The sequence below is a fragment of the Kitasatospora sp. SC0581 genome (genome assembly GCF_048159585.1).
In the GTDB taxonomy this organism is placed as follows: domain Bacteria; phylum Actinomycetota; class Actinomycetes; order Streptomycetales; family Streptomycetaceae; genus Kitasatospora.
The window spans coordinates 1-115,343 of sequence record NZ_JBLRWA010000019.1; the positions used below are offsets into that span (position 1 = coordinate 1).

Annotated in this window: 86 protein-coding genes (1 of these 86 running past the window's edge); 66 read left to right on the forward strand and 20 right to left on the reverse strand. The window is 73.8% G+C overall.

What is annotated here, in order from left to right:
- Positions 1 to 132: 132 nt before the first annotated feature.
- Positions 133 to 978 (forward strand): phosphatase PAP2 family protein, encoded by an 846-nt coding sequence (locus ACLWS4_RS25065; protein ID WP_416875270.1) that lies wholly within the window; start codon positions 133 to 135, stop codon positions 976 to 978.
- Positions 979 to 986: 8 nt separating this feature from the next.
- Here the strand turns inward: ACLWS4_RS25065 and ACLWS4_RS25070 are convergent, their stop codons facing one another.
- Positions 987 to 1,550 (reverse strand): GPR1/FUN34/YaaH family transporter, encoded by a 564-nt coding sequence (locus ACLWS4_RS25070; RefSeq protein WP_416875271.1) that lies wholly within the window; start codon positions 1,548 to 1,550, stop codon positions 987 to 989.
- A 314-nt stretch (positions 1,551 to 1,864) separates the two neighbouring features.
- Positions 1,865 to 4,426, reverse strand: coding sequence for a SpoIIE family protein phosphatase (locus ACLWS4_RS25075; RefSeq protein WP_049658769.1), 2,562 nt, complete (start codon positions 4,424 to 4,426; stop codon positions 1,865 to 1,867).
- 573 nt (positions 4,427 to 4,999) lie between these two features.
- Between ACLWS4_RS25075 and ACLWS4_RS25080 the strand changes: the two genes are divergently transcribed.
- From ACLWS4_RS25080 to ACLWS4_RS25120, 9 genes are all read left to right on the forward strand, one after another.
- Positions 5,000 to 9,508, forward strand: a complete 4,509-nt coding sequence (locus ACLWS4_RS25080) for a hybrid sensor histidine kinase/response regulator (RefSeq protein ID WP_074005718.1) — start codon at positions 5,000 to 5,002, stop codon at positions 9,506 to 9,508.
- 293 nt (positions 9,509 to 9,801) lie between these two features.
- On the forward strand, positions 9,802 to 10,440 hold the full coding sequence (locus ACLWS4_RS25085) for a response regulator (RefSeq protein WP_049659044.1): 639 nt from the start codon (positions 9,802 to 9,804) through the stop codon (positions 10,438 to 10,440).
- 148 nt (positions 10,441 to 10,588) lie between these two features.
- Entirely contained in the window at positions 10,589 to 13,264 is a 2,676-nt protein-coding gene (locus ACLWS4_RS25090) for an FtsK/SpoIIIE family DNA translocase (protein WP_117489687.1), read from the forward strand.
- A gap of 282 nt (positions 13,265 to 13,546) precedes the next feature.
- A complete protein-coding gene (locus ACLWS4_RS25095) occupies positions 13,547 to 14,410 on the forward strand; it encodes a helix-turn-helix domain-containing protein (RefSeq protein ID WP_375877275.1) in 864 nt (287 codons plus the stop codon).
- Between the two features lie 96 nt (positions 14,411 to 14,506).
- Complete coding sequence (rimO, locus tag ACLWS4_RS25100; RefSeq protein WP_049660304.1) at positions 14,507 to 16,012, forward strand: 30S ribosomal protein S12 methylthiotransferase RimO; 1,506 nt, start codon at positions 14,507 to 14,509, stop codon at positions 16,010 to 16,012.
- Positions 16,009 to 16,647, forward strand: a complete 639-nt coding sequence (gene pgsA / locus ACLWS4_RS25105) for a CDP-diacylglycerol--glycerol-3-phosphate 3-phosphatidyltransferase (RefSeq protein WP_049660306.1) — start codon at positions 16,009 to 16,011, stop codon at positions 16,645 to 16,647. The genes rimO and pgsA overlap by 4 nt, the downstream gene beginning before the upstream one ends.
- Before the next feature lie 79 nt (positions 16,648 to 16,726).
- The gene (locus ACLWS4_RS25110) at positions 16,727 to 17,206 is read left to right on the forward strand and encodes a CinA family protein (RefSeq protein WP_387973948.1); all 480 of its coding nucleotides are present in this window, start codon (positions 16,727 to 16,729) and stop codon (positions 17,204 to 17,206) included.
- 349 nt (positions 17,207 to 17,555) lie between these two features.
- Complete coding sequence (locus tag ACLWS4_RS25115; protein WP_049660741.1) at positions 17,556 to 17,924, forward strand: helix-turn-helix domain-containing protein; 369 nt, start codon at positions 17,556 to 17,558, stop codon at positions 17,922 to 17,924.
- Between the two features lie 55 nt (positions 17,925 to 17,979).
- Positions 17,980 to 18,279, forward strand: a complete 300-nt coding sequence (locus ACLWS4_RS25120; protein ID WP_380743874.1) for a hypothetical protein — start codon at positions 17,980 to 17,982, stop codon at positions 18,277 to 18,279.
- Positions 18,280 to 18,356: 77 nt separating this feature from the next.
- Here the strand turns inward: ACLWS4_RS25120 and ACLWS4_RS25125 are convergent, their stop codons facing one another.
- A complete protein-coding gene (locus ACLWS4_RS25125; RefSeq protein WP_416875272.1) occupies positions 18,357 to 23,069 on the reverse strand; it encodes an ATP-dependent helicase in 4,713 nt (1,570 codons plus the stop codon).
- Positions 23,070 to 23,228: 159 nt separating this feature from the next.
- Here ACLWS4_RS25125 and ACLWS4_RS25130 point away from each other — a divergent pair, with 159 nt between their 5' ends.
- From ACLWS4_RS25130 to rny, 7 genes are all read left to right on the forward strand, one after another.
- Positions 23,229 to 24,740, forward strand: a complete 1,512-nt coding sequence (locus ACLWS4_RS25130) for a S8 family serine peptidase (RefSeq protein ID WP_416875273.1) — start codon at positions 23,229 to 23,231, stop codon at positions 24,738 to 24,740.
- Between the two features lie 92 nt (positions 24,741 to 24,832).
- Positions 24,833 to 25,423 (forward strand): GNAT family N-acetyltransferase, encoded by a 591-nt coding sequence (locus tag ACLWS4_RS25135; protein ID WP_074005700.1) that lies wholly within the window; start codon positions 24,833 to 24,835, stop codon positions 25,421 to 25,423.
- On the forward strand, positions 25,420 to 25,614 hold the full coding sequence (locus ACLWS4_RS25140) for a DUF3046 domain-containing protein (protein ID WP_049659179.1): 195 nt from the start codon (positions 25,420 to 25,422) through the stop codon (positions 25,612 to 25,614). Before ACLWS4_RS25135 ends, ACLWS4_RS25140 begins: the two co-directional genes overlap by 4 nt.
- A 118-nt stretch (positions 25,615 to 25,732) precedes the next feature.
- Positions 25,733 to 26,878: an AI-2E family transporter gene (locus ACLWS4_RS25145; protein ID WP_416875274.1), complete on the forward strand. Its 1,146-nt coding sequence runs from the start codon at positions 25,733 to 25,735 to the stop codon at positions 26,876 to 26,878.
- Positions 26,879 to 27,073: 195 nt separating this feature from the next.
- Complete coding sequence (recA, locus tag ACLWS4_RS25150; protein ID WP_049659177.1) at positions 27,074 to 28,186, forward strand: recombinase RecA; 1,113 nt, start codon at positions 27,074 to 27,076, stop codon at positions 28,184 to 28,186.
- 4 nt (positions 28,187 to 28,190) lie between these two features.
- Entirely contained in the window at positions 28,191 to 29,243 is a 1,053-nt protein-coding gene (gene recX / locus ACLWS4_RS25155) for a recombination regulator RecX (RefSeq protein ID WP_416875275.1), read from the forward strand.
- Positions 29,244 to 29,376: 133 nt separating this feature from the next.
- Positions 29,377 to 30,846 carry a ribonuclease Y gene (gene rny, locus ACLWS4_RS25160; RefSeq protein WP_416875276.1) on the forward strand — a complete coding sequence of 490 codons (1,470 nt, stop codon included), beginning with the start codon at positions 29,377 to 29,379 and terminating at the stop codon, positions 30,844 to 30,846.
- A 28-nt stretch (positions 30,847 to 30,874) separates the two neighbouring features.
- On the opposite strand, the gene ACLWS4_RS25165 is transcribed toward rny, so the two are convergent.
- The 5 genes from ACLWS4_RS25165 to ACLWS4_RS25185 all read right to left on the reverse strand — a co-directional run bounded on the left by ACLWS4_RS25165 (position 30,875) and on the right by ACLWS4_RS25185 (position 36,066).
- Positions 30,875 to 32,590, reverse strand: a complete 1,716-nt coding sequence (locus tag ACLWS4_RS25165) for an FAD-dependent monooxygenase (RefSeq protein ID WP_380740142.1) — start codon at positions 32,588 to 32,590, stop codon at positions 30,875 to 30,877.
- Between the two features lie 122 nt (positions 32,591 to 32,712).
- On the reverse strand, positions 32,713 to 33,561 hold the full coding sequence (locus ACLWS4_RS25170) for an amino acid ABC transporter permease (RefSeq protein ID WP_416875277.1): 849 nt from the start codon (positions 33,559 to 33,561) through the stop codon (positions 32,713 to 32,715).
- Positions 33,558 to 34,208: an amino acid ABC transporter permease gene (locus ACLWS4_RS25175; protein ID WP_049655583.1), complete on the reverse strand. Its 651-nt coding sequence runs from the start codon at positions 34,206 to 34,208 to the stop codon at positions 33,558 to 33,560. Before ACLWS4_RS25175 ends, ACLWS4_RS25170 begins: the two co-directional genes overlap by 4 nt.
- A 53-nt stretch (positions 34,209 to 34,261) precedes the next feature.
- Positions 34,262 to 35,170: a glutamate ABC transporter substrate-binding protein gene (locus tag ACLWS4_RS25180; RefSeq protein ID WP_049655582.1), complete on the reverse strand. Its 909-nt coding sequence runs from the start codon at positions 35,168 to 35,170 to the stop codon at positions 34,262 to 34,264.
- 122 nt (positions 35,171 to 35,292) lie between these two features.
- Positions 35,293 to 36,066, reverse strand: coding sequence for an amino acid ABC transporter ATP-binding protein (locus tag ACLWS4_RS25185; protein ID WP_049655580.1), 774 nt, complete (start codon positions 36,064 to 36,066; stop codon positions 35,293 to 35,295).
- A 391-nt stretch (positions 36,067 to 36,457) separates the two neighbouring features.
- Here ACLWS4_RS25185 and ACLWS4_RS25190 point away from each other — a divergent pair, with 391 nt between their 5' ends.
- Both ACLWS4_RS25190 and ACLWS4_RS25195 read left to right on the forward strand, forming a co-directional pair.
- Complete coding sequence (locus ACLWS4_RS25190) at positions 36,458 to 37,231, forward strand: response regulator transcription factor (RefSeq protein WP_416875278.1); 774 nt, start codon at positions 36,458 to 36,460, stop codon at positions 37,229 to 37,231.
- Positions 37,232 to 37,237: 6 nt separating this feature from the next.
- Entirely contained in the window at positions 37,238 to 38,671 is a 1,434-nt protein-coding gene (locus ACLWS4_RS25195; protein WP_416875279.1) for a sensor histidine kinase, read from the forward strand.
- A 15-nt stretch (positions 38,672 to 38,686) separates the two neighbouring features.
- Here the strand turns inward: ACLWS4_RS25195 and ACLWS4_RS25200 are convergent, their stop codons facing one another.
- A complete protein-coding gene (locus ACLWS4_RS25200) occupies positions 38,687 to 39,706 on the reverse strand; it encodes a TAXI family TRAP transporter solute-binding subunit (RefSeq protein ID WP_117489705.1) in 1,020 nt (339 codons plus the stop codon).
- 95 nt (positions 39,707 to 39,801) lie between these two features.
- Here ACLWS4_RS25200 and miaB point away from each other — a divergent pair, with 95 nt between their 5' ends.
- Positions 39,802 to 41,304: a tRNA (N6-isopentenyl adenosine(37)-C2)-methylthiotransferase MiaB gene (gene miaB / locus ACLWS4_RS25205; protein WP_416875280.1), complete on the forward strand. Its 1,503-nt coding sequence runs from the start codon at positions 39,802 to 39,804 to the stop codon at positions 41,302 to 41,304.
- A gap of 78 nt (positions 41,305 to 41,382) precedes the next feature.
- Positions 41,383 to 42,081, forward strand: coding sequence for a class III extradiol dioxygenase subunit B-like domain-containing protein (locus ACLWS4_RS25210; protein ID WP_416875281.1), 699 nt, complete (start codon positions 41,383 to 41,385; stop codon positions 42,079 to 42,081).
- A 25-nt stretch (positions 42,082 to 42,106) separates the two neighbouring features.
- Here ACLWS4_RS25210 and ACLWS4_RS25215 read toward each other — a convergent pair whose 3' ends face one another.
- Positions 42,107 to 42,376, reverse strand: coding sequence for an antitoxin (locus ACLWS4_RS25215; protein ID WP_241853171.1), 270 nt, complete (start codon positions 42,374 to 42,376; stop codon positions 42,107 to 42,109).
- Positions 42,377 to 42,539: 163 nt separating this feature from the next.
- On the opposite strand from ACLWS4_RS25215, the gene miaA reads away from it, so the two are divergent.
- From miaA to hflX, 5 genes are all read left to right on the forward strand, one after another.
- Positions 42,540 to 43,484 carry a tRNA (adenosine(37)-N6)-dimethylallyltransferase MiaA gene (gene miaA / locus ACLWS4_RS25220; protein ID WP_416875282.1) on the forward strand — a complete coding sequence of 315 codons (945 nt, stop codon included), beginning with the start codon at positions 42,540 to 42,542 and terminating at the stop codon, positions 43,482 to 43,484.
- A 228-nt stretch (positions 43,485 to 43,712) separates the two neighbouring features.
- A complete protein-coding gene (locus ACLWS4_RS25225) occupies positions 43,713 to 44,225 on the forward strand; it encodes a hypothetical protein (protein ID WP_049658893.1) in 513 nt (170 codons plus the stop codon).
- A gap of 32 nt (positions 44,226 to 44,257) precedes the next feature.
- Complete coding sequence (dapF, locus tag ACLWS4_RS25230; RefSeq protein WP_416875283.1) at positions 44,258 to 45,163, forward strand: diaminopimelate epimerase; 906 nt, start codon at positions 44,258 to 44,260, stop codon at positions 45,161 to 45,163.
- Between the two features lie 259 nt (positions 45,164 to 45,422).
- The gene (locus ACLWS4_RS25235; protein WP_380776733.1) at positions 45,423 to 47,600 is read left to right on the forward strand and encodes a RelA/SpoT family protein; all 2,178 of its coding nucleotides are present in this window, start codon (positions 45,423 to 45,425) and stop codon (positions 47,598 to 47,600) included.
- 237 nt (positions 47,601 to 47,837) lie between these two features.
- The gene (gene hflX, locus ACLWS4_RS25240) at positions 47,838 to 49,340 is read left to right on the forward strand and encodes a GTPase HflX (RefSeq protein WP_049658942.1); all 1,503 of its coding nucleotides are present in this window, start codon (positions 47,838 to 47,840) and stop codon (positions 49,338 to 49,340) included.
- 68 nt (positions 49,341 to 49,408) lie between these two features.
- Here the strand turns inward: hflX and ACLWS4_RS25245 are convergent, their stop codons facing one another.
- Entirely contained in the window at positions 49,409 to 50,527 is a 1,119-nt protein-coding gene (locus ACLWS4_RS25245) for a trypsin-like serine peptidase (RefSeq protein WP_416875284.1), read from the reverse strand.
- Positions 50,528 to 50,585: 58 nt separating this feature from the next.
- Positions 50,586 to 51,779 (reverse strand): trypsin-like serine peptidase, encoded by a 1,194-nt coding sequence (locus ACLWS4_RS25250; RefSeq protein ID WP_049658939.1) that lies wholly within the window; start codon positions 51,777 to 51,779, stop codon positions 50,586 to 50,588.
- A gap of 412 nt (positions 51,780 to 52,191) precedes the next feature.
- Here ACLWS4_RS25250 and ACLWS4_RS25255 point away from each other — a divergent pair, with 412 nt between their 5' ends.
- The 5 genes from ACLWS4_RS25255 to ACLWS4_RS25275 are packed head-to-tail and all read left to right on the forward strand — an operon-like array spanning position 52,192 to position 60,039.
- Positions 52,192 to 54,006: an IucA/IucC family protein gene (locus ACLWS4_RS25255; RefSeq protein WP_416875285.1), complete on the forward strand. Its 1,815-nt coding sequence runs from the start codon at positions 52,192 to 52,194 to the stop codon at positions 54,004 to 54,006.
- Positions 53,898 to 54,611, forward strand: coding sequence for a GNAT family N-acetyltransferase (locus ACLWS4_RS25260; RefSeq protein WP_416875313.1), 714 nt, complete (start codon positions 53,898 to 53,900; stop codon positions 54,609 to 54,611). Before ACLWS4_RS25255 ends, ACLWS4_RS25260 begins: the two co-directional genes overlap by 109 nt.
- A 9-nt stretch (positions 54,612 to 54,620) precedes the next feature.
- Positions 54,621 to 56,096, forward strand: a complete 1,476-nt coding sequence (locus tag ACLWS4_RS25265; RefSeq protein WP_416875286.1) for a SidA/IucD/PvdA family monooxygenase — start codon at positions 54,621 to 54,623, stop codon at positions 56,094 to 56,096.
- Positions 56,074 to 57,897 carry an IucA/IucC family protein gene (locus tag ACLWS4_RS25270; protein ID WP_375876200.1) on the forward strand — a complete coding sequence of 608 codons (1,824 nt, stop codon included), beginning with the start codon at positions 56,074 to 56,076 and terminating at the stop codon, positions 57,895 to 57,897. The genes ACLWS4_RS25265 and ACLWS4_RS25270 overlap by 23 nt, the downstream gene beginning before the upstream one ends.
- 12 nt (positions 57,898 to 57,909) lie before the next feature.
- Positions 57,910 to 60,039, forward strand: a complete 2,130-nt coding sequence (locus ACLWS4_RS25275; RefSeq protein ID WP_079272798.1) for an ATP-dependent DNA helicase — start codon at positions 57,910 to 57,912, stop codon at positions 60,037 to 60,039.
- A gap of 129 nt (positions 60,040 to 60,168) precedes the next feature.
- Here the strand turns inward: ACLWS4_RS25275 and lexA are convergent, their stop codons facing one another.
- The gene (gene lexA / locus ACLWS4_RS25280; protein ID WP_310593172.1) at positions 60,169 to 61,050 is read right to left on the reverse strand and encodes a transcriptional repressor LexA; all 882 of its coding nucleotides are present in this window, start codon (positions 61,048 to 61,050) and stop codon (positions 60,169 to 60,171) included.
- Between the two features lie 354 nt (positions 61,051 to 61,404).
- On the opposite strand from lexA, the gene nrdR reads away from it, so the two are divergent.
- The 14 genes from nrdR to ACLWS4_RS25350 all read left to right on the forward strand — a co-directional run bounded on the left by nrdR (position 61,405) and on the right by ACLWS4_RS25350 (position 79,418).
- Entirely contained in the window at positions 61,405 to 61,905 is a 501-nt protein-coding gene (nrdR, locus tag ACLWS4_RS25285) for a transcriptional regulator NrdR (RefSeq protein ID WP_380660827.1), read from the forward strand.
- A gap of 205 nt (positions 61,906 to 62,110) precedes the next feature.
- Positions 62,111 to 65,017, forward strand: coding sequence for a vitamin B12-dependent ribonucleotide reductase (locus ACLWS4_RS25290; protein ID WP_416875287.1), 2,907 nt, complete (start codon positions 62,111 to 62,113; stop codon positions 65,015 to 65,017).
- Between the two features lie 108 nt (positions 65,018 to 65,125).
- The gene (locus tag ACLWS4_RS25295; RefSeq protein WP_416875288.1) at positions 65,126 to 66,013 is read left to right on the forward strand and encodes a hypothetical protein; all 888 of its coding nucleotides are present in this window, start codon (positions 65,126 to 65,128) and stop codon (positions 66,011 to 66,013) included.
- A 38-nt stretch (positions 66,014 to 66,051) separates the two neighbouring features.
- Complete coding sequence (locus ACLWS4_RS25300; RefSeq protein WP_416875314.1) at positions 66,052 to 66,816, forward strand: SDR family oxidoreductase; 765 nt, start codon at positions 66,052 to 66,054, stop codon at positions 66,814 to 66,816.
- A gap of 303 nt (positions 66,817 to 67,119) precedes the next feature.
- Positions 67,120 to 68,976, forward strand: coding sequence for an ATP-binding protein (locus ACLWS4_RS25305; protein ID WP_416875289.1), 1,857 nt, complete (start codon positions 67,120 to 67,122; stop codon positions 68,974 to 68,976).
- Entirely contained in the window at positions 68,976 to 69,410 is a 435-nt protein-coding gene (locus ACLWS4_RS25310) for a roadblock/LC7 domain-containing protein (protein WP_049653112.1), read from the forward strand. Before ACLWS4_RS25305 ends, ACLWS4_RS25310 begins: the two co-directional genes overlap by 1 nt.
- 82 nt (positions 69,411 to 69,492) lie before the next feature.
- Entirely contained in the window at positions 69,493 to 69,861 is a 369-nt protein-coding gene (locus tag ACLWS4_RS25315; RefSeq protein ID WP_049653110.1) for a DUF742 domain-containing protein, read from the forward strand.
- Complete coding sequence (locus tag ACLWS4_RS25320; protein WP_416875290.1) at positions 69,842 to 70,642, forward strand: GTP-binding protein; 801 nt, start codon at positions 69,842 to 69,844, stop codon at positions 70,640 to 70,642. Before ACLWS4_RS25315 ends, ACLWS4_RS25320 begins: the two co-directional genes overlap by 20 nt.
- Positions 70,639 to 71,883 (forward strand): cytochrome P450, encoded by a 1,245-nt coding sequence (locus ACLWS4_RS25325; RefSeq protein WP_380741622.1) that lies wholly within the window; start codon positions 70,639 to 70,641, stop codon positions 71,881 to 71,883. Before ACLWS4_RS25320 ends, ACLWS4_RS25325 begins: the two co-directional genes overlap by 4 nt.
- A 147-nt stretch (positions 71,884 to 72,030) precedes the next feature.
- Positions 72,031 to 73,245 (forward strand): cytochrome P450 family protein, encoded by a 1,215-nt coding sequence (locus ACLWS4_RS25330; RefSeq protein WP_388050133.1) that lies wholly within the window; start codon positions 72,031 to 72,033, stop codon positions 73,243 to 73,245.
- A gap of 347 nt (positions 73,246 to 73,592) precedes the next feature.
- The gene (locus tag ACLWS4_RS25335) at positions 73,593 to 74,981 is read left to right on the forward strand and encodes an ABC transporter substrate-binding protein (RefSeq protein WP_388050136.1); all 1,389 of its coding nucleotides are present in this window, start codon (positions 73,593 to 73,595) and stop codon (positions 74,979 to 74,981) included.
- A 261-nt stretch (positions 74,982 to 75,242) separates the two neighbouring features.
- Positions 75,243 to 76,295: a carbohydrate ABC transporter permease gene (locus tag ACLWS4_RS25340; RefSeq protein WP_079272796.1), complete on the forward strand. Its 1,053-nt coding sequence runs from the start codon at positions 75,243 to 75,245 to the stop codon at positions 76,293 to 76,295.
- Positions 76,292 to 77,284, forward strand: a complete 993-nt coding sequence (locus ACLWS4_RS25345) for a carbohydrate ABC transporter permease (protein WP_416875291.1) — start codon at positions 76,292 to 76,294, stop codon at positions 77,282 to 77,284. The genes ACLWS4_RS25340 and ACLWS4_RS25345 overlap by 4 nt, the downstream gene beginning before the upstream one ends.
- 610 nt (positions 77,285 to 77,894) lie before the next feature.
- Positions 77,895 to 79,418 (forward strand): DUF4153 domain-containing protein, encoded by a 1,524-nt coding sequence (locus ACLWS4_RS25350; protein WP_416875292.1) that lies wholly within the window; start codon positions 77,895 to 77,897, stop codon positions 79,416 to 79,418.
- A 154-nt stretch (positions 79,419 to 79,572) separates the two neighbouring features.
- On the opposite strand, the gene ACLWS4_RS25355 is transcribed toward ACLWS4_RS25350, so the two are convergent.
- Positions 79,573 to 81,120 carry an MFS transporter gene (locus tag ACLWS4_RS25355; protein ID WP_049653101.1) on the reverse strand — a complete coding sequence of 516 codons (1,548 nt, stop codon included), beginning with the start codon at positions 81,118 to 81,120 and terminating at the stop codon, positions 79,573 to 79,575.
- 344 nt (positions 81,121 to 81,464) lie between these two features.
- Between ACLWS4_RS25355 and ACLWS4_RS25360 the strand changes: the two genes are divergently transcribed.
- The 3 genes from ACLWS4_RS25360 (at position 81,465) to ACLWS4_RS25370 (ending at position 83,719) form a co-directional block, all read left to right on the forward strand.
- Positions 81,465 to 82,136 carry a TetR/AcrR family transcriptional regulator gene (locus tag ACLWS4_RS25360; RefSeq protein WP_416875293.1) on the forward strand — a complete coding sequence of 224 codons (672 nt, stop codon included), beginning with the start codon at positions 81,465 to 81,467 and terminating at the stop codon, positions 82,134 to 82,136.
- A 129-nt stretch (positions 82,137 to 82,265) separates the two neighbouring features.
- The gene (locus ACLWS4_RS25365) at positions 82,266 to 82,964 is read left to right on the forward strand and encodes a ribonuclease HII (protein WP_049653099.1); all 699 of its coding nucleotides are present in this window, start codon (positions 82,266 to 82,268) and stop codon (positions 82,962 to 82,964) included.
- 101 nt (positions 82,965 to 83,065) lie between these two features.
- Positions 83,066 to 83,719: a hypothetical protein gene (locus ACLWS4_RS25370; RefSeq protein ID WP_416875294.1), complete on the forward strand. Its 654-nt coding sequence runs from the start codon at positions 83,066 to 83,068 to the stop codon at positions 83,717 to 83,719.
- Positions 83,720 to 83,865: 146 nt separating this feature from the next.
- On the opposite strand, the gene ACLWS4_RS25375 is transcribed toward ACLWS4_RS25370, so the two are convergent.
- Both ACLWS4_RS25375 and ACLWS4_RS25380 read right to left on the reverse strand, forming a co-directional pair.
- Complete coding sequence (locus ACLWS4_RS25375; RefSeq protein ID WP_416875315.1) at positions 83,866 to 84,585, reverse strand: hypothetical protein; 720 nt, start codon at positions 84,583 to 84,585, stop codon at positions 83,866 to 83,868.
- 363 nt (positions 84,586 to 84,948) lie between these two features.
- A complete protein-coding gene (locus ACLWS4_RS25380) occupies positions 84,949 to 87,144 on the reverse strand; it encodes a RecQ family ATP-dependent DNA helicase (RefSeq protein ID WP_416875295.1) in 2,196 nt (731 codons plus the stop codon).
- Between the two features lie 229 nt (positions 87,145 to 87,373).
- On the opposite strand from ACLWS4_RS25380, the gene ACLWS4_RS25385 reads away from it, so the two are divergent.
- Positions 87,374 to 88,942, forward strand: a complete 1,569-nt coding sequence (locus tag ACLWS4_RS25385) for a DUF4192 domain-containing protein (RefSeq protein WP_416875296.1) — start codon at positions 87,374 to 87,376, stop codon at positions 88,940 to 88,942.
- A gap of 34 nt (positions 88,943 to 88,976) precedes the next feature.
- Here ACLWS4_RS25385 and ACLWS4_RS25390 read toward each other — a convergent pair whose 3' ends face one another.
- On the reverse strand, positions 88,977 to 90,290 hold the full coding sequence (locus ACLWS4_RS25390) for an alpha/beta fold hydrolase (protein ID WP_416875297.1): 1,314 nt from the start codon (positions 90,288 to 90,290) through the stop codon (positions 88,977 to 88,979).
- A gap of 762 nt (positions 90,291 to 91,052) precedes the next feature.
- Here ACLWS4_RS25390 and ACLWS4_RS25395 point away from each other — a divergent pair.
- From ACLWS4_RS25395 to ACLWS4_RS25430, 8 genes are all read left to right on the forward strand, one after another.
- A complete protein-coding gene (locus ACLWS4_RS25395; protein WP_375876204.1) occupies positions 91,053 to 93,179 on the forward strand; it encodes a glycogen debranching N-terminal domain-containing protein in 2,127 nt (708 codons plus the stop codon).
- Positions 93,180 to 93,325: 146 nt separating this feature from the next.
- Entirely contained in the window at positions 93,326 to 94,084 is a 759-nt protein-coding gene (locus ACLWS4_RS25400) for an NUDIX hydrolase (RefSeq protein WP_049659772.1), read from the forward strand.
- Between the two features lie 206 nt (positions 94,085 to 94,290).
- Positions 94,291 to 94,569, forward strand: coding sequence for a hypothetical protein (locus ACLWS4_RS25405; RefSeq protein ID WP_416875298.1), 279 nt, complete (start codon positions 94,291 to 94,293; stop codon positions 94,567 to 94,569).
- 328 nt (positions 94,570 to 94,897) lie between these two features.
- The gene (locus tag ACLWS4_RS25410) at positions 94,898 to 96,544 is read left to right on the forward strand and encodes an ATP-binding cassette domain-containing protein (RefSeq protein ID WP_416875299.1); all 1,647 of its coding nucleotides are present in this window, start codon (positions 94,898 to 94,900) and stop codon (positions 96,542 to 96,544) included.
- A gap of 3 nt (positions 96,545 to 96,547) precedes the next feature.
- The gene (locus ACLWS4_RS25415) at positions 96,548 to 97,453 is read left to right on the forward strand and encodes a hypothetical protein (protein ID WP_416875300.1); all 906 of its coding nucleotides are present in this window, start codon (positions 96,548 to 96,550) and stop codon (positions 97,451 to 97,453) included.
- A gap of 189 nt (positions 97,454 to 97,642) precedes the next feature.
- Complete coding sequence (locus tag ACLWS4_RS25420; protein ID WP_049650790.1) at positions 97,643 to 98,575, forward strand: FadR/GntR family transcriptional regulator; 933 nt, start codon at positions 97,643 to 97,645, stop codon at positions 98,573 to 98,575.
- A 616-nt stretch (positions 98,576 to 99,191) separates the two neighbouring features.
- Positions 99,192 to 100,844, forward strand: coding sequence for an RNA polymerase sigma factor (locus ACLWS4_RS25425; RefSeq protein WP_074005670.1), 1,653 nt, complete (start codon positions 99,192 to 99,194; stop codon positions 100,842 to 100,844).
- A gap of 278 nt (positions 100,845 to 101,122) precedes the next feature.
- The gene (locus ACLWS4_RS25430; protein WP_416875316.1) at positions 101,123 to 101,947 is read left to right on the forward strand and encodes a S1 family peptidase; all 825 of its coding nucleotides are present in this window, start codon (positions 101,123 to 101,125) and stop codon (positions 101,945 to 101,947) included.
- A gap of 292 nt (positions 101,948 to 102,239) precedes the next feature.
- On the opposite strand, the gene ACLWS4_RS25435 is transcribed toward ACLWS4_RS25430, so the two are convergent.
- Positions 102,240 to 102,473, reverse strand: a complete 234-nt coding sequence (locus ACLWS4_RS25435; protein WP_049650788.1) for a DUF7455 domain-containing protein — start codon at positions 102,471 to 102,473, stop codon at positions 102,240 to 102,242.
- Positions 102,474 to 103,011: 538 nt separating this feature from the next.
- Between ACLWS4_RS25435 and ACLWS4_RS25440 the strand changes: the two genes are divergently transcribed.
- The 6 genes from ACLWS4_RS25440 to ACLWS4_RS25465 all read left to right on the forward strand — a co-directional run bounded on the left by ACLWS4_RS25440 (position 103,012) and on the right by ACLWS4_RS25465 (position 110,207).
- Positions 103,012 to 105,123: a DNA gyrase/topoisomerase IV subunit B gene (locus ACLWS4_RS25440; protein WP_049650787.1), complete on the forward strand. Its 2,112-nt coding sequence runs from the start codon at positions 103,012 to 103,014 to the stop codon at positions 105,121 to 105,123.
- 155 nt (positions 105,124 to 105,278) lie between these two features.
- Positions 105,279 to 105,764 carry a CcdC protein domain-containing protein gene (locus ACLWS4_RS25445; RefSeq protein ID WP_049650786.1) on the forward strand — a complete coding sequence of 162 codons (486 nt, stop codon included), beginning with the start codon at positions 105,279 to 105,281 and terminating at the stop codon, positions 105,762 to 105,764.
- Between the two features lie 30 nt (positions 105,765 to 105,794).
- Entirely contained in the window at positions 105,795 to 106,970 is a 1,176-nt protein-coding gene (locus tag ACLWS4_RS25450) for a sensor histidine kinase (RefSeq protein WP_416875301.1), read from the forward strand.
- Positions 106,967 to 107,659: a response regulator gene (locus ACLWS4_RS25455; protein WP_049650785.1), complete on the forward strand. Its 693-nt coding sequence runs from the start codon at positions 106,967 to 106,969 to the stop codon at positions 107,657 to 107,659. The genes ACLWS4_RS25450 and ACLWS4_RS25455 overlap by 4 nt, the downstream gene beginning before the upstream one ends.
- A gap of 320 nt (positions 107,660 to 107,979) precedes the next feature.
- The gene (locus tag ACLWS4_RS25460; protein WP_181970691.1) at positions 107,980 to 108,429 is read left to right on the forward strand and encodes a DUF485 domain-containing protein; all 450 of its coding nucleotides are present in this window, start codon (positions 107,980 to 107,982) and stop codon (positions 108,427 to 108,429) included.
- Entirely contained in the window at positions 108,426 to 110,207 is a 1,782-nt protein-coding gene (locus ACLWS4_RS25465) for a cation acetate symporter (RefSeq protein ID WP_234348313.1), read from the forward strand. The genes ACLWS4_RS25460 and ACLWS4_RS25465 overlap by 4 nt, the downstream gene beginning before the upstream one ends.
- Positions 110,208 to 110,302: 95 nt before the next feature.
- Here the strand turns inward: ACLWS4_RS25465 and ACLWS4_RS25470 are convergent, their stop codons facing one another.
- A complete protein-coding gene (locus ACLWS4_RS25470; protein WP_416875302.1) occupies positions 110,303 to 110,989 on the reverse strand; it encodes a response regulator in 687 nt (228 codons plus the stop codon).
- A complete protein-coding gene (locus tag ACLWS4_RS25475; protein WP_117489753.1) occupies positions 110,989 to 112,584 on the reverse strand; it encodes a sensor histidine kinase in 1,596 nt (531 codons plus the stop codon). Before ACLWS4_RS25475 ends, ACLWS4_RS25470 begins: the two co-directional genes overlap by 1 nt.
- A 269-nt stretch (positions 112,585 to 112,853) precedes the next feature.
- Between ACLWS4_RS25475 and ACLWS4_RS25480 the strand changes: the two genes are divergently transcribed.
- The 3 genes in view from ACLWS4_RS25480 to ACLWS4_RS25490 are tightly spaced (at most 35 nt apart) and all read left to right on the forward strand, a layout consistent with a single transcriptional unit that may run on beyond the window.
- Positions 112,854 to 113,663 (forward strand): ABC transporter ATP-binding protein, encoded by an 810-nt coding sequence (locus ACLWS4_RS25480; RefSeq protein ID WP_049650781.1) that lies wholly within the window; start codon positions 112,854 to 112,856, stop codon positions 113,661 to 113,663.
- Complete coding sequence (locus ACLWS4_RS25485; RefSeq protein WP_396276614.1) at positions 113,653 to 114,558, forward strand: ABC transporter permease; 906 nt, start codon at positions 113,653 to 113,655, stop codon at positions 114,556 to 114,558. Before ACLWS4_RS25480 ends, ACLWS4_RS25485 begins: the two co-directional genes overlap by 11 nt.
- Before the next feature lie 35 nt (positions 114,559 to 114,593).
- Positions 114,594 to 115,343 carry the 5' portion of an ABC transporter substrate-binding protein gene (locus ACLWS4_RS25490; RefSeq protein ID WP_416875303.1) on the forward strand. Its footprint extends 312 nt past the window's final position, so only the first 750 of its 1,062 coding nucleotides appear in the window; the start codon lies at positions 114,594 to 114,596; its stop codon lies off the right edge, out of view.

The window sequence follows — 115,343 nt, forward strand, 5'->3', positions numbered from 1 at the left end:
CCCGGAAGCTAAGCCTTACAGCGCCGATGGTACTGCAGGGGGGACCCTGTGGGAGAGTAGGACGCCGCCGAACAATTATTCCGAAAAGCCCCTTCCCATCCGGGAAGGGGCTTTTTGCGTTACCCTCTGCCAATGCAGAACCTGACCCTGACCTGGCAGTCCGCCGGGGCCGTCTCCGTCGGCCTCTACGCGGGCGCGTACGCCGCGGCGAAGGGCCGGAAGCCGGCGCTGTCCGCGCTGTTGCGGGAGGCCGGCACGCTGCTGGCGCTGTTCGCCCTCTGGCAGCTGGTCGGGCACCTCTCGGTGATGAGTACGGACCACGCGCTGGACCGCGCGAGCTGGATCCACCACACCGAGCAGGTGATCGGACTGCCGGACGAGGCCTCCTGGCAGAAGGCGGTCACGCCGTACCCGGTGCTGGTGAGGCTGGCGAACTACTACTACGCGGCCATGCACTTCGCCGTGATGCTAGGCGTCCTGCTCTGGGTGTTCGTGCGGCACCGCGAGCGCTACGCGTGGGTGCGCAACACGGTGGTGATCGCGACCGCGGTCTGTCTGCTGGTGCAGTTCATCCCGGTGGCGCCGCCGCGGATGCTCCCGGAGAGCGGCTTCGTCGACGTGGCCGCCCAGTACGGGCAGTCGGTGTACGGCGGCGCGGTCGGCGGTGTGCTGGTGGCCGACCAGCTGTCGGCGATGCCCTCGGTGCACGTCGCCTGGTGCGTGCTGGCGGCAGTCGCGGTGATCCGGGTGTCGCGCAGTTCGCTGCGATGGGTGATGGTGCTGCACCCGGTGCTGACGGTGGCCGTGGTCGTGGTGACGGCCAACCACTTCTGGCTGGACGGCATCGTGGCGGTGGCGATCCTGCTTCTGGCCTACGCCGTGCTGACGGTGGCGGCACGGCGCCGGGGCCGGGCCTCCGCCGGGACGGAGGTCCGGCCCCTCAGCGCCGCCGAGGAGCGGCTGGAGCAGGTGGGCTGAACCGACGGTCACTTGACCGGCAGGGCGAGCTTTCCCCAGGAGCCGTTGCTCAGTGCGGAGGTGGCCCGGTACCAGGCGGCGAGCCCGGAGGCGGCCGCGATCCAGCCGCCGGTCTTGGCCAGGCCGCCGTAGCTGCCGAAGCTGGCGACGGCGGAGAGCACCAGGGAGACCGTCAGCAGGCCGTAGACGGCGCGGCCGAGCAGGCCGGCGCCCCAGCTCGCGGCGGTCAGGGTGAGGCCGAGCAGGGCCCACAGCAGCAGGAAGAGGCCGGCGGCGTTCTTGCCGGCTCCGCCGGCCGCGGACCAGGCCGCCCAGAAGGCGCCGAGGCTGGTGAAGGCGGTTCCGGTGAAGCCCTCGCCGCCGCGGAGCTGCCAGAGGCCCGCGATGAAGAGGGTGACGCCGCCGAGGAGGAGGGCGAGGTCGGCCGCGTTCCCGACTCCGGCGCCGTGCAGGACGCCGGTGGAGAGCAGGCCGTAGGCGAGCAGTGTGAGACCGAGCGCGAGGTAGCCGAGGTTACCCGCGTCGGCTCCGGTGGAGCGGGCGTTCGTTGCCCCGGTAGCTTCGTTGCTCACCGGAGGCTCCTTTCACTCTGGGCGCGCGCAGGGCGCAGTGACGCTGTGGTGTCGTCCGGATGAGTGCGGAGAGGAGTGCAGAGGTGGAGAGAAGGAGTGGGGATGAGGGCCGCGCGCGACCGCGCCGAGGGCGCACGGCTGTGAGCGTGCGCGGCTGCGGTCGAAGGTGATGGGCCGGCGGACGTGGTGGGCCGGCGGAGAGCCGCCGGTCACGTCCCGGCCGGGGGATTCCCCGGTGGGATCGGTCTACCCGGCCGAACGCGCTTGTACCATTGTGAATATAACAATTTGTGACTGCGTCAGCGGATGACCGCTCACACCTGACGCCGGGTGGGAACCCGCAGGGTCAGGATCGCCATGTCGTCGGACGGCGGCTCCGGGGCGAAGCGCTCGACCGCGCGCTGCACCCGAGCCGCGACCGCTCCGGCCGTCAGCCCGGTACAGCCGGTGAGCACCTCGGCGAGGCCGTCGTCGCCCAGCATCCGCCGGCCCTCGCGGCGTTCGGTGACCCCGTCGGTGACGCAGAGCAGGACCTCGCCGGGCGCGAGCACCAGGCGCTCGGCGGTGAGGTCGAGGTCGTCCATGACGCCGAGCAGCGGCTGCGGGGTGGCGGCGCGGTCGACCTGGCCGTCGGTGCGCAGTCGCAGCGGCAGCGGATGGCCGGCGCAGACCAGGGAGAGCTCGGTGCTGCCGTCCGGAAGGGGCGTCAGCTCGCCGTAGAGCAGGGTGAGGAAGCGGCTGCGCGAACCCTCGTCCAGGATGGCCGCGTTGAGCCGGCGCAGCACCTGCGGGGCGTCCAGGCCCTCGCGGGCGAGCAGCCGCAGTGAGTGCCGGGCCAGGCCGGTGACCGAGGCGGCCTCGGGGCCGGTGCCGCAGACGTCGCCGATGGCGAAGCCGTAGGTGCCCTCGCGGATGGTGAACAGGTCGTAGAAGTCGCCGCCGACCTCGTTGCCCTCGCCGGCCGCCTGGTAGTAGACGTCCACCTCGACGCCGGGGATCTCCGGCAGGTCCGGCGGGAGCAGGCTTCGCTGGAGGGCCTGGCTGGTGGCGGTGCGCTCGGAGTAGAGGCGGGAGTTGTCCAGGGCGAGGGCGGCCCGGCGGGAGAGGTCCTCGGCGAGTTCGAGGATCTCCTGGCGGAACCGGACGCCGGCCGGGACGCCGAGCACCAGCAGGCCGATGACGCGGTTGCGGGCGGTCAGCGCGAGGACGACGGTCTCGCCGAGCAGGCCGGCCAGGTCCGGGCCGTCGGTGAGGCCGCCGGCCTCGGCGGTCTCGGCGGGGGCCGTCCAGAACCGGACGCCGTGCGAGGGGCCGGCCTCCGGGACGGGGGTCTTGTCGAGCAGGGCGCGCAGCGGGTCGATGCGGTCCTCGTCCTCGTGCAGGACGAAGGCGAGCCGGGCCGGGGAGGAGTGGTCGGCGGTGGTGTAGACGGCGCACCAGGAGGCGAGGGTGGGGACGGCCATCTGGGCCATCAGCGCGAGGGTCTGCTCGTGTTCGAGGGTGCCGGCCAGCAGGTCGGAGGCCTCGACCAGGAAGGAGAGCGAGCCGCGGCGCAGCTGTTCGAGCTCGGTCAGCCGGGTGCTCTCGACGGCGAGGGCGACCCGGTCGGCGGCGAACTGGAGGCGCAGCGCGTCCTCGTTGTCGTAGCGGCCGGGCACGGCGGCGGCGATGCCGAGCGAGCCGATCAGCCGGCCCTCGACCTTGAGCGGGACGGTGATCAGGGAGCGCATGCCGCTGTCGGACAGCAGCGGCAGGCCGGTGGGCCGGGTGGCGAGGTCCTCGTGGACGGAGGGCAGCCGGGCGGAGTCGTAGCGGTTGCCGGTGCCGACCGGGAAGCGGGCGTGCCGGCGGTGCCCGGAGGTGAGGCCGGTGGCGGCGCGGACCTCGAACTCGGCCTCGTCGTCGGTGGTGAGCAGCAGGTACGCGGCGTCGCCGTCGAGCAGGTCGCGGGCGCGTTCGACGGTGCGCTGCAGCAGGGTGTCGAGGTCGTCGGTGGCGACCGGGCCGGCCAGCAGGTCGAGCCGGGGGCCGGCCGGGTCGGGGCGCTCGCCGGGCAGGGCGCGGGCGGGGGAGCGCAGCACCGCGCGGTCGGGTTCGAGGACGAGCAGGCAGAGGGTGGAGGGGACGCCCTCGGTGTCGCGCAGCCGGACCTGGACGCCGTACACCTCGACCTCGCGGCCGTCCTGGCGGCGGACGCCGTAGCCGCCCTCCCAGCGGGCCATCCGCAGGGTGTCGGTCAGGCCGAGGCCGCGGGCGGGGGCCTGCGGCCAGACCGCGAGGTCGGCCCAGGGACGGCCGAGGACGGCGGCGGCGGGGTGCTGGAAGAGCGCCTCGGCGTCCGGGTTCCAGGCCAGCACCCGGCCGTCCTCGTCGAGCTGGACGACGGCGACGTGCACCGGGCCCGGACCGCTGGGCAGGTCGCTGCCGGGCGTCGCGGGAACGGCGTAGCGGGTGCCGGACACGTGTACGGGCAGGGCGAGGCGGAACCAGACGGTCTTGCGGCCGGCCGCGTACTCGACGCCCCACCGTTCGGCGAGGGCGGAGCACATCAGCAGGCCGCGGCCGCCCTCGCCGTCCGGGTCGGCGTAGCGGTCGGAGTCGACGACCGGACCGTCGCCGAGCGAGGGCAGGCCGCGCTCGGGGTGGTGGTCGGTGACCTCGATCCGGACGCTCTCCTCCTCGCGCAGGCAGCAGACCTCGGCGGCGGTGCCGGCGTGCACGACGGCGTTGGTGACGAGCTCGCTGACCAGCACGACCGCGTCGTCGACGACCTCGGGCAGCCCCCAGCCGAGCAGCGCGTCCCGGACGAAGCCCCGTGCGGCGGCCGCGGACCGGCCGTCGGGGTCGAAGGTGGCGGCTGCGCGCGCGGTGACCACGTTGCCACTTCTCCTCTGCTGCTCTTGCCCTGGCTGTCCGGGGGCGCGGCGCCGACTCCCCGTGCGCGCCGTCGGGGTGAGCGGCGGCGCTGGGTCGGGCCGTGGCCCGGTGCAGCGCTCCACCCTACTTTCCGCTTGGTTCCCCGTGGGGGCGGGGAGTCGAAACTGGCACCAGAGGGTGATTCTGCCCACCTGTTTCGGACGGTGCGGTACGAACCGAGCGCAACCGGCCCTTCACCCGGTGCCGGTGCTGCCAGACTGGGGGGTCCGCGACGGCCGGTGGGAGCAGTACGGTCGTCGGGGTGCCGGCGCGCCGCGGGCCGCCGGTACGCAGCCCGACCGGGCCGGTGCCCGGGTGCGTGCCGCACCGGCACGGGTCGGTCACCGGACAGTTCACGATGTGGGAGGGGCCCGTTGAGTTCGGCCACCAAGGACGCAACCGGAACGACGCCGCCCGCCCCGCGCGGTGGGCGCCCCGGGGCCGCGCCGCGGAACGCGGCCGGTCGGCGGGTGAGTCACAACCGTGGCGCGGAGCCCGCCGAGCTGCGCAAGCTGCTGTCGGCGCTGACCGCGATGCGGGACGGCAACTTCCGCCGCCGGCTGACCGTCCCCGGGGACGGGCCGCTGGCCGAGATCGCCGCGGTCTTCAACGAGGTCGCCGAGCGCAACCAGCACCTGACCGGTGAGCTGGCGCGGGTCCGTCGGGCGGTGGGCCGCGAGGGCCGGCTGAACGAGCGGCTGGAGACCGGCGCGGGCGAGGGCGCCTGGATGGCGGCGGTCGACAACTGCAACGCGCTGATCGACGACCTGGCCCGCCCGATGGCCGACGTGGGCCGGGTGCTCACCTCGATCGCCGAGGGCGACCTGGACCAGAAGATGGAGCTGCGCTCGCTGCACAGCAACGGGGTGAGCCACCCGCTGCGCGGCGAGTACCTGAAGATCGGGCGGACCGTCAACGGGCTGGTGGACCAGCTCTCCGAGTTCACCGACGAGGTGACCCGGGTGGCCCGCGAGGTCGGTACCGAGGGCAAGCTCGGCGGCCAGGCCAAGGTCCGCAGCGTGTCCGGGAGCTGGAAGGACCTGGCGGACTCGGTCAACACCATGGCGGGCCGGCTGACCGCCCAGGTCCGCAACATCGCCCAGGTGACCACGGCGGTCGCCAAGGGCGACCTGTCCCGCAAGGTCACCGTCGAGGTGGCCGGCGAGATGCTGGAGCTGAAGAACACCGTCAACACGATGGTGGACCAGCTGAACGGGTTCGCCGCGCAGGTCACCGGGGTGGCCAGGGACGTGGGGACGGAGGGCCGGCTCGGCGGTCAGGCCCAGGTGCCGGGCGTGGCCGGGGTCTGGCGGGACCTGACCGACTCGGTGAACTTCATGGCCGACAACCTGACCGGCCAGGTCCGCAACATCGCCCAGGTGACCACGGCGGTGGCGCGCGGGGACCTCTCGCAGAAGATCGAGGTGGACGCGCGCGGCGAGATGCTGGAGCTGAAGAACACCATCAACACGATGGTCGACCAGCTCTCCGGCTTCGCCGAGCAGGTGACCAGGGTGGCCCGCCAGGTGGGCACCGAGGGGCGGCTCGGCGGTCAGGCCCAGGTGCCCGGGGCGGCCGGGGTCTGGCGGGACCTGACCGACAACGTCAACTTCATGGCGAACAACCTCACCGATCAGGTGCGCAACATCGCCCAGGTGACGACCGCGGTCGCCAAGGGCGACCTGTCGCAGAAGATCCAGGTGGACGCGCGCGGGGAGATCCTGGAGCTGAAGAACACCATCAACACGATGGTGGACCAGCTGGGCGCCTTCGCGGACGAGGTCACCCGGGTCGCCCGGGACGTCGGCACCGAGGGCATCCTCGGCGGCCAGGCCAGCGTGCCCGGCGTGGCCGGCATCTGGAAGGACCTGACCAACTCCGTCAACCTGATGGCCAACAACCTGACCAGCCAGGTCCGGAACATCGCCGAGGTGACCACGGCGGTGGCGCGCGGCGACGTCTCCAAGAAGATCACCGTCGACGCCCGGGGCGAGATCCTGGAGCTGGTGACGACCGTCAACACCATGGTCGACCAGCTGTCGGCGTTCGCCGACGAGGTGACCCGGGTGGCCCGCGAGGTGGGCACCGAGGGCATCCTGGGCGGCCAGGCCCGGGTGCGCGGGGTGTCGGGCATCTGGAAGGACCTGACCGACAACGTCAACTTCATGGCGTCGAACCTGACCGGACAGGTGCGCAACATCGCCGAGGTCGCCGGTGCGGTGGCCCGCGGCGACCTCTCCAAGAAGATCGCGATCGACGCGCAGGGCGAGGTGGCGGCGCTCGCCGCGACCCTCAACACCATGGTCGACCAGCTGTCCTCCTTCGCGGTGGAGGTCACCCGGGTGGCCCGCGAGGTCGGCACCGACGGCACCCTGGGCGGCCAGGCGAGCGTGCCGGGCGTGGCCGGCATCTGGAAGGACCTGACCGACAACGTCAACCTGATGGCCAACAACCTCACCGGCCAGGTGCGGAACATCGCGCTGGTGATCACCGCGGTGGCCCGCGGCGACCTCTCGCAGAAGATCGACGTCGACGCGCGCGGCGAGATCCTCCAGCTCAAGACCAGCATCAACACCATGGTCGACCAGCTCTCCGCGTTCGCCGACGAGGTCACCCGGGTCGCCCGCGAGGTGGGCACCGACGGACGGCTCGGCGGCCAGGCCCGGGTACCCGGCGTGGACGGCACCTGGCAGGACCTCACCGAGTCGGTGAACGAACTGGCCAACAACCTGACCCGGCAGGTGCGCGCGATCGCCCAGGTCGCCACCGCGGTCACCAGGGGCGACCTGAGCCTGCGGATCGACGTGGACGCCGCAGGCGAGCTCGACGAGCTCAAGGACAACATCAACCAGATGATCGCCAACCTGCGCGAGACCACCCGCACCAACCAGGAGCAGGACTGGCTCAAGACCAACCTGGCCCGGATCTCCGGCCTGCTCCAGGGCCGCCGGGACCTGGAGGCCGTCGCCTCGCTGATCATGACCGAGCTGACCCCGGTGGTCTCGGCCCAGCACGGCGCCTTCTTCCTCGCCCAGCCGGCCGGCCGCACCGCCGAGCTGATCACCGAGGACGACGACGAGAACGACACCGTGCTGCGCCTGATCGGCAGCTACGGCTACCAGCGGCGGGCGATGCCGACCACCTTCCGGCCCGGCGAGTCGCTGATCGGCCAGGCCGCGGTGGAGAAGCGGGCGATCATCCTCAAGGAGGCGCCGCCCGGGTACCTGAAGATCGCCTCCGGCCTCGGCGAGGCCTCCCCGGCCCACATCGTGGTGCTGCCGGTGCTGTTCGAGGGCCGGCTGCTGGGCGTGATCGAGCTGGCCACCTTCAGCTCCTTCACCACCGTCGCACTGGACTTCCTGAACCAGATCGCCGACCTGATCGGCGTCACCGTCAACACCATCAGCGTCAACACCAAGACCGAGGGCCTGCTGCTGGAGTCCCAGCGGCTGACCGCCGAACTCTCGATGCGGTCCGCCGAGTTGGAGGCCCGCCAGGAGGAACTGGAGCGCACCAACGAGGAGTTGCAGGAGAAGGCCGAGCAACTCGCCCAGCAGAACCGCGACATCGAGATCAAGAACGGCGAGATCGAGGAGGCCCGGCAGGTCCTGGAGGAGCGCGCCGAGCAGCTCGCCCTGGCCTCCCGGTACAAGAGCGAGTTCCTCGCCAACATGTCGCACGAGCTGCGCACCCCGCTCAACTCGCTGCTGATCCTGGCCAAGCTGCTCTCCGACAACAACGAGGGCAACCTCTCGCCCAAGCAGGTCGAGTTCGCCGACACCATCCACGGCGCGGGCTCCGACCTGCTCCAGCTGATCAACGACATCCTCGACCTGTCCAAGGTCGAGGCCGGGAAGATGGACGTCCGCCCGGCCCGGATCGCCCTGGTCCAGCTGGTCGACTACGTCGAGGCCACCTTCCAGCCGGTCGCGCTGGACAAGAACCTGGACTTCGCCGTCCGGGTCTCGCCCGCCCTGCCGGTCACCCTGCACACCGACGAGCAGCGGCTCCAGCAGGTGCTGCGCAACCTGATCTCCAACGCGGTGAAGTTCACCGACGCCGGAGCCGTCGACTTCTCGATCCGCCAGGCCGGCCGGGAGGTCCCGCAGCACGTGCGCGAGCGGCTGCTGGAGTCCGGCTCGATCCAGGGCCCGGACGACGAGCTGATCGCCTTCTCGGTCTCCGACACCGGCATCGGCATCCCCGACAACAAGCTGCGGGAGATCTTCGAGGCGTTCAAGCAGGCCGACGGCACCACCAGCCGCAAGTACGGCGGAACCGGCCTCGGCCTGTCCATCAGCCGGGAGATCGCCCGGCTGCTCGGCGGCGAGATCCACGCCGAGAGCGAGCTGGGCAAGGGCTCGACCTTCACGCTCTACCTGCCGCTGCGCACCGAGGCCCCGGAGCCCGTCGGCGACCCGCGCCAGGGCGCTCCGGGCAGCCTGGCGCCGCGGGCCTCGGTCGGGGTGACCCCGGTGGGCCTGCCGGTGCCGGTCGGCGAGAACCCGGCCGACCACTGGGCCCAGGAGGTCCGCGAACTGGCCGAGGAGCGCCGCCGCGGCGCGGTGGAGCGCCGGCGCAGCGCCGCCCTGGAGAGCGCCGCCGGCCCGCGGACGGTGGAGCCCGTACCGCCCCGCCCGGCCGGCGGCGGCCGCCGCTTCGACGGCCAGCAGGTGCTGATCGTGGACGACGACGTCCGCAACGTGTTCGCCCTCACCAGCGTGCTGGAGCAGCACGGCCTGACCGTCCTGTACGCGGAGAACGGCCGCGAGGGCATCGAGATGCTGGAGCAGCACGAGAGCGTGGCGCTGGTCCTGATGGACATCATGATGCCGGAGATGGACGGCTACGCGACCACCGAGGCGATCCGCCGGATGCCCCAGTTCGCCGGCCTGCCGATCATCGCGCTGACCGCCAAGGCGATGAAGGGCGACCGGGAGAAGTCGCTGCAGGCGGGCGCCACCGACCACATCACCAAGCCGGTGGAGACCGACCACCTGCTGTCGGTCATGCACGAGTGGTTGAGCGGCGACCGGGCGTGACCCGGGGGGAGGCGTGAACCCCGGCCCGGGCCCCGGGGTTCACGCCGGTCGGTCGGCCGGTTTGCTGGCGGTCGGGCCCGGGAACCCGGTAGGGTCACCGATCGTTGCGAACAGTGACCGGACGGCAACACGCTGGTGAGCGTGCGCCGGAGCACTGACTGCGCGCCGCCCCGGATCGGGTCACGACGGGGCGATGTGCCGGGCGAGGGGGTGCGGCTAGCATGACCGGGGTAGCGGTGGGCAGTACGCGGGTGCCTGCACCGGGCGGCAGGCAGGCGACAGGAGGGCGAGCCCTGATGCAGAAGGCCAAGATCCTCCTGGTCGACGACCGACCGGAGAACCTGCTGGCGCTGGAGGCGATCCTCTCGGCGCTGGACCAGACGCTGGTGCGCGCGGCCTCCGGTGAGGAGGCGCTCAAGGCGCTGCTCACCGACGACTTCGCGGTGATCCTGCTGGACGTGCAGATGCCGGGGATGGACGGCTTCGAGACGGCCGCCCACATCAAGCGCCGGGAGCGCACCCGGGACATCCCGATCATCTTCCTGACCGCGATCAACCACGGTCCGCACCACACCTTCCGCGGCTACGCGGCCGGCGCGGTGGACTACATCTCCAAGCCCTTCGACCCGTGGGTGCTGCGCGCCAAGGTCTCCGTCTTCGTCGACCTGTACGCGAAGAACTGCCAGCTGAAGGAGCAGGCGGCGCTGCTGCGCCTGCAGCTGGAGGAGGGCGGCGGCGAGCAGGCCCTCGGCGGGGCGCTGCTGGGCGAGCTGTCCGCGCGGCTGGCGGCGGTCGAGGAGCAGGCGGAGGCGCTCGGCAAGCAGCTGGACGGGGGCGAGGACGCCGGGGTGGCCGCCACCGCCGCGCACCTGGAGCGCAAGCTCGCGGGGCTGCGCCGGGCCCTGGACGCGATGCGTCCGGGCAGTTCCTGACCCGCGGTCGGCGTTCACCCGTCCGGGTGGTCCGGTGTGCTGCGACCGGGTGAATCCCGGTCAGGGTGACGGTGTGTCTGCGACACGTCCGGGCGCCCGGGCTCGGGCACATGTGCACTGGTCGCCCGCCCCGGTAGGCTGCTGACCCATGGCCACTCGCACGCCCGGGAACGCAGCACGTAAGACGAGTCCGGGAGCGTCCAGGAAGGCCGCGGCGAAGGCCCCGGGCAAGCCGCCCGCGAAGAAGGCGGCGGCGAAGAAGGCGGCCCCCGCGAAGAAGGCCGCGGCCAAGCAGGCCCCGCCCCCGCCGAAGCCGTCCAGGTCGGTGCTGATGGGCACGCTCAACGCCCTGGGCAGCCCGATCGGCGCGATCTTCCGGGGCTTCGGCGACGGGGCCAAGAACCTGCATCCGGCCCACCGCAAGGACGGCGTGGGCCTGCTGCTGTTCGGGCTCGCGCTGGTGACCGCGGCCGGCACCTGGTTCAGCCCGCAGGGCTGGCTGGGCGAGGGCGCCACCGCCGTGGTCTCCGGGCTGTTCGGCCGGCTCGACGTGCTGGTGCCGTTCCTGCTGGCCGCGATGGCGATCCGGCTCTGGCGCCACCCGGAGCTGCCGGAGGCCAACGGCCGGATCATGATCGGGCTGAGCGCGCTGCTGGTCGGCGTCCTCGGCCTGGTCCACATCGGCTGCGGCGCGCCCATGATGGGCAGCGGCGCCTCCCGGATACGGGCGGCCGGCGGGATCATCGGCTGGGCCGTCTCCACCCCGATGATGGCCGCCGCCGGACCGGCGCTCGCTGTGCCGCTGCTCCTGCTGCTGGCCTTCTTCGGCCTGCTGGTGGTCACCGCCACCCCGATCAACCGGATCGGCGACCGGGTGCGCGGGGTCGGCATACGGCTCGGCGTGGTCGAGCCCGGGCCCGAGGACGAGCAGCTCTGGGGGCGCACGCCGGAGCGCGAGCTGTCCACCGACCCGCCGGAGGACGCCGACCCCGACGCGCTGCCGTTCACCGTGGACACCGGCAGTGACGACCCCTCGGACGAGGTGGCCGCCCGCCGGCGCCGCCGCCGGCGCAAGCAGACCGACGAGCCGGAGGACGCCGAGCGGATCTCCCTCGACAAGGAGCCGCTGGACCCGTACGCCACCCGCGACCTCGCCGCCGGCGCGGCCGCCGACCTGGACGGCGCGCTGGTCTACGGCGTGCCCGCCTCCTCCGCGGTGGCGGACATGATGCACCAGGTGCAGGACCGCACCGCCCCGCCGGAGGAGGCCGCCGTCCCGGCCGCCCGCAGCGGCGGGCCGGGCGCGCCCGAGGAGCACGGCGCGGCGCCGGTGCGGATGGAGCAGCTCCAGCTCGGCGAGGGCGTCACCTACGCGCTGCCCTCGCTCGACCTGCTGGAGCGCGGCGGCCCGGCCAAGGCCCGCAGCGCCCTCAACGACGAGGTGGTCGCCCAGCTCACCGGCACCTTCGCCGAGTTCAAGGTGGACGCCAAGGTCACCGGCTTCACCCGGGGCCCGACGGTCACCCGCTACGAGGTCGAGCTCGGCCCGGCCGTCAAGGTGGAGCGGATCACCGCGCTCGCCAAGAACATCGCGTACGCGGTGGCCAGCCCGGACGTGCGGATCATCAGCCCGATCCCGGGCAAGTCCGCGGTCGGCATCGAGATCCCCAACCGGGACCGCGAGATGGTCAACCTCGGCGACCTGCTGCGCTCGCGCACGGCCGCCGAGGACACGCACCCGATGGTCGTCGGCATGGGCAAGGACGTCGAGGGCCACACCGTGATGGCCAACCTCGCCAAGATGCCGCACATCCTGGTGGCCGGTGCGACCGGCGCCGGCAAGTCCTCCTGCATCAACTGCCTGATCACCTCGATCCTCGCCCGGGCCACCCCGGACGAGGTGCGGATGGTGCTGGTCGACCCCAAGCGGGTCGAGCTGACCGCGTACGAGGGCATCCCGCACCTGATCACGCCGATCATCACCAACCCCAAGAAGGCCGCCGAGGCCCTCCAGTGGGTGGTGCGCGAGATGGACATGCGCTACGACGACCTCGCGGCGTTCGGCTTCCGGCACGTGGACGACTTCAACGCCGCCGTGAAGGCCGGCAAGGTCACCCCGCCGCTCGGCAGCGAGCGCGAGCTGAGGCCGTACCCGTACCTGCTGGTGATCGTCGACGAGCTGGCCGACCTGATGATGGTCGCGCCGCGCGACGTCGAGGACTCGGTGGTCCGGATCACCCAGCTGGCCCGCGCGGCCGGCATCCACCTGGTGCTCGCCACCCAGCGGCCCTCGGTGGACGTGGTCACGGGCCTGATCAAGGCCAACGTGCCGTCCCGGCTGGCCTTCGCAACCTCCGCGATGGCCGACTCCCGGGTCATCCTGGACCAGCCCGGCGCGGAGAAGCTGATCGGCAAGGGCGACGCGCTCTTCCTGCCGATGGGCGCGAGCAAGCCGATCCGGATGCAGGGCGCGTTCGTCACCGAGGCGGAGATCGCCAGGGTGGTGGAGCACTGCAAGGACCAGCTGAGCGCCGTCTACCGGGACGACGTGATGGTCGGGGCCGGGCCGAAGAAGGAGATCGACGAGGAGATCGGCGACGACCTGGACCTGCTGGTCCAGGCGGCCGAGCTGGTGGTCTCCACCCAGTTCGGCTCCACCTCGATGCTCCAGCGCAAGCTCCGGGTCGGCTTCGCCAAGGCGGGCCGGCTGATGGACCTGATGGAGTCGCGCGGGATCGTCGGCCCGAGCGAGGGCTCCAAGGCCCGCGACGTGCTGGTGAAGCCGGAGGAGCTGGACGGGGTGCTGATCACCCTTCGGGGTTGACGGTCGACCCCCGGGGCCGGCGGCCCGTGTCCTGACCGAGGTGTCACTCGTTCGGAGGAGGGTAGGCGCCGTGTGGGGAACCGAACGTCCGTACGCCGCGTCACACGGCGGAAAGCGACCGCCGGGCTCCCCCCGCACGGCTCCGCTGACGGTTCGTCAGCGCCGTGCCGGACCCCGGTCGGACCGGGCGCGCGCATTCGGCCCGTTCCGCTTGAGAAACGATCCGCCCGCGCCCCTAGACTGTTCCCCAGCAGGTGGCCATCCGCTCGAAAGGCGTGCCCCGTGACCATCGGCAAGTCCTCCGACCGCGAGAACGCCATGCCGTCCGTCGAGCCGACCGACGACGTGGTGCAGGCGGCCGATGCCCCGAGCATCGGCCGGGTGCTGTCCACCGCCCGGATCGACGCGGGGCTCACGGTGGACCAGGTGAGTACCGCCACCCGGGTGCGGGTGCCGATCGTCCATGCCATCGAGGAGGACGACTTCGCCCGCTGCGGCGGCGACTTCTACGCCCGAGGGAACATCCGGCTGATCGCCCGCGCGGTCGGCCTGGACGGCGAGGCGCTGGTCGCCCGGTACGACGCCGCGCACGGCGGCCCGCCCGCCGCCAGGCGCCCGGCGACCCAGCTGATCGACAGCGGCCCGATCAAGGTGCCCCGGCGCGGCCGGCCGAACTGGGCGGCCGCCATGGTCGCCGCGATCGTCGCCGTGGTCGCGTTGATCGGCTTCAACCTGGTCAGCGGCAAGGGCGGGCACGGCACCACCGGCTCGGCCAGCGCGCCGCTGCCCAGCGGCTCCGGGACCGGCTCGGTGGCCCCCGCCGCCACGCCCGCCGTCCAGCCGCCGGCGCCCGTGCCGAGCGCCGCCGCGATCGCCGCCGTCCCGGCCGACAAGGTCACCGTGAAGCTGGTCGCCGAGGGCACCAGCTGGGTCTCGGCGATGGACGGCAACGGCAAGTCGCTGTTCCAGAACAACATCGGCAACGGCCAGGACCAGACCTTCACCGACCCCAAGCAGATCAAGCTGGTGCTCGGCAACGGCGGGGCCGTGCACGCGTACGTCAACGGGAAGGACCTCGGCCTCCTGGGTAAGGACGGCCAGGTGGTGCACGTCACGTACACCCCCGGAGACCCGCAGGCGGGCTGACCACAGGGGCCGTCCGGCCCACTGATGATCAGCTGATCCGAGGCGCGCGGCCTCCGGGGCGAACGGCACCGGAGCCCGCGCGTTAATCTTGGGCCTATGCCTGAACGCCGTACTGTCGCCCTTGTCACGCTCGGATGCGCCCGCAACGAGGTGGACTCCGAGGAACTCGCCGGGCGACTGGAGGCCGACGGCTGGTCGCTGGTCGACGACGCCTCCGAAGCGGACGTCGCCGTGGTCAACACCTGCGGCTTCGTCGAGGCCGCCAAGAAGGACTCGGTGGACGCCCTGCTGGAGGCCAACGACCTCAAGGGGCACGGCCGCACCCAGGCCGTCGTCGCGGTCGGCTGCATGGCCGAGCGGTACGGCAAGGAGCTCGCCGACGCCCTCCCCGAGGCGGACGGCGTCCTCGGCTTCGACGACTACGCGGACATCTCCGACCGCCTCCAGACCATCCTCTCCGGCGGCCACCACGCCCCGCACCTCCCGCGCGACCGCCGCAAGCTGCTGCCGATCAGCCCCGCCGAGCGGCAGAGCGCCGCCGAGACCGTCGCCCTGCCCGGCCACGGCACCGAGGCCGCCGCCGAGCCCATCGCCGACCTGCCCGACGGCCTCGCCCCGGCCTCCGGCCCGCGCACCCTGCGCAAGCGGCTGGACGACAGCCCGGTCGCCTCCGTCAAGCTCGCCTCCGGCTGCGACCGGCGCTGCTCCTTCTGCGCCATCCCGGCCTTCCGCGGCTCCTTCATCTCCCGCCGCCCTTCCGACGTGCTCAACGAGGCCCAGTGGCTGGCCGGGCAGGGCGTGCGCGAGATCGTCCTGGTGAGCGAGAACAACACCTCGTACGGCAAGGACCTCGGCGACATCCGGCTGCTGGAGACGCTGCTCGGCGAGATCTCCGCGATCGAGGGCGTCGAGCGGGTCCGGGTCTCCTACCTCCAGCCGGCCGAGATGCGCCCGGGCCTGGTCGACTCGATGACCGGGACCGCCGACGTGGTGCCCTACTTCGACCTGTCCTTCCAGCACTCGGCGCCCGCCGTGCTGCGCCGGATGCGCCGCTTCGGCTCCACCGACCAGTTCCTGGAGCTGCTGGGCACCATCCGCGGCAAGGCCCCGCAGGCCGGCGCCCGGTCCAACTTCATCGTCGGCTTCCCCGGCGAGACCGAGGAGGACTTCGCCGAGCTGGAGCGCTTCGTCACCCACGCCGGGCTGGACGCGATCGGCGTCTTCGGCTACTCGGACGAGGACGGCACCGAGGCCGCGACCTACGACGGCAAGCTCGCCGACGACGTGATCGCCGACCGGGTGGACCGGCTGAGTCGGCTGGCCGAGGAGATGACCGCCCAGCGGGCCGAGCAGCGGATCGGCACCGAGGTCGAGGTGCTGATCGAGTCGATCGAGGACGGTGTGGTCGAGGGCCGCTCCGCCCACCAGGCGCCGGAGACCGACGGCCTGACCACCCTGGAGGGCGTCGAGGCCCCCGCGGTCGGCCAGTTCTGGCGGGCCAAGGTGGTCGCCAGCGAGGGCGTCGACCTGATCGCCGAGGCGCTGGAGCAGGTGCGACTGCCCCGGACGTCGGGGGCCGAGGCCTCGGGAGCCGGGGAATGACCAAGGGGCCCGGCGCCCCGGCCGCGGCCCACCCGGGCAGACCGGTGGCCGCGGCGCCGTCGACCCCGGGGATCTGGAACATCGCCAACGTGCTCACGATGGTCCGGGTGCTGCTGGTGCCGGTCTTCGTGGCGCTGCTGTTCGCCGGCGGCGGGCACGACCCCAAGTGGCGCTCGGTCGCCTGGGCCTCGTTCGCGATCGCGATGATCACCGACCTGTTCGACGGTGAACTGGCCCGGCGCAAGGGCCTGGTCACCGACTTCGGGAAGATCGCCGACCCGATCGCCGACAAGGCGATCATGGGCTCGGCGCTGATCGGCCTCTCGCTGCTCGGCGACCTGCCCTGGTGGGTCACCGCGGTGATCCTGGCCCGCGAGCTCGGCATCACCCTGATGCGGTTCTGGGTGATCCGCTACGGGGTCATCCCGGCCAGCCGCGGCGGCAAGCTCAAGACGCTGACCCAGGGCACCGCGGTCGGCATGTACGTACTGGACCTGACCGGCTGGCTGGCCACCGGGCGGGCGGTCCTGATGGGGCTGGCGGTGCTGCTGACCGTCGGCACCGCGCTGGACTACATCGGGCAGGCGCTGCGCCTGCGCCGCGAGGGACGGACCGCGGCGCGGGCCGGCCGCTGAGCGACGGGGGAACCGGGTGTCGGAGCGGGACGTGGCGGAGCACGGCGCGGCGGCGCGGGGCGTGCCGGTGCGGGACGCGGTGGCGCGGGACTTCGCACTGGCCGAGCGGGCGCACGCGGCGCTGCGGGCCGAGGGCGGCACGCTCGCCGTCGCCGAGTCGTTGACCGGGGGGCTGCTGGCCGCCGCGCTGGTGGACGTCCCCGGGGCGTCCGCGACCTTCCGGGGCTCGGTCACCGCGTACGCGACCGAGCTGAAGGCCTCGGTGCTCGGGGTGGACGAGGGCCTGCTGGACGTGTACGGGCCGGTCCACCCGGTGGTGGCCCGACAGATGGCCGAGGGCGTGCGCGCACTGCTGGGGGCCACGTACGGGCTCGCGACGACCGGGGTGGCCGGGCCGGACCCGCAGGACGGGCAGCCGGTGGGCACCGTACACCTGGCCGTCGCCGGCCCGGGGGGAACTCTGGTCAGTTCTCCCCTGCTGTCGGGCGGTCGTGCCACAATCCGTCACGAAGCGGTGACCGCCGCGCTGGAGCTGCTGGTCGGTCGGTTCGCACGGTAGGCCGGTTCGTACGGCCGGCCGGTTTCGCGCGACCGGGGCCCGTGGGGAGGGCCTCCACCGACCGGGATCGCCGGGCGGGCGCGCGGGTATGGGACAGCGGGAGGATCGTGTTACATCCAACACCCTGGTTGGGCAGAAACCAGGTGGCGAACGAGTTGCGTGACGGTGGCCGGGTGGGTCGCTACGGGTACCACGAGGGGCCCGCGAACCCGGGTGCGACACCGGAACAAGGAGGGGGACGGCCTTGCAGCCCAGAGTGAACACGACCAGGGTCCCCGCACGCGAAGCGGGCAAGGCGGTACGGTGGGGTCGTGACATCTCGATCCGCAGTCCGAGGAGGGAGGCACCGATGATCCTGCTTCGTCGCCTACTGGGCGATGTACTGCGTCGGCAGCGCCAGCGCCAGGGCCGCACACTCCGCGAGGTGTCGGCGGCAGCCAGGGTTTCGCTCGGATACCTCTCCGAGGTCGAGCGGGGACAGAAGGAGGCCTCCTCGGAGCTGCTCTCCGCCATCTGCGACGCACTCGACGTCCGGATGTCCGAGGTCATGCGCGAGGTCAGCGACGAACTGTCGCTCGCTGAACTTGCGGCGATGGCCACCCTCTCCGAAGGTGATCTGCTGAGGCCGGTACTCGAACCGGTTCCGCTGCCCGCCCCCGGCACCGACCGGGCGAACATGTCGCCCAAGGCCGCCGCGATGGACGTGGTCGCCGCCTGATCCCGGCCTCGACTCCCGGGCGCCCCTGCCCGGGGCGAGCGAAGGGAGGGCGGTCGTGCGAACAGACGCGCAGACGCGCCCGATGGCCCGAATACGGGCCCGGGCGCGGCTGTTCCTCCGGGTACGGCATCCGGTGCGGTGGGTGCTGGCGGCCTCGGCGGCCGGGCTCGCCTGGTGGCTCCTGGTGGTCCGGGGACAGCTGACCGACGGTGCGGCGCTGGGGCTGCTCGTGGCCGGCGGCTGGGGACTCGGTCTCATTCCGGTCCACGCCGACTGGAACGCGACCGGACCGGCCCGGCGCCCGCGTGCGGAGCCGGTAGGGCCGGTGGAGGTACAGCCACCGCCGATCGGGTGATGGACGTGGCCGGAGGCCGCGGGGTCGACGACCCCGCGGCCTCCGGTGTCTTCCGGCCCTGGTTCCATGGCCGTGGATCAGGGGCGCAGGCGCAGGCCGCGCGGGGTGGCGTGGAAGCCCGCCTCCTCCAGGGCGCGGCCCAGGGCCGAGCCCAGGGCGGGCTCGCCGTTGGCCCGTTCGACCGTGACGCTGCCGAGCGCGCCCTCCCGGACGGCGGCCGCGAGCGCCCCGGCCGCCAGCGCCCGGGTGGCCTCGTCCTCCGGCCAGGCCAGCAGGGACTTGCCGCCGCGCTCGACGTACAGCGCCGGCTCGCCGTCCACCAGGACCACCAGGGCGCCCGCCTTGCGGCCCGGGCGGTGGGCGGTGGGCTCCTTGCCGTCGGGGGCCGCGGGCGGGTCGGGCCAGGGCAGGGCCGCGCCGTAGGCGTTGGCCGGATCGGCGGCGGCCAGCACCAGCGTCTGCGGCGGCTCGCCCGCCGGGGCGGCTGGCCACTCGGCCGCCCGGGCCCGCTCCAACCGGCCGTTCACCGAGCGCAGCCGGTCGGCCGCGCCCTCCATGGCGAACTGGGCGCCGCCCAGGCCCTCGACGAAGTAGCCGCGGCGGGCCCGGCCGCGCTCCTCCATCGCGGCGAGCACCCGGTAGACCCCGGCGAAGCCGCCGGGCACCCGTTCGGCCGCCACCGCGCCCCGGGTGAGCAGGCCGTGGCGGTCCAGCAGGTTCTGTGCCTGGGCGGTGGCCCGGACCGTCGGGTCGGCGGCGAAGGCGGGCAGCAGCGACCAGCGGCCGGCCACCGTCGGCGGGCCGCTGCGCAGGGCGCCGCCGACCCGGCCGAGGGCGCGGCCGGCCCCGCCGTAGCGGCCGCGCGGGGTGGACCGGGGCGCGCGGTGGGCGGTGGCGCCCGCCGTCCGGCCGGAGCCGAGCAGGGCGCGCAGCGGGGCGAGGGTGTCGTTGGTGACGAAACCGGCCCAGACCAGGTCCCAGAGCGCCTCGACGACCTCCGGCTCGGCGGTCTCCTCCGGGAGCTGCTGGACGAGTTGGCGGAAGAACAGGCCGTAGCCGCCGGCCAGCGCGGACAGCAGCGCGCTGTGCACCGGGGTGAGCGCGGGCGGGACGGGCTCGGGGCGCAGCAGGTGGGCGTTCTCGGCGAGGTGCAGGCTGAGCCAGCCGTCCTTGCCGGGCAGGGCGCCGGCCCCGCACCAGCCGATCTCGCCGGCCGCCATCAGCTCGTCCAGCAGGCCGGGGGAGTAGTCGGTGAGCCGGGCCGGGAGGATCAGCTTCTCCAGCGCGGAGGCGGGCAGGGCGGTGCCCTGGAGCTGCTCGACCACCCGCAGCAGGCCGTCCGGGCCGCGCAGCCGGTGGCCGGCCAGGTGCTGCCACTGCGGCAGGAAGGCGGCCAGGGCGCGCGGCGGGACCGGCTCGACCTCGTGGCGCAGGGCGGCGAGCGAGCGGCGGCGCAGCCGGCGCAGCACCTCGGCGTCGCACCACTCGGGGGCGGTGTGCCACTCGGGGTCGGTCTGGCTCCCGGCGGGCCTGAAGTGGCCCTGGACCAGGCGGCCGGCGGCGGTCAGGCGGTGCAGGGTGCCGGTGACCACGGCGGTGCCGAGGCCGTAGCGGGCGGCGGCCTCGGCGGCGGTGAACGGGCCGTGGGTGCGGGCGTGGCGGGCGATCAGATCGCCCAGCGGGTCCTTGACCGGCTCGGTGAAGGCCTCCGGGACGCCGACCGGCAGCGGGGTGCCCAGCGCGTCGCGCAGCCGTCCGGCGTCCTCGATCGCGGCCCAGCGGCGCTCGCCGGCGATCCGGACCTGGATCACCCGGCGGGCGGCCTCCAGCTCCAGGGCCCAGAGCGGCTCGGCGCCGCGGACGGTCAACTCGGCCTCGGAGAGCGGGCCGAGCAGGCGCAGGGCGTCGGCGACGCCCTCGGCGTCCTTGATCCGGCGCTCGGGGACGAGGCGTTGGAGCTCGGCCTCCAGTTCGGCGAGCACCCGCGGGTCGAGCAGCTCGCTCAGCTCGGCCTGGCCGAGGAGTTCGGACAGCAGCCGGGAGTCGAGCGAGAGGGCGGCGGCGCGGCGCTCGGCGAGCGGGGAGTCGCCCTCGTAGAGGAACTGGGCGACGTAGCCGAACAGCAGCGAGCGGGCGAAGGGCGAGGGCTCGGGGGTGGTGACCTCGACCAGGCGGACGGCGCGGGACTCCAGATCGCCCATCAGCTCGACCAGGCCGGGGACGTCGAAGACGTCCTGCAGGCACTCCCGGACGGCCTCCAGGACGATCGGGAACGAGCCGTACTCGGAGGCGACTTCGAGCAGTTGGGCGGCGCGCTGGCGCTGCTGCCAGAGCGGGGTGCGGCGGCCGGGGCTGCGGCGGGGGAGCAGCAGGGCGCGGCCGGCGCACTCCCGGAAGCGGGAGGCGAACAGGGCGGAGCCGCCGACCTGGTCGGTGACCAGCTGCTCGATCTCGCCGGGGTCGAACAGGGTGGCGTCGGCGCCGACCGGGGCCTCGTCCTGGTCCGACTGCGCCGAGGGGCTGCCGAAGTCGAAGTCGAGGCTCAGCAGGTCGGCGTCGGGCAGGCGCAGCACGATGCCGTCGTCGGCGTGCATGACCTGCGGGTCCAGGCCGTGCTGCTCGCGCAGGCGGGCGCCGAGGGCGAGCGCCCAGGGGGCGTGGACCTGGGCGCCGAAGGGGGAGTGGACGACGATCCGCCAGTCGCCGAGCTCGTCCCGGAAGCGTTCGACCACGATGGTGCGGTCGTCGGGGAGGTGGCCGCAGGCGGCGCGCTGCTCGGCCAGGTAGTCCAGCAGGTTGGCGGCCGCCCAGTCGTCCAGGCCGGCCCGCTTGAGGCGCTCGGTGGCGGCCTCGGGTGGCAGGGCGCCCAGTTCGCGGGTGAAGGCGCCGAGGGCGCGGCCGAGTTCGAGCGGGCGGCCGAGCGTGTCGCCCTTCCAGAACGGGAGCCGGCCGGGGACGCCGGGGGCGGGGGTGACCAGCACCTTGTCGTGGGTGATCTCCTCGATCCGCCAGGAGGTGGTGCCGAGGGTGAACACGTCGCCGACGCGGGACTCGTAGACCATCTCCTCGTCGAGCTCGCCCACCCGTCGCCCACCACCACCCTTCTTCTCGGGGTCCGAGCCCGCGATGAAGACACCGAACAGGCCGCGGTCGGGGATGGTGCCGCCGGAGGTGACGGCCAGCCGCTGGGCGCCGGGGCGGCCGGTCACGGTGCCGGCCACCCGGTCCCACACCAGGCGGGGGCGCAGCTCGGCGAAGGCGTCCGAGGGGTAGCGGCCGGCCAGCATGTCGAGCACGGCGTCGAAGGCGGACTGCGGGAGGGTCGCGAAGGGCGCGGCGCGGCGGACCACGGCGAGCAGGTCGTCCACCGGCCAGGTGTCCAGGGCCGTCATCGCGACCAGCTGCTGGGCGAGCACGTCCAGCGGGTTCCGCGGGATGCGCAGCGCCTCGATCCGGCCGGCCCGCATCCGCTCGGTGACCACGGCGGACTGGACGAGGTCCCCCCGGTACTTGGGGAAGAAGACGCCGGTGGAGACGGCGCCGACCTGGTGGCCGGCCCGGCCGACCCGCTGCAGGCCGGAGGCGACCGAGGGCGGGGACTCGACCTGGACGACCAGTTCGACGGCGCCCATGTCGATGCCCAGCTCCAGGCTGGAGGTGGCGACCACGGCGGGCAGTCGGCCGGCCTTCAACTCCTCCTCGACGAGCGACCGTTGCTCCTTGGAGACGGAGCCGTGGTGGGCCCGGGCGATGACCGGGGGCGCGCCCTTGGCCGCGCCCGAGCCGCCCATCAGCTCGGCCGGGGCGTGCGCCTCGGGGACGGCGGTGCCGGTGGCGCGCTCGTAGGCGATCTCGTTCAGCCGGTTGCACAGCCGCTCGGCCAGCCGGCGGGAGTTGGCGAAGACGATGGTCGAGCGGTGCGCCTCGACCAGGTCGACGATCCGCTCCTCGACGTGCGGCCAGATCGAGGCCTGCCGCTGCGGGTCGGTGCCGGCGGCGCCGCCGGTGGCCGGGGCGGCGGGCAGGTCGTCCAGGTCGGGGACGGGGACGACCACCGAGAGGTCGAACTCCTTGGCGGCGGCGGGCTGGACCACGGCGGCGCCGCGCCGCGGGCTCAGGAAGCGGGCCACCTCCTCGACCGGGCGGACCGTCGCGGACAGGCCGATCCGGCGGGCCGGGCGGTCCAGCAGTTCGTCCAGCCGTTCCAGGCTGAGCGCGAGGTGCGCGCCGCGCTTGGTGCCGGCGACCGCGTGCACCTCGTCCAGGATCACCGTGTCCACGCCGCGCAGGGCCTCCCGGGAGGCGGAGGTGAGCAGCAGGAACAGCGACTCGGGGGTGGTGATCAGGATGTCCGGCGGGTGGGTCGCGAAGCGGCGGCGGTCGGCGGCCGGGGTGTCGCCGGAGCGGATGGCGACCTGGACCTCGGGCTCGGGCAGGCCGAGTCGGACGGCGGCCTGGCGCAGGCCGGCCAGGGGGGCGCGCAGGTTCCGTTCGACGTCCACCGCGAGGGCCTTGAGCGGTGAGACGTAGAGGACCCGGCAGCGGTGCCTCGGCTCGGCGGGGGGAGGGGTGCTGCTGAGCCGGTCGAGGGCGGAGAGGAAGGCGGCCAGCGTCTTGCCGGAGCCGGTGGGGGCGACCACCAGGACGTCCGTCTCCCGCTGGATGGCCTGCCAGGCCTCGGCCTGCGCGGCGGTGGGGGCGGAGAAGGCACCGGTGAACCAGGCCCGGGTGGCCGGGGCGAAGCCGGCCAGGGGGTCGTCGGCGGGCGGGGTCGGGTGCTGGGGCGCCATGCCCCCATGGTGCCGGGTGGGACCGACAAGCGGGGGTGGGCGGGAGGTTCGGAGGAGGGGTGCAAGCCGGGGAGCAGAAACCACAATCCGCTCATATGGTGAGGAATCGGATGCTTGATCCACCCGTGACCCACCGGACCGACGAGCGGAGACCGTGCGATGGCGCAGGCGCACCCGTCGGGCGGGCCCGCCCGACGCCGTCGGGTCCGCGGGCCCGCCCGGGCGCTGCTTGCGATGCTGCTGATGGCGCTCGTGGTGGGCGGCGCCGTCCCGTCCGTGTCCGGGGCGGGGCGGGCGTACCTCAGCTACCTGGTGCTGGCCGAGGGCGAGGACGCCGCCGGCGCCGCCCGGGCCGGGGCGGAGAGCCGGGCGGCGGGCGGGCAGGTGGTCCAGGAGTACCCGCAGATCGGGGCCGTGCTGGTGTACGCGACCGGCCCGTTCGCCGACCGGGTGCGGGCCCGGCCCGGGATCGCCGCCGTCGGGGCTACCAGGACCGCGCCGGTGGTCGCGCCGCCGCGGGCGGTGACGGGGGCGGGGGACTTCACGGCGGGGGCCGGGACCGGTGGCCGGGCGGGCGGCGACCGGATGGACGGGGAGACCGTCACGGTGCCCGACCCGGGGGAGGCGGGCGCCTGGAACCTCGCCATGCTCGGCGGCGCCGCCCGCGGGGCGGCGGATGCCTCGGCGGTCTCCGGCGGTGCCGCACCGAGCGCCGACGCGCTGCGCGGGGTGCTGGTCGCGGTGCTGGACTCCGGGGTCGACGACACCCACCCGGACCTGCGGGCCGCCGTCGACCCGAAGGCCTCCGCCTCCTGCGCGGACGGCCGGCCCGACGCCCGCACCGGCGCCTGGAGGCCCGACCCCGGGGTGGTCGAGAGCGGCCACGGCACGCACGTCGCCGGGATCGTCGGCGCCACCCGGGACGGCCACGGCGTCACCGGGGTGGCGCCCGGGGTGCGGATCGCCGCCGTCCGGCTGCTCGGGCCGCTCGGGCAGTACTACGCGGAGAACATCGTCTGCGGCATGCTCTGGGCCGCCGACCACGGGGCGAAGGCGGTCAACAACAGCTACTTCGCCGACCCGTGGAAGTACAACTGCCCCGGGGACGCGGACCAGGCCGCGCTGATCGCGGCCGTCGGGCGGGCCGCCGGGTACGCCCGCCGGGCGGGGGCGGTGGTGGTCGCCTCGGCGGGCAACGACGGGCAGGACCTCGGCGCCTCGCGGACCGACGAGCGGAGCCCCAACGACCGGGTCTCGGGGCCGGCGCCCCTGCGTCACCTGGGCACGGAGTGCGTACGGCTGCCCGGTGAGCTGCCCGGGGTGGTCACCGTCACGGCGGTGAACCGGGACGGGCACCCGGCGGCCTACTCCAACTACGGGCGCGGACGGGTATCGCTGGCCGCGCCCGGCGGCGACCCGGACGGCGGGCCGCAGGGGGCGGTCGTCTCCGACTGGCCGGACGGGCGGTACGCGGCGCTGGCGGGGACCTCGATGGCGGCCGCGCACGTGACCGGGGCGGTGGCGGTGGCGGCGGCCCTGCACCCGGAGCTGGGGGCGGACGGGTTGGCCGCGCTGCTGGCCGGGGCGGCGGCGCCGGGGTGTCCCCCGGGGCTCCTGGGCTGCGGGGAACGGCAGTACTTCGGGGCGGGGCTGCTGGTGCTGCCCCGGTGACGGGGGCGCGGGCCGCGCCCCGCGCGCCCGTCGGGTGGTGGGGCGGGGAAAAGCAGGTGACGGGGCGGTGGGACGGGGGTGAGGATCGGGGCATGGGTGATTCGGGTGCGGCCGTGTTCCTGACGACCGAGCGGCTGGTGCTGCGGCGCTTCACGACGGCGGACGCGGACCGGCTCGTGGAGCTGGACGGGGACCCTGCGGTGATGCGCTTCCTCACCGGGGGGAAGCCGAGTCCGCGGGAGTGGGTCGAGGGGGAGCTGCTGCCGCGCTACCTGGAGCACTACCGGCGCTACGGCGACCTCGGCTGGTGGGCGGCCGAGGAGCGGGCGGGCGGGGCGTTCCTGGGGTGGTTCGAGTTCCGGCCGACGCGGGAGGGGGAGCGCGGGGAGGTCGAGCTCGGGTACCGCTTGCGGCAGGCCGCGTGGGGGCGCGGCTACGCGACGGAGGGGGCACGGGCGCTGGTCCGGCTCGGGTTCGCGGAGCTGGGGGTGGAGCGGGTGGTGGCGTACACCATGGCGGTGAACGCGGGCTCGCGGCGGGTGATGGAGAAGAGCGGGCTGTCGTACGTCCGCACGTTCCACGAGGACTACCCAGAGATGATCCCGGGCAGCGAGCACGGCGAGGTCGAGTACGCGCTGACGGCCGGGGAGTGGCGGGCCCGGTCCGGGATACTTGGGGCATGAGGCTGACGGAGTTCTGGCGACGGATGTACGCGCACTTCGGGGAGGGGTACGCGGAGTCGTTCGCGACCGACCACGTGATGAGCGAGCTGGGCGGGCGGACGGTGCGGCAGGCGCTGGAGGCGGGCTGGGAGGCCAAGGAGGTCTGGCGGGTGGTCTGCGACACCCAGGGCGTCTCCGGGGTGCTGCGCTGACTGCCGGCCCCCCGGGGGCATGGGACAGACTGTTCGGGTGACAAATAGCGCGGAACAGAAGAATTCGGACCGGGACGCCGAGGGCGCTCCGGCGGGTGGGGGTCTGTGGGGCGGCGGGATGCCGCGTTGGCTGCCGCGGGCGATGGTGCTGTTCCTGGTGCTGGTGGGGGCCTTCCAGTTCGCGGACTGGGCGTTCCGGCAGCTGATCGACCTGTTCGTGATGCTGCTGGTGTCGTTCTTCCTGTCGCTGGCGCTGGAGCCGGCCGTGGACCGGATGGCCGCGCGGGGGGTGCGCCGGGGGGTCGGGACCTTCCTGGTGTTCGTGGCGGTCGGGATCGCGGTGGTGGGCTTCCTCGCCGCGCTCGGCACCCTGCTGGTCGACCAGGTGGCGAAGCTCGCGGGGGACCTGCCGCACCTGGTCGACAACCTGATCGACTGGATCAACCGGACCTTCCACCAGGACCTCTCGCTGGGCGAGTTGCAGAATCGATTGCTCAAGGATTCCGGCACCATCGAGACCTACGTCCAGCAGGCCGCCGACAACGCCTGGGGCGTCTCGTCCACCGTGATCGGCGGGCTCTTCAAGGCCTTCACGGTCGGGCTGTTCACCTTCTACTTCACCGCCGAGGGCCCGCGGGTGCGCCGGACGGTCTGTTCGATGCTGCCGCCCGCCAAGCAGGCCGAGGTGCTGCGGGCCTGGGAGATCGCGCTCGCCAAGACCGGCGGCTACCTGTACTCCCGGGCGCTGCTCGCGGTGGTGTCGGCCGCCGGGCACTGGGTGATGTTCGAACTGCTCGGCCTGCCGTACGCGGCGGCGCTGGCGGTCTGGGTCGGCGTCATGTCGCAGTTCGTGCCGACGCTCGGGACCTACCTGGCCGGGACGCTGCCGGTGCTGGTGGCGCTGACGGTGAAGCCCGTGGACGCGCTCTGGGTGCTGGTCTTCGTCGTGGTGTACCAGCAGATCGAGAACTACCTGCTGCAGCCGAGGATCACCGCGCGGACGGTGGACGTGCACCCGGCGGTGGCCTTCGGCTCGGTGATCGCGGGCGCGGCGCTGCTCGGCGCGGTCGGCGCGGTGATCGCGATCCCGGCGGCGGCGACGCTCCAGGGCTTCGTGGGGACGTACGTACGGCGGTACGAGGTGGCCACCGACCCGCGGATCGACCGGGGCGAGCAGCGGCGGGCCCGGCGGGAGCTGCGCCGGGAGGCGGCCCGGCGGCTGCGCCGGATGGTCGGCGGGGACGGGGCGAGGCGCGGGGAGTGACCCGGGGCGCCGCCCCCGGGGTGTCCCCGGGGGCGGCGGGGCCCGGACGTGCGACGCTTGAATCGAACAGATGTTCTTTGTACTCTCCGGCGTGGAGTTTTCCACAGGCGGAGCCCGGCCGGGCCCGTTTGTCAGTGGGACGCGCTAGCGTCGAGGACGATGAAGCGCACAGCACAGAACCCGAGGGAAAAAGCCATGGCAGGTACGGATCGCGAGAAGGCCCTTGAGACCGCGCTCGCCCAGATCGAGCGGCAGTTCGGCAAGGGCTCGGTGATGCGCCTCGGCGAGAAGGCCAACGAGCCGGTCGAGGTGATCTCCACCGGGTCCACCGCCCTGGACGTCGCCCTCGGGGTCGGCGGCATCCCGCGTGGCCGCGTGGTCGAGATCTACGGCCCCGAGTCCTCCGGCAAGACCACCCTGACCCTGCACCTGGCCGCCAACGCCCAGAAGGCCGGCGGCACGGTCGCGTTCGTCGACGCGGAGCACGCGCTCGACCCGGAGTACGCCAAGAAGCTCGGCGTGGACACCGACGCCCTGCTGGTCAGCCAGCCGGACACCGGTGAGCAGGCGCTGGAGATCACCGACATGCTGATCCGCTCCGGCGCGATCGACCTGGTGATCATCGACTCGGTCGCGGCGCTCGTGCCGCGCGCCGAGATCGAGGGCGAGATGGGCGACTCGCACGTCGGTCTGCAGGCCCGGCTGATGAGCCAGGCGCTGCGCAAGATCGCCGGTGCGCTGAACCAGTCGAACACCACCGCGATCTTCATCAACCAGCTGCGCGAGAAGATCGGCGTGATGTTCGGTTCGCCGGAGACCACGACCGGTGGCCGGGCGCTGAAGTTCTACGCCTCGGTCCGCCTCGACATCCGCCGGATCGAGACCCTGAAGGACGGCACCGAGGCGGTCGGCAACCGCACCCGCGTCAAGGTGGTCAAGAACAAGGTCGCCGCGCCGTTCAAGCAGGCCGAGTTCGACATCCTCTACGGCGTGGGCATCAGCCGCGAGGGCGGCCTGATCGACATGGGCGTGGAGCACGGCTTCATCCGCAAGTCGGGCGCCTGGTACACCTACGAGGGCGACCAGCTCGGCCAGGGCAAGGAGAACGCCCGCAACTTCCTGCGGGACAACCCGCAGCTCGCCGACGAGATCGAGCGGAAGATCAAGGGCAAGCTCGGCATCGGCCCGAAGGTGGAGGAGCCGGCCGAGGAGAGTGCCGAGGCCGCCGCCGACGGCGCGGCCAAGCCGATCACCGCGACCGCCACCAAGACGGCCGCGGCGAAGAAGACGGCGGCGGCCAAGGCCTGAGCCGTTGACGCAGTACGACACGGTGGGCGGCGGCCCGGCGGGCCCGGAGGACGACGACTACGGGCCGCCGGACTGGTTCGCCGCGGTCGCGGAGGAGGACGAGCACGGGCCGCCGGACTGGTTCGCAGCCGTCGCGGAGGAGCCCGAGCCGGTGGCCGCGAAGCCCCGGGCCTCGCGCTCCCGGCGCGGCCGTCCGTCCACCGCGCAGTGGGCATCCGGCGCCGAGCCGGAGTTCGACCTGGCTCCGACCCGGGCGGTGCGCGGCGCGGCGCCCGGGCCGGAGCCGGCGGAAACCCCGGTCGAGGCGCTCGGCCTGGTCTCCGCCTCCGAGCTGCCCACCGGCCGCCGGCGGCGGCGCTCGGCCCTGGAGGCCGAGCAAACCGAAGCGGCCGGGCCCGCTTCGACACCGACGGCCGTGGAGAGCGGCCGCGGCGGCGGCGAGGCGGCCGGTCACGGGGGTGTGGCCGCCTCGGCCTCCCGTCGCGGCGGGCGCCGGGGCCGTTCCGCCACCGGGCTGCCCGGGGAGGAGGGCTCCGGCCGTACCTCCCGGAAGCAGGCCGAGGAGTCGGTCGACCCGGAGACCCGCGCCCGGGACATCTGCCTGCGGCTGCTGACCGGCGCCGCCAAGACCCGCAAGCAGCTCGCCGACGCCCTGCGCAAGCGGGAGATCCCGGAGGAGGCCGCCGACGCGGTGCTCACCCGGCTCGAAGAGGTCGGGCTGATCGACGACGCGGCCTTCGCCGCGGCCTGGGTGGAGTCCCGGCACGCCGTCCGGGGCCTGTCCCGGCGGGCGCTGGCCCAGGAGCTGCGCACCAAGGGCGTCGCCGCCGACCTGGTCGAGCAGGCCGTCGCCCAGCTCGACCACGACGACGAGACGGACGCGGCCAGGGCGCTGGTCGAGCGCAAGCTGCGGTCCACCCGGGGGCTGGACACCCAGGTGCGCACCCGGCGGCTGGTCGGGATGCTGGCCCGGCGCGGCTACTCCGAAGGGCTGGCGTTCCGGGTGGTGCGCAGCGCGCTGGAAGAGGAGTGGAGTGAACCGTCGGGTCGGGAGTAGTGGCAGTTCTGTAGGTGTCTTGGAGTGGACCAGGTCAACTCTTGACCCTCCCGTGACCCCCACCTAGCCTCGCCTTCAGTGCCCGGGGCGCCTCCGGACGGCGGCGCGCGCGGCGACGGGGGAGTGGGCGGGAATGGGGATCTCGGCGGGCACCGGCCCGGGCGGCTCACTGGTGCCGGTCGCCGGATCGGCCGCACTCCTGCTGCTGGTGGTCGTGGCCGCCGCCGGGCTGGCGATCAGGCGGCTCCGGGCGGCCCGGCGCGGCGCGCTGGCCGAGGCCGAGCAGGCCCGCCGGTGGGCCGAGGAGCAGGCCGCCCGCCAGCGGACCGAACTGGCCCGCCGCGAGGAGGACATGGCCGAGGAGCTGCGCAGGCTGCGCCGCCGGGAGGACGAACTGGCCGAGCGCTCCGCCGAGGTGGAGCAGTCCCGGGGCGAGGCCGAAGCGCTGGTCGCCCGGCGGGCGGCGGCGTTGGAGCGGGCCGCCGGGCTCTCCGCCGAGCAGGCCCGCGCCGAACTCCTGCGGGAGGCCGAGGACTCGGCCCGGCGGGAGGCCGCGGTCACCGTCCGGGAGATCGAGCGCGAGGCCCGGGAGGAGGGCGAGCGCCGGGCCCGGGACATCGTCGCCGGGGCGGTCCAGCGGCTGGCGACGGAGCAGACCGCGGAGAGCGCCGTCACCGTCCTGCGGCTGCCGAACGAGGACATGAAGGGCCGGATCATCGGCCGCGAGGGCCGCAACATCCGCGCCTTCGAGGCGGTCACCGGCGTGAACCTGATCGTCGACGACACCCCCGAGTCGGTGCAGCTGTCCTGCTTCGACCCGGTCCGCCGGGAGACCGCCCGGCTCACCCTGGAGCAGCTGGTCGAGGACGGCCGGATCCACCCGACCCGGATCGAGAGCCTGTACGAGCGCAGCCGCGAGGAGGTCGGGCAGAGCTGCGTCCGGGCCGGCGAGGACGCCCTGTTGGAGGCCCGGGTCGACGGGGTGCACCCCGAACTCGTCCGCACCCTGGGCTCGTTGCGCTACCGGGCGTCGTACGGGCAGAACGTGCTCGGGCACCTGCTGGAGTCCGCGCACCTGGCCGGGATGATGGCCGCCGAGCTCGGGGTGGACCCGGAGCCGGTGCGGCGCGCGGCGCTGCTGCACGACATCGGCAAGGCGCTCACCCACGAGTCGGAGGGCAGCCACGCCGCGGTCGGCGCGGAGCTCGCCCGGCGGTACGGGGAGTCCGCCGAGGTGGTGCACGCGATCGCCGCCCACCACAACGAGGTCGATCCGCGCACCGTGACGGCCGTGCTGACCCAGGCCGCGGACGGCTGCTCGGGCGGCCGGCCGGGTGCGCGCAAGGAGTCGCTGGAGCTGTACGTCCGGCGGCTGGCGCGGCTGGAGGAGATCGCGCGTTCGCACGAGGGCGTGGCCGAGGTGTTCGCGATGCAGGCGGGCCGCGAGGTGCGGGTGATGGTCCGTCCGGACGCGGTGGACGACCTCGGTGCGGAGCTGATCGCCCGTGAGGTCGCCCGCCAGGTCTCCACCGAGCTGACGTACCCGGGCCAGATCCGGGTGACGGTGGTCCGCGAGAGCCGGGCCACGGCGGTGGCCGGCTGAGACCGTGGCCCGCCGCGGCCCGGAGGCCTCAGCTCGGGGAGTCCACCTGCTGGGGCGAGGGCTGCTCGGCCGGGTCGGGGGCCGGGCCGAGCGTGGCCGGGCCGCCGCGGGCGCGGTCGGCGAGGGCGAGCAGGTCCTCGGCGACGGCCCCCTGGGTGGTGCCGACCAGGTGGCCGTCCGGGCGGATCAGCAGGACGGTGTGCGGCCCGGCGCCCGGGTAGTCCTCGGTGACCAGCACCTCGGCGGGGACGGGCAGCGCGGCGGCGACCTCGGCGAGGCGGGGCATCAGGCCGGCGCCGAGCCAGTGCTCGGAGGACCAGACGGCGGTGCCGGGGGCGACCAGCAGCAGCAGGAAGGTGGTGCCGAGCCGGGCGTGCAGGTGGTCGGGGGTGCCGTCGTCGGCGAGCACCGGCAGGTCCGGGACGAGCACGCCGGGGGCGGTGGCGGGCAGCAGCTCGCTGAGCGAGGTGGTGCCGCGCGCGCCGCGCTGCACCGGGACCCGGGCCGGGACGCCGGAGGGCGCCGCCGGGTAGGCGGGCGCGCCGCCGAACCGGCCGGTGCCGAGCTGGCCGTCGGCGAGCAGCGGGGCGTGCTTGCGGAAGCCGCCGACCAGCAGCGAGCGCCGGGTCTGCTGCCAGCCGCGCAGCGGGCGCAGCAGCGGCATGGACTGGTCGACCGCGCGCAGCCGGGCGCCGACCGCCCCGCGCCGCTCGGCCTCGTAGCCGTCCAGCAGGGAGCCGCCGGGCTGCGGGCCGCCGGAGTGGAGGTGCCAGGCGAGGGCGAGCCGCCAGGCGAGGTTGTCGGCGTCGCGCAGCCCGTCCGCGAGGTTCTGCATGCCGAGCGCGCCGTGCAGGTGGGCGGCGTCGCCGGCCAGGAAGCAGCGGCCGCTGCGGAAGCGGGCGGCGAGCCGCTGCTGGGCGGTGTGGTCGGCGGCGGCCAGCAGTTCGAAGCGGGGCAGTTCGCCGCACCAGCCGGTGAGGGTGGAGGTGACCCGGGTGAGCAGGGTGTCGCCGGTGACGATGCCGGGCCAGGTGGCGTGCGGGTCGACGGTCTCGGTGGCGGCGGGGCGGCCGGGGGGCAGCCGCCAGTCGAGCCGCCAGACGCCGTCCGGCAGCGGACGGGCGGAGGCCTCGCGGTCGCCCCGCCACGGGGGCTCGCGGTGCAGCCGGGCGCCGTCGAAGGGCAGGTCGACCCGGACGGTGGCGATGGCGTTGCGGTCGACCGCCGGGCGGCCGGGGAAGCGGATCTTCAGGAGCTTGCGGACGGTGGATCTGGCGCCGTCGCAGCCGACCAGGTGGCTGCCGCGCCACCAGGTGGTGGAGCCGTCCTGGGTGCCGGTGGTGCGGAGGCTGACGCCGTCCCGGTCCTGTTCGAGCTCGACGACCCGGTTGAGCGGGACCAGCCTGATCAGCGGGGTGCCGGTCAGGGCGTCGCGCAGCCCGCGCTGGAGGCGGTGCTGGGGCAGGTGGTAGGTGGGCGAGTCGGTGAGGTCGATCCGCAGCACCTCCTGGCGGCGGCGCCAGACGGCGAAGGAGTCCCACAGCGCGGAGTCCGAGACGGCCCGCGGGTAGCCGATCCGGGTCAGGAAGGCGGCGGTGTCGGCGCCGAGGACGAGGCTGCGCGGGCCTTCCGGGCAGAGGCCGGAGCCCTCGTCCAGGACGATGGTGGGGACCTCGTGCCGGGCCAGGGCGAGGGCCAGGGCCAGACCGACCGGTCCGGCCCCGACCACGATCACCGGGTCCATGAGGGAACCTCCGGGCACGAACCGGCCGATCGGCCGGCGTCAGTTACCGCTGCCGCATATGCCGCGTGGATGCTCCCGGGAGGTGTCACGAAGAGCAATGCAACAGTTCGCCTGCGTGTCCGTCAAGCAGAAGCTGAAGTGCGCCGGTTCGCGCCGCGACGGCCGCGTGCTTCGATCCAGCGTGCGAGCGCGGTCAACAGGAGGCACATCGCGATGTAGATCGGTCCGATCACCAGCACCACGGGGATGTAGGGGAAGCCCGCGGCGTTCATCGGCTGGCTGGCGATCTTCTTGCCGATGAACAGCAGCTCCTGGTAGGTGATGATCAGACCGAGCGAGGTGTCCTTGAGGGTGACGACCAGCTGGCCGATCATCGAGGGCAGCATCGAACGGACGGCCTGCGGCACCAGGATCGACGTCATCACCTGGGTCTTGCGCATGCCGAGCCCGTACGCCGCCTCGCCCTGGCCGCGCGGGACGGCGTTGACGCCGCTGCGGATGATCTCGGCCTGGACCGCCCCGTTGTAGAGGGTGAGGCCGAGCACCAGCGCCCACATCGACTCCTTGGCGAAGAAGGCGTAGTAGAGCCCGACGATCAGGATCAGCAGCGGCATCGCCCGGAAGAACTGGGTGAAGGCCGTGCAGAACCAGCGGACCGGCTTGTGGTCGGAGAGCTGACCGGCCGCGAGCAGGGCGCCCAGGGCGAGCGAGAAGACCGCCGCCAGCCCGAAGGCCTTCAGGGTGGCCAGCAGGCCGTCCAGGATCATCTGCTGGACGAAGTTGTACTGGAACGGGTCCCACAGGTCGGGGTCGAACTGGCCGTTGTCGTTCAGCGCGGTGAAGACGTACCAGAGGAGACCGGCGATGCCGAGCACCGAGAGGACGCCGAACACGCGGTACCGGGCGCGGGCCTTCGGGCCGGGGGCGTCGTAGAGGACGCTGGCCGAAGCCTGGCGGTTCAGAACACTCATCGGGCCACCGCCAGTCGGGATTCCAGGAAGCGGAAGAACGTGGCGATCGTCGCGCTGATCAGCAGGTAGGCGCAGGCCACCCAGAAGAAGATGGCGAAGATCGAGAAGCCGCGCTCGGAGAAGGTCTGCTGGGCGCTGTACAGCTCGGAGACGCTGAACGCGCCGGCGATCGCCGAGTTCCTGGGCAGGGCGATGAACACGCTGCTCATCGGGCCCAGGACGGTCCGGGCGGCCTGCGGCAGGACGACCAGGGTGAGGGTCTGGCCGAAGGACATGCCCAGGCTGCGGGCGGCCTCCGCCTGGCCGAGCGGCACGGTGTTGATGCCGGAGCGGATCACCTCGCAGACGAACGAGGCGGTGTACCCGCCGAGCGCCAGCACCGCGAACACCAGGTGGCTGAAGTGCACGCCCAGCGGCGGCAGGCCGAAGGTGACGGCGAAGAACAGCAGGGTCAGCGGGGTGTTGCGGAAGAGCGTGACCCAGGCGGTGCCGAAGGCGCGCAGGACCGGCACCGGGGAGACCCGGAAGGCCGCCAGCAGGGTGCCCAGCAGCAGGGCGAGCAGAGCGCTGAGCGCGCTCACCTCGATCGTCTGTAGGAAGCCGTCGCGGAACAACGCGAAGTTGTCGTCCTCGAACAGGAACCCCATCCGGCGGCCCTCCTCTCAGTTCATGGTCGGGAAGTCGACGTACGGCGGGTGGATCAGTAGCGCTCGAGGGCCGGGACGTCCGGCGCGGCGGAGCCGGAGGCGCCCAGGGTCGCGTCGTAGGCCTTCTTCCAGTCGCCGTTGTCCTCGTGGGCCTTGAGGGCGTCGCTGATGGCGTCGCGCAGCGCCTTGTCGTCCTTGTTGAGGCCGACGCCGTAGTTCTCCTTGGTGAACGGCTTGCCGACCACCTTGAGCTTGGGGGCGTACTTGGAGGCGTAGCCCTTGAGGATCGCGTCGTCGGTGGTGACCGCGTCGACCTCGCCGGACATCAGCTTCTCGACGCAGGCCGAGTAGGTGTCGAACTGCGTGACCTTCGGGTTGTACTGCTGGATGTTCTTGATCGAGGTCGAGCCGGTGGCGGTGCAGACGTTCTTGCCGCCGGTGCTCTCCGCGCCGGTGATCGAGGTGTTGTCGGCCTTCACCAGCAGGTCCTGGCCGGCGATGTAGTACGGGCCGGCGAAGGAGACGCTCTTCTTGCGCTCGTCGTTGATGCTGTAGGTGCCGACGTAGAAGTCGATCTGGCCCTTGGCGATGGCCGGCTCGCGCTGCGAGGAGACCAGGGTCTGCCACTTGATCTGCTGCGGGGTGAAGCCGAGGTCGGCGGCGATCATCTTGGCGATCTCGATGTCGAAGCCGCTGCGGTCGCCGCTGGCGACGTCCTCCCAGCCGAGGTTCGGCTGGTCGGCCTTGGCGCCGATGATCAGCTGGCCGCGCTTCCTGGCCTCGGCGAGGACCGCGGAGTCGACCTTGACGTCGGTCTTGACCGTGTAGGTCGGCAGCGCCGGGGCGGCGCTGCCGCCGCTGCTCGCGGCGGTGGTGCCGGGGGTGCCGTCCTTGCCGCAGGCGGCGGTGGCGGTGAGCGCGACGGCACAGAGCGCGACGGCGAGGGTGCGGGACGTCCTCATGAGGGTTCTCCTGGGGGTGGGCCGCGGTGTCAACCGGGCTCTGGCGTCTGGAAGGCGTTGCACGGCGGGACCGGCCGGCACCGGTGACGATGCCGGGGGGCGGCCCCGCTGGTCTCGAAGCGTCAGTGGTGGAGGATCTTCGAGAGGAAGTCCTTGGCGCGGTCGGAGCGCGGTGCGGTGAAGAAGGCGTCCGGGGTGTTCTGCTCGACGATCTTCCCGTCGGCCATGAACAGCACCCGGTTGGCGGCGGAGCGCGCGAAGCCCATCTCGTGGGTGACCACGACCATCGTCATGCCGTCCGCGGCCAGTTGGCGCATGACCTCCAGCACCTCGTTGACCATCTCCGGGTCCAGCGCCGAGGTGGGCTCGTCGAAGAGCATCACCTTGGGCTTCATCGCCAGCGCCCGGGCGATCGCCACGCGCTGCTGCTGGCCGCCGGAGAGCTGGGCCGGGAACTTGTCCGCCTGCGCGCCGACGCCGACCCGCTCCAGCAGCTCCCGGGCGGTCTTCTCGGCCTGCGGGCGGGGCACCTTGCGCACCTTCACCTGGCCGATGACCACGTTCTCCAGCACGGTCTTGTGCGCGAACAGGTTGAAGCTCTGGAACACCATGCCGACCTCGGCGCGCAGCCGGGCCAGCTCCTTGCCCTCGTCGGGCAGCGGCCGGCCGTCGATGGTGATCGTGCCGGAGTCGATCGTCTCCAGCCGGTTGATCGTCCGGCAGAGCGTCGACTTGCCCGAACCGGACGGGCCGATCAGTACGACCACCTCGCCCTGGGCGATCCTGAGGTCGATGTCCTGCAGCACGTGCAGCGCGCCGTAGTGCTTGTTGACCTTGCTCAGCACGACCAGGGGGGCGGCTGCGGTGGTTGAGTCCTCGACCGGGCTCTCGGTCATCGCGCCTGCTCCCTCTGTCGTCGAATAACGCCTGCCCGAGAAGTCTCAACTCCCTTGGGAGGCAGTGGTGGTGCGAATCCGGGGGCCGCGGCCGGCGGAGCCGCAGCCCCCGGTGGGCCGACCTTAGGAGCCGTGACCGTTCGCCGTCAGCCGATCTGAGCGGAACTTGAGGATCACGAAACGGCCACGCGTCGCCCACGCGCTGTTCGCGCGGGCGCCGACGGGGCATGTCACAGCGGGAATCCGCTCCGGTGCTCCCCGTCCCCCACGGGCCCGGTGCGCGGTCGAACCTGGCGTCGGGCCGTTCACTGGCTCATACTGCGCAGGACCGGGACCTGACCGATCGGCCCGGTGATCACTGGTGATCAGGTGGGGGAAGGAGGAGAACAGGATGCGACTTCTGCTCGTCGAGGACGACGAACGCGTGGCCGCCGCGCTGGTCGCGGTGCTGGGCCGGCACGGCTTCCAGGTCCGGCACGCCCGCAGCGGGCACGAGGCGCTGGACGCCCTGGTGCCGGACGGCAACGAGCCGTACCGCGTGGTGCTGCTCGACCTCGGGCTGCCCGACCGCGACGGCTTCGAGGTGTGCAGCCGGATCAGGGCCGGCAGCGGCGTCCCGGTGATCATGGTCACCGCCCGCGCCGACGTCCGCTCCCGGATCCACGGCCTCAACCTGGGCGCCGACGACTACGTCACCAAGCCGTACGACATGGGCGAGCTGCTCGCCCGCATCCACGCCGTGGCCCGCCGCGGCGCCGCCCCCGCCGCGGTGCCGGTGCCCGCGCCCGACACCGTGCCGCAGCAGCGCGGCCCGCTGGAGTCCCGCGGCATCCGGATCGACCGGGAGCGCCGCCGGGTCAGCGTGGACGGCCGCGACGTGCCGCTCACCCGCAAGGAGTTCGACCTGCTCGCGCTGCTCGCCCAGAGCCCGGGCGTGGTCTACCGGCGCGAGCAGATCTTCAGCGAGGTCTGGCGCAGCGGCTGGGAGGGCAACGGGCGCACCCTGGAGGTGCACATCGGCTCGCTGCGCAACAAGCTGGCGCTGCCCGGCCTGGTCGAGGCCGTGCGCGGGGTCGGCTACCGGCTGATCCCCGACTGTCCGGCGCCGGCCGCGGCCGACCCGTCCGCCCCCGCGCCGTCCGCCCCCGCTCCCGCGGAGCACTGACCGCACGTGCGCACCCGCCTGCTCGGCATCCTGATCGCCCTCATGCTCTGCGTCCTGGCCGCCCTGGGGCTGCCGCTCGCGGCGGCGGTCGCGGCGGCCGAGCAGACCAAGGTGGTCGTCGACCGGCTCGACGACGCCGCCCGCCTCGCCCAGGACCTGCCCACCTCCGGCGCCGCCGACTCCGCCCGCAAGGGCGAACCGGAACCCGCCCCGGGCGACCTCAGCCGGCAGCGCGCGATCCTCTCCGAGGTCCGCCGCTACCACGACCTGTACGGCGTCCGGCTGGGCATCTTCCAGCGCGACGGGGTGGCGATCGCCGCCGCCCCGGAGGACTGGCGGGTGCCCGGCGAGGGCTGGGGCGCCCAGGCCTTCCAGGAGGCGCTGGACGGGCGGCGCAGCCACAACCCGCCGCAGGTCTGGCCGTGGACGCCGGACCGGACGATCATCGTCGCCGCCCCGGTGGTGCGCGACGGCGACGTGGTCGCGGTGGTGCTGAGCGAGTCCCCGACCGAGGCGCTGCGCACCCGGGTGCTGCACAAGTGGCTGGTGATCGTCGCGGGTGAGGCCGCCGCGATGATCGTCGCCGTGCTGCTCGCCGTCCGGCTCACCGAGTGGGTGCTGCGCCCGGTGCGCACCCTGGACCGGGCCACCCACGACATCGCCACCGGCCGGATGGCCGCCCGGGTCGCCCCCGGCGGCGGACCGCCCGAACTCCAGCGGCTGGCCCGCTCGTTCAACGAGATGGCGGACCACGTGGTGCTCGCCATGGACCAGCAGAAGGCCTTCGTCGCGGACGCCTCGCACCAGCTGCGCAACCCGCTGTCGGCCCTGCTGCTGCGGGTCGAACTGCTCGGCCTGGAACTGCCCGAGGGCCACGAGGAGGAGCTCAGCGGCGTACGGGAGGAGGGCGTCCGGCTCGCCCGGGTGCTGGACGACCTGCTCGGGCTGGCCACCGCCGAGCACGCCCGCCCCGAACCGGAGCGCACCGACCTCGCCGAGCTCACCCTGGCCCGGGTCGACGCCTGGCGGCCGGCGGCCGAGCAGCGCGGGATCACGCTGCGCTGGGACGGCCCGGCGCTGGCGATCGGGATGGCCGACCCGATCGGCTTCGGCTCGGCCCTGGACGCCGTGGTCGACAACGCGCTCAAGTTCGGCCCGCCCGGCAGCGAGGTGCGGCTGCGGGTCGCGGTGCGCCGGGACGAGGTCGCGGTGACCGTCACCGACGCCGGGCCCGGCCTCACCGAGGACGAGCTGTCCCGGGCCGGGGACCGGTTCTGGCGCAGCCCGCGGCACCAGAACGTGGACGGTTCGGGGCTCGGGCTGTCCATCGCCCGCACCCTGCTGGCGGCCGGCGGCGGCACGCTCGGCTTCGCGCCGGTCAAGCCGACCGGGCTCGCGGTGACGCTGGCGGTGCCGCGGCCGGAGAAGCCGGAGAAGTAGCCGCCGGGGCGGGGCCTACGGCTTCACCGAGCGGTAGTAGCGCGCCGCGCCGGTGTGCAGCGGGAGCGGGTCGGTGTAGACGGCGGTGCGCAGGTCGACCAGCTGGGCCGCGTGCACCTGGGCGCCGATCTGGTCCCGGCTGTCGATCACCGCGCGGGTCATGCCCTCGACCAGGCCCGGGTCCACGTCGTCCCGGGTGATCAGCAGGTTGGGCACGGCCACCGTGGCGACCGCGTCCTTCGGTTCGGCGTTCGGGTAGGTGCCCTTGGGCATGGTGGCCGCCCGGTAGGCGTCGGTGCCGCCGCCCTCGGCCTTGTGCAGGGCCTCGGCGAGGTCGCTCAGCGGCACGATCCGGATCCGGACGTGCTCGGAGAGGTCGGTGAGCGCGCTGGTGGGCAGGCCGCCGGACCAGAAGAAGGCGTCCAGGGTGCCCGCGCGCAGGTCGTCGGCGGCCTCGCCGACGCCCTTCGGCACCGGGACGATGTCGTGGTCCGGGTCCAGCCCGGCGGCGGTCAGCAGCCGCCTGGTCACCAGGTTCACCCCGGACTGCGGCAGCCCGACGCCGACCTTCAGGCCCTTGAGGTCGGCGGTGCGCCGCACCGGGGAGGAGGCCGGGACGACCAGCTGCAGGTAGTCGTCGTACAGCCGGGCGATCGCCCGCAGCTTCTCCTTGCCGGGCTCGTGGTAGTCGGCGACCGCGTCGGCGGTGGCGATCGCGAAGGTGTCCCGGCCGTTGATCACCCGGCCGATGTTGTCGACCGAGCCCTCGGAGTTGTCCAGGGCCAGCCGCACCCCCGGCATCGCCCGCGAGACGTGGCCCTGGAGCAGCTGCCCGTACCGGTCGTAGACGCCGCGCTGCACCCCGGTGGCGAAGCGGACCTCGCCGCGCGGGTACCCGGGCGAGCGGCCCGCCGACAGCCACCAGCCGCCGAACCCGGCCACCAGCAGCACCAGCACCAGCACCGTCCGCCACAACGGGCTGCGGGCCGCGGCACGGACGGCGGCGCCGGGACGGTACGGAGTGGTGGGGGTCATGCAGGGATACTGCCAGGCGCTCCGGCCGAACGGGAGGGGAACGGGTGGTGGAAGCTCCGGGAAAAGCCCTTCGCCGCTGCCCGTACCCTGGTCTGGTGAGCGGTGAGAGCGGATTGAAGAGCTACAAGGTCGTCACGCACGGCTGTCAGATGAACGTCCACGACTCCGAGCGGCTGTCCGGCCTGCTGGAGGACGCGGGGTACGTCAAGGCCGGGCCCGAGGGCGACCCGGACCTGGTGGTGTTCAACACCTGCGCGGTGCGCGAGAACGCCGACAACAAGCTGTACGGCAACCTCGGCCAGCTCGCGCCGGTCAAGACCCGCCACAAGGGCATGCAGATCGCCGTCGGCGGCTGCCTGGCCCAGAAGGACCGCGAGACCATCGTCAAGCGCGCCCCCTGGGTCGACGTGGTCTTCGGCACCCACAACATCGGCCACCTGCCGGCGCTGCTGGAGCGGGCCGCGGTCGAGCGCAAGGCCCAGGTCGAGATCCTGGAGTCGCTGGAGACCTTCCCCTCCACCCTGCCGACCCGCCGCGAATCCGCGTACGCCGCCTGGGTCGCCATCTCGGTCGGCTGCAACAACACCTGCACCTTCTGCATCGTCCCCGCGCTGCGCGGCAAGGAGGAGGACCGCCGTCCCGGCGACGTCCTCGCCGAGATCGAGGCGCTGGTGGGCGAGGGCGTCATCGAGGTGACCCTGCTCGGCCAGAACGTCAACGCCTACGGCTCCGACCTGGGCGACCGCGAGGCCTTCTCCAAGCTGCTGCGCGCCGCCGGCCAGATCGAGGGCCTGGAGCGGATCCGCTTCACCTCGCCGCACCCGCGCGACTTCACCGACGACGTGATCGCCGCGATGGCCGAGACCCCGAACGTGATGCACCAGCTGCACATGCCGCTGCAGTCCGGCTCGGACCGCGTCCTCAAGGCGATGCGCCGCTCCTACCGGCAGGAGCGTTTCCTCGGGATCATCCGGAAGGTCCGCGAGGCGATGCCCGACGCGGCGATCTCCACCGACATCATCGTGGGCTTCCCCGGCGAGACCGAGGAGGACTTCGAGGAGACGATGCACGTCGTCCGCGAGGCCCGCTTCACCAACGCCTTCACCTTCCAGTACTCCAAGCGCCCCGGCACCCCCGCCGCGGAGATGGCGGACCAGGTGTCGAAGGAGGTCGTGCAGGCCCGCTACGACCGGCTGATCGCCCTCCAGGAGGAGATCTCCTGGGAGGAGAACAAGAAGCAGGTCGGGCGGACCCTGGAGATCCTGGTCGCCGAGGGCGAGGGCAAGAAGGACGACCAGACCCGGCGGCTCTCCGGCCGCGCCCCCGACAACCGACTGGTGCACTTCACCAAGCCGGAGGAGCCGGTGCGCCCCGGCGACACGGTGACCGTCGAGATCACCTACGCCGCCCCGCACCACCTGCTCGCCGAGGGCCCCGCGCTCGCGGTGCGCCGCACCCGGGCCGGCGACGCCTGGGAGAAGCGCCAGGCCGCGCCCGCCGCCAAGCCGGCCGGCGTGCTGCTCGGCCTGCCGAAGATCGGCGCCCCGGCGGAGCTGCCACTGGCCGCGCCGGCGGGCGGGGCCTGCTGCGGCGACTGACACCGTGCCCGGTACGGCGGCCTGACGGGAGGATCCACTCCCGCCGGGCCGCCGTCGTCGTTGGCTAGAGTGATCCGCATGCTGGTAGCCGCCGCCGTGTGCCCCTGTCCGCCGCTGCTCGTCCCCGAGGTCGCCGCCGGGGCCGCGCCCGAGCTGGACGGCCTGCGCGCGGCCTGCGACGAGGCGCTCGCGGCGCTGGTCGCGGCCGGACCGCAGCTGGTCGTGGTGGTCGGCACCGGGCCGGCGGCCGAGGTGTGGACCGAGGGCGGGGCCGGCTCCTTCCACCGCTACGGGGTGCCGCTGGTCGCCAAGCTGCCCGGCGACCGGGTCGAGGGGCCGGAGCTGGCCCCCTCGCTGACCGTCGGCGCCTGGCTGCTGGAGCGCGCCGGGGTGGTCCTGCCCACGCACGCCTGCGCGGTGCCCGCCGACGCCCCCGCCGACCGGATGCTCGGCCTCGGCCAGGGCCTGGCCGGGCTCGCCGACCGGGTCGCCCTGCTGGTGCTCGGCGACGGCAGCGCCTGCCGCTCGGTGAAGGCGCCCGGCTACCTGGACGAGCGGGCCGAGGGCTTCGACACCGCCCTGGCCGCCGCCCTGGGCACGGCCGACCTGCCCGCCCTGGCCGCACTGGACCCGGGCCTGGCCGCCGAGCTCAAGGCCGACGGCCGGGCACCCTGGCAGGTGCTGGCCGGCGCCGCGCAGGGCGCCGGCCTCACCGGGCGGCTGGGCTACCAGGACGCGCCGTACGGGGTCGGGTACTTCGTGGCGTCCTGGTCCTAGCAAGTCGGCGGGGCAGGCCTGCGGTTCAGGACCGCGGGGCCTGCGGGGGCTGCTCCTCGTCGCCGGGCTTCGGCTTGTGGGCGAAGTCGCCGACCGCGCCCTTGGCCTTGCCGGCGCCGTGCTCGATCTTGTCGCTGTACTTGCCCTTGGTCGCCTTGTCGATCGCGCCGCCGGCCTTGTCCACGGCCTTCTCGATCTGGTCGCTGTGCTTGCCGGCGAACTCGCTGGCCTTGTCCTTGAGCTCCTCGGCCTTGCCCTTGAGGTTGTCCATCAGACCCATGGCGATCTCCTTCATCCGCTGTTCCCCGCACAACGACCGGGCTCGGCAAAGCGTTCGCAAACCGGCCCAACCGGGGAAACGGCCGGAAAGTGTCCGGGAAACAGTCATATCCTCGCGCAGTCGCGGGCGGGTGGCAGCCCGGTCCGCGGGCGCCCGGCCGTTTTGCGAGACTGGAGCGGTGAGCAGCTCCCGTACCCCGCGCGTCATCTCGATCGTCGGCGCGACCGCCGCCGGCAAGTCCGACCTGGCCGTCGCCATCGCCCGCAGTCTCGACGGCGAGGTGATCAACACCGACTCGATGCAGCTGTACCGGGGCATGGACATCGGCACCGCCAAGCTCACGATGGAGGAGCGCGGGGGAGTGCCGCACCACCTGATGGACGTCTGGGACGTCACCGAGGCCGCCAGCGTCGCCGAGTACCAGCGGCTGGCCCGGGCCGAGATCGACCGGCTGCTCGCCGCCGGCCGCACGCCCGTCCTGGTCGGCGGCTCCGGGCTGTACGTCCGGGCGGCGATCGACGAGATGGAGTTCCCGGGCACCGACGCGGCGGTGCGGGCCCGGCTGGAGGCCGAGCTGGAGCAGGCCGGCCCGTACGCGCTGCACCGGCGGCTGGCCGAGCTGGACCCGGCGGCCGCCGAGGCGATCCTCACCGGCAACGGGCGGCGGATCGTCCGCGCCCTGGAGGTCATCGAGATCACCGGGCAGCCGTTCACCGCCAACCTGCCGAGCAACACCGCCGTCTACGAGGCGGTGCAGATCGGCGTCGCCGTGCCGCGCCCCGAGCTGGACGAGCGGATCGCGCTGCGGGTCGACCGGATGTGGGAGGCCGGACTGCTGGACGAGGTGCGGGAGCTGGAGAAGGTCGGACTGCGGGAGGGCAGGACCGCCTCCCGGGCGCTCGGCTACCAGCAGGTGCTCGACCACTTCGCCGGCGGGTGCACCGAGGACGAGGCCCGGGCCGAGACCGTCCGGGCCACCAAGCGCTTCGCCCGCCGCCAGGAGTCCTGGTTCCGCCGCGACGACCGGATCCACTGGCTCTCCCGGCCGGCCGGCACCGACCCCGTCGAGCTGCTGGAACACTCCCTGGAACTGATCGACCGTCAGGGAGTTCCGGCCGCGTAGGAAGGGTTTCCGGCCAATCCGGCGGTGCACCTGCGCGCGCAGGCGACCGTGCAGGACGAACCGGCGGTCACGGGCCGATCACGTGATGGCCACGGATCACCCGTCGACCCCGGTCAGGCCCGGAACGCCCCTCTGGACATGCCATCATCGATGCCGTAGGGGTCGACCGAACGGGCCGGCCGTGCCCGGCCGCGAGTCCGCTCGTGTCGAACTGTCAGGGGAGGCCGTGTGTCGACGGGTACCGGCCCCGAATCCGGCCAGGGCGGGAGCGTCACCGTACCGGCCGAGGAGTTCGACGAGTCGACGATGGGCGACCTGCCCGTGCTGACCGGCCTGGAGGCGCCGACCTCCTACGCGGCCGCGGTGCCCGCCCTGGACACCCGCACCCCGCCCGGCGGCGCGGTGCACGAACGGGAGATCCGTCCGCTGCGCCGGCTGCGCTGGTGGCAGACGCTGCCGATCGCCCTGCTGGGCACCCTCGGCTCGCTGATGTTCGCCTTCCCGCTCGCCTTCGGCTCGGCCGGGGCGCGCGCCACCATGGTCGGGATGCTCGGGCTGCTGTTCACCGCCGCCTCGATGGGCTGGGGCGCGATGGCCGCCCGGCACGCCGGCTACACGTGGCCGGGGCTGCCGCGCCGGGGCTCCGGGCAGCGGGCCGGCTGGAAGGCGATCGCGGTCTACACCCTGATCGCGCTGGCCGCCTGCGCGCTCGCGGTCTGGCGGGTCGCCTACCTGCGCTGAGCGCCTCCCGGCGGCTCAGTACCATCGGAGGGGTGAGCGCATCCTCCCCCCAGCAGGTCGGCATCCCCTTCTTCAAGGGCCACGGCACCCAGAACGACTTCGTCATCGTCCCGGACCCGGACGGCGCGCTGGAGATCGGTCCCGAGACCGTCGCCGCGCTGTGCGACCGGCGGGCCGGCATCGGCGGGGACGGGCTGCTGCGCGTGGTGCGCGCCGCCGCCGACCCGGCCGCCGCGGCGATGGCCGACCGGGCCGAGTGGTTCATGGACTACCGCAACTCGGACGGCAGCGTCGCCGAGATGTGCGGCAACGGCCTGCGGGTCTTCGCCCGCTTCCTGGTCGAGGCCGGACTGGCCGAGCCGGGCGCACTGGCCGTCGCCACCCGCTCCGGGGTGCTCACCGCGAAGGTCGCCGGGGCCGCCGCGGACGGCACGCCCGGCGACGTCACCATCGACATGGGCCGGGCCCGGCTGCCCGGGCCGGACGGCATCGAGGTCGCGGTCGGCGAGCGGCGCTGGCCGGCCCTGAACGTCAACATGGGCAACCCGCACGCGGTGGCCTTCGTGGAGAGCCTGGAGCACGCCGGGGACCTGTACACCGCGCCGCTCACCAGCCCGGCGGACGCCTACCCGGAGGGCGTCAACGTCGAGTTCGTGGTGGACCGCGGGCCGCGGCACGTCGCGATGCGGGTGCACGAGCGCGGCTCGGGCGAGACCCGCTCCTGCGGCACCGGCGCGTGCGCGGTGGCGGTGGCGGCCATCCGCCGGGACGGCGCCGACCCGGTGGTCACCGGCGAGGCGGTCTCGTACACCGTGGACGTGCTGGGCGGCCGGCTGGTCATCACCGAGCACCCGGACGGCCGGGTGGAGATGGCCGGGCCGGCGGTGATCGTGGCCGAGGGCCGGCTGGACGGGAGCTGGTGGGAGTCGGTCCGTTAGGGCCCGTCTCCGGTGGGGCTCGTCCTCGAACCCGCGTCCGCGGGGCGGCAGGCCCGGGGGCCGGCAGCCCGGTTTGCCCAATTCGTTCGGTGATGAATCCCCCCGATCGGGTGATACCGGTCGCGGACGGGAATCAGGGCGTCGCGGAACGTGCTCTGCTCGGTAGCATGGACCACCGGGTCGATCACCCCATGGGGAGGGGTGTCGAGATCACCCCCTCGGACGGGGCGGCGCCCGGCGACCGTTGCCGGAGGTGCCGATGACCATCGAAGCCGGGCAGCCCCTGGGGCAGCCGACGACCGTACGGCAGGGAGGGGCCAGGCGGCCCCTCGGGGAGCTCGGCCTGGCCGCCCTCGGCCGGGCCGGGCGGGCCGCCCTGCTCGCCACCGGCCGGCCGCCCGTGCCGGACGCCCTGGAACCGCTCGTCCGGGTCCACCGCCGGCACCATCCGCAGGCCGACCTCGGCCTGCTCGCCCGGGCCTACCGGCTCGCCGAGGCCAGCCACCGCGGCCAGAAGCGCAAGAGCGGCGAGCCGTACATCACCCACCCGCTGGCCGTCACCATGATCCTGGCCCAACTCGGCGCCGGGACGACGACCCTGGTCGCCTCGCTGCTCCACGACACCGTCGAGGACACCGAGTTGACGCTGGACCAGGTGGGCGCCGGGTTCGGGCCCGAAGTCGCCTACCTGGTCGACGGGGTGACGAAGCTGGAGAAGGTCGACTTCGGGGCCGCCGCCGAGGCCGAGACCTTCCGCAAGATGCTGGTCGCCACCGGGGACGACGTCCGGGTGATGGTGATCAAGCTCGCCGACCGGCTGCACAACATGCGCACCATCCGGCACATGAAGCCGGCCAGCCAGGTGCGGATCGCCAAGGTCACCCGGGACGTGCTGATCCCGCTGGCCGAGCGGCTCGGCATCCAGGTGCTCAAGGCGGAGCTGGAGGACATCGTCTTCGCCACCCTGCACCCCGAGGAGCACGCCCGCACCCGCGCCCTGATGACCGGTCACGAGGCCGAGCCGGACACCCTGCTGGAGCCCTTCGCCCGGCAGCTGGCCCGCCAGCTGGCCGAGGGCGGGGTGGCCGCCGAGGTGACCGTCCGGCCCCGGCACTGCGTCTCGCTGCACCGGGTGCTGCTCCGGCGGGCCGCCGTGCCCGGGCCGGACGGCCGGCCGCAGGGGCCGCGGCCGGCCGACTTCGGGCGGCTGCTGGTGGTGGTCGAGGAGAACGCCGACTGCTACGCCGTGCTCGGCGAGCTGCACACCTGCTGGACGCCGCTGCCCGGGGAGTTCAAGGACTTCGTGGCCGCGCCCAAGTTCAACCTCTACCAGTCCCTGCACACCGCCGTGGCGCTGAGCGGCGGCGCGGTGGTCGAGGTGCTGGTCCGCACCCGGCGGATGCACGAGGTGGCCGAGACCGGGGTGGTCGCGCTCGGGGACCCGTCCCCGGCCGGCGCCGTCCAGGACGCCGACGAGCTGGACCGCACCGACCCGGCCCGCCCGGGCTGGCTCAGCCGGCTGCTGGAGTGGCAGCAGGAGACGCCCGACCCGGACGCCTTCTGGTCCGCGCTCACCGCCGACCTGGCCGGCGACCGCGAGATCACCGTGGTGACGGAGAGTGGCGAAACGCTTCAGCTGCGGGCCGGCGCCACCTGCGTGGACGCGGCCTACCTGCTCGGCGAGGAGACCGGCCACCGATGTATCGGCGCACGGGTCAACGGGCGGCTCACCGCGCTGTCCACCGTGCTGGAGGACGGCGACCAGATCGCGGTGCTCACCGAGACCCTCCCGGCCGGCGGCGGACCGCCCTCCGGCCCCGCCCCCGAGTGGCTGGCGCACGCCCGCACCCCCGCCGCCCGGCTGGCCATCGAGCGCTGGCTGGCCGATCCCCCGGCCCGGCAGCCGGCGGTCCGCACCGGCCCGGCCGGCGGCCAGCCCGTCCCGCCCGGGCGCCCGGCCGCCGAGCGGCGGGCGGCCCCGGTCGCGGTGGCCGGCCGGCCAGGGGCGTCGGTCCGGCTGGCCCGCTGCTGCACCCCGGTGCCGCCGGACGAGGTGGCCGGCTACCCGATCCGCGGCGGCGCGGTCGCGGTGCACCGCACCGGCTGCCCGGCGGGGGAGCGGATGCGCGCGGACGGGCGGGCCGAGCTGGAGGTCCGCTGGCGGTCGGAGGGCGCGCCGGCCGCCGGGCACCGGGCCACCCTGCGGGCCGAGGCGCTGAACCGGCCCCGGCTGCTCGCCGACCTCACCGCGGCGATCTCCGGCGCGGGCGTCGGCATCGTCTCGGCCGAGGTCGAGCCGCCGCAGGAGTCCCGGGTCCGGCACACCTACACCGTCGAACTGCCCGAGCCGGCCGCGCTGCCCGGGCTGATGCGGGCGATGCTCAAGGTCTCCGGGGTGTACGACGTGAGCCGGCCGCAGGCCCCGGAGGGTTCGTAGGGGCCGCCGTCCCGGGGAAAATGGGGATGACCGGCCCGCGCCGGGCGTGCGACCATCATGGGGAATTCACGGCCGGTCCACGGCGTTCTCCGGGCACAGGAGCCCGGGGGCACCCGGGGACCTGAGGGGTAGCTCACCCCGCCCGGACGGTAGCCGGGGCGGCAGCTGGGCAGACTCCGTACGGGACCGCCACCGCGGTCCCCGAAGGCCACCCGTACCAGCCAGCCAAAGGACAGAATGACCTCCACGTTCGACACCCGCGACCACGCCGACGCTCCGCGCCGCCTCGACGGTCTGCGGGCGGAAGCCCTCATGGACGAGGACCTCGCGGCCATCGACGAGGACCGCGGCCACCACTACGACGGCGACCAGTACGACCGCAGCGAGCGAGCCGCCCTGCGCCGGGTCGCCGGCCTCTCCACCGAACTCGAAGACGTCACCGAGGTCGAGTACCGCCAGCTCCGCCTGGAGCGCGTGGTGCTCGTCGGCGTCTGGACGGACGGCACGCTGGAGGAGGCGGAGAACTCGATGGCCGAGCTCGCCGCGCTCGCCGAGACGGCCGGCTCCCAGGTGCTGGACGGCGTCATCCAGCGCCGTGACAAGCCCGACGCGGCCACCTACATCGGCTCCGGCAAGGCGAAGGAGCTGCGCGACATCGTCGCCGCCACCGGCGCCGACACCGTGGTCTGCGACGGTGAGCTCACCCCGGGCCAGCTGATCCACCTGGAGGACGTGGTCAAGGTCAAGGTCGTCGACCGGACGGCCCTGATCCTGGACATCTTCGCCCAGCACGCCAAGTCCCGGGAGGGCAAGGCGCAGGTCTCGCTCGCGCAGATGCAGTACATGCTGCCGCGGCTGCGCGGCTGGGGTCAGTCGCTGTCCCGGCAGATGGGTGGCGGTGGCTCCGGCTCCTCGGGCGGCGGCATGGCCACCCGCGGTCCCGGTGAGACCAAGATCGAGACCGACCGGCGCCGGATCCGCGAGAAGATGGCGAAGCTCCGCAAGGAGATCGCCGACATGAAGAAGGGCCGCGACACCAAGCGCCAGGAGCGCAGGCGCCACCAGGTGCCGTCCGTGGCCATCGCCGGGTACACCAACGCCGGCAAGTCCTCCCTGCTCAACCGGCTCACCGGCGCCGGCGTCCTGGTGGAGAACTCGCTGTTCGCCACCCTGGACCCGACGGTGCGCCGGGCCGAGACCCCGACCGGGCGGCTCTACACCCTGGCCGACACCGTCGGCTTCGTCCGGCACCTGCCGCACCACCTGGTCGAGGCCTTCCGCTCGACCATGGAGGAGGTCGCCGACGCGGACCTCATCCTGCACGTCGTGGACGGCTCGCACCCCGAGCCGGAGACGCAGCTGGCCGCCGTCCGCGAGGTCATCGTCTCGGTCGACGCGCAGAACGTGCCGGAGGTCGTGGTGATCAACAAGGCGGACGCCGCCGATCCGCACGTGCTCCAGCGCCTGCTGCGCCGCGAGCCGCACGCCATCGTGGTGTCGGCCCGCAGCGGCGCCGGCATCGAGGAGCTGCTGCGGCTGATCGACGACGAGCTGCCGCGTCCGGCGGTCGAGGTGCGGGCCCTGGTGCCCTACACCCAGGGCGCGCTGGTCTCCCGGGTGCACGCCGAGGGCGAGCTGCTCTCCACCGAGCACACCGGCGAGGGCACCCTGCTGCACGCCAAGGTGCCGGCCGAGCTGGCCGCCGAGCTGGAGTACTTCGCGGTGGCCCTGCAGGGCTGAGCCCGAAGCGCACGCAGGGGCCCCGGGACGGATCGCCGTCCCGGGGCCCCTCCGTGTCTCCGGCGGTGCTACCGGACGTTCTTAGCGAAGTAGTCGAAGGCCTGCTTCGCCTGGTCCTGGAGGGAGGGGCCGGCCTGGTAGCCGGCCGGGTTGCGGTTGCCGACCGCGCCGACGCTGACCAGGTTGGGCTTGCCGTCCCGGATGACGAACCAGCCGCCGCCGGCGGCGCCCGCCGTCATGGTGCAGCCGATCACGTACATCGGCGGGCGGTCCCGGTCGAAGGAGAGCAGCCCGGGGGCGAGCGGGGAGTCGCAGTGCTCGAGGTCCAGGCCGTCGAACGGCCGCTCGGCCGGGTAGCCGTAGGCGGCGGTCCCGGTGATCTGGTCGCGCGGGGCGTTGAACCAGATCGGCACCGAGCCGCCGACCGTCTCCTCCAGGGACCTCCCGGAGCCGTCCTCGCCGCGCACCCGCAGGACGCCGTAGTCGTACTGGTGGTGGGCGCCGACGCCGCTCTCCTGGAGCCAGGTCGGCGAGACCAGCGCGCGCACCGCCGTCCACCGGCCGTACGGGGCGACCAGCCGGTCGGCGTTCGCCTTGCCGTGGACCGCCTGGCCGTCCCGGTTGAAGCCGGGCACGAAGACCGGGTTCTTCAGCCAGCCGCCGCCCTTGCCGTCGTGCAGGCAGTGCGCGGCGGTGTAGACGAGGTTGCTGCGGCCCGGGTTGACCGGGTCGGAGACCACGGTGGCTGAGCAGGACACGTCGCCCTGCGACGTGGTCGCGAAGAGCCGGCCGACCACCGAGCCGACCGGTCCGTACGGGTGCGGCTGCGGCCTGGCCGGGACGGCGGCGGGCGGGGCGTCCCGCTCGACGCCGGCCGCCGCGGGGGCGGTCAGCGAGTACTCCGGGGTGGGCCGGGGCCTGGCGGCGTCCATCCGGGCCGCCGTCCAGGCGCCGGGCGCCGCGTCGTTGGCGAAGGCGCTCTCGGCGACGTAGCGGGCCCAGTCGTCCACCTTCCAGCCGCTCAGGTCGCCCGGGCTGGTGGGCGACGACCTGGGCAGGGCGAGGGGCGCGGTGGCGGGCCGGGCGGGGCCGTCCGGGCCGCACCCGGCCGCGCCCAGCGCGAGCGCGGCGAGCAGCGCGGCGCCGCCCGTCGCGGCCCGGCGCCGCCGGCTGGTGGTTCTCGGCATGCTGGCTCGTCCCCCCGTGCTGTGCTGGTGGTTCCCTACCGCCCCCCGTCGGCGGCGGCTACTTCTTGGAGATCCAGTCCAGCGCCTGCCGGGCGACCGCCTCCAGGTACGGGCCGCTCAGCGAGGTGTGCTCCTGGGTGCCGATCGAGGTGTTGCTGACCAGCGCGGTCCGGCCGTCCGGCATGGTGGCGAACCAGCCGCCGCCGCTGGCGCCCTGGGTCATGGTGCAGCCGATGGTCAGCATGGTCGGGCGCTTGGCGTCGAAGGAGAGCCGGGTGGGCTTGCCGCCGTCGCACTTGTACAGCTCCTGGCCGTCGAACGGCTTGGCGAGGGGGTAGCCGACGGCCGAGACCTTGAGCTGGTCGCGCGGCGCGTCGAACCAGACCGGGACGGCCGAACCGACCGTCTCCTCCAGGGACTTGCCGGTGTCGTTCTGGTTGTGCACGCGCATCACCGCGAAGTCGTACTGGTTGGCGGCGTCGCCGGTGCCGCCGCCCTCGACCATCCACTGCGGCGAGGTGGTGACCTGGTCGGCCCACCAGGTGCCGAGCGGGGCCAGCTCGGACAGCGGGGCCCGCTTGCCGCCGCTGGAGGCGCCGGAGTTGTTGTAGGCGGGCACGAAGACCAGGTCCTTGTAGAAGTTCCCGCCCTTGCCCTCGTGCACGCAGTGCCCGGCCGTCCAGACCAGGTTGCTCTTGCCCGGGTGCTGGGGGTCGGCGATCACCGTCGCCGAGCAGTTGCCGCGGCCGCCCTGGGCGGAGAAGAACACCTTGCCGGAGGGCTGCTTCAGGTACGGGCGGGGCACCGTCACGGCCTTGACCGCCGCGGGGTCGGGGTCGGTCACGCCGTCGTCGGTGGCCGGCTTGGGCGTGGCGGGGGCGGGCTTGGCGGTGGGCGGGGCCGGGTCGGCGGGCTTGGAGTCACCCATCTTGTCCGGGTCCCAGAAGTCCTTCACCACCGGGTTGTTGAAGACGTGCTTGGACGCCCACTTGTCCCAGTCCTCGTACTTCCACTTCTTCAGGTCGTCCCAGCTCCTGGGCAGTCCCTCCAGCAGGCTGGTCGGCAGCCCGGACGGGAGCGGGATCCCGCCGATCACGCCGCCCGAACCCGCGGCCTGGGTCGACTCGGTGGAGGGCGGCGGTGCGGGGCTCGTCCCGCCGCCCGCCGGGCCGTCCGGCCCGCAGGCGGTCACGGCGAGCAGGGTGCCCGCGGCCAGGGCGGCGGCCAGGGCTGACCGGTGGATCGTGGGCATCTGTGCGCTTCCCCCTGTGCTCGGTCGGTCGGTGCCGGTCGGTGCCGGGCCGCCCGGTGGTGTCACGGCCGGCGGTCGTGCACCGCGGTGGTGCGTGTCCGGCCGGTTCGCGGTGCGGCGGTTCGCCGCCATGGAGTCTTCCATCGCGGACGAGGACGGCGCTGCCCGCCCCCCGGGTTGCGGTGCGGGCCGGAGGTCACCGATCCGTGATCCGGGCCCGCCCGGTCCGCCGACGCAGCAGGGCATCGGGCCCCGTTGGTGGACAATCCCCGATCTTCACCCTGACGAGTGAGCCGTCCTTGTGATCACCCGTCAGGGATAGGTAACCCTTACCTGACGCGACGGTGCGAGCGCCCGCCGACCCCTCCACCACAGTGCGCGTCCGCACCCCCACGCGCCCCAAGGAGCAGCCTTGAGCACCGCCGCCCTCACCGTCGCCCCGCCCGTACCGTCGCCCACCGTGGAGCGGGCCCACGGGCACGACCTCCTGCTGCACCCCGACCCGGCCGTCGCCGCCGAACAGGCCGGACTGGAGGCCCTGCTGCGCTGCTGGACCCGGGAGACCGGAGCCCGGCCCGGTCCGGACGGCCGGCTGCGGATCGCCGTCCTCGGCGGGGCCGCCCGGCTCACCGCCCCGGTCCGCTACTGGTCGCCCGGCGGCTGGCACCGCTTCGGACCCGCCACCCTCGCGGTCGGGGAGACCGGCCCGGCCGGGGACGTCCGCGAGGCCCCCGTCGACGCCGTCACCGCCGCCGCGCTGCTCGCCGCCGCGGCCGCCGAACGGCCCGACCCCGGGCAGGTCGCCGACCTGGCCGCCAGGGTCGGCGACTCGGTGGTGCGCACCGCCGAGATCCTCGCCCACCGCCGCACCGCCGCCGTGCCCGGCGGGCCGGAGCGCTCGCACTTCCTCGCCGCCGAGCAGTCCCTGCTGCTCGGCCACCCGCTGCACCCCACGCCGAAGAGCCGCGACGGCCTCGGCCCGGCCCAGAGCGCCGCCTACTCGCCCGAACTGCACGGCTCCTTCCAACTGCACTGGTACGCCGTCGACCGCGAACTGCTCGCGGCCGGCTCCGCCGTCGCCGAGAGCGCCGAACGGCTCACCGCCGGACTGCTCGACGGCGCCGTGCCGCTGCCGCCCGGCACCGCCGCCGTCCCGCTGCACCCCTGGCAGGCCCGCGAACTCGCCCACCGCCCGGCCGTCGCCGCCCTGCTCGCCGACGGGCTGCTGCACGACCTCGGCCCGGCCGGCGACCCCTGGTACCCCACCTCCTCGGTGCGCACCGTCTACCGGCCCGGCACCCCGTGGATGCTCAAGCTCTCGCTCGGCCTGCGGATCACCAACTCCCGCCGGGAGAACCTGCGCAAGGAACTGCACCGCGGCCTGGAGATGCACCGGCTGCTGGAGAGCGGGCTGGCCGCCGAGTGGCGGGCCGCCCACCCCGGCTTCGACATCGTCCGCGACCCGGCCTGGATCGGCGTCGACCACCCCGCCCTCGGCGACCCGGGCGGCCTGGACACCGTGCTGCGCGCCCAGCCCTTCGCGCCCACCGACCGGGCGCTGTGCGTCGCCGGCCTGGTCGCCGAACAGCCGCTCGGCATCGGCGACACCGTGCCCTCCCGGCTCGGCGACACCCTGCGGGCCCTGGCCGTCCGCTGCGCCCGCCCGCTGCCGACGGTGGCCGCCGAATGGTTCCTGCGCTACCTGGACGCGGTCGTGCTGCCGATCCTCTGGCTGGACGGCCGGGGCGGCATCGCCCTGGAGGCGCACCAGCAGAACAGCCTCGTCCTGCTGGACGCCGAGGGCTGGCCCTGCGGCGGCCGCTACCGCGACAACCAGGGCTACTACTACCGGGAGAGCGCCGCCGCGCGGCTCGCCGCCCGGCTGCCCGGACTCGGCGCGGACAGCGACACCTTCCTGCCGGACGACGTGATCGACCACCACTTCGCCTACTACCTCGGCATCAACCACGTGCTCGGCCTGATCGGCGCCCTCGGCTCCCAGCGGCTCGCCGACGAGACGGTGCTGCTGGCCGCGCTGCGCCGGTTCCTGGCCGGCCCGCGGGCCGCCGCCACCGGCTCGGCGCTGCCCGCGCTGCTGCTGGACGCGCCCGCGCTGCCCTGCAAGGCCAACCTGCTCACCCGGGTCAACGGCATGGACGAACTGGTCGGCCCGGTCGCCAGCCAGTCCGTGTACGTGGACATCCCCAACCCGGTGGCGGGTGCCTGATGGCGGACGACGGGTGCCGGGTGCCGGACGGCCTGGCCGGGTGGGGCGCCGTCCCCACCCCGGCCGGCGAGTTCCGGCTCGGCCCGGTCCGGCTGCCCGCCGACCTGGCGCTGCTCGCCGGGTGGATGAACGACCCGGAGGTCGACGCCTTCTGGGAGCTCGCCGGGCCGCCGGAGGTCACCGAACGGCACGTCCGGGCCCAACTGGACGGCGACGGCCGCAGCCTCCCGTGCCTCGGCCTGCTCGACGGTGAGCCGATGAGCTACTGGGAGGTCTACCGCGCCGACCTCGACCCGCTCGCCGCGCACTACCCGGCCCGGCCGTTCGACACCGGCGTGCACCTGCTGCTCGGCCCCGCCGCCAGCCGCGGCCGCGGCCTGGGCGCCGTCCTGCTGGCCGCCCTCGCAGAATTGATTCTCCGCCGGAATCCGCGCTGCGAACGGGTGGTGGCCGAGCCGGACGTCCGCAACCGGCGGTCCGTCCGGGCCTTCGAACGGGCCGGATTCCGGGCCGCCGCCGAACTCGACCTGCCCGACAAGCGCGCCGCCCTGATGGTCCGCGACCGGGCCGACGGGCCCGCCGCGCAGGCCCAACTCCCCGCCTAGGACGACCCTGTGGACACCTCGACACCCCCTCCGTACGACCTGCTCGGCGTCGGCATCGGCCCGTTCAACCTCTCGCTCGCCGCACTCGCCGAACCCGTCCCCGGCCTGCGCACGCTCTTCTGCGACCAGCGCCCGGAGTTCCGCTGGCACCCCGGGATGCTGGTCGACGGGGCCCGGATGCAGGTGCCGTTCCTCGCCGACCTGGTCTCCCTCGTCGACCCGACCAGCCCGTGGTCCTTCCTCAACTACCTGCGCGACCAGGACCGGCTGTTCCCGTTCTACTTCGCCGAGCGTTTCCAGCTGCCGCGCCGCGAGTACGACCACTACTGCCGCTGGGCCGCCGAGCGGCTGGCCAACTGCCGCTTCGGCACCGAGGTCACCGCCCTGCACTGGGAGGCGCCCTGGTACCGCGCCGAACTGACCGACACCGCGACCGGCCGGCGCTCCGAGGCCAGGGCCCGCAACCTCGCCCTCGGCGTCGGCACCCGGCCGGTGCTGCCCGAGGCCTTCGCCGCGCTGGCCGGCCACCCGCGGGCCTTCCACTCCGCCGAGTACCTGGACCGCCGCGCCGACCTGGCCGGCGCCCGCGACATCACCGTGGTCGGCAGCGGGCAGTCCGGCGCCGAGGTCTTCCTCGACCTGCTCCGGCGCCACGAGGGCGACGACGTCCGGCTGCGCTGGCTCACCCGGACCAGGGCGCTCGCCCCCATGGAGTACTCCAAGCTCGGCCTGGAGCACTTCACCCCCGACTACACCCGCTACTTCCACGGCCTGCCCGCGGCCGTCCGGGACGCGCTGGTCACCGCCCAGTGGCAGCTGCACAAGGCCGCCAGCGCCGAGACCCTCGCCGAGATCCACGACCACCTCTACGAGCGCACCATCGGCCGCCCGATCGACGCCGCCCCGGTCGAGATCACCCCCGGCACCGCCGTCGACGCCGCCCGCCCCGGCCCCTGCGGCGGCCTCGAACTGCACTGCCGGCACACCGACTCCGGCGCCGAACACCTGCTGCGCACCGACGCCGTGGTGCTCGCCACCGGCTACCGGGCGGCCCGCCCGGCCGCGCTCGAACCGCTCGCCGAACTGATCGACTGGGACGAGGCCGGGCGCTACCGGGTCGACCAGGACCACCGGGTCGCCACCCGGCCCGGACTCACCGGCGGGCTGTACGTCCAGAACGCCGAACTGCACACCCACGGCGTCGGCACCCCCGACCTCGGACTCGGCGCCCACCGGGCCGCCGTGATCCTCAACGCCGTCACCGGGCGCACCGTCCACCGGCTGCCCGGCCGCACCGCCTGGACCGGCTTCGCGCCGCCCGGCCCCGCCGGGCCCGCCGACCAGCCCACCTCCGCCGGTCCCGTAGAACAGCCCACCTCCGCCGGTCCCGTAGAACAGCCCACCCCCGCCGGTCCCGTAGAACAGCCCACCCCCGCCGTCCCCCGCCCCCAGGAGTTGACCCGTGCCGCAACCGTCGGCCGCTGAACCGCCGCTCCACCTGCCCCCGCACCTCACCGCCGGGCACTGGCAGCGGGCCGGCCGCGCCCTGCTGGCCAAGATGCTGGGCGAGTTCGCCTACGAGGAACTGCTCCGACCCGTCCCCGGCGACGAGCCCGGCGAGTACCGGCTGGAGCTGCCCGAGGCCGAGTACCGCTTCACCGCCCGGCGCGGCTCCTACGACAGCTGGCAGGTCGACCCGGAGTCCGTCCGCTGCTCCCGCCCGGACGGCCTGGACCCGCTGCGCTTCCTCCCGTACGCCCGGCAGACCCTCGGCCTGCGCGGCGAGACCACCGGCCACCTGATCCGCGAGCTCTCCGCCACCCTCACCGCCGACGCCCGCCAGCTCGCCACCGCGCTGACCGCCGCCGAACTCGCCGACCTCGACCACGCCGCGCTGGAGGGCCGGCAGACCGGCCACCCCTGGATCGTCCCCAACAAGGGCCGGATCGGCTTCTCCGCCGCCGACGCCGCCCGCTGGGCCCCGGAGGCCCGCAGCCCGCGCCCGCTGCCGTGGATCGCCGTGCACCGCCGGCTCGCCGAGTACCGCGGCGTGCCCGGCCTGGAGCGGCCCGAGCAGCTGTACGCCCGCGAGCTCGACGACGTGGACGCGCTGCGCGCCGCGCTCGGCCCGGACGCCGAGGACTACCTGCTGCTGCCCGTCCACCCCTGGCAGTGGGACGAGACGGTCCTGCCGCTGTTCGCGCCCTGGATCGCCTCCGGCGAGATCGTCCCGCTGCCCTCGGACGGCGACCCACGGCTGCCCCAGCAGTCCATCCGCTCCTTCTTCAACACCGCCCACCCCGAGCGCTGCACCGTCAAGCTGCCGCTGTCCATCCTCAACACCCTGGTCTGGCGCGGCCTGCCGGTCGAGCGCACGCTGGCCGCGCCCGCCGTCACCGCCTGGCTGCTCGGACTGCGCGACGCCGACCCGTACCTGCGCGACGAGTGCCGGGTGATCCTGCTCGGCGAGATCGCCTCCGTCACCGTCGACCACCCGCTCTACCGCGAGCTGCCCGAGGCGCCGTACCAGTACAAGGAACTGCTCGGCGCGATCTGGCGCCAGCCGCTCGGCCCCTTCCTGGACGGCGGCGAGCGAGCCCGCACCCTGGCCTCGCTGCTGCAGACCGGCTCCGACGGGCGGGCGCTCGCCGCCGAGCTGATCGACCGCTCCGGCCTGCTCCCCGGCGACTGGACCGCCCGGCTGTTCGCCGCGATGATGCCGCCGCTGCTGCACTTCCTCTACCGCTACGGGCTGGTCTTCTCCCCGCACGGCGAGAACGCCATCGTGGTCTTCGACCCCACCGACGCGCCGGTCCGGCTCGCGGTCAAGGACTTCGTGGACGACGTCAACCTCAGCGCCCAGGACCTGCCCGAACTGCGCGGCCTGCCCGACGAGGTGGCCGAGGTGCTGCTGCGGGAGAGCCCGCAGGGGCTCTGCCAGTTCATCCACTCCGGGCTGTTCATCGGCGTCTTCCGCTTCCTCGCCCCGCTGCTGGAGGCGCAGACCGGACTGCCCGAGACCGAGTTCTGGGCCCTGCTGCGCGCCGAGGTGCTGCGCTACCAGGACCGCTTCCCCGAGCTGCGCGAGCGCTTCGAGCTGTTCGACCTGTTCCGCCCCCGGATCGACCGGCTCTGCCTCAACCGCAACCGGCTGCTGATGGACGGCTACCAGGACCGCCCGCACCGCCCGCACGCCGCCCGGTACGGGACCGTGCCGAACGCGCTGGTCGCCGTGGACGTGCGGATGCCCGGGCAACGGGACCGGATTGTCACCCCCGCCCCGTAGGCTGGGAGGGTCATGACGAACGACTCCGAATCCCACGACTCCGAATCCCAGCGGGCGGCAGTCCTCGGCGACGAGGCCGAGGAAGCCGTCGCCGTCCCGCGCTCGCGGATCCCCGAACTGCTGCACGCCGCGGTGGCGGCCGTCGGCGGTGTGGAGCGCCCCGGCCAGGTCCGGATGGCCGAGGCCGTCGCCGACGCCGTCGACCACGCCGAGCACCTGCTCGTCCAGGCCGGCACCGGCACCGGGAAGTCCCTGGCCTACCTGGTGCCCGCGCTCGCCCACGGCGACCGGGTGGTGGTCGCCACCGCCACCCTGGCACTGCAACGCCAGCTGGTGGAGCGGGACTTGCCGCGCACCGTCGAGGCGATGCACCCGGTGCTGCGCCGCCGCCCGCTGTTCGCGATGCTCAAGGGCCGCTCCAACTACCTCTGCCTGCACCGGGCCAACGAAGGCACCCCGAGCGACGAGGGCGAGGGCCTGTTCGACCCGGTGGACGCGCTCGGCGGGCCCACCGGGAAGCTCGGGAAGGACGTGCTGCGGCTGCGCGACTGGGCCGACGAGACCGACACCGGGGACCGCGACGACCTCAGCCCCGGCGTCTCCGACAAGGCCTGGGCCCAGCTCTCGGTCACCTCCAAGGAGTGCCTGGGCGCCACCCGCTGCCCGTACGGCCAGGAGTGCTTCGCGGAGAAGGCGCGGGAGCGGGCCAAGCTGGCGGACGTCGTGGTCACCAACCACGCGATGCTCGCGATCGACGCGATCGAGGGCGCGCCGGTGCTGCCCGAGCACGGGCTGCTGATCGTGGACGAGGCGCACGAGCTGGTCAACCGGGTCACCGGCGCGGCCACCGCCGAGCTGACCGTCGGCGCCGTCAACCGGGCGGTGAAGCGGGCCGCGCGGCTGGCCAACGAGAAGGCGGTGGACGCGCTCCAGGCCGCCGCCGAGAACTACCACGGCCTGATGGAGACCGCCCAGCCCGGCCGGGTCGAGGAGCTGCCCGAGTACCTCGCGTACGCGGTCACCGCGATCCGGGACGCCTCCCGCCAGGTGATCACCTCGCTCGGCGAGACCAGGGACAAGGGGCTCAGCGACGAGGACGCCGTCCGCAAGCAGGCGATGGCCTCGGCCGAGGCGCTGCACGAGACGGCCGAGCGGCTGCTGGAGGACTCCGAGTACGACGTGGTCTGGATCGAGCGCAGCGACCGCTACGGGCTGGGCACCGCCTCGCTGCGGGTCGCCCCGCTGAGCGTCTCCGGGCTGCTGCGCGAGGGGCTGTACAAGGAGCGCTCGGTCGTCCTCACCTCGGCCACGCTCAAGCTCGGCGGGGACTTCAACGGCGTCGCCGCCTCGGTCGGCCTGCCCTCCGAGACGCGGCTGCCGGACGTCCGCACCGCCGGGGACAACCCGGACGCCGAGGCGGGCTTCGGCGAGGACGCGGTGCCACACTGGCGCGGGATCGACGTCGGCTCGCCGTTCAAGTACCCCAAGCAGGGCATCCTGTACGTCGCCAAGCACCTGGCCGACCCCGGGCGCGATCCCGAACGGCCCGACATGCTGGACGAGTTGGCCGAGCTGATCGGCGCGGCCGGCGGGCGCACGCTGGGCCTGTTCTCCTCGATGCGCGGCGCCCAGACGGCCGCCGAGGCGATGCGCGAGCGGCTGGACCACCGCGTCCTGCTCCAGGGCGAGGACACCCTCGGCGAGCTGATCCGGGAGTTCGCCTCGGACGCGACGACCTGCCTGTTCGGCACGCTCTCGCTCTGGCAGGGCGTGGACGTGCCCGGCTCGGCCTGCCAGCTGGTCGTGATGGACCGGATCCCGTTCCCCCGGCCGGACGACCCGCTGATGAGCGCCCGCCAGAAGGACGTCGAACAGCGCGGCGGGAACGGCTTCATGGCCGTCGCGGCGACGCACGCGGCGCTGCTGATGGCGCAGGGCGCGGGCCGGCTGGTGCGCGCGGCCGACGACCGGGGCGTGGTCGCGGTGCTGGACCCGCGGGTGGAGACCAAGCGGTACGGGAGCTTCTTCCGCTCCTCGATGCCGGAGTTCTGGTACACCACGGACCGCAACCAGGTGCGCCGCTCGCTGGCGTCGATCGACGCCTCGGCGGCGCCGGTGCGGCCGGTGGTGAAGCGGGGCTGAGGGCCCCGGCCGCCCGGCCCGTGGAACGCCGGAGGGGCTCCCCGCACTGTGCGGAGGAGCCCCTTCCCGGTGTGTGTGGTGGTGCGGTGCGTGCTGGTGCTGCGGGTGCGCTCAGCGGCGCCGGACCGCTCAGAGGCGGCGCAGGACTGCGACGACCTTGCCCAGGATGGTCGCGTTGTCGCCGTTGATCGGCTCGTACGCCGGGTTGTGCGGCATCAGCCAGATCCGGCCGTCCTCGCGCTTGAGCCGCTTCACGGTGGCCTCGCCGTCGATCATCGCGGCCACGATGTCGCCGTTCTCGGCGACCGGCTGGCGGCGCACGGTGACCCAGTCGCCGTCGCAGATGGCCGCCTCGATCATCGAGTCGCCGCGCACGGTGAGCGCGAACAGCTCGCCCTCGCCGACCAGCTGGCGGGGCAGCGGGAAGACGTCCTCGACCGTCTGCTCGGCCAGGATCGGCCCGCCGGCGGCGATCCGGCCGACCAGCGGGACGTAGGAGGTGGAGGGGCGGCCGGCCGTCTCGGCGGTGTTCGGACGGGCCACCTCGACGCCGCGGACCTCGTAGGCGCGCGGGCGGTGCGGATCCCGGCGCAGGAAGCCCTTGCGCTCCAGGGCCATCAGCTGGTGGGCGACCGAGGAGGTGCTGGACAGGCCCACGGCCTGGCCGATCTCGCGCATGGACGGCGGGTAGCCGCGGCGCTGGACGGAATCCCGGATGACCTCGATCACCCGGCGCTGGCGCTCGGTGAGACCGGCCTCGTCGGTGCGGATGCCGGGGGGGCGACCGGGCATCGCCCGGGCGGGGGAGGTGTGGGAGTCGTCCATGGCGGTGGAGTGTTCGATCGGCTGGTCGGGAACGCGGGTCGCCCCGGAAAGGGCCGCGCCGGAGAGGCGGTGGTCTTCGCTACGGTCCATGCTGCTGTCCACACCCTGCTGATTCGTGGTGCGCTGCCCCACCTTGAACTGGGAGTGTTCCTGCACCGGGATGGTGTTGCTTTCGATCGTGTTCACGGCGGCCCCTCTCGACGGCTGTCCTCTCCCCTTTTCCAGCCCAACGCGCCTCCTATCGAAAGGTTGCGCCAAACACACGTTCGAGTGAATTATTCGGGAGTTGACTGACTCGATCAAGGCTTTGTTGTACATCGAGTAAATGTTCGAGCGAAACTCGACCCCGGCAGTCTAATCGGGCCCCTCGCGGCATCGACACGCCAAGGCGCTCACCTCCCCCAGACTCCTAGATGTAGTGGCTACAGTCCTCTCCGTGCCCAGTACTAGTGGTCGCCCCGCATGATCAGCTTGCCCAGGCCGGGGGCGCATCGCATAGACTCAACAGGTCCGAACGTTCTGCCAGGGAGGGATCCCGAGGTGCACTGCCCCTTCTGCCGGCACTCCGACAGCCGTGTTGTCGACAGCCGGACCACCGAGGACGGCAGCTGCATCCGCCGTCGTCGGCAGTGCCCGGACTGCGGACGCCGCTTCACCACGGTGGAGACGGCCGCGCTGATGGTCATCAAGCGCAGCGGCGTCACCGAGCCGTTCTCCCGGCAGAAGGTCATCACCGGCGTCCGCAAGGCCTGCCAGGGCCGCCCGGTCACCGAGGACGCGCTCGCCCAGCTCGGCCAGCGGGTCGAGGAGTGCGTGCGCGCCAGCGGCAGCGCCGAGCTGACCACCCACGACGTGGGGCTGGCCATACTCGGCCCGCTCAAGGAACTCGACGTGGTCGCCTACCTGCGCTTCGCCTCCGTGTACCAGGCGTACGACGGACTGGAAGACTTCGAGGCCGCCATCGCGGAGCTCCGCGCAGAACGGCCCCGCATCCCCGAGGCGGACGACACCTGCGTGTCCGTGTCCGCCGCCGCGCCCTAGGAGGCGCCGGGCCCCTCGCGGGCCCAGCCACCCGCACCACCACGGCCCCGCGGGGCCCACGCGTGCCCGAAAACGGGGCACAGAACACTACAAACCGTGCGTAAGCAGGCAGGGTTCCTGCCTGCCCGCACACCGGAAGAACGAACCAGCAGTGCCCGGACTTTTCAGGGCACTTCGGGCGTTTGCCCAGGAGGAGGAGCGAGAAGTGACAGACACCACGAGCGGTTCCGCACGCGGGTCGAAGTCCGAGAAGGCCGCGGCCAAGGGCGCCAAGGCCCCGAAGGGCGGTCTCCGGATGGAGCGCATCTACACCACTCCTGGCGTGCACCCGTACGACGAGGTCCGCTGGGAGCGGCGGGACGTCGTCATGACCAACTGGCGTGACGGCTCGATCAACTTCGAGCAGCGCGGCGTCGAGTTCCCCGACTTCTGGTCGGTCAACGCCGTCAACATCGTCACGTCCAAGTACTTCCGCGGCGCCGTCGGCACCCCCCAGCGCGAGTGGAGCCTCAAGCAGATCATCGACCGCGTGGTGCTCACCTACCGCGCCGCCGGCGAGAAGCACGGCTACTTCGCCTCCAAGGACGACGCCGAGATCTTCGAGCACGAGCTGACCCACGCCCTCCTCCACCAGGTGTTCAGCTTCAACTCGCCGGTCTGGTTCAACGTCGGCACCAAGCAGCCCCAGCAGGTCAGCGCCTGCTTCATCCTGTCCGTCGACGACTCCATGGACTCGATCCTCGACTGGTACAAGGAAGAGGGCATGATCTTCAAGGGCGGCTCCGGCGCCGGCCTGAACCTCTCCCGGATCCGCTCCTCCAAGGAACTGCTCTCCTCCGGCGGCAACGCCTCCGGCCCGGTCTCCTTCATGCGCGGCGCCGACGCCTCGGCCGGCACCATCAAGTCCGGTGGCGCCACCCGCCGCGCGGCCAAGATGGTCGTGCTCGACGTGGACCACCCGGACGTCGAGGCCTTCATCGAGACCAAGGTGAAGGAGGAGGAGAAGATCCGCGCCCTGCGCGACGCGGGCTTCGACATGGACCTCGGCGGGGACGACATCACCTCCGTCCAGTACCAGAACGCCAACAACTCGGTCCGCGTCAACGACGAATTCATGACCGCCGTCGAGAACGGCACCGAATTCGGCCTGCGCGCCCGGATGACCGGCGAGGTCATCGAGACCGTCGACGCGAAGAAGCTGTTCCGCAAGATGGCCGAGGCCGCCTGGGCCTGCGCCGACCCCGGCATCCAGTACGACACCACGATCAACCACTGGCACACCTGCCCGGAGTCCGGCCGCATCAACGCGTCCAACCCCTGCTCCGAGTACATGCACCTGGACAACTCCAGCTGCAACCTCGCCTCGCTGAACCTGATGAAGTTCCTGCGCGACGACGACTCCTTCGACGCGGCGACCTTCGCCAAGGTCGTCGAGCTGGTCATCACCGCGATGGACATCTCCATCTGCTTCGCGGACTTCCCCACCGAGAAGATCGGCGAGACCACCCGCGCCTACCGCCAGCTCGGCATCGGCTACGCCAACCTCGGCGCCCTGCTGATGGCCACCGGCCACGCCTACGACAGCGAGGGCGGCCGCGCCCTGGCCGGCGCCATCACCTCGCTGATGACCGGCACCGCCTACCGCCGCGGCGCCGAACTCGCCGGCGTGGTCGGCCCGTACGACGGCTACGCCCGCAACGCGGCCCCGCACCAGCAGGTCATGAAGCAGCACGCCGACGCCTCGCTGGACGCCGTCTCCCACGACGACCTGGACGCCCCGGTCTGGCTGGCCGCCAACAAGTCCTGGCAGGACGTGCTCCGCCTCGGCGCGCAGAACGGCTTCCGCAACGCCCAGGCCTCGGTGCTCGCCCCGACCGGCACCATCGGCCTGATGATGGACTGCGACACCACCGGCGTCGAGCCCGACCTGGCCCTGGTCAAGTTCAAGAAGCTGGTCGGCGGCGGCTCGATGCAGATCGTCAACGGCACCGTCCCGCGCGCCCTCAAGCGCCTCGGCTACCAGGACGAGCAGACCGAGGCGGTCGTCGCCCACATCGCCGAGCACGGCAACGTGGTGGACGCCCCGGGCCTGAAGCCGGAGCACTACGAGGTGTTCGACTGCGCGATGGGCGAGCGCTCCATCTCGCCGATGGGGCACGTGCGGATGATGGCCGCGATCCAGCCCTGGATCTCCGGCGCCATCTCCAAGACCGTGAACATGCCGGCCGCCGCGACCGTCGAGGACGTCGAGGAGATCTACTTCGAGGCGTGGAAGATGGGCGTCAAGGCGCTCGCCATCTACCGCGAAAACTCGAAGGTCGGCCAGCCGCTCTCGGCCAAGAAGAAGGACTCCGAGGAGAAGACCGAGGCGGCCGCCCCGGTCACCCCGGCCGCCGTGGTCGAGAAGGTCGTCGAGTACCGCCCGGTCCGCAAGCGCCTGCCCAAGGGCCGTCCGGGCATCACCACCTCCTTCACGGTCGGTGGCGCCGAGGGCTACATGACCGCCAACTCCTACCCGGACGACGGCCTGGGCGAGGTCTTCCTGAAGATGTCCAAGCAGGGCTCGACCCTCGCGGGCATGATGGACGCCTTCTCCATCGCCGTCTCGGTCGGCCTCCAGTACGGCGTGCCGCTGGAGACCTACGTCTCGAAGTTCACCAACATGCGCTTCGAGCCGGCCGGCCTGACCGACGACCCGGACGTGCGGATGGCGCAGTCGATCGTCGACTACATCTTCCGCCGCCTGGCGCTCGACTTCCTGCCGTTCGAGACCCGCTCGGCGCTCGGCATCCACTCCGTCGAGGAGCGCCAGCGCCACCTGGAGACGGGCTCGTACGAGCCGCTGGAGGCCGAGGAGCTCGACACCGAGTCGCTCGCCCAGTCCGCCCCCGTCGCCGCCAAGCCGGCCGCCGTCCCGGCCCCGGCCCCAGCCCCCGTCGTTGAGGCACCCAAGGCGACCCCGAAGCAGGCCCACAACTCCACGGAGCTGATGGAGATCCAGCTCGGCCTCAACGCCGACGCCCCGCTCTGCTTCTCCTGCGGCACCAAGATGCGCCGCGCCGGCAGCTGCTACCTCTGCGAGGGTTGCGGCTCCACCAGCGGCTGCAGCTGACCGCGCCCGACCCCGGTTTCACCCGATGAGGTGAAAACCTGAGGCGGGGCGAGGACTTCACGTCCTCGCCCCGCCTTTTCTGTCGGTCGGGGTTGCTTTGCTGCGCGCATGGCGACAGGAGCAGAGAAGCGGGCACCACGACGGCCACCGGCGGCGGAGATCACACCGGAGACCCCGATCTGGTGCCCGGCGTGCCGGGACCACCACCCGGCCGCCGATTTCCCGAGGAACGCGAGCAGGCCGAGCGGTCTGCAGAGCGAGTGCAAGCAGGCCGTCCGGGCGAGGGCGGCGAGGCCGGAGGCCCGCGAGGCCGCGAACCGGGCCCGGCGGAAGAAGTGGGAACGGCCGGAGGTCCGGGCCGCCGCACTGGAGCGGCAGCGCGCTCGGCGCGCGAAGCTCGGTGCCGGGCACGATCTGCGCCGGTCGCGGGCCAGGCTTCAGGCCGTGGTGGCGGAGTGGAAGAGCGGCGGCTGCGTCGACTGCGGGTACGCCGATGTACGGGCCCTGGACCCTGACCACCTGGACCCGACGCAGAAGGCGGGAACGATATCCCGCCTCGTGCAGCTGTGCGTCGCCAAGGACCGGCTGCTGGCCGAGCTCGCCAAGTGCGAGGTCCGGTGCGCCCGCTGCCATCGAGCGCGGACGATGCGGCAGCGCGGGCGTTCGACGGAACGGCTGCCTCCGTCCTGGGCCCGGATGGTGGAGGCCCAGGCGCGGAACGACCGGTTGAAGCTGGCGCGGGGCTGCGCCGACTGCGGTTGGCGGGGATGGGCCCGGGGCCTCGACTGGGACCACGTGCGCGGCGCCAAGTCGGCGAACGTGTCGCAGCTGATCGCCGAGCGGAAGCCGTGGTCGGAGGTCGCGGCGGAGATCGCCAAGTGCGAGGCCGTGTGTGCGAACTGCCACCGGATCCGGACTGCGGTCAGGCGGGGCCGGACGTCCCGGAGCGCGTCCGGCGTGCCGATGTCACGTTCGGGGGCGGTGTCCGGTCTGTAGGGGGTGACGGGTTTCCTCAGGGAAGGAGTGGCGCGGTGATGGGAACGGTGCTGGTGACCGGGGCGACGGGGACGTTGGGGCGGGAGGTGGTGCGGCTGCTGGTGGCGCGCGGGGTGGCGGTGCGGGGGCTGAGCCGGCGGGTGCGGGACGGGGGCGACGGGGTCGAGTGGGTGGTCGGGGACCTGGTCGGCGGGGCCGGGGTGGCGGAGGCGATGGCCGGGGTCGACGTGGTGGTGGACTGCGCGACCACGCAGAAGAAGGCGGACGTGGCCGGGTTCCGGACGCTGGTGGCCCGGGCCCGGGAGGCCGGGGTGCGGCACCTGGTGTACGTGTCGATCGTCGGGATCGACCGGGTGCCGTTCGGGTACTACGCGACGAAGCTCGCCTGCGAGCGGGTGGTGCGGGAGTCGGGGCTGGGCTGGACGGTGCTGCGGGCGACGCAGTTCCACGACCTGGTGCTGAAGGTCTTCGACGCCTCCGTGAAGCTGCCGGTCTTCCCGGTGCTGAGCGGGGTGGCGTGCCAGCCGGTGGACGTACGGGAGGTGGCCGCGGCGGTCGCGGGCCTGGCGGGGGAGGAGCCCGCCGGCTTCGCCCCGGAGGTCGGCGGCCCGCAGGTGCGTTCGTACCGGGAGCTGGCCGAGGCCTACCTGCGGGCGGCGGGCAGGCGCCGGTTGCTGCTGCCGCTGCCCCTCCCGGGAGCGACCGGCCGCGGACTGCGGGCGGGCGGCAATCTGACGCCGGATCGGGCGGTGGGCCGGGGGACCTTCGAGGAGGCACTGGAGCGACGGTTCGGCGGCCGCTGAGGTCGGCGGCCGCCGGCACAGGACGGGCGCCCACGGTGTGAGGCGTGGTGCTCGGGTGGGCGTCGGGGCGTCGTTGTGTGGTGTGGGCGGCGTGAAGGTAGGAGATTGGCCGTCAACTGGCCGCTTGAGGCCTATGTCTGAATCGATATGATCGGCCGAAAGCGTGAACCGATCAGACGCCCGGAGACGTTTCGCTACGTCGCCGGGCGGACTGGTATGCGCCCGACCAGCTGTCGGCGGCCGCAACCGTCGCCGACCCGCCGCCCGCGCCGCCGCCCGCCGACGTTGCCGAGGACCGCACCGATGAGAGAAGCCACCAGCCCCGACGGCCGATCGCGCCGACGGCCCGCGCCGCGCACCGTCGCCCTGACCGCGGCCGCCGTGCTGCTGGCGCTGGTCGCCGCGCCGGTCGGCGTGGCCAGGGCGCTCGGCGCGCACCAGCCGCTCACCGCCCTCGCGGTGGGCGCCGTCACGGTGCTCTGGCTGATCGCCGTCGGCCTCGCGGCGGCTGGGGTCGAGCGCTCCCGCGGGTTGGCCGAGGACCTGGCCGCGCAGCACGAGGAGACCCGGGCGGCGCTGGTCGCCGCGGGCACGGCCCGGCAGGCCGAGACGGCCGCCGTCGACCGCGCCGCCGCCGCGTTCGCCGAGCGGGACGCCGCCCGCGCCGGGCAGGCCCGGGCCGAGGCCGACGTCACCACCGCGCACGCCGAGCTGGCCCGGCTGCGGGCCGAACTCGACGCCGAGCGGGCCGGGGCGGAGGCGGAGCGGACCCGGGTCGAGGCCGAGCGCGCCGAGCTGGCCCGGATCACCGAGGGCGTGCTGCCCGAGGTGGTGGCGAAGCTGCGGGCCGGCGCGGCGGTGGACAGTGCGCTGGCCGTCCACCGCAAGCACCCCCAGTACCCGCTGCTGCGTGCCGTCGGCGAGGAGATCGGCCGCGGCGAGCGGCTGCGGGCCGCCGCGCTCGCGGTGTGCGCGACCGCTGCCGGGCGGGTCCAGGCGCTGGCCACGAGCATGCATGCCGAGCTGCGCGAGATGCAGCACCGGCACGACGAGGAGGTCCTCGGCGACCTGCTGAGCCTGGACCACTCGACCGCCCAGGCGGGCCGGATGGCCGACAGCATCGCCGTGCTCACCGGCGCCCGCTCGGGCCGCCGTTGGGCCAAGCCGATCGCGGTGGAGTCGGTGCTGCGCGGCGCGCTCGGCCGGATCGGCGCCTACCAGCGGGTGCGGCTGCACAACGCCAGCACCGCCGCGGTCGCCGGGTACGCGGCCGAGGGCGTGATGCACGCGCTGGCCGAACTGCTGGACAACGCCACCAACTTCTCCGCCCCGCCGGCCGAGGTGCACGTCTACGTCGAGGAGGTGCCCGCCGGGCTGGCGGTCACCGTCGAGGACAGCGGGCTGGGCCTGAGCGACAGTTGGCTGCGCCGGGCCGAACGGGCCGTCTCCGCCGAACCGCTGGACCTCACCACGCTCTCCGCGGGTACCCGCCTGGGGCTGGCGGTGGTCGGCGTGCTGGCGCGCAAGCACGGGCTGCAGATCTCCTTCCGGCCCTCGGCACGCGGCGGTACCGGCGTGGTGATGCTGATCCCGCATCAGCTGGTCACCCACCCGGCACCGGCCGCGGCCCCGGCGCCCGTCCAGGTGTCCGTACCGGTACAGGCGTCGCCCGCGGAGACCGCGCGCCCCGCGCTCACCTCGGCGCGCCCCGCCCCGGCCTCCCTGCCTCCGGCTCCCTCCGCGCAGCGGACCCGCGTCGGGACGCAGGCCGCGGCCGGGACGCGGACCGCCACCGCGCCCGCGCTGCCGGCCGCGCCCGTCCGGACGACCGACAGCGGCCTGCCGCAGCGCCGCCGCGGACAGACGCTGGCCACCGCCGCCCCCGCGACGGACCGGGCGGCGAAGCCCGCCGGCACCGACGCGGCAGGTGCGGCCGGCCGGTTCGGCGCGTTCCGCCGGGCCGCCGCCCGTCCGGCGGCGGCCGGGCAGCCCGCCGCCGGGGCTCCGACCGAGGGCCCCGCAGGGACGCCGGTCACGGACCCTGCCGGGGCTCCGACCACCGACTCTGCCGGGCCGCCGGCCACCGACCCTTCCGGGGTGCCGACCACAGCCCCCGACACCACGCCCGACGCTTCCCCCGTCACCGAGAAGGACACCTGATGAGCAGTGCCACCGACCGTGACCTCGACTGGCTGTTGGAGAACCTGCTGGCGGCGACCCCCGGCACCCGGCACGCCCTGGTGCTCTCCGCCGACGGCCTCAAGCTCTGCCACACCGCCGGACTGAGCACCGACCAGGCCGACCAGCTGGCCGCCATCGCCTCCGGTCTGCAGAGCCTGGCGCACGGCGCCTCGATCGAGTTCGGCGACGGCAGCGGCGGTGTGCGGCAGTCGATGACCGAGTTCCACGGCGGCATCCTGTGCATCGTGGCGGCCGGCGAGGGCGCGCACCTGGCGGTGGTCACGGACGACGACGCGGACGTCGGCGTGGTCGGCCACAACATGCACGGCCTGATCGAGCAGATCGGGGTCCACCTCAGCGCGCCCGCCCGGGCGGCGGAAGGCGAGGCCGCGCAAGAGAGCGCGGTCATATGAGCGCGCGGAGCGAGCGGACGGTCGAAGGAGTCGCGGGGGTCGCGGGGGTCGACGCCCCCGCCGCGCGGAGCGAGGTGGGCGTATGAGTCCGGGGCCGGTGCTGCCTGGGCGCGACGACGACCCGGACCGCCTCTACACCATCACCCGGGGCCGCAGCCGTTCCCCGGAGAACGCCTTCGACCTGGTGACCCTGATCGTCGCCGAGCGGCAGCCGGCGCCCGGGATGCAGTCGGAGCACGCCCGGATCCTGCGGATGTGCGAGGCCCCGACCGCCGTGGTGGAGGTCGCGGCGGAACTGGCGCTGCCCGTCTCGGTGGTGAAGATCCTGCTCGGCGACCTGCTGGAGTCCGGGGCGGTCACCGCCCGCCACCCCCGGTTCGCGCCGAACAAGGCCCGGCTGCCCGACCTCGACACGCTGAAGCAGGTGCTGCATGGCCTTCAACAGCTCTGACGTCTCGCCCGTCGGCGGCGTCCGGACCGCTGTGGAGGCCCGGCCCGCCGGCGCCGTTCAGGCTGCCGCTGACGTCCGGCCCGCCGGTGCGCGCACCCCGCTGCGGGCGACGGCCGACAACGCGCTGAAGATCGTCGTGGTCGGCGGCTTCGGCGTGGGCAAGACCACCCTGGTCGGCTCGGTCAGCGAGATCCGCCCGCTGAACACCGAAGAGGTGATGACCAAGGCGGGCGAGGGCATCGACCCGGCCGGCGCCTGGGGCAAGCGCTCCACCACGGTCGCCTTCGACTTCGGCCGGATCACCCTTTCCGAGCGCCAGGTGCTGTACTTGTTCGGCGCGCCCGGGCAGGAACGTTTCTGGTTCCTCTGGGACCGTCTGTTCAGCGGCGCCCTGGGCGCGGTCGTCCTGGTGGACACCCGGCGCCTGGAGGACTCCTGGTACGCCATCGACCGGCTGGAGCACCACGGCACGCCGTTCATCGTGGCCCGCAACAACTTCGGCGAGCCGGGCCACACCCTGGAGCAGGTCCGCGAGGCGCTGGACCTGCCGGCCGAGGTGCCGCTGGTGGACTGCGACGCGCGCGACCGCGAGTCCGGCAAGCGGGTGCTGATCGCCCTGGTCCACCACCTGGCCGCCCTGGCCGGGGCCGACGAGGCCGTCCTGGCCGGGGCCGACGGAGGCGTCCCGGCCGCTGCCGCCGGGGAGGACGAGACGGCCCCCGCCGCGCGGCCAGCCCCGGCAGGGCCCCGCACCGCGATCTACGAGGAGAGCACCCCGTGACCGAGCCCGCCGCCACCCCGCCCCCGGGCTGCCCGGCGCACGCCGGCGCCACGCCGCTGTACGGGCCGCGCTTCCAGACCGACCCGTCCCAGCTCTACCGCGAGCTGCGCGCCGCGCACGGCCCGGTCGCCCCGGTCGAGCTGGCCGGCGGCGTGCCCGCCTGGCTGGTCATCGGCTACCGCGAGCTGCAGCAGGTGACCGGCCGGCCGCAGCTGTTCGGCCGCGACTCCAGCCGCTGGCACGCCTGGGCGACGCTGCCCGCCGACTGGCCGCTGAAGCCGATGATGGCGCCCGTCCCCTCGATCCTCTACGCCGAGGGCGAGGAGCACGTCCGGCGTTCGCGCGCGGTCACCGACGCGCTGGCCGGGATCGACCCGTACGAGCTGCGCAAGCACGCGGAGGAGATCGCCGACGGCCTGATCGACGAGTTCGCCGGGCGCGGCGAGGCCGACCTGGTCGCCGAGTACGCGCACCGGATGCCGCTGCTGGTGCTGTGCCGGGTGCTCGGCCTGGACGAGGAGCAGGCGCCGCAGCTGATCGCGGCGCTGCTGGCCATGCTGGACGGCGGCCCGGACGCGCCGGCCGGCGCCCAACGGCTGCTGGAGCTGATGCTCGCGCTGGTCGAGGAGAAGGCCGAGCACCCGGGCGCCGACGTCGCCTCGCGGATGCTGGCGCACCCGGCCGGGCTGACCCACGACGAGGTGATGCGCGACCTGCGGGTGCTGCTGATCGCCGGCCACCAGCCGAGCTCGTACTGGATCTCCAACACGCTGCGGCTGATGCTCACCGACGAGCGGTTCGCGGCCTCGCTGGCCGGCGGCCGGCGCAGCATCAGCCAGGCGCTGAACGAGGCGCTCTGGGAGGACACCCCGACCCAGATCTTCGCCGGACGCTGGGCGGTCCGCGACACCCAGGTGGGCGGCCAGCGGATCGGCGAGGGGGACATGGTCCTGCTCGGCATCGCCGGGGCCAACGCCGACCCGGCGGTCCGGCAGCCGGACGGCCGCCCGGCGGAGGGCAACCGGGCGCACCTGAGCTACTCGTACGGCGAGCACGGCTGCCCGTTCCCGGCCCAGGAGGCGGCCGAGGTGATCGCCACCACCGCGATCGAGGTGCTGCTCGACCGGCTGCCGGACCTGCGGCTGGCGGTGGCCGAGCACGCGCTGGTGTGGCGGCCGTCGGCCTGGGTGCGCGGGCTGGTGGCGCTGCCGGTCTCGTTCACCCCCGGCCATCCGGCCTGATCCATCCGCACCCGCCGTTCGAAAGAGCCGCGAAACCCCTCGAACGCCCTCGAAACCTCCGAAAGGCTTCGGCTGTTCTCGAACGGCTTCGAATGGCTTCGAAAGGCTTCGAGAGAGCTTCTCCAGAGCTTCGAAAGAGAGACGTCGATGACCGCTGCCCCGGCCCGAATCGCCCTCGACCCGCTGGCCCGCGACAACGCGGCCGAGGGCGCCCTGCTGCGGGCCGCCGGCCCGGTGGTGCCGGTCGAACTGCCCGGCGGGGTCGCCGCCTGGGCCGTGACGCGGCACGCCGCCGCACGTGACCTGCTCACGGACGCCCGGCTCGTGAAGGACGCCGCGCACTGGGCGGCCTACCAGCGCGGCGAGGTCCCGAAGACCTGGCCGCTGATCGGCCTGGCGGTGCCCGGCCCGAGCATGGTGACCACCGACGGGGCCGAGCACCGCCGGCTTCGGGCGCTGGTCGCGCAGGCCTTCACCCCGCGCCGGGTGGAGCTGATGCGTCCGCGCGTCGAGGAGATCACCCACGCGCTGCTGGACGCCCTGGCGGCGGGCGAGCCGCTGGTGGACCTCAAGACGGCCTTCGCCTTCCCGCTGCCGATGACGGTGATCTGCTCGCTGCTGGGCGTAGCGGAGTCGGACCACGGCCTGCTGCGCGACCTGTACGAGCGGTTCTTCGGCATCAAGCCGAACCCGGAGGGCATCCAGGCGACCGTCGCCGGGCTGAACGCCTTCGTCAACGGCCTGGTGGCGCAGCGCCGTTCGGCTCCCGGCGAGGACCTGGCGAGCGTGCTGCTGGCGGCCGACACGGAAGGCGGGGCGCTGAGCGACGCGGAGGCGGCGGCCACCCTGCGGGTGATCATCGCGGCCGGCCACGAGACGACGGTGAACCTGATCGGCAACGCGGTGCGGGCCCTGCTGGCCCACCCGGACCAGCTGGAACTGGTGCGTTCGGGACAGGTGTCCTGGGACGCGGTGGTGGAGGAGTCGCTCCGCTGGACACCGCCGACCAGCAACTTCCTGTTCCGGTTCGCCGCCGAGCCCATACCGGTCGGCGAGGTGGTGATCCCGGCCGGCGAACCGGTGCTGGTCTCGTACAACGCGATCGGCCGCGACCCGCTCCAGCACGGGGTGACCGCCGAGGTCTTCGACATCACCCGGGACCCGTCCCGCCACCTGTCCTTCGGCCACGGCCCGCACGTCTGCCCGGGCTCCCCGCTGGCCCGGCTGGAGGCGGGGGTCGCGCTGCCCGCGCTGTTCGAGCGCTTCCCGGGGCTGTCGCTCGCGGTGCCGGACGCGGACCTGCGGCCGAGCCCCTCGCTGGTGGTCAACAGCCTGCTGGAGCTGCCGGTGCGGCTCTTCTGACGTTCGGTCATATCGCAAGGCCCCGGCTGGATTTACGGTGGATGTCCGATTGGACGTCCGGCTGAACGTCCGGTCGGGGCCTTCGGCTTCCGGTCGCGGGTCACGGTCGGGACACCGGCTTGTGAAGGTCGAACGGGGACCTTGGCGGGGGGCGGCGGCTGCGTTAACGTCTTCGATCAGTCCGGCCGCCGTCCGCTCGTGATCCCGCTCGTGATCCCGCTCCGCGAATCCGTTCCGCGATTCCGTTCCCGTGAACCTGTCCGCGATCCCCGTGTAGGCCCATCTCCGGTACAGCGCAATGTCGTTCAGCCCACCGTCGGCAGCATGCCCTGGCGAGGAGAACCGCATTGACCCTCAACCCGACCGCGCCGCAACCGAGTTCCCGCCGCCGTCTGGCCGCCGTGCCCGCCCTGGTGGCGGCACTGGCGCTGACCGCGGCCTGCTCCAACAGCTCCGGCGGTTCGGGTGGCGGCGGAGGCGGATCGGCCGCCTCGCTGTCCGGCGACTGCGCCAAGTACCAGCCGTACGCCGGACACTCGGGCACCACCGTGACGATGTTCGCCTCGATCCTGAGCCCGGAGTCGGACAACCTGGAGAAGTCCTGGGCCGAGTTCAGCAAGTGCACCGGGATCAGGATCAGCTACGAGGGCTCGAACGACTTCGAGTCCCAGCTGCCGGTCCGGGTCTCCGGCGGCAACGCCCCGGACTTCGCGATCATCCCGCAACCGGGCCTGCTGGCGCAGATGGTGAAGAGCGGCAAGGTGGTGAAGCCGCCCGCCCAGACCGTTGCCAACCAGGACAAGTGGAGCCCGATCTGGAAGACGTACGGCTCGGTCAACGGCACCTACTACGCGGCCCCGATGAGCGCCAACATGAAGTCCCTGGTCTGGTACTCGCCGAAGGCCTTCACGGCGGCCGGCTACGACGTGCCCAAGACCTGGACCGACCTGATGGCGCTCAGCGACCGGATCGCCAAGGCCGGCGGCGCCAAGCCGTGGTGCGGCGGCATCGCCTCCGGGACGGCCACCGGCTGGCCGGCCACCGACTGGCTGGAGGAGGTGGTGCTCGGCTCGTACGGCGGCGAGGTGTACGACCAGTGGGTCGGCCACCAGGTGAAGTTCTCCGACCAGAAGATCACCACCGCGATGAAGACGGTCGCCGACTGGATGCAGAACCCGGCCTGGGTCAACGCGGGCTTCGGTGACGTGAAGTCGATCGCCACCACCACCTTCCAGGACGCGGGCACGCCGATCCTGAGCGGCAAGTGCCTGATGCTCCAGCAGGCCTCCTTCTACGAGGCGCAGTGGCCCAAGGGCACCAAGGTCGGCCCGGACGGGGACGTCTTCGCCTTCCACCTGCCCGCGGTGAACCCGTCGGTCGCCAACCCGGTCGAGGGCGGCGGCGAGTTCCTGGCGGCCTTCTCCGGGCGGCCCGAGGTGCAGGCGGTGCAGAACTACCTGTCCAGCTCGGACTGGGCGAGCAGCCGGGTGAAGACCGCGAGCGGCTGGGTCTCGGCCAACCAGGGCGTGGACAAGAGCCTCTACACCGACCCGATCGACAAGCTGTCGGCGGAGGCGCTGACGGACCCGTCGGCGACCTTCCGCTTCGACGGCTCCGACCTGATGCCGGCCGCCGTGGGCGCCGGGCAGGAGTGGAAGTCGCTGACCGCCTGGTTCGCCGAGGGGCAGTCGATCCAGAAGACCGCCGCCGACATCGACGCCGCCTGGCCGCAGTAGCCGGGCCGTCCGTCCTGCTCGGTTCCGGGGCTGGTTCCGGGGCTGCTCTCGGAGCCGGAGTTGGAGTTGGAGTCGGAGTTGGCCCTGGCCCCGGTTTCGGTCCTGGGCCCGGCGCTGGCCTCCCTCCGGGGCCGACACCGAGGAGCCGGTTCCCGGGGGTCGGGCACACCGAGGACCACCTGTCGAGGGCGGGGGGGGGGCCCCCCCCCCCCCCCCCCCCCCCCCCCCCCCTTCCCACCACACCCGAAGGGAAGCGCAGCCATGTCCGTAACCGGATTCCCGTCACCCGTCGCCGAATCGGCGGCCGGGAGGCTGGTCGCCGAGAACCTGGCGGCCGGCTCCTGGAACGACGCGGCGGTCAAGTTCGGCAACACCTTCGGCGCCGTCGCGGGCTTCCTGGGCATCCTGCTGGTGGTCTTCCTGGCCGCCGGTCGGGCCCGGGGCCGCCTGGCCCGACCGCTGGCGGTCGCGGTGTTCCTCGGCCCGGCGGTGCTGCTGCTGGCCGTCGGCCTGGTCGTGCCGCTGGTCCGCACGGTCTACCTCAGCCTCCAGAACGACGACGGCACCCGGTTCGTCGGCGGTGAGAACTTCGGCTGGGCCCTCACCTCCGACTCGGTGCAGAAGGTGCTGGTCAACACGCTGCTCTGGCTGGTGGTCGCGCCGCTCGTGGCGACTGGGCTGGGGCTGGTGCTGGCGCTGCTGGTCGACCGGATGCGCGGCCAGTCGGTGTACAAGTCGCTGATCTTCATGCCGATGGCGATCTCGCTGGTCGGCGCGTCGATCATCTTCAAGTTCGTCTACGAGTCGCGCGGGCCGGGCCAGCCGCAGATCGGCCTGCTCAGCCAACTCGCCGTCGCCGTGGGCTGGGACGATCCGCCGAACTGGCTGCTCTCGCAGCCGCTGAACACCTTCCTGCTGATGGCGGTGATGGTCTGGGTGCAGACCGGCTTCGCGATGGTGGTGCTGTCGGCGGCGATCAAGGCGATCCCGGACGAGGTGGTGGAGGCGGCCCGGCTGGACGGCGCGAGCGGGGTGCGGCTGTTCTGGTACGTCACCGTGCCGATGATCCGCACCACGGTGATGGTCGTACTGACCACCGTCATGATCATCACCCTGAAGGCCTTCGACATCGTCCGCACCATGACCGGCGGCAACTTCGGCACCCAGGTGCTGGCCAACGAGATGTACTCGCAGTCCTTCGTGCAGTTCAACTCCGGCCGGGGCAGTGCCCTCGCGGTGCTCCTCTTCCTCGCGGTGCTGCCGCTGGTGGCCTACAACATCGTGCAGCTGCGGAAGGAGCGTGAGGTCCGGTGACCGGGACGGGCGGCCGGGAGCGGCCGGCGAAGTCGGTGCGGTCGGTGAAGTCGGCGCGGTCGGCGCGGTCGGCGCGGTCGGTGAAGACGGTGCAGCCGGTGCGGAAGGCCTTCAGCAGTCCGCTGGCCTCGGTGTTCGTGATCGCGATGACGGTCCTCTGGACGATCCCGACGCTGGGCCTGCTGGTGACTTCTCTGCGCCCCAAGCAGGACGTGACGGCCAGCGGGTGGTGGAACGCCTTCCTCCATCCGGACCTCGGCCTCGGCAACTACCACTCGGTGCTGTTCGAGGGCGGGTCCGGCGCCTCCACCGGCCTGATGCCCTTCCTGGTCAACTCGCTGGCGATCAGCGTCCCGGCGACGGTCTTCCCGCTGGCGCTGGCGGCGATGGCGGCGTATGCGCTGGCCTGGGTGCGGTTCCGGGGGAGCGACGCGGTCTTCTTCACGGTGTTCGCGCTCCAGGTGGTGCCGCTCCAGATGGCGCTCATCCCGCTGCTGCGGCTGTTCGCCGGCGGTGCGCACCTGGGCTCGCTGACGCTGATCCCGGCGGTGGATTTGAAGGGCAGCTACGCGCCGGTCTGGCTGGCGCACACCATGTTCGCGCTGCCGCTGGCGGTGTTCCTGTTGCACAACTTCATCGCCCAGCTGCCGCGCGACCTGATGGAGGCTGCGGTGGTGGACGGCGCCTCGCACTTCAAGATCTTCCGCTCGATCGTGCTGCCGCTGTGCACCCCGGCGCTGGCCTCGTTCGCGATCTTCCAGTTCCTGTGGGTCTGGAACGACCTGCTGGTGGCGCTGACCTTCGCGGGCGGCACACCGGAGGTGGCGCCGATGACGGTGCGGCTGGCGCAGCTGTCCGGCTCCCTCGGCGGGCGCTGGGAGCTGCTCACGGCGGGGGCGTTCCTGTCGATCATCGTTCCGCTGATCGTCTTCTTCAGCCTCCAGCGCTACTTCGTCCGGGGGCTGCTGGCCGGATCGGTGAAGGGGTAGCCAGGGGAGTCCTGTGGTGGTGAGGGCATTCTGAACACGTTCGAAACTGATTTTTGAACTTGTTCAGAATGGTCTACAGTCGGCAGCGGCCGGGCGTTGAGCGCGCCGGTCCGCGGACCGCCCGACGGGTGGCGTCCGCATGCCTGCCGACCACTGAGGGGGACTCATGTCAGGCCCGTCCACGCCTGCCCCGTCCGATTCGCCCGGTCCGACAGAGTCGGCCGACTCGACCTTGCCGGGGTCGACTGAGTCGCTCGATCCGACTGGGTCACCTGACTTGACTGGGTCACCCGACTTGATCGCGCCGGGGGCGACTGGGTCGTCCGACTTGACTGAGTCGCCCGACCTGACCGGGTCGCCCGATCCAGTCGCGCCGGGGCTGACCGAGTCTCCTGACCTGACTGGGTCACCCGACCTGACTGGGTCACCCGATCCGGTCACGCCGGGATCGACTGGGTCACCCGACCCGACCAGGTCGCCCGATCCAGTCGCGCCGGGGCCGACCGAGTCGTCCAACCCGTACGACGCGTTCGACCCGTACGGTCCGTACCGCCCGGCGGGCACCCACCCGCAGAGCAGGCCGGGCCCGGGCCGGGCACCCGGCGTGGCCGTGCCCTCGCCCCCCGCGTGGCTGGCCCCCAGTGCCCCCGAGCGCCGGGCGGGGGCCACCCCCAAGGTCCTCCTGGCGGCCCTGCTCACCGGCCTGCTGGCGGCCTGGCTGCTCTACGACGGCCTGGGGCCCAACCTGCTGCTGCTCGGCGCCGCCACCGCCGTCGGGGCGGGGATCGCCGCCCGGACGGCCGGGCGCCGGATCCGGCCCTGGACGGCGGTGTGGAGCCTGCTCGCCCTCGCCCTGCTCGCCGTCCCGGCCCGGTGGGACGCCGGCTGGCCCGCGGTGCCGGCCGTGGTCGGTGCGCTGGCGCTGGCCTCGCTGGCGCTGCACGGCGGCCGTCGCTGGCCGGGTGTGCTGTTCCCGCTGCCCGGCATCGTGTGGCAGCTGGTGTCCTCGGTGGTCTGGGTCTGGGAGAGCATGGACCGGCGGCCGCTGCCCGGCCGCGACCGGATCGTCCCGGTGCTCAAGGCGCTCGGGGCCGCCGCCGCCCTGCTGACCGTCTTCGGCCTGCTGTTCGCCAGCGCCGACGCCGCCATGGCGGATCTGCTGGGCGGCCTCAGCCCGGATCTCGACCTCGACCAGCTCCCGGGGCGTGGTGCGTTGTTCGTGCTCGGAACGGTGACCGTGCTGGGCTTCGCGCACATGGCCGCCGGCCCGCGCCGCTGGGACCGTACGGTGATCCGGCCGGGTCGGGAGCGGCGGCGGCTGGAGTGGGCGCTTCCGCTGATCGCGCTGAACCTGATGTTCGGTGTCTTCGCGGTGATCCAGGCCGTGGTGGTGCTCGGCGGCGCGGACGCCGTGCTGAGCAACACGGGGATGAGCCGCTCCGAGTACGCCCGGCAGGGCTTCTGGCAGCTGAGCGTGATCACCGTGCTGACGCTGGTCGTGGTGGCGGTCGCCAACCGTTGGGCGCCGCGCACCACCGTGGCCGACCGCCGGGTGGCGCAGATCCTGCTCGGGCTGCTCTGCTTGCTGGCGCTGGCCGTGGTGGCCTCGGCGCTCGGCCGGATGTGGTTCTACGTGGACGCCTCCGGGCTCACCCGGCTGCGGCTCTGGGTACTGGTGGTCGAGGTCTGGCTGGGCGCCGTCTTCCTGCTGCTGATCGCCGCCGGGCTGACCCGCCGTGCCGGTTGGCTGCCGCGCGTCGTCGTCCTCAGCGGGATGCTCACCGTCGCGGTCTACGGCCTGATGGGCCCGGACGCGATCGTCGCCGAGCAGAACGTCACCCGGTACGAGCAGGCGCTGCGGGACGACCCGCGCACCGCGGCCATCGATCTGCGCAACGTCCGCGGGCTCTCGGCGGACGCGGTACCCGCCCTGGACCGGCTCCCCGAGCCGCAGCGGAGCTGTGCGCTGCAGCTGATCGGGCAGGGCCTGGGGGCGGAGTCGAAGCCCTGGTACGCCACCAACCTCGCGGCCACCCGGGCCCGGGAGATCCTGGCGGAGCGGCCGCGGGTCGACTCGACGACGGTCGGCCGTACGGCCTGCGATCAGGCGGGGCTGGCGTACGAGGCCTGGTAGACCGCCCGAGGGTGGAGACGGGGGCCGCGGACAGCGGTAGGGCCGGCCGGGAGCGTGCTGCTCCCGGCCGGCCCTTGGCGTCGTGCGGCGCCGGTCCGTCACCTACGGCGTCGGCGCGCGGTGGCGGCGTCGGCACACGGTGACGGTGACGGTGTCAGTGCATCGCGACGGCGGAGGAGCCGCTCGGCAGGTCGCTGGCCTTGGCCTTGATCACGAAGACCGCGACGAGCAGGGCGACCGCCGCGAGCGCGGCGCCCACGATGAAGCCGTGCGAAATGCCCTGGGTGAGCACGGTGTTCGCGGCGTCGGTGCCCTGCGGGAACTCGTGGTGCTGCTGGAGGTAGGCCAGCTGCTCAGGCTTCGCGCTCTCCATGAACTTCGGCAGCTGCACGGCGGCCTCGGCCGTGGCGTAGTGCGCGAAGACCGTGGTCAGGATCGACAGGCCGAGCGAACCGCCGATCTGCTGCATCGAGTTGAGCAGGCCGGAGGCGGCGCCGGTCTCCTCGCCCGGGACGCCCGCGACCGCGAGCAGCATCACCGGGACGAAGATCAGGCCCATGCCGAAGCCGAACACCACCGTGGGGCCGAGGACCCCGTCCAGGTAGCCGCTGTCCTTGCTCATCTGGGTCAGCCAGGTGAGGCCGACGGTGACCAGCAGTGCGCCGCCCGCCATGAAGGGCTTCGGGCCGTACTTGGCCTGGAGGTTGGAGGCGATCTGCGCGGCGATGATGATCGCGACGCTGATCGGGAGGAAGGAGACACCGGCCTTCAGCGGGCTGTAGCCGAGCGGACCCTGCACGAACAGCACGACGTAGAAGAAGATGCCGAACATGGCCGCCGCCAGGCAGAGCATCATCACCAGGCCGCCGGTGCGGTTGCGGTTGGCGAACAGGTGCATCGGGGTGATCGGCTGGTCGGTGCGGCTCTCGACCACGAGGAAGGCGGCGAGCAGGATCGCGCCGGCCGCGAAGGAGCCGAGCGTGATGCCGTCCGACCAGCCGTCCGAGGCGGCCCGGATGAACCCGTAGACCAGGCCGACCAGGCCGAGCGTCGAGGTGAGGGCACCGGGGAGGTCGAAGCGGCCCGGGTGGCGCTCGGACTCGGCGATGTGGCGCGGCGCGGCGATCGCGATCAGGATGGCGATCGGCACGTTGACGAAGAACACCCAGCGCCAGTTCAGGTACTCGGTGAGCAGACCGCCGGCCAGCAGGCCGATCGCGGCGCCGGAACCCGCCACCGCCGAGAACACGCCGAACGCGCGGTTGCGTTCCGGTCCCTCGTCGAAGTTGGTGGCGATCAGGGCGAAGGCGGTCGGGGAACAGATCGCGCCGCCGATGCCCTGGAGCGCGCGGGCGGCCAGCAGCAGGCTGCTGTCCTGCGCGAAACCACCGAGCAGTGAGGCCAGGCCGAACAGCAGGGTGCCGAAGATGAACACCCTTCGGCGGCCGAGGATGTCACCCGCGCGACCGCCGAGCAGCAGCAGCCCGCCGAAGGTCAGGGTGTAGGCGTTGATGACCCACGACAGGTCGGTGGTCGAGAAGCCCAGGGCGTCCCTGATGTGCGGCAGTGCGATGTTCACGATGGTCGCGTCGAGGACCACCATGAGCTGGGTGGCGGCGATGACGGTCAGGGTGATGCCCTTGCCCCGCCCCTGGTTCGTCCGCGGTGGTGGGTTCTTGCTGAGCGTGTCGGAGATAGCCACGAATGTGCCCCCTGCTGGCTATGTGCTCGGTGGTGCGGGGCCGGCGGAGTCGCCGGTCCGGGCATGGCATTGCGCCCTTGCGCAGGCCGAGAAGGAACGGGATCGTTCACTAAGCGGGACGATATCCTGGCCGTGATTGTGAACGCAAGCGTTCCTTAAGGGTGGTGGCGATGGAGCGGTTGGTGCGACGCCTGGTGGCGGACCGGTCCGGTCGGTCGCCGGGTGGTTCGGCGGGGCCGGCGCCCGGAGAGGCGGCTGTTCGGCCCGAGGTCCTTCGGCCTGAGGCCGTGCGGTCCGGGGCTGTCCGGTCCGGGGCCGTTCGACCGGGGGAGGAGGGTGTCGGGGTGGCGCCAGGGGGGTCGGGCGCCGGGTCGGGCTCGGGGCCGGGTGGCGAACCGGGCTTCTGTCCGGTGCGGGCCGCCCGCCAGGCGCTGACGCGGCCGGCGCGGCGCCGGGGGAAGGAACTGGAGAACGCAATCTTCGAGGCCGCCCTCGACCAGCTCACCTCCGGCGGATACGCGCGGCTCACCATGGAAGGGGTCGCCGGCGCGGCGCGGACCGGGAAGGCCGCGCTCTACCGGCGCTGGGCGTCCAAGGACGAACTCGTCATCGACGCCCTGGACGCCACTCTTCCACGCCCTTACGACACCCCCGACCTCGGGTCCGCGCGTGACGAACTCCACCGGCTCATCGAGGGGTTCACGCAGGCGATGGCCTCCCGGACGGGCTCCGCGCTCAATGCGCTGATGGGCGAGATCGACCAGGAGCGGGCCGAGGTCTTCAAGGCCTTCATCACCGACCGGGTCATCGAGCCGACCGCGCGGACCATCCTGGAGATCCTGCGTCGCGGTGCCGAGCGCGGCGACGTCCGGCCCGGTGCGGCCACCCCGCTGGTGGCCGACGTCATTCCGGCGGTGCTGCTCTACCAGGTCAAGATCCGCGGGCTGGAGAACATGGGGCCGGGGTTCGCCGGTCGGCTGGTGGACGAGGTGCTGGAGCCGATGATCCGGGCCTGAGGCGGTCGGTGCCGGGCCCGGGCACTGCCGGACCCGGTGCCTCCCCCGGACCCCTCCCTCCCGGGAGGCGGATTCGGCGGTTGTGAGCGGGCTTAGGCTGGAGGCTGCCCCCGCTGAACGGATTACGCCATGCCCATCGTCCCCCCGACGCACTCCGTCGAACGCTCGCTCCGCCGGGCCGGCGCCAAGATCGTCGTCGGTCTCGACGAGGTCGGGCGCGGCGCCTGGGCCGGGCCGGTCACCGTGGGCGCGGCCGTCACCGGTCTGCGCAAGGCGCCGGAAGGGCTGACCGACTCCAAGCTGCTCACCGAGCTGCGCCGTCGCGCGCTCGCACCCGTCCTCGCCGACTGGGTCACCGCGTACGCGCTCGGGCAGGCCACCCCGCAGGAGTGCGACGAGCTCGGCATGACGGCGGCGCTGCGGCTGGCCGCCGTCCGCGCGCTGGAGGCGCTGCCGGTCGAACCCGACGCGGTGATCCTGGACGGCAAGCACGACTACCTCGGCGGACCCTGGCGGGTGCGCACGGTGATCAAGGGCGACCAGTCCTGCATCTGCGTCTCCGCCGCCTCGGTGCTCGCCAAGGTCCACCGCGACGGCCTGATGGCCGAACTGGGCGAGGGATGCCCGGACTACGGCTTCGCCGACAACGCCGGCTACCCGTCCCCGGTGCACCGTGCCGCGCTGGAGGAGTTCGGCCCCACCGAGCACCACCGGCTCTCCTGGGCGTACATGGACGGACTGCCGAAGTGGCGCCATCTCAAGCGCGTTCGGGAGGGTGCGGGCGACGGCCAGGGGTCCGCCGACGAACAGTTGACGCTCGGTTTCTGACGGTCCGTCTGGAATTGCCCCGGGAGGGGGCGGCAGGAGGCCGGCGCCCAAGGGGTGGGGTGCCCGTGCGCGTCCGACCGGCATTTGATAGATATCCGGGTATGCCTGTCTTCCCCGAGGAGCCGGAGATTCACGAGAGCCTCCCGGGCCCCGGCGTTCCCTTCCTCCGCGAGTCGGACGCACAAGCCCCCGCCACCGCACCCACCACCGTCGTCGCCCCGGCTCCGGTGCCCGGACCCCGTCCGGCGCCCCCGCGCCCGGCCCCGCCGCGCGCCGCCCGTCCGGGCCCGCCGCAACTGGTCCCCAAGCCCGGGCCGGCACCGCGCCGCCCGGCCCCCGCCGAACCGCGGGTGGAGGTCCAGCGGATCGCCGCCACCCCGGCACAGGCGGTGGAGCGCGCTGACGACGCGGTCGACCTGCTGCTGGAGTCCGGCCGCAACCCGGGCGACATCCTGGTGCTGACGGTCGGCGAAGCGCACCCCTGGCAGCAGCACGAGCTGTCCTTCGGTGAGGAGCGCTACTGGGCGCAGCTCGCCGAGGGCGGGGACGTGTTCTACGCGGACGCCGCGCTGACCCGTCCGGTCCGTCGCGAGGCGGTCGTCCTGGTGGTCAACGGCGGACCGTCCGCCCGGGCCGCCGAGGCGTACGCCAGGGCGCTCGACCACGCGACCGCGCTGCTGGTGGTCTGCGGCGACGCCGGCCCGGCCGCGAAGGGCGCGGCCGGAACCACGCCGGGCCGCCCGGGCAAGGCCTGACCACAGCCGTCCACTTCGGGCCCGGCGCCGCCGTACGGTGCCGGGCCCGAGGTCCGTCCCGCGGCCCCCGGTGGCTGACGGCCGGTGCCGACGGCCGTTGTCGAAGGCCGGTGTTGACGGCCCGACGGCCGAGGGCTGCCGCGGACTCAGCGCGTGCCGGTACGGCGGGTCGGTTCGGCCGCCGCGGCCCGCGTCGCGGCCCACGGGGGTTCGGACTGCGGGGAGCGCGCCGTGTCCTCGCCGCGCTTGGCCTGGTCGGCCGCCAGCAGGCGGGTCCGCTGGCCGCGCGGGGCCTCCAGGGCCGAACGCGGCGGTAGTTCCGTCACGGTGTGCACCGGCCCCTCGGCCCAGGAGCCCGAGTGCGGCTTGCGCCCGCCCCGACCGTCCCCGAGGACCTGCCAGCCCGCCGGGGTGAGTCCGATGTACGCCCCGCAGCGCAGTCCGTGCAGTGCGGACGCGTCCCGCAGCGCCCACATCCAGGCGCCGTCCTGCGCCGTCCAGCCGGGTGCGCCGTCGCGGCAGCGCAGCAGTAGGGCCGTCCGGGTCGGCTCGGGCAGTCGCAGGTCGTGCGGGATGATCCGGCGCAGGTTCGCCAGCAGCGCGTTGCGGTGCTGCCATCCGTCGGTGTCGTGCGGCCAGGGGGTGAACGAGGCCGAGGCGGCGAGGTGGTGGAGCGCGTCCAGGACGGCGACCACGACGGTGCCCGGCTGGGGCAGGTGGCGCTGGTGCAGTTCCACGACGAACTCGCGCGGGTCGCGCAGCAACGGGATCCCCGAGGCGGTCCAGGTCTCCAGGTCCAGCACCCGTCTGGGTTCCGTGCTCCCGGAGAAGGGATTCTGACCTCGGCCGATACCGTTGATCACGATCCTCCTTCCTGGCCCGTGGGCAGGCGGGTGCCTGGGTACGCCGAAGGGCGGGTCCAGCGGACCGGATTTCGGGTACCCCCCAATTCTCGGGGCATCGGGGGCGGAGCGGCAACGATGAAATGATGAACGCCATCCGATAGCCCATGGTCTGCCGGATATGTTCCACAGTCGCCCGACCGCCGTGGAGGTGCCTCCGGGCCTTGATCCACAACGCCCGGAGGGCAGGGTGAGCCGTCGTCGGCACGGTGACCACTCCTTTCTCGGGCCGTTCGACCGGTGTGATCGAAATCGCTTCGCTTGATCCTTTCTGTTGGGCCATTCGAGTGAACGGGAGGGCTCCTTCGCCGGTTTTCCGGCGTTGGGTCACCCCTGCACGGCCAGCACCAGCGGCAGCACCGCGCTCGCCCCCGCCCGGCGCAGCAGCCGGGCGGCCACGGTGACCGTCCACCCCGAGTCGACGAGGTCGTCCACCAGCAGCACCGGCCCACCGGCGGCCGCCACCGCCTGCTCGACCTCCGGTGGCAGGACCAGCGCGCCGGCCAGCGAGTGCAGCCGCTGGGCGCTGTTGCTGCGGGCGCCGTGCGGGGGCAGCCCGCCGGCGTACTCGATCCGGCCGAGCAGCGGCAGTCGCCCGATCTCGGCGATCCGCGCGCCCAGGCTGCCGACCAGCCGGGGCCTGGCCGAGGAGGCCATCGTCACCACTCCGACCGGCCGGTCCAGCCGGGCTCCCTCCGTGGTCGCGGGCCCGGCCCAACCGCCCGGACCGCGGGCCCAGTCGGCGAGCACCGCCACCAGGGCGTCCACCGCCTCGCCGGGTACCGGCACGTCCGGCGCCTGCTCGGCGAGCAGGGTGCGCAGCCGGTTGCCCCAGCCGATGTCGGACAGCCGGCCGAGCGCACGGCCGGTCTCCGCCTGCTCGCCCGCCGGGATCCGGCCCTTGAGCGGCACCCCGAGCGCGTCCATCCCGGTCGGCCAGAGCCGTCGGGGCTCGAAGCTCACGCCCGGGCGGCCGAGCGCGGCCCGGGCGGCGGCCAGCGCCTCGGCGGAGACGTCCGGGGTGTGCAGCGGCCCCGCGCAGTTGTCGCACCGGCCGCACGGCGCGGCCTCCTCGTCGTCCAGCTGGCGGCGCAGGAACTCCATCCGGCAGCCGGTCCCCGCCGCATAGTCGCGCATCGCCCGCTGCTCCGCCTCCCGGGAGGCGGCGACCTTGGCGTAGCGGGCGGTGTCGTACTCCCAGCTCTGGCCGGTGGCCGTCCAGCCGCCCTTGACCCGGCGGACGGCGCCGTCCACGTCGAGCACCTTGAGCATGGTCTCCAGCCGGGCCCGGCGCAGGTCCACCCGGGGCTCCAGGGCGGCGGTGGAGAGCGGCCGGCCGGCCTCGGCCAGCGCGTCGATGGTGCGGCGCACCTGATCCTCCGGGGGGAAGGCCAGCGAGGCGAAGTAGCGCCAGATCGCCTCGTCCTCACGCCCGGGCAGCAGCAGCACCTCGGCCCGGTCCACTCCGCGCCCGGCCCGGCCGACCTGCTGGTAGTAGGCGATCGGCGAGCTGGGCGAGCCGAGGTGCACCACGAAGCCGAGGTCGGGCTTGTCGAAGCCCATGCCGAGCGCGGAGGTGGCGACCAGCGCCTTGACCCGGTTGGCCAGCAGGTCGGCCTCGGCGGTGCGGCGCTCGGCGTCCTCGGTGCGGCCGGAGTAGGAGGCCACCGGGAAGCCGCGCTCGCGCAGGAAGGCCGTCACCTCCTCGGCGGCGGCCACCGTCAGGGTGTAGACGATGCCCGAGCCGGGGAGCCGGTCGAGGTGGTCGGCCAGCCAGGCGAGGCGGTGCGCCGGGTCGGGCAGGGAGAGCACGCCCAGGGTGAGGCTCTCCCGGTCGAGCGGCCCGCGCAGCACCAGGGCGTGCTCGTCGGTGGTGCCGGTGCCGAGCTGCTCGGCGACGTCCGCGGTGACCCGGGCGTTGGCGGTGGCGGTGGTGGCCAGCACCGGGACGCCGGGCGGCAGGTCCGCGAGCATGGTGCGCAGCCGGCGGTAGTCGGGGCGGAAGTCGTGCCCCCAGTCCGAGATGCAGTGGGCCTCGTCGACCACGAGCAGGCCGGTGGAGGCGGCGAGCTCGGGCAGCACCTGGTCGCGGAAGTCCGGGTTGTTCAGCCGCTCGGGGCTGACCAGCAGGATGTCGACCTTCCCGTCGGCGACCTCCTCCTGGATCGCGGTCCACTCGTCGGTGTTGGCCGAGTTGATCGTGCGGGCGTGGATGCTGGCCCGGCCGGCCGACTCGACCTGGTTGCGCATCAGGGCGAGCAGCGGCGAGACGATCACCGTCGGCCCGGCGCCGCGGGCCCGGAGCAGGGCGGTGGCGATGAAGTAGACGGCGGACTTCCCCCAGCCGGTGCGCTGGACGACCAGGGCGCGGCGGTGGTCGACCACGAGGGCCTCGATGGCCGTCCACTGGTCCTCGCGCAGGGTGGCTCCGGGGCCGGCGAGCTCGCGCAGGACGGCCTCGGCCCGCGCCCGGACCTCGGCGCGGTCGGCGGTGGCGGTGGTGTGGATGTCGGGCTGCTGCATGGCGTCCATGTAACCCCGTACCGCCGACAAGCGACGAATGCCGGGGAGCGGAGACGGGGGAAGGCGGGATGTATTTCATCCGCTGATCCGCTGAACGGCGGTCAAAATCCACTCGCGGGAGGGAGTGTCGCCTGCTCCGAATGAGTGAGGGAAAATTCGGGGGCGGAGTTATCCACAGGAAAAAAGTCGGTTCCGACATCGTTCGCGGATTGCGTCCACTCTTGCGGCCATGAACGCGATGAACAACGAACACGTCATTCTGTCCCTCGGACCGGCCTCCGACCACCGGCAGGTCGTCATGCGCGGCCCGGCCGACATGGCCGAGCTGCTTCCGTACTTCCTGGGCTTCTACCCCGACGACAGCATCGTCGCGGTGGGGCTCCACGGCCCCGGCCTGCACCAGGGCGGGGTGATCCGGGCGGACCTGCCGCGGTCGCCCGCGCAGTGGCCGGCCGCGGCGGAGGAGACGGCCGCCCTGCTGGTCGCCCTCTCCGAGCGGCACGGCGCCCGGCCGCTCCAGGTGCTCCTCTACCTCTGCCAGGACCGCGGTACGGCCCACGCCCCGCCGGTGGTGGACGGGCTGCGGCCGCTGGCGGAGGCCCTCCGGGCGGCCTTCGGGCGCCGGGGCGTGGCCGTCAAGGAGGCGCTGTGCGTCTCGGACGGCCGCTGGTGGTCCTTCCTCTGCCGCGGCGACGGGTGCTGCGACGCGGCGGGCAATCCGGTGCGGCGCAGCCCGGAGCCCGGTCCGGCGGCCGCCGCCGCGACGGTGGCCGGCCTGGTGCCGCGCGGCAGCCGCAAGGCCATCATTGGCGGGCTGGACCCGGTCGGTCCGCCGGCGGACGCCGCCCAGCGCGAGGCGCTCGCCCGGGCCGAGGCCGTGGACGCCCTCGCCAGGGAGCAGCGCCTCGCCCTGCTCGACCAGGCCTTCGCCGAGTTCCGGGCCGGAGCCAGGGAACTCGACGCGGACCGGACGGCCCAGCTGCTGCTCGCCCTGCGGGACCGCCTGGTGCGGGACCGCGGCGTCGAGTACGCCAGGCCCGACGAGCTGGCCCCGGCCGAGCGGCTCTGGCGCTTCCTCGCCCGGCGGGCCGTGCCGCCGTACGAGGGCTGTGCGGTGGCCCCGCTCACCCTGCTGGCCTGGACGTCCTGGGTCGCCGGGGACACGGCGACGGCCCGGGTCGTGCTCGGGCACGTCCTGCGGCTCGCCCCGGGCTACCTGCTGGCCGAGCTGGTCTACGAGTCGCTCAACGACGGCATGACGCCCCAGGGGCTGCTGGCCGCCGTCGAGGCCCAGCGCCGGCGGCGCGAGGAGCCCGGGGACGCCACGGCCCCGGGCGAGGAACCGCGGCCTCCGGCGGGCGGAGCGCCGAACGCCGAGGCGCCGCCGCCCGCCCAGGGGGCGCCCCTCCGCGACGACGCGGGTCCCGGGCCCGCCGCCCCGGGCGCCGGCGAGGCCCCCGGTGAGCGGCCCGGGCGGTCGGCTGGCGCGCGGCGGCACCGGCGTGGCGGTCGCCGGAAGGGCTCGTCCACGGCGTCGGTACCGACGGATCCGGGTCAGGGCGCCCCGGACGGCCCGGGAGGCCCGGAGCCGGACGGCGGTGGTGCCGGGGCGGTCGCCCTGCTGTCGGCGCCCGGACGGGCCGTGGCGCCCGGGCACGCCAGGGTGGCCGGGGAGCGGTTCGCCCGGGGCCTGCGGCTCGGCCGGGCGGCGGCCTGCGTGCCCGCCGCCGCCCGGACCGGCCACCACCGCTGCCGGGGCGTCCGGCGGGCGGCGGGAGGAGGCCACCGTGCGCACTGAGCCGCTCCGCGCCGCGGCGCCGGCCCGAGGGCCGCTACGCCTCGCCGTGCGCCATCTTGATCAGGCGGTCCAGCACCGTGCCGCCGCTCATCCGAAGGCCGTCGTGCTCCCACTCGTTGGTGATCCAGGTCCGCAGGCCGCGCACCGCGCGGGCGGTCTCCAGCGAGTCGGCGGTGTCCACGTACATGTCGTCGTGGTACACGGCCGCCACGACCGGCACGGTGTTGGTGGCCAGCCGCACCCGGTCGTACAGGTCGGGCCAGTCGGTGCGGGCGGCGAGCAGCTCCGCGGTCTCCTTCAGCGGGCGCAGCGCCGGGTCGGTGTCGAACATCCAGGGGTAGATCATCTCCCCGGTGAACAGCACCGGCGCGTCGGACTCCAGCGCGGCCCGGGCGTCGAACTGCGGGAACTCCTTGCGGACCCGCTCGGCCGCCCAGGCGGTGCCGCCCTGGTCCACCGACCGCTGGCCGTAGATCGACTCGTGCAGCACCGCGTAGAGCGGGCCGCCCGCGAAGGAGAGCTGGGCCTGGGCGCCGGCGAGGAAGGTGTCGGAGAGCTCGGCCCCGGCCGCGCCCTCCACCCAGGCCTCCTCCAGCAGGTAGTGCAGCGTGCCGGAGCCGTTGCCGCCGCCGAGCAGCATGCCGAGCGCCTGGAACGCCTCGATGGTGAGCAGCCCGCCGTCCGGCAGGGTCGCGGGGGAGTCGGCGAGGTGGGCCGCGATCCGGCGCACCGCCTGGACGTCCTGCGGGAACCGGGCGTAGTGGCCCTCGTTCTTGCCGACCACCCGCGGGTAGGCGGCGCGGTAGACGTCGTCGGCCGAGCTGCCGAGACCGGAGAGGCCACCGGTGATGAAGGCCTCGGTCAGGCCCTCGGGGGCGATGGAGAGGTAGGTGAGGGTGCAGAAGCCGCCGAAGCTCTGGCCCAGCACGCTCCAGCGCCGGTCGGCGCCGAGCAGCCGCTCGCGGATCAGCTCGGCGTCCCGGACGATCGAGTCCGCGCGGAAGTGGGCCAGGTAGTCCGCCTGCTCCTGCGGACCACCGCGCCGGGCGAGGGTCTGCCGGGTCGCGGGGGTGGACCGCCCGGTGCCGCGCTGGTCGAGCAGGAGCACCCGGTAGTCGTCCAGGGCGCGCTCCAGCCAGGAGTCCCGGCCGAGCGGCCGGGCAGCCTTTCCGCCCGGCCCGCCCTGGAGGTAGACCAGCCAGGGCAGGTCGGCCCGCTCGCGGCCTGCGGCGACCACCTCGCGGGCGTACACCTCGATCTGCTCGCCCTGCGGGGCGGCGTGGTCGAGCGGCAGCTGGAACACGTGGTCGGTCGTGACAATCCCGGGCAGCCGGCTGATGGTGGACATGCAACTCCTCGGTCTCTGCTGGTCACAGCGATGGCGTCGCGGTTCACGGGGTCACCGGGTGCGGGGGCCGCGACCCCCGCACCGTATCCTGGCGGCGGTCGAGCACCGGTTCGACCGCCCTGTCCGTCCGGCCGGTCGGCCGACCCAGGCCGACGACCGCCCCGAGTGGGCCCGACGGCGGCCCGCAAGACGAGTGCCGGCCCCGGATCGCGGACGGTGACGCGCCCGCGCCGAGGTCCCGGTGACGTTCCGACGGAAGCTGTATGGCCGCCCGGCAGAACCGTCCCGACCAGCGGCGCAGCGGCGGGGCGTGACCTGGTGGCGGTGCGCGGCGTTCACTCCGGGGGTCTCCGCCCAGTTCGGGCGGGCCGATCACCGGGCGGTGCGGACCAGAGCGCCCGGACACCGGCAGCCGTCGGCGGCCGCGTGCGGCACCATGACCGGTGGCCACCAGGGGGCCGAGCGTCACGGCGGGTGCGGGCCGCGGGGGAAGGGCGTCACCGGCCGACCGGGCCGCCGGACCTGACGGCGTGCCGGGCCACGGCGAGGGGCCCCGGGAACGAAGGCGCGGCGCGCCGGTACCGGCCCGGTACCGAGCACCGCATGGCACGACCCGTCACCGGGTACGGCCAGAAACGGCACACCCGCCGACGGGACGGCCCCGTCGGCCCGGCATCATCAGCACGCGATCGAGCATGCTCGCGGCCCACCGGCCTGACCCGGCCACCGGACCGCCGAGGGGAGGAGAGTCCGGTGACCGCCATGAGGCCACCACAGGCCATGCCGGCCGAAAGCGTGGTCGGCGCGCCGCCCAGGCCGGTGGGCCGCCACGACCAAGCCCCGGCAGCCGGGCCCGCGGGCGCACCGCTCGGCCCGGGCCGAGCCGCGGCCCCGCCGCGGCCGCAGCCGCCCGCCGTCCACCACGCGGTGATCTGCGTCAACGCCCCGGCGATGGCCGCCTCCGGCCCCGACGGCCAGCTGCGCGGCCACGGCCTGCACGGCTTCTACCGCAACGGCGTCCGGGTGCTCGCCCGGATGGAGCTGCGGCTGGGCGGCATGGAGCCGCTGCCGCTCCAGGGCACCCTGACCAGCACCGCCCAGGCCCGCTTCCTCGGCGCCGTCCGCATCCCCGGCGACCTCGACCCGGATCCGGCACTCACCGTCGAGCGGCTGCGGCACGCGGACGGCGTGGAGACCGTGGTCGTGCGCAACACCGGTCCCCGGCCCGCCCGGCTGCCACTGGAGATAGCCCTCGGCACCGACCTCGGCCCGGTCGCCGAGATCGCGGCCGGGCACCGCCAGCCCGACCTGCCGGGGCAGGTGCAGTCCGCGGGACTGCGCTGGACGGGCCCGGTGCACAGCGCCGTGGTCAGCGCCCAGCCCTCCCCGCACGCCGTCCTGGCCGGCGCCGGCGTGCTCCGCTGGGACCTGGAGGTCCAGCCGGGCGCCCGCTGGTCGGTCGAGCTGCACACCGAGCTGGAGACCGCCGCCGGCGGCCCGCGCCCGCCGGGTGGCCGCGGCACCGGCGCACCACTGCCCTGGTCCGAGCCGGAGGTCCGCAGCGACGACACCCGGGCCGCCCCACTGGTCTCCCGCTCGCTGGACGCCCTCGGCGGGCTGCTGTTCGCCGACCCGGACCGCCCGACCGACCTCTACCCGGCCTCCGGAGCGCCCTGGCGCTTCGGCCTCGCCCCGGCCGACGCGCTCTGGGCCGCCCGCCTGACCCTGCCGCTCGGCACCCGGCTGGCGGCCGGCACCCTCCGGGCGCTGGCCCGCCGCCAGCAGCTCGCCCCCGCCCCGGGCCGCACCGAGGGCCTGCTGCCCGGCGCCCTGCGCCACGGCGGTCCCGAGCTGCCACCCACCTGCACGGCCACCGAGGCCACCCTGCTGTTCGTCACCGTGCTGGCCGAGGCCTGGCGCTGGGGCCTGCCCCCGGCGGAGGTCGCCGAGCTGCTGCCGACCGCCGAGCGGGCCCTGGCCGCCCTGCGGGAGGGTCTGGTCGACGGCTTCGTCACCGACCTGAGCCGCCCGGCAGAGGAGCGCTCCGCCCACCCGGTCGCCGCCCGCGCCGAGGTCCAGGCACAGGCCCACCGCGCCGCCCTGCACGGGGCCGAGCTGCTGGAGGCCTTCGGCCGACCGGGCGCCGAGGACTGGCGCGGCTGGGCCGCCGCGCTGCGTCGGCGCTTCCGCGAGCGGTTCTGGGTCGACGACCTCTCCGGTGGCCGCCCCGCGGCCGGGCTGGCCCCGGGCGGCCAGCCGCTGCCCGCCGTCGCCTCTTCCCTGGTGCACCTGCTGGACACCGGGCTCGCCGTCGACGGCGGCCGGCACGAGAGCCTGCTGGACCGCGAGCAGACCCGGCTGCTCGCCCAGCGCCTGGTCGCGCCGGAGCTGGACAGCGGCTGGGGCCTGCGCACCCTGAGCGCCAAGTCCCTCCGCTTCAACCCGCTGGGCCACCGCGGCGGCGCGGTGCGGGTCCACGAGACGGCGCTGGCGGTCGCCGGCCTGGCCGAGGCCGGTCACGAGAACGAGGCCGGCACCCTGCTGGAGGGCCTGCTCGCCGCGAGCGCCCACTTCGAGGGGCGCCTGCCGGAGATGTACGCGGGGGAGCAGCGCACCCCCGGCTGCCCGCCGGTGCCGCACCCGGCCGCCTGCCGCCCGGCGGCGGTCTCCGCGGCCGGTGCCGTGCACGCGGTGTTCGCCCTCGCCGGGGTCCGGCCCGACGTCCCGGGCGGCCGGGTGCTGGTCCGCCCGGCCAGCACCGCACCGCTCGGCGAGCTGGAGCTGACCGGTCTGCGGGTGGCGGGCGAGCCCTTCTCCGTCCGGGTGAGCCGGATCGGCGTGGCGATGGTGGAGGAGGCGTCCGAGGACCTGCAACTCGTCGCCCGCTGAGCCCGCCGCCGCCCGCCACCGCCCGTCCGCTCCCGGCCCGGCACGGCCCGTACACGAACCGCGCCGGGTCGGGCGGGGGCCACCGGCCAGGAGCGGCCACGCACGGGCCTGTGCTTATCGTCAGAGAGACGACTATGATCGTCGCCATGTCGCGCTACGATCCGTCGGCCTTCCCCCCGTTCGCTGTCACGGTTGACCTCGTGGTGCTGACGGTGCGCGACCACTCGCTCTGCGCCCTGCTGGTCAGACGAGGCGAGCCGCCGTTCCAGGGGTACTGGGCGCTGCCCGGCGGCTTCGTCCGCCCGGACGAGGGCCTGGCCGAGGCCGCCTCCCGTGAGCTGGCCGAGGAGACCGGCCTGCGCGCGCACACCGCCCCCGGCCAGGACGCGGTCGGCCCCGGCGCGGCCGGCGCCCACCTCGAGCAGCTCGCCACCTACGGCCACCCGCAGCGCGACCCCCGGATGCGCGTGGTCAGCGTCGCCTACCTGGTGCTCGCCCCCGACCTGCCGACGCCCCGGGCCGGCGGCGACGCCAGCGGCGCCCGCTGGGCCCCGGTCGGCGAACTCCTCGGGGAGAACCCGGCCGACGGCGTCCCGCTCGCCTTCGACCACGGCCTGATCCTCGCCGACGGTGTGGAACGCGCCCGCTCCAAGATCGAGTACTCCTCCCTCGCCACCGCCTTCTGCCCGACCGAGTTCACCGTCGGCGAGCTGCGCCGGGTCTACGAGGCGGTCTGGGGCGTGGTGCTGGACCCGCGGAACTTCCACCGCAAGGTCACCGGCACCCCCGGCTTCCTGCTGCCCTCAGGCGGCACGACGACCCGTCAGGGCGGCCGTCCGGCCCAGCTGTTCACCGCCGGCGGTGCGACCGTCCTCAACCCGCCCATGCTCCGCCCGGAGTCCTGACCCCCTCGGGCCCTGTGCCCGGTCCTGCCCCAGCCCTCCGCCAGGCCCTGTGCCCGGTCCGCCCGGACCCGGTACCGACCCGCCGTTCTGCGGTACCGGGCAGCCGAATGGCCTGGCCTGGCTGCGGACCCGGGGGCGTCGGCGCAGAGTGTCGGTGGACGCTCCGACCGCCCGGGCCGGAGGCCTCCGGCCCAGGGAGTCCCGCGATGGCCATCAAGGACTGCGCCAACCAGCGAATCCTCATCGAGGGGCTGGCGGCGGACTACCGGAGCCTGGACAGGACCACCACCGCAACGGAGAAGGAACTGGCCGAGCTGCAGGCCGAGCACGCGGCGCCCGAGGCGATCGCCGCCGTCGAGGAACGGCTGGCCGCCGAGCGGGAGCGGTTGGGCGAGATCGTGGTCGAGGGCCAGGCCGCTGTCGACGACTTCCACGCGGAGTGCGGCGGTGAGCAGCTCCCGCCACCGCCCTGGCCTTCCCTGTAGGAGCCGCACCCCTCATCGGACACGGAGCCCCGCCCGTCCGGCACCACCGGAGCCGCCGACATCACCGGCACCACCGAAGCCACCGGAGCCGCCGAAGCAACCGACTCTGCCGGGACCCGGAACGGACCGGTCGACCGTGAATCGCAGGATCGGATTGTCCCCTGATCGGGTGAGGTGGGCAGCCGGTGGGCCCGTGCCGTTCCCGTAATGCCCGGAATAGCCGTCGCCGCCCCCTAATGTGCTGGCGCGGAGCCGCGCGGGTGCATGCCCGCCCGTCAGGGGTGCTCCGCGTCGAACAGCTCGGCCGAGGGCACGGGAGCAGCCAGCGATGATCCAGATCACCGGACTGACCAAGGTCTACCGCAAGGGCGCTCCGCCTGCAGTGCTCGACCTGACCTTCGACGCCCGGCCCGGCACGGTGACCGCGCTGCTCGGCGCCGAGGGGGCGGGCAAGTCCACCGCCCTGCGGCTGATGCTCGAACTCGAACGCGGCCAAGGCGTCACGCTCTTCGACGGCCGCCGCTACCATCGGCTGCGCCACCCCGAGCGCGAGGTGGGGGTGCTGCTGCCCGGCACCGGGGAGGCCGCGGTGGCCGGACATCCGGGCCGCAAGGCGCGCAGCCACCTGCGGATGCTCGCCGCGGCCGTCGGCGTCCCGGCCCGGCGGGCCGACGAACTGCTGGAGCAGACCCGGCTGGCCGCCGTCGCCGGGCAGCGGCTGCGCACCTTCTCGCCCGGCATGCACCGCCGCCTGGCCCTGGCCGCCGCCCTGCTCGGCGACCCCGGCGCGCTGCTGCTGGACGGGCCCGCCGACGGCCTGTCACCGCGCAACGTCGAGTGGTTCCACTCCTTCCTGCGCTCCTTCGGGGCCGCCGGCGGAACGGTCCTGGTGACCACCCGCACGCCGCAGGAGGCCTCGCAGCTCGCGGACCGGGTGGTCACCCTGGACCGCGGCCGACTGGTGGCCGACCAGCCGGTCGCGGAGTTCCGGCGGTCCAGGCTCAGCCCCGAAGTGGCCGTCCGGGGGCCGCAGATGGCGCGGCTGGCGGACCTGCTGGTCAGCCAGGGCGCGGACGTCCGACGGGACGGCAGCGTGGGCCTTGCGGTGGCCGGCATCGACCGCACCGAGATCGGCGAACTCGCCTACCGTCACGGGATCCTGTTGCACGAGTTGGCGGACCGGGTGGTCGAGCAGCCGGCGCCGCGGGTCGTCCTGCCGGTCGGCTCGGGCCGCTCCGGCCACCTCCGCCTCCACCCGGAACCCGGGGCGGGGCCGAGCCCGGAGTCGGCCGAGCAACCGAACCCGGAACCGGACCCGGCACCGAGCCCGGAACCGAAGTCGGAGCCAGGCCCGCAGTCGGCCGCCGAGCGGATCCCCGAGCCGGCCGCCGAGCCCACCCCGGTCGGAGCCGTGACGACTCCGGCCGAGCCGGCCACCGTCTTCGCCCCCGAAGCCTCCGTCCCCGAAGCCATTACCCCCGGAGCCACCGCCTCCGTCCCCCGTGCCGCCACCGCCCCGAAGCACAACGCCCCCCGCCGCCGGGAGGACGGCTCCCTGCCCACCCGCGCCCTGCCCGCCGTGGCAATCGCCGCCGCGCTCCCTGCCGCCGCGCTCCCCGTCCTCGGTTCGGCGGGCCGCCGCCCCGGGCCCGTCGGCCGTCGGCCGGAGCCGACCACGGAGGCCGGGTCCGACGCCCCCGCCAAGCCCGCCCCCGCGCCCACCGTCGCCGTCGACCGGCTCTTCCGCGACGACCCGGCCCCGGCCCTGCCGCAGCCGCCCGCCCGGGTCCGGCCGCCGGGCCGCCGGTTGAGCGCCGACGACCTGCTCACCGACGACACCGTCCGCCTCCGTCGCCCCGTCTCGGGCACGAGCGCCGTCCGGGTCTCCACCGCCCAGCCCCCCGCCGCCCCCACGGCCCCCGCGATCCCCGCAGCCCCCGCCCCTGCCACCCCCGACGACCACCGGAGCGAGTGAACCGTGCGTGTCCTGGCCTACGAGCTGCGCCGCCTGCGCGGCCTGCGTTCCACCTGGCTGCTGCTCGCCGCCGTGCTGCTCGGCGACGCCGTCGTGGCCGCCGTCCTGGCGGACCAGGCCCCGGACGGTCCACTGGCCGCCCCGGCCGGGGTGCGGCTGCTGACCGCCGCCGTCCCGTTGGTCCCGCTGCCCTTCGCGGCGCTCGGCGCCGGGGTGCTGGGCGCGCTCTCGTACGGGCACGAGGTGCGCCACCCGGGGCTGCCGGCCTCGCAGGTGTCGTACCCGCGCCGGGTGCGACTGCTGCTGGCCAAGCTGCTGGTGATCGGGCCGGTGGCGGCCCTGCTGGCGCTGACCACCCTGCTGCTCGACACGCTGGCCGTGCACCTCGCGTTGCCGGACGGCGTCACCGTGGCGGCCTGGGCGGACCCGGCCGCGCTGTCGGACCGGGTGTCCGCGGCGGTGACCGGCGCCGGGCTGTCCGGACTGTCCGACCTGCCGGGCGTGTTCTCCCCGCTCGGCCTGACGGCCGGTCACGGGGTGCCCGCCGCCCTGCTGGCCTTCGTCCTGCTCACCGTGGTGGCGGCCTGGACCGGGGTGCTGACGGCCTCGCTGACCCGCAGCGCCGCGGCCGGGGTGCTGTTGCTGTGCGCACTGCCGCCGCTGCTGGAGTCCGGCGTCGCCCTGCTGCTGCGTCACACCGGCAGGCCGTGGCCGACCCGGGCGGCCGAGCTGCTGCCGTTCCAGTCCGGGATCGAGTGGGCCTACGGCTGGGTGTACGGCGGTGCGCACGAGGCGGTGGCCGGGAGCGCGGCCCTGACCGATCCGGCGCTGCTCGCCGTGGTCGCGGCCCCCGCGGGGCTCCTGTTGCTCGCCGCCCTGCTGGTCCAGGCCCGCCGCCGCGCCCTGTAGGCCCGTGGCTGCGCATCGCGCAGGGCATCCCGCACGGCGCCGCACCCATGGGCGGCCCTGTCCGGTCCCGCGGAAGCCCCCGGGGTGCGGTCCTGCCCGTGGCTACCAAGATCGACCAGCAGTGACCGTAATGCGCGGTTCTTCCTGATAAGAAGTCAATTATCCAGTCACGGTCGATCACCCTTTCGTGTGCTTTTCACGAGAATTCTCAAGCCACGCCTGCGGATCGCCGACAAAGGAGGCGTGAGTACCCTTGCGCACCCCACCATGACCCCCGCCCGTTCCGCCGATGGGCCCATCCACGGTCCCGGCGACCTGGACCGCTTCTCGTACGCCGACCGGCCGACCCCGCCGGCGCCCCGCTGGGAGGGCGCCGAGTCCGACATCGGTCGGGTCGGCCGCAAGACCACCAGCAGCCGCGGTCGCGGTCTGCACGGCCAGCTGGTCCAGCAGCTCGGCCAGATGATCGTCTCCGGCGATCTCGGTGCCGACCGTCCGCTGGTGCCCGAGGAGATCGGCCAGCGGTTCGAGGTCTCCCGGACCGTCGTCCGCGAGTCGCTGCGCGTGCTGGAGGCCAAGGGCCTGGTCAGCGCCCGGCCGAACGTCGGCACCCGGGTCCGTCCGGTCGGCGACTGGAACCTGCTGGACCCGGACATCATCGAGTGGCGCGCCTTCGGTCCGCAGCGGGACGAGCAGCGCCGGGAGCTGTTCGAGCTCCGCTGGGCGATCGAGCCGCTGGCAGCCCGGCTCGCCGCCGGCCACGGCCGGGAGGACGTCCAGCAGCGCCTGGTCGAGCTGGTCGAGATCATGGGCCACGCCGCCTCCCAGGCCGACCTCTCCACGTACACCCGGGCCGACGCCGAGCTGCACGGCCTGATCCTCCAGATGGCCGGCAACCGGATGCTGGAGCACCTGTCCGGGATCGTCGCCTGCGCGCTGCAGGTCTCGGGCGGCCCGGCGATCTCCTGCGAGCGGCCCTCCGAGTCCTCGGTCGGCCTGCACGCCCGGCTGGTGGACGCGCTGGGCGCCGGCGACGGCACCGCGGGCGAGGTCGCGATGCGGGCGCTGCTCACCGTCCATCCCGAGGTCGAGCCGTCCGTCCCCGCGCCCAGGGAGCACTGAACGGGCTGTTTCCACGAGCGGAGGCGCCGGCTGGCGGCGGTCCGCTCCGCCAGGGCCCTCCGGTCGCATCGTGCGGCGCAGCCGGGGGGCCTCCGCATGCCGTCACCCCTCGGGTCGACCGGAGCCGGGAGAACGTGGGGAACGCCGGGGGCGGGAGAAGAACGGGGAAGCCGGGGGAAGCCGGAGCCGGGAGAGCCGGGGAGCCGGGGAGAAGCCGGGCGAGCCGGCCGCGCCCGGGAGGGGTCGCCGGGCCCGGGAGAGCGGGCCGGCGAAAGGCGAGCCCATTTCGCGGCTTGTCCATGACAACAGTTCACCCCGCGAGTGCGCGATGATGGAAGCGGCCCCGGGTTGCGGGCGCCGGGTCGGTGTGACCCGCGACACGAAGGCCATGCGTAACACTTGACGAGTAGCAGCGATGTGTCCTGAGCGGAAGCAGCTCCGGAATACTCCAACATGTCAGAATGCTGTGTTGGTCCGCGGCGCTGCTGCCGTCCTGCAAACCCAGTCCTCAAGCCCGAGTCGGTCGGAATCGACACCGCGCGTCCGACGCGCGATCTCCTTCCCCGCCCGCTCGGGCGGCCGGTACGGGTTCGAGATCCACTCATCGTCCGAGAGGTTGTTCGTGTCGGCCAGCACATCCCGTTCGCTTCCCCCCGAGATCGCCGAGTCCGCGGCTCTGCTGGCGCTCATCGAGCGGGGCAAGGCCCAGGGGCAGATCGCCGGTGACGACGTGCGCCAGGCGTTCGAGGCGGACCAGATCCCGGTCACCAAGTGGAAGAACGTCATGCGCAGCCTCAACCAGGTGCTGATTGAGGAGGGGGTGGACCTCATGGTCAGCGCGGCCGAACCGGCCGGCGCCAAGCGCAAGAGCGTTGCTGCCAAGAGCCCCACCAAGCGCACCGCCACCAAGGCTGTCACCACCCGGACCCCGGCCGCCTCGTCGGCCCCGACCAAGCCGCCCGTGCGGATCGCCCCCGGCGCTCCCGTCGCGGCGCCGGCCGTCGCGGCCGCCACGGCCCCGGCTCCCACCGTCTCCGCCGAGATCACCGCCGAGGGGAGGACCGCGGTCGGCTCCGAGCTGAAGGCGGCTCCCGCGAAGAAGGCCGCGCCGGCCAAGAAGGCCGCGGCCAAGAAGACCGCCGCGCCGGCCAAGAAGACCGCCGCCAAGAAGACCGCCGCCGGCAAGACCGCCAAGGGCGACGAGGAGCTGCTCGGCGAGGAGGAGCTGCTCGAGGACGTCGCGCTGCCCGGCGACAAGACCGAGGCCGAGGGCACCGCTCCGGAGGAGGAGTCGGAGGGCTTCGTCCTCTCCGACGACGACGAGGACGACGCGCCGGCCCAGCAGGTCGCCGTCGCCGGTGCCACCGCCGACCCGGTCAAGGACTACCTGAAGCAGATCGGCAAGGTCCCGCTGCTCAACGCCGAGCAGGAGGTCGAGCTCGCCAAGCGCATCGAGGCCGGCCTGTTCGCCGAGGACAAGCTCTCGGCCGCCGACAAGCTCGCCCCGAAGCTCAAGCGCGAGCTGGAGATCATCGCCGAGGACGGCCGCCGGGCCAAGAACCACCTGCTGGAGGCCAACCTCCGCCTCGTGGTCTCGCTGGCCAAGCGCTACACCGGTCGCGGCATGCTCTTCCTGGACCTGATCCAGGAGGGCAACCTCGGTCTGATCCGTGCGGTCGAGAAGTTCGACTACACCAAGGGCTACAAGTTCTCGACCTACGCCACCTGGTGGATCCGCCAGGCGATCACCCGCGCCATGGCCGACCAGGCCCGCACCATCCGTATCCCGGTGCACATGGTCGAGGTCATCAACAAGCTGGCCCGCGTCCAGCGCCAGATGCTCCAGGACCTGGGCCGCGAGCCCACCCCGGAGGAGCTGGCCAAGGAACTCGACATGACCCCCGAGAAGGTCATCGAGGTCCAGAAGTACGGCCGTGAGCCGATCTCGCTGCACACCCCGCTGGGCGAGGACGGCGACAGCGAGTTCGGTGACCTGATCGAGGACTCCGAGGCGGTCGTCCCGGCCGACGCGGTCTCCTTCACCCTGCTCCAGGAGCAGCTGCACTCGGTGCTGGACACCCTGTCCGAGCGCGAGGCGGGCGTGGTCTCGATGCGCTTCGGCCTGACCGACGGCCAGCCGAAGACGCTGGACGAGATCGGCAAGGTGTACGGGGTCACCCGTGAGCGCATCCGCCAGATCGAGTCGAAGACCATGTCGAAGCTGCGCCACCCGTCGCGCTCCCAGGTGCTGCGCGACTACCTGGACTGATTCGACGGCAGTCGTTCCACGCGAAGGCCCGGAGCCGCACGGCTCCGGGCCTTCGCGGCTGTCCGGGCCCGGGCGTGTCAGCGTACGGGTGGTGGTTGTCCCTCGTCCGGGTGGCGGCGCGGCGGGAAGCGGTCGCACCGTGTAGCCGGTCACCTACGCTGTGCCGGTTGCCCGCTTCCGAGCCTCCTGGAGTCACGGTGCCGACCGAGCCGGACCGCACAGACCTGCCGACGCCCGCCCCGTTCCCGGCGGACCCCGCCGACCCGGCCGCCGACCGGGTGGGCCGCCGCCGCAGGGCCGCCGTGCTGGCGCTGCTCGCCGCCGTTCCCGTTCCGCTGGTCGCCCTCGGCACCGCGGCGCCGGCCGAGGCGCAGCGCCGGGTGGTCGGCGGCAGCGCGGTGAGCACCGCGGACCACCCGTGGATCGTGGCGCTGTCCAGCCGCCAGCAGTTCGGCAGCGGCCGTTCCGGCCAGTTCTGCGGGGGTGCGCTGGTCACCCCGACCAAGGTGGTGACGGCCGCGCACTGCTTCTACGACGAGGCCAGGGGCCGGGTGGACCGGCCGGGCCTGAAGGTGATCGTCGGCCGGGACGACATGCGCGGCACGTCCGGCCGGGAGGTGGCGGTGCGGTCGGTCTGGATCCACCCCGACTACTCCTTCGCCGCCAACATGAACGACGTCGCGGTGCTCACCCTCGCGGAGTCCCAGGGCGCCCTGCCGGTGGTCGAGCTGGTCGGCCAGGGCGAGACCGAACCGTACGCGGCCGGGACCACGACCCAGGTGTACGGCTGGGGTGACACCACGGGGCGGGGCGACTACTCGCCCGTGCTGCGCGGGGTGTCCGTGCCGGTCGTGCCGGACCAGGTCTGTGCGCAGGCCTATCCGGGCGGGCAGGACGGGAGGTTCGACGCCCGGGGCATGGTCTGCGCGGGCGAGGAGAGGGGCGGCAAGGACGCCTGCCAGGGCGACAGCGGCGGCCCGATGATCGTCGACGGCCGGCTGGTGGGCCTGGTCTCCTGGGGGACGGGCTGCGCCGAGGCGGCCCACCCGGGCGTCTACACCAGGGTGTCCTCGGTCGCGGACGCGGTGCGCTCGGTGCTGTGACCACCCGCGACCACCGGTGAACGCCCGCGAACGCCGGTGGCAGCCGCGGACGAGGCGCCTCCGGTGCCGCGGTCGTCGCGGCGGGTGAGCGGCCGGTCACGTGCCGGCACCGGGTTCTGACGCCGCGTCGGACGCCGCCGGGGCCACGGCTCGGGGCAACGGCCGGGCCCGGGAGGGCGGCCCGGGGTACAGCAGAGCCGGGCGACCGGCCCCCGAAGGGGTCCGTCGCCCGGCTCACCGGTCGCGCGACCGGACACAGCTCGAGGCCGGCTGCTGTTGGTGGCGCCCTGTATCAGCGCTCGTCGTCGGTGGCCGTCACGGTGGTCGCGGTGGTGAGACGGCCGCTCTCGTCCTGTATCTCCACGGCGATCTTCTTGAGCTCGGGCTCGAACTTCCGGCCGTGGTGGGCGCAGAAGAGCAGCTCTCCGCCGCTGGCGAGTACGACGCGCAGGTAGGCCTGGGCGCCGCAGCGGTCGCAGCGGTCAGCCGCGGTGAGCGGGCTCGCAGGGGTCAGAACAGTAGTCACGTCGCCTCTTCTCTAGCTCGACGAGCTGTCGTACCAGGGTCAACATCCAACCAGGCCGAAAACGTTCCCGCTCGTGGCTTTTCTTCTCTGAGGATTCTGCTGTGTTGATGAGGACGTGCCCCGGGCGCCGGTGGTTCATGCGTGCCGGATTCCGGGATCCGCCCTTCGCTCGAACGCCCGATCGGGATCGGGTGCGAGGTCCGCGTAGCATAATCCTCTGCCGGGTTGGAGCATAAGCCCCGTCCCGGGCCCCGGTAGCCTGCATAACGGCAGTTCCGGAGCCTGCGCCGGGCCCCACGATCCGCCAGGACCGGTGGTACCGGGAGGAGATGGCGCCCCCGGGGCCCACACCCGGGTGCGGTGCTTGTTCGCGCAGCGCGTACAAGCTGCGCGGGGCCGGTCCGTCGTGCTGTGCACCCGGCGCACGGGTTCGGGCACGCAGGGCGACGGGTGTCGGTGCGGCGTGCTGCACTGGCGTTTGGTCCGGATGCGTCCGGATGTGACCGATGAGACAGATCTTCACCGAGGAGAGTGCCGCGTGAGTGCCGAAACGACCGTGCCGTCCGCGCTGCTGGCCGGCGACGACGGTTCCAACTACACCGCGCGGCACCTGCTCGTCCTGGAGGGCCTGGAGGCGGTCCGCAAGCGCCCCGGCATGTACATCGGCTCGACCGACAGCCGCGGTCTGATGCACTGCCTCTGGGAGATCATCGACAACTCCGTCGACGAGGCGCTCGGCGGCTACTGCGACCGCATCGACGTCGTGCTGCACCCCGACTCCTCGGTCGAGGTCCGGGACAACGGGCGCGGCATCCCGGTCGACGTCGAGCCCAAGACCGGGCTGTCCGGCGTCGAGGTCGTGATGACCAAGCTGCACGCCGGCGGCAAGTTCGGCGGCGGCTCCTACGCGGCCTCCGGCGGTCTGCACGGCGTCGGCGCCTCGGTCGTCAACGCGCTCTCCGCCCGCCTCGACGTCGAGGTCGACCGCAGCGGGCACACCCACGCGATCAGCTTCCGCCGCGGCACCCCCGGCATCTTCACCGAGACCAGCCCGGACGCGCCCTTCGAGGCCGGCAACGGCCTGACCAGGACCCGCAAGGTGCCGAAGACCCGCACCGGCACCCGGATCCGCTACTGGGCCGACCGGCAGATCTTCCTCAAGGACGCCAAGCTCTCCCTGGAGACGCTGCACAGCCGCGCCCGGCAGACCGCCTTCCTGGTCCCCGGCCTGACCATCGTGGTGCGTGACGAGCGGCTCACCGAGAGCGAGCAGATCGACGAGACGGTCTTCCGCTACGACGGCGGCATCGCCGAGTTCTGCGAGTTCCTGGCCCCCGACAAGCCGGTCTGCGACGTGCTGCGGCTGCGCGGCGAGGGCACCTTCAAGGAGACCGTGCCGGTCCTGGACGACCTCGGCCACATGACCCCCACCGAGGTCACCCGCCACCTCGGCGTGGACATCGCGCTGCGCTGGGGCGCCGGCTACGACACCACCCTGCGCTCCTTCGTCAACATCATCGCCACCCCCAAGGGCGGCACCCACATCACCGGCTTCGAGCGCTCGCTGGCCAAGACGGTCAACGAGGCGCTGCGCGCGAGCAAGCTGCTGCGCGTCGCCGAGGACGACATCACCAAGGACGACGCCACCGAGGGCCTCACCGCCGTCGTCACCGTCCGGCTCGCCGAGCCGCAGTTCGAGGGCCAGACCAAGGAGGTGCTGGGCACCTCGGCGGCCAACCGGATCGTCGCCGCCGTCGTCGCCAAGGAGCTCAAGGCCTTCCTCACCTCGGCCAAGAAGGACCAGAAGCTCCAGGCCCGGGCCGTGCTGGACAAGGTCGTCGCGGCCGCCCGCACCCGGGTCGCCGCCCGGCAGCACAAGGAGGCCCAGCGCCGCAAGACCGCGCTGGAGACCAGCTCGCTGCCCGCCAAGCTGGCCGACTGCCGCAGCGACGACGTCGACCGCAGCGAACTGTTCATCGTCGAGGGGGACTCCGCGCTCGGCACCGCCAAGCTCGCCCGCAACTCCGAGTTCCAGGCGCTGCTGCCGATCCGCGGCAAGATCCTCAACGTGCAGAAGGCGTCCGTGAGCGACATGCTCAAGAACGCCGAGTGCGCCGCGATCATCCAGGTGATAGGGGCCGGCTCCGGCCGCACCTTCGACATCGACCAGGCCCGCTACGGCCGGGTCATCTTCATGGCCGACGCCGACGTCGACGGCTCGCACATCCGCACCCTGCTGCTCACCCTGTTCCACCGCTACATGCGGCCGATGGTCGAGCAGGGCCGGGTCTTCGCCGCCGTGCCGCCGCTGCACCGGATCGAGCTCACCAGCCCCAAGCGCGGCCAGGAGAAGTACCACTACACCTACTCCGACGCCGAACTGCGCTCCACGCTGCTGGAGTTCCAGCGCAAGAACCAGCGCTGGAAGGAGCCGGTGCAGCGCTACAAGGGCCTCGGCGAGATGGACGCCGACCAGCTGGCCGAGACCACCATGGACCCGCGCCACCGCACGCTGCGCCGGATCAACCTGGGCGACCTGGAGCAGGCCGAGCGGATCTTCGACCTGCTGATGGGCAACGACGTCGCCCCGCGCAAGGAGTTCATCGTGGACTCGGCGGCCACCCTGGACCGCTCCCGCATCGACGCCTGATCCCGGCCGGACGCGAGGGCCCTCCACCCACGGGTGGAGGGCCCTCGAGCCGCCGGTTCCACCCGTGCTCCACCCCGGCTCCGATCAGCGGGAAGCGCCGGATCCGTAGCGTCGGAGAGGTCAGCAAGAAGCCTCTCCTCGGGACGGAGAATCCGATGAGTTCCATCGCCAACATCCTCGTGGTCATCGCGGTGGTGGTCCTGGTGGTCCAGCGCCAGATGCGCGTCCAGCGGCTGGACACCGAGCGCCGGTTCTGGCTGCTGCCGCTGGTCCTGGGCGCGCTCGCGCTGCGCGACCCGCAACTCGTCGACCACCAGCACACCGCGGTCTCCGCCACGCTGCTGGTCGCCGGCCTCGTCGCCGTGCTCGCGATGGGCACGGTCTGGGGCTGGACCGTACGGATCTGGCGGGCTCCCGACGGCGGCGTCCTGGTCAAGGGCACCAAGGCCACCGTGGCCGCCTGGTGCGGGATGATCGCCATCCGGATCGGCCTGTACGCGGTCGGCTCGGCCCTGCACGTCCACCAGGCGGGCAGCACGCTGCTGCTGGGCATGGCGGTCCTGCTGCTGGTCCGCTCCGTCGTGGTGAACTGGAGGGCCCGCACGCTGGAGCCCGCGCGGACCGCCGCCGGACTGCGCTGACCCGCCGCCGTGAGCATCGAGGAGGCCCCCGTGGCCGGGTGGTACTGGACCCGCTGGCCGTCCCGGGAAGGGATCGGCCGTGAGGACGAGAGCCGGCCGCGGCGGGTCCTCACCGTGTTCGGCCGGACCGTCCTGGTGGTCGTCGTCGGCTGGGGGACCTTCTCCGGCGGCCGGTACGCCGGCTGGGCCGCGGCCGCCGCGGCGGCCGGGCTGGCCGCGGCCTTCGCCCTCAGCGCGGGGTACCTGCGGGCCTCCCGGGAGCAGCGCCCGGCGGCCTCGTACCTGCTGGCCGCCGCCCTGGTCGGCGCGGGCTGGCTCGCCAACCAGGGGCTGGCCTACACGCTGGCCGACTTCCTCTGGATCGGGCTGGCCGTGACGGCCCTGATCCGGTTGCCGCCCGCGCCCGCGCTGTGCGCCGCGGCGGTCGCGCTGGGCTCGTACACTGCGGCCTCCCCGGCGAGCTGGCTCAGCATCGCCGCCACCATCGGAGGGTCCGTCCTGGTCGGCTTCCTGTTGCGGCTGGACATCGAGGCGCGCGGCACCGCCCGCCTGCTGCTCGCCCAGGAGCGGGCCGCCCGGGCCGCCGAGGCGGAGAGCGCGGCGCTCGCCGAACGGGCCAGGATCGCCCGGGAGATCCACGACGTGCTCGCCCACAGCCTCTCCGCGCAGCTCGTCCACCTGGAGGCGGCCCGGCTGATGCTGGACGCCGGGACGGACCGCGAGCAGGTCCGCGAACGGGTCGTCGCCGCCCGGCGGATGGCGCAGGACGGGCTGGCCGAGACCCGGCAGGCGCTGTCCGCGCTGCGCGGGGAGTTCACCCCGGTCGGGGAGTTCCTGGTGGAGCTGACCGGACGGGAGCGGGCCGCCCTCACCGTCACCGGCACGCCCCGGCCGCTCGCCGCCGAGGCCGCCCTCGCGGTGCGGCGCACCGCGCAGGAGGCGGTGACCAACGTCCGCAAGCACGCCTCCGGCGCCCGCTGCGCCGTCGAACTGCGCTACCTGGACGGCGCGGTGGAGCTGGAGGTGCGCAACACCCGGCCGCCGCGCGGCCCGTCCGCGGCCGAGCCGGCGTCGGGGGAGCTGGCGGCCAGCGGCAGCGGGTACGGTCTGCTGGGGATGCGCGAACGCGCGGAACTGCTCGGCGGCACGCTGCTGGCGGGCCCGGAGGACGGAGGGTGGCGCGTGCTGCTGCGGGTGCCGGCATGACGGAACCGGCGATCAGGGTGCTGGTCGCGGACGACCAGACGGTGGTGCGTGAGGGCATCGTGATGCTGCTGGGGCTGCTGCCCGGTATCGAGGTGGTCGGTGCGGCGGGGGACGGGGAGGAGGCCGTCGCCCTGGTGGAGCGTCATCACCCGGACGTGGTGCTGATGGATCTGCGGATGCCGCGCTGCGACGGCGTCGAGGCGACGAGGCGGATCCGCACGGCGCACCCGGAGACCGAGGTGGTGGTGCTCACCACCTACGCCGACGACGAATCGCTGTTCCCGGCGCTCCAGGCCGGGGCGCGCGGCTACCTCACCAAGGACGCCGGCGGCGAGGAGATCGCCCGGGCCATCGCGGACGTCCGCTCGGGCGCCGCCGGGCTCTCCCCGCAGATCCAACTCCGGTTGCTGGAAAGGCTTTCGGAGCAGCCCGGCGGCTCCGGACCGGCCGCCGGGCCGCCGGTCGGCCGGCCGGGGGAGCTGCCCGACGGGCTGACCGTCCGGGAGGCCGAGGTGCTGGCGCTGATCGCCCAGGGGCTGTCCAACGCGGAGATCGCCCAACGGCTGTTCGTCAGCCAGGCCACCGTGAAGACCCACATCAACAATCTGTTCGCCAAGACCGCGGTACGGGACCGGGCTCAGGCGGTCGCCTACGCCTTCCGACACGGAATCACCGGGACGCAGCAGTAGTCCGATGAGTGTCTGTCGGATGATCGATCACCTCATCGAGTGAACGTATCTGCGATGGTCAGAGGCGTTGTCCTAGGGCCGCCATCATGGTTCGGGTCAGAACATCCGGCCGTCCAGGAGCATCAGTGCCACAGCAGCAGACGAGCAGCCCCGGCCAGGGGCAGCGATTCGACTGGTGGGCCGCTCCGGCCGCCGGCACCCCCGTTGAGCCCGCCGAGCCATCGGCTGCGCACCGCCGGTCGGCGGTACCGGCGCAGTCGGGCCCCATCCGTACGGAGCACACCCGTCCGGACCGGTCGGCAGAGGCAGTCGGCGAGCCTGTGGCCGTCGGCGCACCGATCCACGGGCCCGCCGTCGAGCCGTTCGCCCAGAGCACCCCCGTCGACCAAGCGGCCCCGGCCGCACCGCACGCACCCCTCGGGTCCCTCGCGCCACGGGACGAGGAACCGGTCGCCGACCGGACCGAGGTCTACCGGGAGGTCCAGGCCAGCGCGGCCTTCCGGCAGATCCGCCGCAGCTACCGGACCTTCGTCTTCCCCATCACCGGCGGCTTCCTCGCCTGGTACCTGCTGTACGTCGCCGCCCAGGCCGGTGCCCCCGACCTGATGCGCCGCGCGGTGGCCGGCCCGCTCAACGTGGCCTGGCTGCTGGGACTTCTGCAGTTCGCCTCGACCTTCCTGCTCGCCTGGCTCTACGCCCGCAACGCCCGGACCAAGCGCGACCGCGCCGCCCTGGGCCTGCGCTGGGACACCCAGGACCAGCTGCGATGACGACCCTGATGGCCACCGTGCCCACCGACGCGGCCGTGGCCGCCGTGAGGACCGCCGCGCGGACCGTGGTGTCGACCGCCACCCCGCCCCCGGTCGCCCCCACCGGCGACCACCACTCGCTCGCCATCGCGCTGTTCGCCGTCGTCGTCCTGGTCACCCTGGGGGTCACCCTCTGGGTCGGCCGCCAGGGCAACGCCGCCGAGGACTTCTTCGCCGGCGGCCGCGACTTCACCCCGCTGCAGAACGGCTTCGCGCTCTCCGGCGACTACCTCTCCGCGGCCTCCTTCCTGGGCGTCGCCGGGCTGATCGCGCTCTACGGCTACGACGGCGTGCTCTACAGCATCGGCTTCCTGGTCGCCTGGCTGGTCGTGCTGATGCTGGTCGCCGAACTCGTCCGCAACGCCGGCCGGTACACCCTCGCCGACGTGCTCGCGCTGCGGCTGCGCCGCCGCAAGGTGCGCGCCGCGGCCGGCGGCGCCAGCGTCGTGGTCACCCTGCTCTACCTGGTGGCCCAGATGGTCGGCGCCGGTTCGCTGGTCGCCCTGCTGCTCGGCACCGGCAGCCCGCACGCCCGCACCTGGACCATCATCGCGGTCGGCGCCCTGATGATCGTCTACGTCACCATCGGCGGGATGCGGGCCACCACCTGGATCCAGATCATCAAGGCCTTCCTGCTGACCGGCGGTTCGGTGCTGCTGACGGTGCTGCTGGTGGTCCGCTTCCACGGGGACCTCGGCGAGCTGATGCGCCAGGCCGCCGACCACAGCGGTGCCGGGCACCGCTACCTGGAGCCCGGGCTCAAGTACGGCGGCAGCCTCACCAGCCGGCTGGACTTCGTCAGCCTCGGCCTCGCCCTGGTGCTCGGCACCGCGGGCCTGCCGCACATCCTGTCCCGCTTCTACACCGTGCCCACCGCGCGGGCCGCCCGCCGCTCCACGATGTGGGCGATCGGCCTGGTCGGCAGCTTCTACCTGATGGCCATCGTGCTCGGCCTCGGCGCCACCGCGCTGATCGGCTCGGCCGAGGTGCGGCACGCCAACTCGGCCGGGAACACCGCCGTTCCGCTGCTCGCCCTGGTGCTCGGCGGCGGCAACGGCAGCACCGGCGGGGTGGTGCTGTTCGCCCTGATCTCGGCGATCGCCTTCGCCACCATCCTCGCCGTGGTCGCCGGGCTCACCCTGGCCTCCTCGGCGGCCTTCGCCCACGACGTCTGGGCCGGCGCCTGGCGCGCCCGGCCCGCCCGCGAGCAGGCGAAGAACGGTCGCGGCCGCCGTCGTCGGGGCGAGACCGTCCCGGCCTCCCGGTCGGAGGAGTCGGTGTCCGGGATCAGCGAGCAGCAGGAGGTGGTGGTCGCCCGGTTCGCCGCCGCCGGGATCGGTGCGACGGCGATCGTGATCAGCCTCTTCGCCCAGCAGCTGAACGTCGCCTTCCTGGTCGGCCTGGCCTTCGCCGTCGCGGCCTCGTCGAACCTGCCGGTGCTGCTGTACAGCCTGTTCTGGTCGCGGTTCACCGCACGCGGCGCGGTCTGGGCGGTGTACGGCGGGCTGGTCCCGGCGATCGTGCTGGTGTTCTTCTCGCCGGTGGTGTCCGGCTCCCACGAGGCGCTCTTCCCCGGCCTCGACTTCCACTGGTTCCCGCTGGAGAACCCGGGCCTCGTCTCCATCCCGCTCGGCTTCCTCGCCGGGTGGCTCGGGACGGTCACCTCGTCCGAGCCCGCCGACCCGGACCGGTTCGCCGAGCTGGAGGTACGTGCTCTCACCGGTGCGGGCGCGGCCTGAGCCGTCGTGCCCGGGGAACCCCGGCGGGCCTGGGGCCGCCGGGGTTCCCCCCTGTCCGGGCCCGGTCCGGCGGTCATCGGCCCCGACCGGAACGGCTACGCCCGGGCCGCCAGGCCGTAGCGGTGCTCCGGGCGGCCGGTGTCGCCGTACCGCAGGGTCAGCCGCAGCCGGCTGTCCCGCTCCAGCTGCTTGAGGTAGCGCTGCGCGGTGGAGCGGCTCAGCCCGGTGGCGTCGGCGACCTCCTGGGCGGAGAGCGGCCGGCCGGCCCGGCGCAGGACGCCCATCACCAGGTCGGTGGTGGGCGCCGAGTGGCCCTTGGGGAGCGGCCCGGCCGGGGCGGCGGCGCTGCGCAGGGTCGCGAACAGCCGGTCCACCTCGTCCTGGCCGGCCTCCCGGGCCGGGGCGGCGAGCGCGTGCCGCAGCTGCGCGTACGCCACCAGCTTCTCCCGCAGCCCGGCGAAGGTGAACGGTTTGACCAGGTACTGGAGCGCGCCGTGCTGCATCGCGGCGTGCACCGTCGACACGTCCCGGGCGGCCGTCACCATCATCACGTCGCAGGCCACCTGGCGTTCCCGCAGCCGGCGCACCAGGGCGAGGCCGGTCTCGTCCGGCAGGTGGTGGTCGAGCAGCAGCAGGTCCACCGGTCGGCGCTCCAGGGCGGCCAGTGCCTCCCCGGCCGAGTGCGCGGTGCCGGTCACCCGGAAGCCGGGGATCTTGGCCACGTAGGCGGCGTGCACGTCCGCGACCCGGAAGTCGTCGTCCACCACGAGTACGTCGATCATCACGCCTCCACGAGCTGGGTGGTGAGCAGGGCCTCGGGCAGCTCGACGGTGAACCGGGCACCGCCGAGCGGCCCGGTGTCGAGCACGATCCGGCCGCCGGTCCGTTCGACCAGCCGCCGCACCATCGCCAGCCCCAGCCCGCGCGGACGGTGCGCGGGCGCGTCCTTGCTGCTCCACCCCTCTTCGAAGACCTGCTCGCGCAGCTCCTCCGGCACGCCCGGGCCGCTGTCCGCGACCTGCAGCAGCAGCGTCGGGCCGGCCGCCGCCAGGCTCACCTCCACCCGGCCCCCGCCGCCCGCGGCCAGCGCGTCCACCGCGTTGTCGATCAGGTTGCCGAGCACCGTCACCAGCGCCCGGGCGTCCACCACCGCGTCCGGCAGGTGCGCCGCCGGGGCCAGCGCCAGCCGCACCCCGCGCTCGCCCGCCACCGCGCTCTTGCCCGCCAGCAGCGCCGCCACGTGCGGGTCCTGCACCTGCTCGGCGATCCGCGCCGCGACCACCGCGTGCGAGCCGGACTGCTCCGAGATGAACGCCACCGCCTGCTCGTGACGGCCCAGTTCCAGCAGGCCCAGCAGGGTGTGCATCCGGTTGGCGTGCTCGTGGTCCTGGGCCCGCAGCGCCTCGGTCAGGCTGCGGGTGGTGTCCAGCTCGCGGACCAGCGACTCCAGCTCGGTGCGGTCCCGCAGGGTCACCACCGCGCCGCCCTCGGGCGTGGCCGTCCGGTTGACCACCAGCACCCGGTCGTCCCGGACGGCCGGCAGGTCGGCGCCGGCGATCCGCCCGGCGAGCACGTCCGCCAGCCGGCCCGGCGGCAGCACCGCGCCGATCGGGCGGCCGGCGCAGTCCTCGGGCAGGCCGAGCAGCCGGAACGCCTCGTCGTTGGCCAGCCGGATCCGGCCGTGCTCGTCCAGCGCCACCATGCCCTCGCGGATGCCGTGCAGCATCGCCTCCCGCTCCACCAGCAGCGCGGAGATGTCGGCCAGCGCGATGTTGTGGGTGCGGCGCTTGAGGCGGCGGGCCAGGAGGAGGGTGGCGAGCGTCCCGGCGGCGAGGCCGGCGCCCGCGCACAGCAGGATCCCGGTGAGCATCTTCAGCAGCCGGCGGCGGATCGAGTCGTCGCTGATGCCGACCGAGACCTCGCCGACGATCCGGCCGTCCGCCATCCGCAGCGGCACCTTGCCCCGGGCGGTGCGGCCCAGGGTGCCCTGCTGGATGGCGGTGACGCTGCGGCCGCTGAGGGCGGGCTCCGGGTCGGTGCTGACCCGCTGGCCGATCCGGCCCGGGTCGGTGTGCGAGAGCCGGATGCCGTCCAGGTCGGTGACCACCACGAAGCTGGCGCCGGTGGCCAGCCGGATCTGCTCGGCGTTGCGCTGCGCGGCCACCACGTCGCGGCCGGCGGCGGCCCGGGCGATGTTCTCGTCGGTGGCGGTGGCCTGGGCGATCGACAGCGCCCGCTGCATCGCGTCGTGGTCCAGCTCGCTGCTGACCGGGGCCAGGAACAGCCCGGCGGTCACGGCGGTGACACCGACGGTGACGACGGTCTGGCTCAGCAGCAGTTGGGCGAAGACCCGGCGGGGCCGGCGGGCGAGCTTCATCCGGGCCTCCTCTCGGCGGCTGCGGGGGAATCGGATGTCCGGGAGCGGGGATGGGAGCGGGGGCGGGGTGGGGGCGCCTCCGGTGGGGTGGGTCGGGACACCTTATGTTTCCGCGCTGTTTCTGTCAGCCGCGTCCCCGCAGTTGTAGCGCAAGCAAAACGAGCAGAACACCCCTCTATGCGGAGAAGTCGCACTACGCGAAGAAGGCTCCCGCCGGGGCCGGGCCCGCTCCTACCTTTCCGGGGCAAGCACAGAACCGGGAGGAATGCATGACCGAGACCCCGGCGATCGAGCTGACCGGCGCGACCAAACGCTTCCGCACCCCCTCGGGGGCGTTGCACACCGCCGTCCGCGATCTCGATCTGACCGTCGCCCAGGGCGAGTTCGTCGCCGTCGTCGGCCCCACCGGCTGCGGCAAGTCCACCACGCTGACCCTGGTCAGCGGCCTGGAGGAGCCCACCGAGGGCGAGGTCCGGGTGTACGGCGAGCCCGTGCGCGGGATCGACCCCAAGGTCGGGTTCGTCTTCCAGCAGGACGCCGTCTTCCCCTGGCGCACCGTCCTGTCCAACGTGATGGCCGGCCCGCGCTTCCGCGGCGTGCCCGCCGCCGAGGCCAGGGAACGGGCCCGGGACTGGCTCGGCCGGGTCGGCCTGGCCGCCTTCGAGGACCGCTACCCGCACCAGTTGTCCGGCGGCATGCGCAAGCGCGTCGCGCTCGCCCAGACCTTCGTCAACGACCCGGCGATCCTGCTGATGGACGAGCCGTTCTCGGCCCTGGACGTGCAGACCCGGGCCCTGATGTCGGACCAGCTGCTGGAGCTGTGGGCCGGCACCGGCTCGTCGGTCGTCTTCGTCACCCACGACCTGGACGAGGCCATCGCGCTCGCCGACCGGGTCGTCGTCATGACGGCCGGACCGGCCACCGTCAAGGAGGTCTTCACCGTCGACCTGCCGCGCCCGCGCACCGTGGAGGCCGTCCGGCTGGAACCGAGGTTCGTCGAGCTGTACCGCGAGATCTGGGCCTCGCTCGGCGAAGAGGTGCGCATCACCCGGGAGAGAGGAGCGGGTCGTGCCGCTTGAGACCGCGTCCGATTCCGTGCCCGAGTCCGTGTCGGGAGCCGCGCCGGCCGGCGCCGGGAAGCCCCCGGCCGTCACGACGAGGACCGAGGCCCGCGAACGGGCCGCCCGCAACCGCCGGTTGGTCGTCTACGGCGCCCGGGTCGCGGTGCTGCTCGCCTTCCTCGGGCTCTGGGAGGTCTGCGCCCGCACCGACGTCATCGACCCGTTCAACTTCTCCCAGCCGTCGAGGATCTGGGACCAGATCTGGCAGTGGGTCACCCACGGCACCGCGCAGGGCTCGCTCGGCGAGCAGATCGGCTACACCCTGTACGAGGCCCTCGCCGGCTGGGTGATCGGCGTCATCGGTGGCGTGCTGCTGGGCATCGCGCTCGGCCGGATCCGCTTCCTGGCCGACGTGTTCGGGCCGTACATCAAGGTGCTCAACGCGATCCCGCGGATCGTGCTCGCGCCGATCTTCCTGATCTGGTTCGGCCTCGGCCCGGCCTCCAAGGTCGCCTCCGCGGTGGTGCTGGTGTTCTTCCCGGTGTTCTTCAACGCCTTCCAGGGCGCCCGCGAGGTCGACCGCAACCTCGTCGCCAACGCCCGCATCCTGGGCGCCGACAACCGCAGGGTCACCCTCCAGGTGGTCATCCCCGCCGCCACCACCTGGATCTTCACCAGCCTGCACGTCAGCTTCGGCTTCGCGCTGATCGGCGCCATCGTCGGCGAGTACATCGGCGCCACCAAGGGCCTCGGCCTGCTCGTCGCGGCCGCCCAGGGCACCTTCAACGCGGCCGGCGTGTACGCGGCCATGACCATCCTCGCCGTCGTCGCGCTGCTCACCGAGGGGCTGCTGACCTTCGCCGAGAAGAAGCTGTTCCGCTGGAAGCCCGCCGACGCGGGCGACGGCCGCTGAACCTCCCCCGCCCGTACGAAGAGAGGCCCCCACCCATGCGCAGAACGGCTGCCGCCGCCCTCGCCGCCCTCCTGCTCCTCCCGCTCTCCGCCTGCGCCAACGACGCCGCCACCGCCGGACACGGCGCGGTCTCCGCCCCCGCCGGGCAGCAGGTCGACGGGCCCAAGGTCAAGATCATGGTCGGTGGCCTGGACAAGGTCATCTACCTGCCCGCGATGCTCACCCAGCGGCTCGGCTACTTCGCCGAGGCCGGCGTCAACGTCGAGCTGATGACCGAACCGGCCGGCGTCAACGCCACCACCGCGCTGCTCGCCGGGGACGTCCAGGGCGCCGTCGGCTTCTACGACCACACCATCGACCTCCAGGCCAAGGGCAAGAAGGTCGAGTCCGTGGTGCAGTTCGCCCAGGCGCCCGGCGAGGTCGAGGTGGTCTCCAGCAAGCAGGCCGACGCGATCAGGTCCGGCGCCGACTTCAAGGGGAAGAAGCTCGGCGTCACCAGCCTCGGCTCCTCGACCGACTTCCTCACCAAGTACCTCGCGGTCAAGAACGGCACCGCCGTCAGCGAGTTCAGCCCGATCGCGGTCGGCGCCGGCCAGACCTTCATCGCCGCGCTCCAGCAGGGCAGCATCGACGCCGGGATGACCACCGACCCGACCGTCGCCGCCGTCCTGGACAAGGGCCTCGGCAAGGTCCTCTACGACATGCGCACCCCCGAGGGCTCGCGCGAGGCGCTCGGCGGGCTCTACCCGTCCTCGTCGCTGTACATGAACACCGACTGGGTGGAG

What these genes read in the sequence shown, in the direction of transcription:
- ACLWS4_RS25065 (WP_416875270.1), top strand. Translation starts at nt 133, where the DNA reads ATGCAGAACCTGACCCTGACCTGGCAGTCCGCCGGGGCCGTCTCCGTC.
- ACLWS4_RS25080 (WP_074005718.1), top strand. Translation starts at nt 5,000, where the DNA reads ATGCGGGACGGCAACTTCCGCCGCCGGCTGACCGTCCCCGGGGACGGG.
- ACLWS4_RS25090 (WP_117489687.1), top strand. Translation starts at nt 10,589, where the DNA reads ATGGCCACTCGCACGCCCGGGAACGCAGCACGTAAGACGAGTCCGGGA.
- rimO (WP_049660304.1), top strand. Translation starts at nt 14,507, where the DNA reads ATGCCTGAACGCCGTACTGTCGCCCTTGTCACGCTCGGATGCGCCCGC.
- pgsA (WP_049660306.1), top strand. Translation starts at nt 16,009, where the DNA reads ATGACCAAGGGGCCCGGCGCCCCGGCCGCGGCCCACCCGGGCAGACCG.
- ACLWS4_RS25115 (WP_049660741.1), top strand. Translation starts at nt 17,556, where the DNA reads ATGATCCTGCTTCGTCGCCTACTGGGCGATGTACTGCGTCGGCAGCGC.
- ACLWS4_RS25125 (WP_416875272.1), bottom strand. Translation starts at nt 23,069, where the DNA reads ATGGCGCCCCAGCACCCGACCCCGCCCGCCGACGACCCCCTGGCCGGC.
- ACLWS4_RS25130 (WP_416875273.1), top strand. Translation starts at nt 23,229, where the DNA reads ATGGCGCAGGCGCACCCGTCGGGCGGGCCCGCCCGACGCCGTCGGGTC.
- ACLWS4_RS25135 (WP_074005700.1), top strand. Translation starts at nt 24,833, where the DNA reads ATGGGTGATTCGGGTGCGGCCGTGTTCCTGACGACCGAGCGGCTGGTG.
- ACLWS4_RS25140 (WP_049659179.1), top strand. Translation starts at nt 25,420, where the DNA reads ATGAGGCTGACGGAGTTCTGGCGACGGATGTACGCGCACTTCGGGGAG.
- ACLWS4_RS25145 (WP_416875274.1), top strand. Translation starts at nt 25,733, where the DNA reads ATGCCGCGTTGGCTGCCGCGGGCGATGGTGCTGTTCCTGGTGCTGGTG.
- recA (WP_049659177.1), top strand. Translation starts at nt 27,074, where the DNA reads ATGGCAGGTACGGATCGCGAGAAGGCCCTTGAGACCGCGCTCGCCCAG.
- rny (WP_416875276.1), top strand. Translation starts at nt 29,377, where the DNA reads ATGGGGATCTCGGCGGGCACCGGCCCGGGCGGCTCACTGGTGCCGGTC.
- ACLWS4_RS25165 (WP_380740142.1), bottom strand. Translation starts at nt 32,590, where the DNA reads ATGGACCCGGTGATCGTGGTCGGGGCCGGACCGGTCGGTCTGGCCCTG.
- ACLWS4_RS25170 (WP_416875277.1), bottom strand. Translation starts at nt 33,561, where the DNA reads ATGAGTGTTCTGAACCGCCAGGCTTCGGCCAGCGTCCTCTACGACGCC.
- ACLWS4_RS25175 (WP_049655583.1), bottom strand. Translation starts at nt 34,208, where the DNA reads ATGGGGTTCCTGTTCGAGGACGACAACTTCGCGTTGTTCCGCGACGGC.
- ACLWS4_RS25180 (WP_049655582.1), bottom strand. Translation starts at nt 35,170, where the DNA reads ATGAGGACGTCCCGCACCCTCGCCGTCGCGCTCTGTGCCGTCGCGCTC.
- ACLWS4_RS25185 (WP_049655580.1), bottom strand. Translation starts at nt 36,066, where the DNA reads ATGACCGAGAGCCCGGTCGAGGACTCAACCACCGCAGCCGCCCCCCTG.
- ACLWS4_RS25190 (WP_416875278.1), top strand. Translation starts at nt 36,458, where the DNA reads ATGCGACTTCTGCTCGTCGAGGACGACGAACGCGTGGCCGCCGCGCTG.
- ACLWS4_RS25200 (WP_117489705.1), bottom strand. Translation starts at nt 39,706, where the DNA reads ATGACCCCCACCACTCCGTACCGTCCCGGCGCCGCCGTCCGTGCCGCG.
- ACLWS4_RS25210 (WP_416875281.1), top strand. Translation starts at nt 41,383, where the DNA reads ATGCTGGTAGCCGCCGCCGTGTGCCCCTGTCCGCCGCTGCTCGTCCCC.
- ACLWS4_RS25215 (WP_241853171.1), bottom strand. Translation starts at nt 42,376, where the DNA reads ATGAAGGAGATCGCCATGGGTCTGATGGACAACCTCAAGGGCAAGGCC.
- ACLWS4_RS25235 (WP_380776733.1), top strand. Translation starts at nt 45,423, where the DNA reads ATGACCATCGAAGCCGGGCAGCCCCTGGGGCAGCCGACGACCGTACGG.
- hflX (WP_049658942.1), top strand. Translation starts at nt 47,838, where the DNA reads ATGACCTCCACGTTCGACACCCGCGACCACGCCGACGCTCCGCGCCGC.
- ACLWS4_RS25245 (WP_416875284.1), bottom strand. Translation starts at nt 50,527, where the DNA reads ATGCCGAGAACCACCAGCCGGCGGCGCCGGGCCGCGACGGGCGGCGCC.
- ACLWS4_RS25250 (WP_049658939.1), bottom strand. Translation starts at nt 51,779, where the DNA reads ATGCCCACGATCCACCGGTCAGCCCTGGCCGCCGCCCTGGCCGCGGGC.
- ACLWS4_RS25275 (WP_079272798.1), top strand. Translation starts at nt 57,910, where the DNA reads ATGACGAACGACTCCGAATCCCACGACTCCGAATCCCAGCGGGCGGCA.
- ACLWS4_RS25295 (WP_416875288.1), top strand. Translation starts at nt 65,126, where the DNA reads ATGGCGACAGGAGCAGAGAAGCGGGCACCACGACGGCCACCGGCGGCG.
- ACLWS4_RS25300 (WP_416875314.1), top strand. Translation starts at nt 66,052, where the DNA reads ATGGGAACGGTGCTGGTGACCGGGGCGACGGGGACGTTGGGGCGGGAG.
- ACLWS4_RS25305 (WP_416875289.1), top strand. Translation starts at nt 67,120, where the DNA reads ATGAGAGAAGCCACCAGCCCCGACGGCCGATCGCGCCGACGGCCCGCG.
- ACLWS4_RS25310 (WP_049653112.1), top strand. Translation starts at nt 68,976, where the DNA reads ATGAGCAGTGCCACCGACCGTGACCTCGACTGGCTGTTGGAGAACCTG.
- ACLWS4_RS25315 (WP_049653110.1), top strand. Translation starts at nt 69,493, where the DNA reads ATGAGTCCGGGGCCGGTGCTGCCTGGGCGCGACGACGACCCGGACCGC.
- ACLWS4_RS25320 (WP_416875290.1), top strand. Translation starts at nt 69,842, where the DNA reads ATGGCCTTCAACAGCTCTGACGTCTCGCCCGTCGGCGGCGTCCGGACC.
- ACLWS4_RS25330 (WP_388050133.1), top strand. Translation starts at nt 72,031, where the DNA reads ATGACCGCTGCCCCGGCCCGAATCGCCCTCGACCCGCTGGCCCGCGAC.
- ACLWS4_RS25340 (WP_079272796.1), top strand. Translation starts at nt 75,243, where the DNA reads ATGTCCGTAACCGGATTCCCGTCACCCGTCGCCGAATCGGCGGCCGGG.
- ACLWS4_RS25365 (WP_049653099.1), top strand. Translation starts at nt 82,266, where the DNA reads ATGCCCATCGTCCCCCCGACGCACTCCGTCGAACGCTCGCTCCGCCGG.
- ACLWS4_RS25370 (WP_416875294.1), top strand. Translation starts at nt 83,066, where the DNA reads ATGCCTGTCTTCCCCGAGGAGCCGGAGATTCACGAGAGCCTCCCGGGC.
- ACLWS4_RS25380 (WP_416875295.1), bottom strand. Translation starts at nt 87,144, where the DNA reads ATGCAGCAGCCCGACATCCACACCACCGCCACCGCCGACCGCGCCGAG.
- ACLWS4_RS25385 (WP_416875296.1), top strand. Translation starts at nt 87,374, where the DNA reads ATGAACGCGATGAACAACGAACACGTCATTCTGTCCCTCGGACCGGCC.
- ACLWS4_RS25390 (WP_416875297.1), bottom strand. Translation starts at nt 90,290, where the DNA reads ATGTCCACCATCAGCCGGCTGCCCGGGATTGTCACGACCGACCACGTG.
- ACLWS4_RS25395 (WP_375876204.1), top strand. Translation starts at nt 91,053, where the DNA reads ATGAGGCCACCACAGGCCATGCCGGCCGAAAGCGTGGTCGGCGCGCCG.
- ACLWS4_RS25400 (WP_049659772.1), top strand. Translation starts at nt 93,326, where the DNA reads ATGTCGCGCTACGATCCGTCGGCCTTCCCCCCGTTCGCTGTCACGGTT.
- ACLWS4_RS25405 (WP_416875298.1), top strand. Translation starts at nt 94,291, where the DNA reads ATGGCCATCAAGGACTGCGCCAACCAGCGAATCCTCATCGAGGGGCTG.
- ACLWS4_RS25410 (WP_416875299.1), top strand. Translation starts at nt 94,898, where the DNA reads ATGATCCAGATCACCGGACTGACCAAGGTCTACCGCAAGGGCGCTCCG.
- ACLWS4_RS25445 (WP_049650786.1), top strand. Translation starts at nt 105,279, where the DNA reads ATGAGTTCCATCGCCAACATCCTCGTGGTCATCGCGGTGGTGGTCCTG.
- ACLWS4_RS25455 (WP_049650785.1), top strand. Translation starts at nt 106,967, where the DNA reads ATGACGGAACCGGCGATCAGGGTGCTGGTCGCGGACGACCAGACGGTG.
- ACLWS4_RS25465 (WP_234348313.1), top strand. Translation starts at nt 108,426, where the DNA reads ATGACGACCCTGATGGCCACCGTGCCCACCGACGCGGCCGTGGCCGCC.
- ACLWS4_RS25470 (WP_416875302.1), bottom strand. Translation starts at nt 110,989, where the DNA reads ATGATCGACGTACTCGTGGTGGACGACGACTTCCGGGTCGCGGACGTG.
- ACLWS4_RS25475 (WP_117489753.1), bottom strand. Translation starts at nt 112,584, where the DNA reads ATGAAGCTCGCCCGCCGGCCCCGCCGGGTCTTCGCCCAACTGCTGCTG.
- ACLWS4_RS25480 (WP_049650781.1), top strand. Translation starts at nt 112,854, where the DNA reads ATGACCGAGACCCCGGCGATCGAGCTGACCGGCGCGACCAAACGCTTC.